The sequence below is a fragment of the Cupriavidus sp. 01L45 genome (assembly GCF_056399885.1).
The window spans coordinates 1-115,343 of sequence record NZ_JBFTSG010000020.1 but is presented as its reverse complement, the minus strand read 5'-3'; the positions used below and the strand labels follow the sequence as shown (position 1 = coordinate 115,343).

Annotated in this window: 99 protein-coding genes, 2 pseudogenes and 1 riboswitch (1 of these 102 running past the window's edge); of the genes and pseudogenes, 63 read left to right on the top strand and 38 right to left on the bottom strand. The window is 63.5% G+C overall.

Annotated features, from left to right (window positions below; genetic code table 11):
• The 3 genes from AC1DT6_RS16110 to AC1DT6_RS16100 form a co-directional block, all read left to right on the top strand.
• Positions 1-5,483: the 3' portion of a hemagglutinin repeat-containing protein gene (locus AC1DT6_RS16110; protein WP_477114774.1), read on the top strand. The gene continues 4,549 nt to the left of window position 1, outside the view; 5,483 of the gene's 10,032 nt are visible here — the last part of the coding sequence; its start codon lies beyond the left edge, outside the window; the stop codon is at positions 5,481-5,483.
• 3 nt (positions 5,484-5,486) lie between these two features.
• Complete coding sequence (locus AC1DT6_RS16105; protein ID WP_441625847.1) at positions 5,487-5,906, top strand: hypothetical protein; 420 nt, start codon at positions 5,487-5,489, stop codon at positions 5,904-5,906.
• A gap of 162 nt (positions 5,907-6,068) precedes the next feature.
• Positions 6,069-7,823: a ShlB/FhaC/HecB family hemolysin secretion/activation protein gene (locus tag AC1DT6_RS16100; RefSeq protein WP_441625845.1), complete on the top strand. Its 1,755-nt coding sequence runs from the start codon at positions 6,069-6,071 to the stop codon at positions 7,821-7,823.
• A 91-nt stretch (positions 7,824-7,914) separates the two neighbouring features.
• Here AC1DT6_RS16100 and AC1DT6_RS16095 read toward each other — a convergent pair whose 3' ends face one another.
• Positions 7,915-9,636 carry a dipeptidase gene (locus tag AC1DT6_RS16095; RefSeq protein WP_477111134.1) on the bottom strand — a complete coding sequence of 574 codons (1,722 nt, stop codon included), beginning with the start codon at positions 9,634-9,636 and terminating at the stop codon, positions 7,915-7,917.
• A gap of 190 nt (positions 9,637-9,826) precedes the next feature.
• Here AC1DT6_RS16095 and AC1DT6_RS16090 point away from each other — a divergent pair, with 190 nt between their 5' ends.
• Positions 9,827-11,683, top strand: coding sequence for a PhoX family protein (locus AC1DT6_RS16090; RefSeq protein ID WP_477114773.1), 1,857 nt, complete (start codon positions 9,827-9,829; stop codon positions 11,681-11,683).
• A gap of 99 nt (positions 11,684-11,782) precedes the next feature.
• On the opposite strand, the gene AC1DT6_RS16085 is transcribed toward AC1DT6_RS16090, so the two are convergent.
• Together AC1DT6_RS16085 and AC1DT6_RS16080 are read right to left on the bottom strand one after the other, a co-directional pair.
• Positions 11,783-12,616 carry a class I SAM-dependent methyltransferase gene (locus AC1DT6_RS16085; RefSeq protein ID WP_441625839.1) on the bottom strand — a complete coding sequence of 278 codons (834 nt, stop codon included), beginning with the start codon at positions 12,614-12,616 and terminating at the stop codon, positions 11,783-11,785.
• A 64-nt stretch (positions 12,617-12,680) separates the two neighbouring features.
• Positions 12,681-12,845 (bottom strand): hypothetical protein, encoded by a 165-nt coding sequence (locus tag AC1DT6_RS16080; RefSeq protein WP_441625837.1) that lies wholly within the window; start codon positions 12,843-12,845, stop codon positions 12,681-12,683.
• 358 nt (positions 12,846-13,203) lie between these two features.
• Here AC1DT6_RS16080 and AC1DT6_RS16075 point away from each other — a divergent pair, with 358 nt between their 5' ends.
• Positions 13,204-14,220, top strand: coding sequence for an AraC family transcriptional regulator (locus AC1DT6_RS16075; protein ID WP_441625835.1), 1,017 nt, complete (start codon positions 13,204-13,206; stop codon positions 14,218-14,220).
• Between the two features lie 22 nt (positions 14,221-14,242).
• Here the strand turns inward: AC1DT6_RS16075 and AC1DT6_RS16070 are convergent, their stop codons facing one another.
• A complete protein-coding gene (locus AC1DT6_RS16070; protein ID WP_045242159.1) occupies positions 14,243-15,010 on the bottom strand; it encodes a FadR/GntR family transcriptional regulator in 768 nt (255 codons plus the stop codon).
• 174 nt (positions 15,011-15,184) lie between these two features.
• On the opposite strand from AC1DT6_RS16070, the gene AC1DT6_RS16065 reads away from it, so the two are divergent.
• From AC1DT6_RS16065 to AC1DT6_RS16055, 3 genes are all read left to right on the top strand, one after another.
• Positions 15,185-16,159 carry a Bug family tripartite tricarboxylate transporter substrate binding protein gene (locus AC1DT6_RS16065; RefSeq protein WP_477114772.1) on the top strand — a complete coding sequence of 325 codons (975 nt, stop codon included), beginning with the start codon at positions 15,185-15,187 and terminating at the stop codon, positions 16,157-16,159.
• Positions 16,156-17,802, top strand: a complete 1,647-nt coding sequence (locus AC1DT6_RS16060) for an AMP-binding protein (protein WP_441625830.1) — start codon at positions 16,156-16,158, stop codon at positions 17,800-17,802. Before AC1DT6_RS16065 ends, AC1DT6_RS16060 begins: the two co-directional genes overlap by 4 nt.
• Positions 17,803-17,967: 165 nt before the next feature.
• Positions 17,968-19,038, top strand: coding sequence for an MBL fold metallo-hydrolase (locus AC1DT6_RS16055; RefSeq protein WP_441625828.1), 1,071 nt, complete (start codon positions 17,968-17,970; stop codon positions 19,036-19,038).
• A 12-nt stretch (positions 19,039-19,050) separates the two neighbouring features.
• Here AC1DT6_RS16055 and AC1DT6_RS16050 read toward each other — a convergent pair whose 3' ends face one another.
• From AC1DT6_RS16050 to AC1DT6_RS16040, 3 genes are all read right to left on the bottom strand, one after another.
• Entirely contained in the window at positions 19,051-19,443 is a 393-nt protein-coding gene (locus AC1DT6_RS16050; protein ID WP_441625826.1) for a cupin domain-containing protein, read from the bottom strand.
• Positions 19,444-19,522: 79 nt separating this feature from the next.
• Complete coding sequence (locus tag AC1DT6_RS16045; protein WP_441625824.1) at positions 19,523-20,350, bottom strand: AraC family transcriptional regulator; 828 nt, start codon at positions 20,348-20,350, stop codon at positions 19,523-19,525.
• 218 nt (positions 20,351-20,568) lie between these two features.
• Positions 20,569-21,153, bottom strand: coding sequence for a TMEM165/GDT1 family protein (locus AC1DT6_RS16040; protein ID WP_441625822.1), 585 nt, complete (start codon positions 21,151-21,153; stop codon positions 20,569-20,571).
• A gap of 5 nt (positions 21,154-21,158) precedes the next feature.
• A riboswitch (yybP-ykoY riboswitch) is annotated at positions 21,159-21,349 on the bottom strand.
• Positions 21,350-21,548: 199 nt separating this feature from the next.
• Between AC1DT6_RS16040 and AC1DT6_RS16035 the strand changes: the two genes are divergently transcribed.
• Positions 21,549-22,121 carry an NADAR family protein gene (locus AC1DT6_RS16035; protein ID WP_477114771.1) on the top strand — a complete coding sequence of 191 codons (573 nt, stop codon included), beginning with the start codon at positions 21,549-21,551 and terminating at the stop codon, positions 22,119-22,121.
• A 47-nt stretch (positions 22,122-22,168) separates the two neighbouring features.
• On the opposite strand, the gene AC1DT6_RS16030 is transcribed toward AC1DT6_RS16035, so the two are convergent.
• Both AC1DT6_RS16030 and AC1DT6_RS16025 read right to left on the bottom strand, forming a co-directional pair.
• The gene (locus tag AC1DT6_RS16030) at positions 22,169-23,173 is read right to left on the bottom strand and encodes a tripartite tricarboxylate transporter substrate-binding protein (protein ID WP_477111136.1); all 1,005 of its coding nucleotides are present in this window, start codon (positions 23,171-23,173) and stop codon (positions 22,169-22,171) included.
• A gap of 43 nt (positions 23,174-23,216) precedes the next feature.
• Positions 23,217-24,641, bottom strand: coding sequence for an amidase (locus AC1DT6_RS16025; RefSeq protein WP_441625817.1), 1,425 nt, complete (start codon positions 24,639-24,641; stop codon positions 23,217-23,219).
• Positions 24,642-24,853: 212 nt separating this feature from the next.
• On the opposite strand from AC1DT6_RS16025, the gene AC1DT6_RS16020 reads away from it, so the two are divergent.
• Positions 24,854-25,549, top strand: a complete 696-nt coding sequence (locus AC1DT6_RS16020) for a GntR family transcriptional regulator (protein ID WP_441625815.1) — start codon at positions 24,854-24,856, stop codon at positions 25,547-25,549.
• 30 nt (positions 25,550-25,579) lie between these two features.
• Here AC1DT6_RS16020 and AC1DT6_RS16015 read toward each other — a convergent pair whose 3' ends face one another.
• The 7 genes from AC1DT6_RS16015 to araD all read right to left on the bottom strand — a co-directional run bounded on the left by AC1DT6_RS16015 (position 25,580) and on the right by araD (position 32,697).
• Positions 25,580-25,717: a hypothetical protein gene (locus AC1DT6_RS16015; RefSeq protein ID WP_441625813.1), complete on the bottom strand. Its 138-nt coding sequence runs from the start codon at positions 25,715-25,717 to the stop codon at positions 25,580-25,582.
• Between the two features lie 226 nt (positions 25,718-25,943).
• Positions 25,944-26,882, bottom strand: a complete 939-nt coding sequence (locus tag AC1DT6_RS16010) for a 2-hydroxyacid dehydrogenase (protein WP_441625812.1) — start codon at positions 26,880-26,882, stop codon at positions 25,944-25,946.
• A 49-nt stretch (positions 26,883-26,931) separates the two neighbouring features.
• Positions 26,932-27,927, bottom strand: coding sequence for a Bug family tripartite tricarboxylate transporter substrate binding protein (locus AC1DT6_RS16005; protein ID WP_441625811.1), 996 nt, complete (start codon positions 27,925-27,927; stop codon positions 26,932-26,934).
• A gap of 82 nt (positions 27,928-28,009) precedes the next feature.
• Positions 28,010-28,999, bottom strand: a complete 990-nt coding sequence (locus AC1DT6_RS16000; RefSeq protein WP_477111137.1) for a tripartite tricarboxylate transporter substrate binding protein — start codon at positions 28,997-28,999, stop codon at positions 28,010-28,012.
• Positions 29,000-29,105: 106 nt separating this feature from the next.
• Positions 29,106-30,110, bottom strand: a complete 1,005-nt coding sequence (locus AC1DT6_RS15995; protein ID WP_477114770.1) for a Bug family tripartite tricarboxylate transporter substrate binding protein — start codon at positions 30,108-30,110, stop codon at positions 29,106-29,108.
• A gap of 85 nt (positions 30,111-30,195) precedes the next feature.
• Entirely contained in the window at positions 30,196-30,924 is a 729-nt protein-coding gene (locus tag AC1DT6_RS15990) for a ribonuclease activity regulator RraA (RefSeq protein WP_441625806.1), read from the bottom strand.
• A 33-nt stretch (positions 30,925-30,957) separates the two neighbouring features.
• Positions 30,958-32,697 carry an L-arabinonate dehydratase gene (araD, locus tag AC1DT6_RS15985; RefSeq protein WP_441625804.1) on the bottom strand — a complete coding sequence of 580 codons (1,740 nt, stop codon included), beginning with the start codon at positions 32,695-32,697 and terminating at the stop codon, positions 30,958-30,960.
• A 195-nt stretch (positions 32,698-32,892) separates the two neighbouring features.
• Here araD and AC1DT6_RS15980 point away from each other — a divergent pair, with 195 nt between their 5' ends.
• Positions 32,893-33,594, top strand: coding sequence for a GntR family transcriptional regulator (locus AC1DT6_RS15980; protein ID WP_441625802.1), 702 nt, complete (start codon positions 32,893-32,895; stop codon positions 33,592-33,594).
• A 68-nt stretch (positions 33,595-33,662) separates the two neighbouring features.
• On the opposite strand, the gene AC1DT6_RS15975 is transcribed toward AC1DT6_RS15980, so the two are convergent.
• The 3 genes from AC1DT6_RS15975 to AC1DT6_RS15965 form a co-directional block, all read right to left on the bottom strand.
• On the bottom strand, positions 33,663-34,736 hold the full coding sequence (locus AC1DT6_RS15975) for an alpha/beta fold hydrolase (RefSeq protein ID WP_441625800.1): 1,074 nt from the start codon (positions 34,734-34,736) through the stop codon (positions 33,663-33,665).
• A 278-nt stretch (positions 34,737-35,014) separates the two neighbouring features.
• The gene (locus AC1DT6_RS15970) at positions 35,015-35,560 is read right to left on the bottom strand and encodes a copper resistance protein CopQ (protein ID WP_477111138.1); all 546 of its coding nucleotides are present in this window, start codon (positions 35,558-35,560) and stop codon (positions 35,015-35,017) included.
• 191 nt (positions 35,561-35,751) lie between these two features.
• A complete protein-coding gene (locus tag AC1DT6_RS15965) occupies positions 35,752-36,168 on the bottom strand; it encodes a hypothetical protein (RefSeq protein WP_441625796.1) in 417 nt (138 codons plus the stop codon).
• 633 nt (positions 36,169-36,801) lie between these two features.
• On the opposite strand from AC1DT6_RS15965, the gene AC1DT6_RS15960 reads away from it, so the two are divergent.
• From AC1DT6_RS15960 to AC1DT6_RS15935, 6 genes are all read left to right on the top strand, one after another.
• The gene (locus tag AC1DT6_RS15960) at positions 36,802-38,019 is read left to right on the top strand and encodes a CaiB/BaiF CoA transferase family protein (protein WP_441625794.1); all 1,218 of its coding nucleotides are present in this window, start codon (positions 36,802-36,804) and stop codon (positions 38,017-38,019) included.
• A gap of 15 nt (positions 38,020-38,034) precedes the next feature.
• Positions 38,035-39,867, top strand: coding sequence for an acyclic terpene utilization AtuA family protein (locus AC1DT6_RS15955; protein ID WP_441625792.1), 1,833 nt, complete (start codon positions 38,035-38,037; stop codon positions 39,865-39,867).
• A complete protein-coding gene (locus AC1DT6_RS15950) occupies positions 39,864-40,691 on the top strand; it encodes a GntR family transcriptional regulator (protein WP_441625790.1) in 828 nt (275 codons plus the stop codon). Before AC1DT6_RS15955 ends, AC1DT6_RS15950 begins: the two co-directional genes overlap by 4 nt.
• 75 nt (positions 40,692-40,766) lie before the next feature.
• Positions 40,767-41,759 carry a Bug family tripartite tricarboxylate transporter substrate binding protein gene (locus AC1DT6_RS15945; protein ID WP_441625788.1) on the top strand — a complete coding sequence of 331 codons (993 nt, stop codon included), beginning with the start codon at positions 40,767-40,769 and terminating at the stop codon, positions 41,757-41,759.
• Between the two features lie 165 nt (positions 41,760-41,924).
• Positions 41,925-42,611 (top strand): hydrolase, encoded by a 687-nt coding sequence (locus AC1DT6_RS15940; RefSeq protein WP_441625786.1) that lies wholly within the window; start codon positions 41,925-41,927, stop codon positions 42,609-42,611.
• Between the two features lie 724 nt (positions 42,612-43,335).
• Positions 43,336-43,956 (top strand): class I SAM-dependent methyltransferase, encoded by a 621-nt coding sequence (locus AC1DT6_RS15935; RefSeq protein WP_441625784.1) that lies wholly within the window; start codon positions 43,336-43,338, stop codon positions 43,954-43,956.
• Positions 43,957-44,040: 84 nt separating this feature from the next.
• Here the strand turns inward: AC1DT6_RS15935 and AC1DT6_RS15930 are convergent, their stop codons facing one another.
• Entirely contained in the window at positions 44,041-44,502 is a 462-nt protein-coding gene (locus AC1DT6_RS15930; protein ID WP_441625782.1) for a GNAT family N-acetyltransferase, read from the bottom strand.
• Between the two features lie 108 nt (positions 44,503-44,610).
• On the bottom strand, positions 44,611-46,584 hold the full coding sequence (locus tag AC1DT6_RS15925; protein ID WP_441625780.1) for a sensor domain-containing diguanylate cyclase: 1,974 nt from the start codon (positions 46,582-46,584) through the stop codon (positions 44,611-44,613).
• A 265-nt stretch (positions 46,585-46,849) separates the two neighbouring features.
• Here AC1DT6_RS15925 and AC1DT6_RS15920 point away from each other — a divergent pair, with 265 nt between their 5' ends.
• Positions 46,850-47,311 carry a CopD family protein gene (locus AC1DT6_RS15920; RefSeq protein ID WP_441625778.1) on the top strand — a complete coding sequence of 154 codons (462 nt, stop codon included), beginning with the start codon at positions 46,850-46,852 and terminating at the stop codon, positions 47,309-47,311.
• Positions 47,312-47,427: 116 nt separating this feature from the next.
• Here the strand turns inward: AC1DT6_RS15920 and AC1DT6_RS15915 are convergent, their stop codons facing one another.
• The 5 genes from AC1DT6_RS15915 to AC1DT6_RS15895 all read right to left on the bottom strand — a co-directional run bounded on the left by AC1DT6_RS15915 (position 47,428) and on the right by AC1DT6_RS15895 (position 51,876).
• Positions 47,428-48,588 carry a GGDEF domain-containing protein gene (locus AC1DT6_RS15915; protein ID WP_441625776.1) on the bottom strand — a complete coding sequence of 387 codons (1,161 nt, stop codon included), beginning with the start codon at positions 48,586-48,588 and terminating at the stop codon, positions 47,428-47,430.
• Between the two features lie 121 nt (positions 48,589-48,709).
• The gene (locus tag AC1DT6_RS15910; RefSeq protein ID WP_477114778.1) at positions 48,710-49,168 is read right to left on the bottom strand and encodes a DUF2269 family protein; all 459 of its coding nucleotides are present in this window, start codon (positions 49,166-49,168) and stop codon (positions 48,710-48,712) included.
• 20 nt (positions 49,169-49,188) lie between these two features.
• Complete coding sequence (locus tag AC1DT6_RS15905) at positions 49,189-50,463, bottom strand: SDR family oxidoreductase (RefSeq protein WP_441625772.1); 1,275 nt, start codon at positions 50,461-50,463, stop codon at positions 49,189-49,191.
• Between the two features lie 163 nt (positions 50,464-50,626).
• Positions 50,627-51,115 carry a hypothetical protein gene (locus AC1DT6_RS15900; RefSeq protein ID WP_441625770.1) on the bottom strand — a complete coding sequence of 163 codons (489 nt, stop codon included), beginning with the start codon at positions 51,113-51,115 and terminating at the stop codon, positions 50,627-50,629.
• 419 nt (positions 51,116-51,534) lie between these two features.
• Positions 51,535-51,876: a hypothetical protein gene (locus AC1DT6_RS15895; protein WP_441625768.1), complete on the bottom strand. Its 342-nt coding sequence runs from the start codon at positions 51,874-51,876 to the stop codon at positions 51,535-51,537.
• Between the two features lie 1,060 nt (positions 51,877-52,936).
• Here AC1DT6_RS15895 and AC1DT6_RS15890 point away from each other — a divergent pair.
• The 19 genes from AC1DT6_RS15890 to AC1DT6_RS15800 all read left to right on the top strand — a co-directional run bounded on the left by AC1DT6_RS15890 (position 52,937) and on the right by AC1DT6_RS15800 (position 74,213).
• Entirely contained in the window at positions 52,937-54,076 is a 1,140-nt protein-coding gene (locus AC1DT6_RS15890) for a polysaccharide biosynthesis/export family protein (protein ID WP_441625766.1), read from the top strand.
• Positions 54,073-54,510 (top strand): low molecular weight protein-tyrosine-phosphatase, encoded by a 438-nt coding sequence (locus AC1DT6_RS15885; RefSeq protein ID WP_441625764.1) that lies wholly within the window; start codon positions 54,073-54,075, stop codon positions 54,508-54,510. Before AC1DT6_RS15890 ends, AC1DT6_RS15885 begins: the two co-directional genes overlap by 4 nt.
• Positions 54,511-54,530: 20 nt before the next feature.
• Positions 54,531-56,774, top strand: coding sequence for a polysaccharide biosynthesis tyrosine autokinase (locus AC1DT6_RS15880; protein WP_441625762.1), 2,244 nt, complete (start codon positions 54,531-54,533; stop codon positions 56,772-56,774).
• A gap of 100 nt (positions 56,775-56,874) precedes the next feature.
• Positions 56,875-58,152: a Vi polysaccharide biosynthesis UDP-N-acetylglucosamine C-6 dehydrogenase TviB gene (gene tviB / locus AC1DT6_RS15875; protein WP_441625760.1), complete on the top strand. Its 1,278-nt coding sequence runs from the start codon at positions 56,875-56,877 to the stop codon at positions 58,150-58,152.
• A 72-nt stretch (positions 58,153-58,224) separates the two neighbouring features.
• Positions 58,225-59,607, top strand: a complete 1,383-nt coding sequence (locus AC1DT6_RS15870) for a lipopolysaccharide biosynthesis protein (protein WP_441625758.1) — start codon at positions 58,225-58,227, stop codon at positions 59,605-59,607.
• A 41-nt stretch (positions 59,608-59,648) separates the two neighbouring features.
• Entirely contained in the window at positions 59,649-60,188 is a 540-nt protein-coding gene (locus AC1DT6_RS15865; RefSeq protein WP_441625756.1) for an acyltransferase, read from the top strand.
• Between the two features lie 68 nt (positions 60,189-60,256).
• Complete coding sequence (locus tag AC1DT6_RS15860; protein ID WP_477114769.1) at positions 60,257-61,561, top strand: hypothetical protein; 1,305 nt, start codon at positions 60,257-60,259, stop codon at positions 61,559-61,561.
• Between the two features lie 51 nt (positions 61,562-61,612).
• The gene (locus tag AC1DT6_RS15855) at positions 61,613-62,821 is read left to right on the top strand and encodes a glycosyltransferase (RefSeq protein ID WP_441625752.1); all 1,209 of its coding nucleotides are present in this window, start codon (positions 61,613-61,615) and stop codon (positions 62,819-62,821) included.
• A 100-nt stretch (positions 62,822-62,921) separates the two neighbouring features.
• The gene (locus AC1DT6_RS15850; protein ID WP_441625750.1) at positions 62,922-64,184 is read left to right on the top strand and encodes a glycosyltransferase family 4 protein; all 1,263 of its coding nucleotides are present in this window, start codon (positions 62,922-62,924) and stop codon (positions 64,182-64,184) included.
• Between the two features lie 131 nt (positions 64,185-64,315).
• The gene (locus AC1DT6_RS15845; protein WP_441625873.1) at positions 64,316-65,359 is read left to right on the top strand and encodes a polysaccharide biosynthesis protein; all 1,044 of its coding nucleotides are present in this window, start codon (positions 64,316-64,318) and stop codon (positions 65,357-65,359) included.
• 4 nt (positions 65,360-65,363) lie between these two features.
• Positions 65,364-66,491 (top strand): UDP-2-acetamido-2,6-beta-L-arabino-hexul-4-ose reductase, encoded by a 1,128-nt coding sequence (wbjC, locus tag AC1DT6_RS15840; protein ID WP_441625748.1) that lies wholly within the window; start codon positions 65,364-65,366, stop codon positions 66,489-66,491.
• An 11-nt stretch (positions 66,492-66,502) separates the two neighbouring features.
• Positions 66,503-67,633, top strand: coding sequence for a non-hydrolyzing UDP-N-acetylglucosamine 2-epimerase (gene wecB, locus AC1DT6_RS15835; protein ID WP_477114768.1), 1,131 nt, complete (start codon positions 66,503-66,505; stop codon positions 67,631-67,633).
• 3 nt (positions 67,634-67,636) lie between these two features.
• The gene (locus AC1DT6_RS15830) at positions 67,637-68,872 is read left to right on the top strand and encodes a glycosyltransferase family 4 protein (RefSeq protein ID WP_441625744.1); all 1,236 of its coding nucleotides are present in this window, start codon (positions 67,637-67,639) and stop codon (positions 68,870-68,872) included.
• The gene (locus AC1DT6_RS15825) at positions 68,869-69,477 is read left to right on the top strand and encodes a sugar transferase (protein ID WP_441625742.1); all 609 of its coding nucleotides are present in this window, start codon (positions 68,869-68,871) and stop codon (positions 69,475-69,477) included. The genes AC1DT6_RS15830 and AC1DT6_RS15825 overlap by 4 nt, the downstream gene beginning before the upstream one ends.
• 3 nt (positions 69,478-69,480) lie before the next feature.
• Positions 69,481-70,131, top strand: coding sequence for an acetyltransferase (locus tag AC1DT6_RS15820; RefSeq protein ID WP_441625740.1), 651 nt, complete (start codon positions 69,481-69,483; stop codon positions 70,129-70,131).
• 12 nt (positions 70,132-70,143) lie between these two features.
• Positions 70,144-71,322 carry a DegT/DnrJ/EryC1/StrS family aminotransferase gene (locus AC1DT6_RS15815; protein WP_441625738.1) on the top strand — a complete coding sequence of 393 codons (1,179 nt, stop codon included), beginning with the start codon at positions 70,144-70,146 and terminating at the stop codon, positions 71,320-71,322.
• Between the two features lie 78 nt (positions 71,323-71,400).
• Positions 71,401-72,057, top strand: a complete 657-nt coding sequence (locus AC1DT6_RS15810; protein WP_441625736.1) for a phosphatase PAP2 family protein — start codon at positions 71,401-71,403, stop codon at positions 72,055-72,057.
• A gap of 517 nt (positions 72,058-72,574) precedes the next feature.
• Positions 72,575-72,862, top strand: a complete 288-nt coding sequence (locus AC1DT6_RS15805) for a hypothetical protein (protein ID WP_477103402.1) — start codon at positions 72,575-72,577, stop codon at positions 72,860-72,862.
• A gap of 463 nt (positions 72,863-73,325) precedes the next feature.
• A complete protein-coding gene (locus AC1DT6_RS15800) occupies positions 73,326-74,213 on the top strand; it encodes a transcriptional regulator (protein ID WP_441625732.1) in 888 nt (295 codons plus the stop codon).
• Here AC1DT6_RS15800 and AC1DT6_RS15795 read toward each other — a convergent pair.
• Both AC1DT6_RS15795 and AC1DT6_RS15790 read right to left on the bottom strand, forming a co-directional pair.
• On the bottom strand, positions 74,151-75,287 hold the full coding sequence (locus AC1DT6_RS15795) for a helix-turn-helix domain-containing protein (RefSeq protein WP_441625730.1): 1,137 nt from the start codon (positions 75,285-75,287) through the stop codon (positions 74,151-74,153). The genes AC1DT6_RS15800 and AC1DT6_RS15795 overlap by 63 nt on opposite strands.
• 90 nt (positions 75,288-75,377) lie before the next feature.
• The gene (locus AC1DT6_RS15790; RefSeq protein ID WP_477114767.1) at positions 75,378-77,381 is read right to left on the bottom strand and encodes a polysaccharide biosynthesis protein; all 2,004 of its coding nucleotides are present in this window, start codon (positions 77,379-77,381) and stop codon (positions 75,378-75,380) included.
• 1,096 nt (positions 77,382-78,477) lie between these two features.
• Here AC1DT6_RS15790 and AC1DT6_RS15785 point away from each other — a divergent pair.
• The 6 genes from AC1DT6_RS15785 (at position 78,478) to AC1DT6_RS15760 (ending at position 85,728) form a co-directional block, all read left to right on the top strand.
• The gene (locus AC1DT6_RS15785; protein ID WP_441625726.1) at positions 78,478-79,119 is read left to right on the top strand and encodes an XpsR family transcriptional regulator; all 642 of its coding nucleotides are present in this window, start codon (positions 78,478-78,480) and stop codon (positions 79,117-79,119) included.
• Positions 79,120-79,496: 377 nt separating this feature from the next.
• Positions 79,497-81,212, top strand: coding sequence for a hypothetical protein (locus tag AC1DT6_RS15780; protein WP_477111140.1), 1,716 nt, complete (start codon positions 79,497-79,499; stop codon positions 81,210-81,212).
• 173 nt (positions 81,213-81,385) lie between these two features.
• Positions 81,386-82,498: a hypothetical protein gene (locus AC1DT6_RS15775; protein ID WP_441625722.1), complete on the top strand. Its 1,113-nt coding sequence runs from the start codon at positions 81,386-81,388 to the stop codon at positions 82,496-82,498.
• A gap of 487 nt (positions 82,499-82,985) precedes the next feature.
• Positions 82,986-83,909, top strand: coding sequence for an EAL domain-containing protein (locus AC1DT6_RS15770; protein WP_441625720.1), 924 nt, complete (start codon positions 82,986-82,988; stop codon positions 83,907-83,909).
• A 171-nt stretch (positions 83,910-84,080) separates the two neighbouring features.
• Complete coding sequence (locus tag AC1DT6_RS15765) at positions 84,081-84,653, top strand: nitrogen fixation protein NifQ (RefSeq protein ID WP_441625718.1); 573 nt, start codon at positions 84,081-84,083, stop codon at positions 84,651-84,653.
• A gap of 241 nt (positions 84,654-84,894) precedes the next feature.
• On the top strand, positions 84,895-85,728 hold the full coding sequence (locus AC1DT6_RS15760) for an AraC family transcriptional regulator (protein WP_441625716.1): 834 nt from the start codon (positions 84,895-84,897) through the stop codon (positions 85,726-85,728).
• 122 nt (positions 85,729-85,850) lie between these two features.
• Here the strand turns inward: AC1DT6_RS15760 and AC1DT6_RS15755 are convergent, their stop codons facing one another.
• Positions 85,851-87,242 carry an aminotransferase-like domain-containing protein gene (locus AC1DT6_RS15755; RefSeq protein ID WP_441625714.1) on the bottom strand — a complete coding sequence of 464 codons (1,392 nt, stop codon included), beginning with the start codon at positions 87,240-87,242 and terminating at the stop codon, positions 85,851-85,853.
• 420 nt (positions 87,243-87,662) lie between these two features.
• Here AC1DT6_RS15755 and AC1DT6_RS15750 point away from each other — a divergent pair, with 420 nt between their 5' ends.
• Genes AC1DT6_RS15750 through scpA form a run of 9 tightly spaced genes read left to right on the top strand, consistent with a single transcriptional unit; the run spans position 87,663 to position 96,415 of the window.
• Entirely contained in the window at positions 87,663-88,145 is a 483-nt protein-coding gene (locus tag AC1DT6_RS15750) for an MSMEG_0572/Sll0783 family nitrogen starvation response protein (protein ID WP_035811662.1), read from the top strand.
• A 50-nt stretch (positions 88,146-88,195) separates the two neighbouring features.
• Complete coding sequence (locus AC1DT6_RS15745) at positions 88,196-89,212, top strand: Nit6803 family nitrilase (protein ID WP_441625712.1); 1,017 nt, start codon at positions 88,196-88,198, stop codon at positions 89,210-89,212.
• On the top strand, positions 89,163-90,296 hold the full coding sequence (locus tag AC1DT6_RS15740) for an MSMEG_0568 family radical SAM protein (RefSeq protein WP_477111141.1): 1,134 nt from the start codon (positions 89,163-89,165) through the stop codon (positions 90,294-90,296). Before AC1DT6_RS15745 ends, AC1DT6_RS15740 begins: the two co-directional genes overlap by 50 nt.
• The gene (locus AC1DT6_RS15735; protein ID WP_441625708.1) at positions 90,293-90,838 is read left to right on the top strand and encodes an MSMEG_0567/Sll0786 family nitrogen starvation N-acetyltransferase; all 546 of its coding nucleotides are present in this window, start codon (positions 90,293-90,295) and stop codon (positions 90,836-90,838) included. Before AC1DT6_RS15740 ends, AC1DT6_RS15735 begins: the two co-directional genes overlap by 4 nt.
• The gene (locus tag AC1DT6_RS15730) at positions 90,835-91,845 is read left to right on the top strand and encodes a sll0787 family AIR synthase-like protein (protein WP_441625706.1); all 1,011 of its coding nucleotides are present in this window, start codon (positions 90,835-90,837) and stop codon (positions 91,843-91,845) included. Before AC1DT6_RS15735 ends, AC1DT6_RS15730 begins: the two co-directional genes overlap by 4 nt.
• A gap of 9 nt (positions 91,846-91,854) precedes the next feature.
• Entirely contained in the window at positions 91,855-92,142 is a 288-nt protein-coding gene (locus tag AC1DT6_RS15725; protein ID WP_441625704.1) for an MSMEG_0570 family nitrogen starvation response protein, read from the top strand.
• Positions 92,143-92,194: 52 nt separating this feature from the next.
• Complete coding sequence (locus tag AC1DT6_RS15720) at positions 92,195-93,475, top strand: MSMEG_0569 family flavin-dependent oxidoreductase (RefSeq protein WP_441625702.1); 1,281 nt, start codon at positions 92,195-92,197, stop codon at positions 93,473-93,475.
• 1 nt (position 93,476) lies between these two features.
• Positions 93,477-94,316 (top strand): Pnap_2097 family protein, encoded by an 840-nt coding sequence (locus tag AC1DT6_RS15715; RefSeq protein WP_441625700.1) that lies wholly within the window; start codon positions 93,477-93,479, stop codon positions 94,314-94,316.
• Positions 94,313-96,415: a methylmalonyl-CoA mutase gene (gene scpA / locus AC1DT6_RS15710; RefSeq protein WP_441625698.1), complete on the top strand. Its 2,103-nt coding sequence runs from the start codon at positions 94,313-94,315 to the stop codon at positions 96,413-96,415. Before AC1DT6_RS15715 ends, scpA begins: the two co-directional genes overlap by 4 nt.
• 79 nt (positions 96,416-96,494) lie before the next feature.
• Here scpA and AC1DT6_RS15705 read toward each other — a convergent pair whose 3' ends face one another.
• A complete protein-coding gene (locus AC1DT6_RS15705; RefSeq protein WP_441625696.1) occupies positions 96,495-97,160 on the bottom strand; it encodes an FABP family protein in 666 nt (221 codons plus the stop codon).
• Between the two features lie 366 nt (positions 97,161-97,526).
• On the opposite strand from AC1DT6_RS15705, the gene AC1DT6_RS15700 reads away from it, so the two are divergent.
• On the top strand, positions 97,527-98,684 hold the full coding sequence (locus AC1DT6_RS15700; RefSeq protein WP_441625694.1) for a patatin-like phospholipase family protein: 1,158 nt from the start codon (positions 97,527-97,529) through the stop codon (positions 98,682-98,684).
• A 338-nt stretch (positions 98,685-99,022) separates the two neighbouring features.
• Positions 99,023-100,426 (top strand): class II fumarate hydratase, encoded by a 1,404-nt coding sequence (fumC, locus tag AC1DT6_RS15695; protein WP_441625692.1) that lies wholly within the window; start codon positions 99,023-99,025, stop codon positions 100,424-100,426.
• Positions 100,427-100,500: 74 nt separating this feature from the next.
• Here fumC and AC1DT6_RS15690 read toward each other — a convergent pair whose 3' ends face one another.
• From AC1DT6_RS15690 to AC1DT6_RS15680, 3 genes are all read right to left on the bottom strand, one after another.
• A complete protein-coding gene (locus AC1DT6_RS15690; protein WP_477114777.1) occupies positions 100,501-101,550 on the bottom strand; it encodes an IS3 family transposase in 1,050 nt (349 codons plus the stop codon).
• Entirely contained in the window at positions 101,550-101,858 is a 309-nt protein-coding gene (locus AC1DT6_RS15685; RefSeq protein ID WP_477114766.1) for a hypothetical protein, read from the bottom strand. The genes AC1DT6_RS15690 and AC1DT6_RS15685 overlap by 1 nt, the downstream gene beginning before the upstream one ends.
• A 192-nt stretch (positions 101,859-102,050) precedes the next feature.
• On the bottom strand, positions 102,051-102,959 hold the full coding sequence (locus AC1DT6_RS15680) for a DMT family transporter (RefSeq protein WP_441629403.1): 909 nt from the start codon (positions 102,957-102,959) through the stop codon (positions 102,051-102,053).
• Between the two features lie 252 nt (positions 102,960-103,211).
• Here AC1DT6_RS15680 and AC1DT6_RS15675 point away from each other — a divergent pair.
• The 4 genes and pseudogenes from AC1DT6_RS15675 to AC1DT6_RS15660 form a co-directional block, all read left to right on the top strand.
• A pseudogene (locus AC1DT6_RS15675) lies at positions 103,212-103,319 on the top strand (LysM peptidoglycan-binding domain-containing protein); the annotation flags it as partial.
• 139 nt (positions 103,320-103,458) lie between these two features.
• Positions 103,459-103,641, top strand: coding sequence for a hypothetical protein (locus AC1DT6_RS15670; RefSeq protein ID WP_035863528.1), 183 nt, complete (start codon positions 103,459-103,461; stop codon positions 103,639-103,641).
• Between the two features lie 60 nt (positions 103,642-103,701).
• Positions 103,702-103,947: a GlsB/YeaQ/YmgE family stress response membrane protein gene (locus AC1DT6_RS15665; RefSeq protein ID WP_035863526.1), complete on the top strand. Its 246-nt coding sequence runs from the start codon at positions 103,702-103,704 to the stop codon at positions 103,945-103,947.
• Positions 103,948-104,016: 69 nt separating this feature from the next.
• Positions 104,017-104,511 (top strand): hypothetical protein, encoded by a 495-nt coding sequence (locus AC1DT6_RS15660; RefSeq protein WP_441629402.1) that lies wholly within the window; start codon positions 104,017-104,019, stop codon positions 104,509-104,511.
• A 31-nt stretch (positions 104,512-104,542) separates the two neighbouring features.
• On the opposite strand, the gene AC1DT6_RS15655 is transcribed toward AC1DT6_RS15660, so the two are convergent.
• The 3 genes from AC1DT6_RS15655 to AC1DT6_RS15645 are packed head-to-tail and all read right to left on the bottom strand — an operon-like array spanning position 104,543 to position 107,421.
• On the bottom strand, positions 104,543-105,685 hold the full coding sequence (locus tag AC1DT6_RS15655) for a tetratricopeptide repeat protein (RefSeq protein WP_441629401.1): 1,143 nt from the start codon (positions 105,683-105,685) through the stop codon (positions 104,543-104,545).
• Positions 105,686-105,731: 46 nt separating this feature from the next.
• A complete protein-coding gene (locus AC1DT6_RS15650) occupies positions 105,732-106,466 on the bottom strand; it encodes a site-2 protease family protein (RefSeq protein ID WP_441629400.1) in 735 nt (244 codons plus the stop codon).
• A gap of 37 nt (positions 106,467-106,503) precedes the next feature.
• Positions 106,504-107,421, bottom strand: a complete 918-nt coding sequence (locus tag AC1DT6_RS15645; protein WP_441629399.1) for a DUF2167 domain-containing protein — start codon at positions 107,419-107,421, stop codon at positions 106,504-106,506.
• 170 nt (positions 107,422-107,591) lie between these two features.
• On the opposite strand from AC1DT6_RS15645, the pseudogene AC1DT6_RS15640 reads away from it, so the two are divergent.
• Positions 107,592-108,020: pseudogene (locus tag AC1DT6_RS15640) on the top strand (type VI secretion IcmF C-terminal domain-containing protein); the annotation flags it as partial.
• 57 nt (positions 108,021-108,077) lie between these two features.
• Here the strand turns inward: AC1DT6_RS15640 and AC1DT6_RS15635 are convergent.
• The gene (locus AC1DT6_RS15635) at positions 108,078-108,932 is read right to left on the bottom strand and encodes an XpsR family transcriptional regulator (RefSeq protein WP_441629398.1); all 855 of its coding nucleotides are present in this window, start codon (positions 108,930-108,932) and stop codon (positions 108,078-108,080) included.
• Positions 108,933-109,608: 676 nt separating this feature from the next.
• On the bottom strand, positions 109,609-110,325 hold the full coding sequence (locus AC1DT6_RS15630; protein WP_441629397.1) for an IclR family transcriptional regulator: 717 nt from the start codon (positions 110,323-110,325) through the stop codon (positions 109,609-109,611).
• 179 nt (positions 110,326-110,504) lie between these two features.
• Here AC1DT6_RS15630 and AC1DT6_RS15625 point away from each other — a divergent pair, with 179 nt between their 5' ends.
• From AC1DT6_RS15625 to AC1DT6_RS15610, 4 genes are all read left to right on the top strand, one after another.
• Positions 110,505-112,124, top strand: coding sequence for an acyl-CoA carboxylase subunit beta (locus tag AC1DT6_RS15625; RefSeq protein WP_441629396.1), 1,620 nt, complete (start codon positions 110,505-110,507; stop codon positions 112,122-112,124).
• A 353-nt stretch (positions 112,125-112,477) separates the two neighbouring features.
• Positions 112,478-113,638, top strand: coding sequence for an acyl-CoA dehydrogenase family protein (locus AC1DT6_RS15620; RefSeq protein WP_441629395.1), 1,161 nt, complete (start codon positions 112,478-112,480; stop codon positions 113,636-113,638).
• Between the two features lie 49 nt (positions 113,639-113,687).
• Positions 113,688-114,554 carry an enoyl-CoA hydratase/isomerase family protein gene (locus AC1DT6_RS15615; protein ID WP_441629394.1) on the top strand — a complete coding sequence of 289 codons (867 nt, stop codon included), beginning with the start codon at positions 113,688-113,690 and terminating at the stop codon, positions 114,552-114,554.
• A gap of 59 nt (positions 114,555-114,613) precedes the next feature.
• Positions 114,614-115,343, top strand: a 730-nt coding sequence (locus tag AC1DT6_RS15610; protein WP_477114765.1) for a biotin carboxylase N-terminal domain-containing protein, incomplete at its 3' end; no start/stop codon positions are given.

The following is a 115,343-nucleotide window of genomic DNA, read 5'->3' as shown; positions in this document are numbered from 1 at the left end:
ACAATGACTGCTTCACTCCGCCGCCGATCCTGACCCGGCCCATCACCACCAGCAGCACGCAGTACTACCAGGACATCCAGGACACGGGGACGACCTACAAGATCACCTTCTGGCCCGACTGGGATCCGGCCAGGCACATCCGCCCGGACCAGGTGCGCGTGCGCTACGACCTCGGGCCGGACTATCACGACTACAGCGAGATATCGCGCACGACCGTCGCCACCACCGCGACCGACCGGCTGGTCAGCGCGACCCCCGCAGCCAGGATCCAGGCCCAGGGCACCATCCGCGTCAACAGCGACGGCGGCACCATCCTCAACCAGTCCTCCATCATGGCTGCCGGCGGCAGCCTGATCCGGCGCGCGGTTGCCAGCGAGGTACAGGACATCGGCACGGTGCTGCAGCAGACGGTCAGCACCACCGACACATCCACCTTCTATTGGCACCGGAAGAACGGTAGCAACAGCGATACGCAGGAAGTCCCGTATCCCACCACGCCACAGAACCCCACCACGGTGGCGGCGCTGCCAGCCCTTGCCACCGCCAACCAGTCGGTGCAAACCACCGCGCAGGACATCACCGTCGGCTCGGTCAACCGCGTCGGCCAGACCGTCACCGGCAGCGGCGTGGCGGGCGGCGGCGCCTCCGGCACGCTGCCCGGCAGTGTCGCGGGCACGGCCGGCGCCGCGCCAACCCTTGGCGCGGGCGCCGTCGCGGCAGCCACCGGCGCTACCAGCCGCCCGCAGACCCTGGGCACCGCCGCGGGCGGCATTCCCAACCTGACTCTGCCGGTCAACGGCCTCTTCACGCTGCGTCCGGCTCCCGCCACGCCTTACCTGATCGAGACCGATTCACGCTTCACCCAGTACAAGACCTTCCTCTCCAGCGACTACATGCTGGGCGCGCTCGGCCTGGACCCGCAGAAGGTGCAAAAGCGCCTGGGCGACGGCTTCCATGAAGAAAAGCTTGTCCGCGACCAGGTCACGGCGCTGACCGGCCGCACCTTCCTGGCGGGCTATTCCGACCAGTTGCAGGAATACCAGGCGCTGATGAACAGCGGCGTAACCTGGGCCAGATCCTTCGGCCTGTCCCCCGGCATCGGCCTGTCCGACGACCAGATGCGCCAGCTCACCACCGACATGGTCTGGCTGGTGGCGCAGGACGTAACGCTGCCCGACGGCACGCACCAGTCCGTGCTGGTGCCCAAGCTCTACCTGGCGCAGTCCAGCGCCGTGGACCTGAACCGCACCGGCGCGCTGGTCACGGGCAACAGCGTGGCGCTCAATGCCAGCGGCAATGTGAACAACAGCGGCCGCATCGTTGGCGACGTCGCCACGCAGGTGCTCGGCAACGACATCGTCAACCGCGGCACCATCGGCGACACCAGCGGCACCACCGTGGTCCAGGCGCTGCAGGACGTGCGCAACCTGGGCGGCCGCATCGGCGGCCAGGACGTGCTGGTGCAGGCCGGGCGCGATGTGGTCAGTGAAACGCAGACGATCAGCGAAGTCCGCACGATCGGGCCCAATGGCTATCGTGCGGGGGCCACGGGCGTCGGCTCCGTGGCGGCCATCTCGGCGACGGGCAACGCCGTGGTGCTCGCCGGCCGCGACGTCACGCTCAGTGGCGCTGTCCTCGAGGCCGGCAAGGGCGCACTGATCGGCGCCGGGCGCGACCTTACCGTTGGCGCCGTCACGCTGGGCACCACGCAGGATGCCGTCTCGCGCGGCGGGCAGAGCTATTCCCACGACCAGGCCAGCACCGTCGCGGGCAGCCTGGTCCAGGCTGGCGGGAACGTCGTCGCCGTGGCTGGCCGCGATGCCACGCTGGCCAACGCCGGCATCCAGGCCGGCGGCAATGCCTCCCTCGTCGCTGGCCGCGATCTCACCGTCACCGCAGCGAAAGACACTCACACCCACAGCGAAGGTTCGCTGGGTGGCAAGGGCGCGGCCTACACGCAAGCCTCGACCGACGAAACGGTCCGGGGCAGCACCGTGCAAGCCGGCAACAACGTCACCCTCGCGGCCGGACAGGCACCCTTGGCGGGCGCCGTATTGCAGGCCAACGGCATCAAGGCGGAAGCGCCCGCCACCGGTGCGGGCGGCAGCGGCGGCAACCTGGCGATACTGGGCTCGACCGTCGCCACCGGCGCCAACGGCAACGGCGGCGGCACCGCGTCGCTGGTAGCCGCTGGCGACATCACCGTCGGCACGGTCACGCAGACGCATACCCAGGAAAACTGGCAAGAACACAAGCGCTCCGGCTTCCTCTCCAGCGAGCAGAGCACCAGCAAGCGCAGCGCCGGGCAGACCTACGCGGTGGGCAGCACCGTGTCGGCCGACGCCGTCGGCGGCAGGGCCGGGCGCGACCTGACGGTATCCGGCTCCAACATTGTCGCCAGCGATGACCTGGCGCTGCGCGCGGACCGCAACCTGACGATTGGCGTGGGGCAGGACACCACCACGAGCAGCAGCGCGGAAGAGAAACGCAAATCCGGCATGTTCTCCGGCGGTGGCCTCTCCGTCACGATCGGCAAGCAGCAGCTCAATCAAGCGCAACAGGTCAGCACGGCCACCAACGTCGGCTCGATGGTCGGCAGCCTGAACGGCAACGCCAGCCTGAGCGCGGGCCAGGCCTACACGCAGACCGGCAGCACGGTCAGCGCCCTGCAGGGCGATGTCGGCGTCCGCGCCAAGCGCGTGGATATCAATGCCGCCACCGACACCGCCAGCTCGTCGCAGGAAAGCCACTTCCGGCAAAGCGGCCTGACCGTCACCGTCACCAACCCGGTACTGGCGGCGGCCCAGACGGCGGGCCAGATGGCGCGCGCACAAAGCCAGACCGACGACCCGCGCCTCAAGGCGCTGGCGGGCGCGGCAGCGGGGCTGGCTGTATCGAACGCGGCCGATGCCGTCAAGGCCGACCCCAAGGCCATGGGTGGCCTCAACATCAGTGTCAGCTTAGGCGGCTCCAAGAGCGACAGCCAGCAAACGCAAAGCAGCACCACGGCGGCAGGCAGCACCGTGCGCGCCGGTGGCGACGTGCGCATCCGCGCCGAAGGCGGCGGCACGGACAGCAACATCAACGTGGTCGGCAGCAATATCCAGGCCGGCAACAATGCACTGCTGAAAGCCGACAACCAGGTCAACCTGCAGGCCGCGGCCAGCACCGCCGAGCAGCACGGCAGCAATAGCAGCGGCTCGGGCGGCATCGGCATCGGCCTGAACCTTGGCGCGCAGGGCGCGAGCATCGGCCTCACCGCCAGCGCGTCCGCCGCGCGTGGCAACGCCGACGGCAACGACGTGACCTGGACCAACAGCCACGTCAACGCCGGCAACACGCTGGTGATCGACTCCGGCGGCGACACCAGCTTGCGTGGCGCCACCGCCACCGGCAAGCAGGTCATTGCCGACATTGGTGGCAACCTCAATATCGAAAGCCTGCAGGACACCAGCCGCTACAAGAGCAAGGACCGGTCCATCGGCGGCAGCCTGACGGTTGGCGCCGGCTTTGCCGCCAGCGCCAACGTTGGCCAGCAGAAGATCGACAGCGACTACGCCAGCGTGACGGAGCAATCCGGGATCCGTGCCGGCGCAGGCGGCTACCAGATCGACGTCAAGGGCAACACCGACCTCAAGGGCGCGGTCATCGCCGGCGGCACGGCGGACAAGAACAGCCTGTCCACCGACACCCTGACTGGCAGCGACATCCGGAACCACGCGGAATACAGCGCCAGCAGCGTCAGCCTTGGTGGCGGATACGCCCAGGGCAAGCCGATGATGCCGCTGGGCGGCGGCTCGGGCGGTGGTGGCGGCGTAGGCCTGACCCAGGGCGGCCAGGCCGCCACGGGCGAGGCGGTGCCTGGCACCAACCTGCCAACCAGCGGCGGCAACGGGCAGGGCGCCTCCTTTGCGCCCCCGATCGCGATGTCTGCCTCGGGCAGCGCCAGCAGTACCACCGCCAGCGGCGTTAGCGCGGGCAACATCACGATCCGCAATGAAGAGAAGCAGAAGGCGCTGACCGGCAAGGATGCGGCGGAAACCATCGCCAGCCTGAACCGCGAGACGGACAACACGGCCAATGCACTCAAGCCGATCTTCAATGAGAAGGAGATCCGGGCAGGGTTCGAGATTGTGGGGGCGTTGCAGCGGGAGGCGGGGGTATTCCTGAACAACCGGGCGAATGAGGCGGATGCAGCCAAGAAGGCGGCCGAGGCGGTAGCCAAGGATCCGAGTGCGACGCCTGAACAGCGGGCGGAGGCACAGCGGCGCGCAGATGATGCGGCCAAGTGGGGTCAGGGCGGGACATATCGCCAGGTCATGACGGCGCTGACGGCTGCCGCTGGCGGCAATGTGACCGGATCGGCGGCGCAGTTCGCGCAGGGTGCGGCGGTGGGGTACATCCAGGGGCTGGCGGCTGGTCAGGTCAAGGCCATGGCCGATTCCCTGGGCAAGGGCACACCGGAAGCCGAAAGCGCCCGGGCGGCGCTGCATGCCATTGTTGGTTGCGCTGGTGCGGCGGCGGCCAGTCAGGCATGCGGCGCCGGAGCGATGGGCGCGGCGGCTAGTTCCGTACTTGGCAGCCTGCTGGCGCCGACCGACGAGATGTCGGCGCAGGAGAAGCAGGCGCGCGAGAACCTAGTGCAGAGCCTAGTGGCGGGTGTGGCGGGCGCGAGCGGTGTGAACGCCACCACGGCGACGAACGCGGCGACGTTTGAGGTGGAGAACAATCAACTCGCTGCGCCAGCGCCGATGCCGCCAATGTGGACGCCGGGCCAGGCACAGACCCCTTTCAAGACACCGGGGAAGCCGGCTGACAAGAGCGAGCCAAAGCTAACTGGCACGCCGGACCAGTCTGAGAAGACGACGACAAAGCCACTCGTCAACCCGATCACGAATGTCGTGGCGGAGATAATTTCGTTGCCGGCGAATGTTGTTCACGGGCTTGGGTTAATCTTCAACATCGGGGGCAGTGGTTCTCCACAATCTACCGGCGCAAATACGGCAGGAACAGGTGAATCGGCTTCGGCGGTAAATGGCATAAAACAGGGTGGCACGGTTGAGCTATTCACGGATGCCAGCGGGCCGAAGGTTCCTGGTGCTGTAGGTGTGGGGCCAACCGATGCCACTGCTGTTGCAGTGGATGCCAGGAGCATGCCAAACATCCCGAGCAATAGTCAGGCTACGGTAGTTGCGAGCAATCCGTATATTCCAAAAGGTGCGGGCGGCACTTTTTCCATGATGGACTACCTGCCCGAGGCCACACGCATTACCCAGCCGGGAGGCGAGATTGTGATTAACGGGACAGCGGCAAATAAGTACCTTACGAACATGCCGACCCAGGCGCAGCTTGATGCTTTGGGGCTAGAGGTTAGGTACCAAGGGCCCTTGTTGCCAGAGTACCAAGGGCAAACATTTTTGCGCGCCGACGGCTCAAAATTGAATGATTCGATGCAATCAATTATTTTTGTGAAAAAGAAGTGAATTATGAAAATCATAGAAAATTGCTGGTCTCAGATTGAGACATATAATTGCCAGTATGGGGCTCATGTATTTGAGAACTCGACTGCGAAAATTTATGTCAACCATTGGCTAGATGTTGATCCGGAAATTGGAGGGTTTTTTTCTAGAAGAAATGATGATGGTTTTGTTGGGCATTGCATTCTTGCTTTTTATGGGGTAAAGATTTTTAAATTTAGTGTTAAGCAATGGGAGTTGGAAAATGGCAAAACAGTATGGCGTGAACCTGTCATTTTTCATTATGAGGGATCTGGAAATGAGGGGGCAATAAAGTACGATTTTGAAGGAAGTTTGCACGGATTTCCTTCATCTGTATCTATTGCCATTGAGGCTCAGAAATTTGAGCTTCACATCCTGGAAAAGGATGAGCCATCACGCCAATCATGAAGAAAAATTTTCAAAAAACCTATCGGGAGATGTTGCTCGAATAGTTGGGCAAGATCGTGAGGCGGCTGTGGCATTCATGGAGAGGCCGCGGACGCGAGCAAAAACCGACACAGCGTGAGCCCCGCTCACGCCATAAGCGCTTTTATGCAGATCAGAAGAAAAATGGTCGCCACCATGCTCACACTGGCAGGTGGCGCGGGTTACACCGACACGTCCTTGCGTGCCCAGGTCACCCCCGCAAATCCAGCTCAGGCCGCCATCCTCTCCGGCGCCGAACAACAACAACGCGTACGCCAGCAGCAGGAAGCCCGCGAACGCGCCCAGGCCGTCCAGGCGCCGAGCGTGCGGGCAGCGCAGCCGTCAGCAGAGGGGTTTCCCGAACTCCCGGCCGAGCAACCCTGTTTCCGCATTGAGCGCTTTGTACTCGAAGTGCCGGCGGAGTTGCCACCGGCACTGCACGCGCGCGGCGCGTCGGCGTTGCCGCAGGACCCGTTCGCCTTCGCCCGCGCCTGGCTCGATCACTACCAGGGCGCCTGCATCGGCAAGCAAGGTGTGGACTTGCTCGCCAAGGGCATATTGCAAGTCATCCTTGGCCAAGGCTATGTCACCACACGCGTATTRCTCCCCGAGCAGGACCTGAGCACCGGCACGCTGCGCATGGCGCTGATCCCCGGCGTGATCGGGCAGTTGCGCTTTGCCCAGCCGGATCTCTGGGGCACCTGGAAGAGCGCGTTCCCCACACGCCCCGGCGATCTGCTGAACCTGCGCGACCTGGAGCAAGGCCTGGAACAGATGAAGCGCGTGACCAGCCAGGATGTGGACATGCAGGTTGTGCCCACCAGCGTACCGGGTCAGAGCGATGTGGTGATCGCGGTCAGGCGGACCAGGCCGTGGACGGTGGTGGCGTCGATGGACAACTCGGGCACGCAATCCACCGGCAAGCTGCAGGGCAACCTGAGCGTGGGCATTGACAATCCGCTGGGCCTGAACGATCTGTTCAATGTGGGCTACAGCCAGGATCTGGGCTTTGGCGACCGGAGCCACGGTACCCACGGCTGGAACGGTTTCTATTCGGTGCCGTGGGGCTACTGGACCGGCACGGTGTCGGCGTATTCGAGCACCTACTACCAGCAGATTGCAGGGGTCAACCAGACCTTTGTCTCCAGCGGCAATTCGCAGACGGTGGATTTCAAGTTGCAGCGGGTAATCAGCCGCAGCCAGAACGATGTGCTCGGCGTGCAGTTCCGTCTGTCGAAGCGCTTCGGCAAGAGCTTTATCGAAGATACCGAGATCGAGCAGCAGCGGCGCAACAACACGGTGGTGGAGGTGGGCATTACCGATCGCCACTACTTCGGCGCGGCGCAGTTCGACGGCAGCCTGGTCTACCGGCAGGGCGCGGCGGGCCTTGGTGCGCAGCCTGATACGCTGGCTGCGTTCGGTGGCCCCACCTGGCGCTACCGCATGGCGGTGCTGGATGCCAATCTGTCGGTGCCGTTCAAGGTGGCCGGGCAGGCGCTGCGCTACGTCACCACCGTTCGCGGGCAATTCACCAACGACCGTCTGTACTACATCGACGCACTGACCATCGGCAGCCGCTACACCGTGCGCGGCTTCGACGGCGAAAGCCTGCTGGCGGGTGAGCGTGGCTTTTATTGGCGTAACGAACTGCAGGCGCCACTGGGCGGGAGCGGGCAGGCGCTGTATGCGGGGCTGGACTATGGACGGGTGTTTGGGCCTGCCACCGAGGGGCTGATTGGTACACAGCTGGCTGGTGCGGTGATCGGGATGCGCGGTGGGTTGGGTTCCACGCTGGGCGCGGTGTCGTATGACTTGTTCCTGGGCACGCCGGTCTATAAGCCGGCGGCGTTCCATACGGCGGGAGTGGCGGCGGGGTTGCAGCTTGTTTATCAGTACTAAAGCGGGCGGGGCGGGCGCGGGGAGTGAAAGACGGGAGAGAAAGCGCCTCGCTATCCATAACGCCTTCCCTCCCTCATAACCACGTCACACCTTACTGCATCGTCTTCAGGTCGCCGATCCGGATCAGCATTTCGGTAAACATCTGCATATCCAGGTCGAGGTCGGAGACTTCCTTGTACTCCTTGGCGTTGTGCGCGGTGTACTTCTTGCCGGGCATGGCCGGGCCGAAGTTGATGGCGTTCGGCATCAGCTTGGCCGTGGTGCTGCCGGCGGTGGGCACGGGTCTGGATTCGAGCCCCGTGGTATCGCCGAAGATATTGAGCAGGGTGGCCAGCCACGCGCCCTTGGGGTCGCGCGCCATCCAGTCGCCTTGCTCGTGGCTGATCGTCACCTTCTCGTGGTTGGCACCGGCCCAGGCGTTGATCTTGTCGGCCACCGCCCTGGACAGCGCCTGCGGCGTGTTGCCGCGCGGCATGCGCACGTTGGCGGTGACTTCCAGCTGGCCGTCCTTCTCGCGGACCAGGTTGGGCGACATCGTGAGCGGCCCCATGAAATCGTCCTTGTAGGCCACGCCCATTTTCTCGCCCAGGTAGCCGGTGCCGTACAGGTCGTTGAGGTACTTTGCCGCCCTGGCGTAGTGGTTGTCGGCCAGCGCGATCCCGGATTCCTGCAGGAACAGTGTCAGGCGGGGCAGGGGGTTCACGCCTTCCTCGGGGCGCGAGCCATGGGCGGAAGTACCGGTGACCTTGACGTCCACGCTGTCGGCGCCCTGGCTGATATCGATCGTGAACTTGCCCTGCGCCGCGTACTTTCCGATAAAGCCGGCGCGCGCCGCTTCAAGCCGCGCACGGGCCGCGCCGAGATCGCCACCCTTGAGCTGCGCGCTGGCGGTCTGCGGCACGGCGTTGGCGGCCGCCGCGCCGCTCATGGCGACGATGGCGGTGGTCTTGCCATCGGTGGCCTGCACGGGGAAGAACACTTTCAGGCTGCCCGATCCCTTCTCCGCCACAACGGCGGGGTATTTGCTGTCGAGCACGATGTTGTACTCGGGCAGCGAGGTGTGCTCGCGGTARTATTTCATGCCGTCGCCGCCGGTTTCCTCGGTGGTCTCGATCATCAGGCGGATGGTGCGGTCGAGCTTCAGGCCGCTCTCCTTCACGGTCTTCATCGCGTACAGCACCGTGGCGATCGAGCCCTTGTCATCGATGGTGCCGCGGCCGTAGAGATAGTCGCCAACGCGCGTGACCTTGAACGGGTCGAGCCTGGTGCCGTCGTCCAGCACCCATTCGTCCGCCACCACGGGCACCACGTCGGCGTGGGTCAGCAAGCCGAATTCTTCCTTGCCCCGGCCCGGCAGCGTGACCTCGAACACGCGATTGTCCACGTTGCGGAAGGTCAGGCCGAAGTCCTTTGCCATGCCTTCCACCAGCTTGCCGAACGAGACGATGGCGGGGTTCTCGTGCTGGGGAATCTTGTCGTCGCGCACGGTGCGCAAGGCCACCATGCGCTCGATGGCGGAGATCACGGCTCGCTGGTTGTGGAGCCGGTTGTACACGCCGAGCAGGCGGCCGATATTGGTCAGGTCGTCGCCGCTCAGCACGGCCTGCTTGCGATACGCGGCGACACTGCCCGCCAGCTTGGGATTGGCCCTGACCGCTTCATCCAGGAAAGCGTTGAAATTCGCCGGCGGCTTCGCCTGCGCGGCCGCGACGAGGGTGTCGAGGTCGGGCTTCTTGAGCGTGTCGGCGATGGCTGGCTGGCCCAGGGCCAGCGAGAGGAGGGCGAGCGAGGCGAGCAGCGTCGGGCGGTTCATGGGCAGGGATCCCAAAAAGCGGAGATGTTCGCATGAGTCGGCCACTTTCGCACGCTTAATGACTCTTTGTTGGTACATCCAGTAACGCCAACGTCATATTCCCTCTCTACTATCGGCGGCGCACCGCGAACCCGTGCGCACCGAAATCCCCCGGTTCGCCGGCTTCGCACAGACGAGAGGATCCCCACGCATGTCGTACCTTACCGATAAGGCCCGCGCGCCGCGCCGTGATGCCGAAGGCGTAGTCACTGTTCCGGGCCAGATGCTCGAAGACATCGTTGCCGCCAATCCGGCGCGCCGCACTGTGTTGCGCGGTGGCCTGAGCGTGTCGCTGCTGTCCGTATTCGGCACGAGCGGCCTGCTTGCCGCCTGCGGCGGCGATGACGCGGCAGCAACGCCGTCCCCCGCGCCGGCACCCGCGCCGGCACCGGTACCCACGCCAGCGCAGCCGCTCGACTACAAGATCGGCTTTACCCCGGTGGCGGACAAGGTGACAGCGGATACCGTGACGTTGCCGGCCAACTACGCCTATGACGTCCTGTTCTCGGCCGGCGACCCGGTCGTCGCCGGTGCGCCGGGGTACAGCGGATCCTTCCAGACGTCGGCCGAGACCGAGTTGCAAGCCGGTGGCAACCACGACGGCATGCACTTCTTCCCGTTGCCGGGCGTCGACCCGCAGCAAGGCGGCCTGCTGGCGATCAACCACGAGACGCTCGACGCGGCCATCCTGTTCCCCGGCGGCACCTACAATGCCGCGACCGCAACGGCCGAACAGAAGAAGATCGCCCTGTCCTCGGTCGGCGTGTCGGTCATCGAAATCGCACTGTCCGGCGGCAAGTGGCAGGTCAGGAAGGGCTCCGCCTACAACAAGCGCTATACGGGCAACACGGTGTACAAGGTCAGCGGCCCCGCCGCAAGCGCCGTGGGTGGCACCGTAGTCGGCACGCTCAACAATTGCTCGAGCGGCCATACGCCCTGGGGTACTTACCTGACGTGCGAGGAGACCACCGACAACTACCTGGACCCGACCCAGCCGGAAATCGGCTACGGCTGGGTGGTGGAGATCGATCCGCTGAACCAGCTCGCCGCGCCGACCAAGCGCACCGCGATGGGCCGCTTCGACCACGAGAACACCGCGTTCATGACCGGCGCCGGCAATCGCGTCGCGTTCTACATGGGCGACGACAGCACGCCGGGCTGCATCTACAAGTTCGTCCCTACGAAACCCTTCGATCCGAACGACCGCAAGGCCAATTTCAACCTGCTCGACGAGGGCACGCTGTATGTCGCCAGGTTCAATGCCGACGGCGGCGGCCAATGGATCGAACTGACCCAGGGCAAGAACAACCTGCTGGCCGGCGCAACCGATCCGGGCAATACCACGCAAGGTCCGCAGACGCCGGTGGTTGTCAATTTCACCACGCAGGCCGATGTACTGGTCAACACCAAGGCTGCTGCGCGCGTGGCCGGCGGCACGCTGATGGACCGGCCGGAGTGGATCACGGTAGGGCCGGATAAAACCCTGTTCTGCACGCTGACCAACAACGGCGGCCGCAAGGTGCCCGATGCGGCCAACCCTCGCATGAGCAACTCGCATGGGCACATCATCCGATGGAAGGAAGCCGGCGATTCCCCGCTGGCCACGAGCTTCACCTGGGAGATTTTCCTGCTGGCGGGAGATCCCTCCATCGCCGCGTATAACCTGAAGGGCACGATCAACGGCAATACCTTCTCCAGCCCGGACGGCATCCGCGTGGATCCCAAGGGACGCCTTTGGGTGCAGACCGACGCCGGCACCGGCGCAAGCACCACCAACATCTTCGGTGCCAACTCCATGCACTACGTCGACCAGGACACCCGCGAGTGCAAACGTTTCCTGGTCGGCCCGCACGGGTGCGAGATCACCGGCATTGCGTACACGCCGGACCTGACCACGTTCTTTATCAACATCCAGCATCCCACCGACAAATGGCCGGACGCCGGCAAGCCTGCCAGGTCTTCGACCATCGTGGTCCGTCACAAGGACGGCAAGCCGATCGGCGCGTAGGCACGGCCGCGCAGATCCGTGCCGGCCTTGCCGGCACGCCGGGCCGCAGCCTCAAGGCTGCGGCTCTTTCGCTTCGCGATGCGAACTCGTCTTGCGATCTCAATTCCGTTCAATCACCACCTCAAGATACTCGCTGGGCAGCACCAGCGTCCCATCCCCCGAACGGTTCCGGCTGCCTATCAACGCCAGCAGATCCTGCTCAAAGGCAGCCTGTTTTTCAGCGTCGAGCGCGCCGAAGGCCTTGTTCATCGGCCCGTAGTAGGTACGGAAGATCTCAAGAAAGTGCGCTGGCGAGTGGTAGCGGAAGGTGAACGTGCGGGTAGCCGTGTGGATCGCGCGCGCGGTGTCGCCGAAGAGGGTATCGAGCGCTGCAGTCGTGCCCCACAACGCGGGCGATTTGACGCCCGGCGCGGGCGGAATGTACTTGCCGATCGTCTTGAACACCTGCCCGATGAAGCTCTCTGGCGTCCAGTTGGCCAGTCCGATCTTGCCGCGGGGTTTGCAGACGCGAGCAAGCTCGCTCGCGGCCTGTTCCTGGTTGGGGGTGAACATCACGCCAAAGGTGGACATCACCACGTCGAACGATGCGTCGGGAAACGGGAGATTTTCGGCGTCCGCTTCCTGGAATTTGATCGTATGGCCCTCGGCCTGTGCGCGCACGCGGCCGGCTTCCAGCAGCGCGGGCACATAGTCGGTGGAGGTGACTTCGCACCAGCGGCGCGCGGCCGCCAGCGTGGCATTGCCGTTGCCGGCGGCGACGTCGAGCACACGCGCGCCGGAGCGCAGGTCGAGCGCCTCGCACAGGTTCTCGCCGACGATCTGCAGCGTGGTGCCCACGACCGCGTAGTTGCCAGCGGACCAGGCGGCTTGCTGGCGGGTCTTGACCGCGGCGAGATCGATGACGGGGGCGGGATTGGAAAGGACTGCGGACATGGCAGTTCTCCTTATGGTCTTGCGATTGGGATTCAGGGAGCCGGGGCTTGCCGTGCCGGGCGCGTTACTCCGCCATGCCGACGCCGGAGCCGCCCATTTCCTTGGGGGTGTCCTTCATTTTCGGCAAGCCGTCCTGGATGCGCAGGTGCGTTTCCTGATAGTGCACATGAATGCCGGGACGGAAGGGAAAGCCGGGAATGACGGCTGTGTGCACGTCGGTGAGTCTCATGCCGGGATGCCATAGCGTGAACGCATTGACGGGGCCTGCGGACCAGCGCCGGCAGGACTCGCAATGGCAATCGCCCATGCCGGCGGGCTCGCCGCCGACCGGAACCGCACCGCACCGCAAAAGCAGGCGCCCTCATGGGTTTTCTCGTCGCTCATATCGCGTCTCCTGGATGGATTGCACTCGTCCTGCCGGTGCGGGGTTGCCCGGCGGTATCCATGCGAATGCCCTCCAGACAGGTGTTGTCGCGGATGGGCGTGGGTGTAGTATCTCCACGTTGCCTGTCTCGATGAATGCTCTGGCGTCCAGCGTTCTTGCGCGGGACGCCGGAATTGACGGACCCAATTGACGGACCCTGTTCATGGATGCCGTTTCCGACGTACTTCGCGTTGTCCGCCTGAGCGGTGCGGTCTATCTCAACGGAGAATTCACCGCGCCGTGGTGCGTGCTTGGCGAAGCGGATGCGGCGCTGTGCGAAGCCTTCCTGCCGCGCACCGAGCGTGTCGTGTCGTTCCACCTGGTCACTGAAGGGAGCTGCTGGGCACGCCTCGCGGACGATCCCATGTCGGCCATTCATCTCACTGCCGGCGAACTGCTGGTGGTGCCGCAAGGCGAGTCGCACATCATGGCCAGCGTGCTCGACCTGTCCCCGGTGCAGGTGGGGCCTTTGCTGGCCATGCAACTGGAGACGGCGCCGCGCCAGGTGATGAGGCTGTCATACGGCGGCGGCGGAACCGGCACGCGTCTCGTGTGCGGATTCCTGGCTTGCAACGACCTCTTGAGCAATCCGCTGATTTCCGCGCTGCCACGCATCTTCAAGGTCGATATGCGCAACGATCCACGCTCCGCCTGGCTGGACTCTTCGCTGCAGTTCGCGACGGCCGAGGCGGCGGACTGGCGGGCCGGCAGCGAGATCGTCCTTGCCAGGTTGTCGGAACTGCTCTTTGTCGAAGCGGTGCGCCGCTGTATCGACGGATTGCCGGCGGACAAGAAGGGATGGCTTGCCGGCGTGCGCGACCGTTTCGTCGGACGGGCGTTATCGATGATGCACGCGCAGCCCGCCCATGACTGGACCGTGGATGAGCTCGCGCGCAGCGCGGGGCTGTCACGCTCGGCGCTGGCGCAGCGTTTCACCGACCTGCTGGGACAACCGCCGATGCAGTATCTGGCGCACTGGCGCCTGCAGATCGCGGCGCAGGAACTCCTCACCGGAGGCAAGTCGGTTGCCGCGGTGGCGGAGCACGTCGGCTATGAGTCGGAAGCGGCTTTCAATAGGGCGTTCAAGCGCGAATTCGGCCAGCCGCCAGCGGGCTGGCGACGGTGCCGCGGAAAGGGCGCGGCGCCAGTCCCCGCGGCCGAGCGCTCGGGACTGGCATAGCCGCAACGGCCCGGCGGTACCCTCAGCCGCCCATTTCCTTCGGAAAATACGCTTCCTGGAACTGCTCCAGCACGCTGGTCATCTCCTGTACCGCCGCCTCCGCATCGCCCCGTTCGAAATGCGCCATGAAGCGGCGGCGCGAAGGAAAGATGTAGCTGGTGTCGTGCGGCCCGATCCGGATCACGAATTCCACCAGGACCTCGATCAAGCCGTTGATGAAGGCAATCATGATCGGGTTGTCGGTCATGCGCGCCAGGATGCGATGGAACTCGTGGTTAAGCGCGACCTTGGTCTCGAACTCCCCTGACTCGGCCGCAGCGACCGCGGCGTCGATGTTGGCATTCAGGGCCGCGATGTCACTGGCCGTGGCGCGCTGGCAGGCTTCCCGGATCACAATGGCTTCCACCCAGATGCGCGCCTGCGTGAGGTGCCGCGGCGCGATGCCGCCCAGGCGGTAGAGGTCGAGCAGGCCGCTCACGATGGCGACCGACGCGCCATTGTTGCCTGTGATGAAGATGCCGCCGTGAGCCCCCTTCTTGAGTTGCACCAGGCCGGCCTGTTCCAGCGAGCGCACCGCTTCGCGCAAGGTGTTGCGCGAAACGCCCAGCTCCGCCGCCAGGGCGCGCTCCGCAGGCAGTTTCGCCCCGGGCAGCAGGCGGCCGGAAGTGATCTCCTGGCGGATCTGGCGCGCAATGTCGTCGGCCGCGCGCAGTACCTGGACAGGCTTGAACTGCGGGCCCGGTGCTTCGGCCAGGGTCGCGGGGCTTTGCGCGTCAATCTCGTTGGTCATATTCGATGGCGTCGGGAGGAAGTCCGCATTGTAGAAGGCCGGCGGTGCGAAACCCTTGCCGATCCCGCTCCGGGTTTTCCAGTATGTTCAATGCTATGGCGATTTGTAGAATGGTTCAACCAATAAATCAGAGCGAAGCAGCGTCAAGCTGACGCGTGAGACGAAGGAGGAGACATGCGTATTGCCAAAGCACTGGCCACCCTGTGCGCCGCCGTGCTGCCGTGGTCCGGTACGGCCCACGCCGATGCCAAGGCAGYGGCTTATCCCGAACGGCCGATCAAACTTGTCGTGGTCTATCAATCGGGCGGTGCCAACGACATCGTGGCCCGGATCCTGGCCGAGCGCATGAGCGGGACCCTGGGCCAGCCGGTCATGGTGGTCAACAAACCGGGCGCAAATGGCGCCATCGGCGCGCAATCCGTGGCGAGCAGCCCGGCCGACGGCTACACGGTGCTGATGGGCGGGATGCCCCTGGTGGTGGCCCGGGCCATGTACAAGAACCCGGCCGTGGATTTCGAGCGGGACCTGGCGCCGGTCGGCAAGGCGGTGAACCTGAACCTGGTGCTGGTGGCGCGCAAGGGGTTCGCCGCGGACAAGTTCGAGCAGGTCGTGGCGATGGAGAGCAAGAAGCCTGGCAGCACATCCATGGCGGTGACGGCTTCCACTTATGAGTTCTACTACGCACGGATCAACAAGCTGGCGCGGATCGACACCTTGAAGGTGCCTTATGCCGGCGTGCCGGCCGCGATGAATGACCTGAACGGCAACCGTGTCGACATGCTGATGGACACCCTGGCGGCGCAAAAGCCCTTCCTTGATAGTGGTACCACCAAGCCGCTGGCGGTATTCGGGCGCAAGCGGCTTGCCGCGCTGCCCGAGGTGCCCACGCTCACCGAACTGGGTTTGAAGGGCTTCGAGGACCAGCCCTATGTCGGCATGCTGGTACCCAGGGGTACGCCGAATGCGGTCATCGCCAGATTGAACGGCGCGCTGAGGCAGGCCGTGGAGAATCCGGAGATAAAGGCCAAACTCGAAGCCATGGGGTTCAGTGTGGAGACCGGCACGCCCGAGGCATTCCTCCAGGAGATGAAGTCCGATTCCGGGAAGATGGTGGCCATCGGCGCGCAGGCCGGGATAGAAAAGCAATGACGAGGGGTGAGGGGATGCAGGATATGCAGCAGGGCAGGGAGCCGCTCTACGCGGGATCGACGGTGGCGGAGCTCTACCGCTCGGCGTTCAAATCCTTCGCGCAGCGCGAAGCGATCGTGGGGGACGGGGTACGCCTGAGCTATCAGGCGCTGGAAGCGCAGTGCCATCGCATGGTCCGGTACTTCGAGTCGATCGGGCTGCGCCGCCAGGATGGCATCAGCCTGCTGTCGGGCAACCGGGCGGACGCCGTGGTGGCGATCATCGCGGCGCAATTGATGGGCTTGCGCTACACCGCGCTGCATCCGCTCGCCGCGCAGGACGACCACGTGTTTGCCTTGCGCGACGCGGGCATCAAGGCCCTGATCGTGGACGTGCCGCGCTTCGCCGAGCGCGGCGCCGCGCTGGCGGCGCTGGGCGTGGTCGAGCATGTGCTGACGCTGGGGCCGGCTTCGTTCGGCGCCGATGTCAACGCTGCGCTGCCTGCGTTCGATGGAGCCGATATCCCCTTGCGCGTCCAGCCCGAGGATATTTCCAAGATCTCCTATACGGGCGGCACCACGGGCAAGTCCAAGGGCGTGATCCACCGGCAGCGCACTACTGTGACCATGACACTGCAGCAGCTGGCTTGCTGGGAGTGGCCGGCGGAAACGCGCTTCCTGGCGGCGACGCCGATCTCTCATGCTTCGGGCGCCATCATGCTGCCGGTGTTGCTGCGCGGGGGCACCTTGTTCTTCATGAGCAAGTTCAGCCCGGAGGATTTCCTGCAAACCGTGGTGGCGGAGCGCATCAGTTCGACCTTCCTGGTGCCCACCCAGATCTACGGTCTGCTCGATTGCGTGACCCTGGACCAATACGATCTCTCGCCACTGCAGATGGTGCTCTACGGCGCGGCGCCCATCGCCGAGGCACGGCTCGCGCAGGCAGTGCAGCGCCTGGGTCCGGTGTTCTGCCAGATCTACGGGCAAGCCGAGGCGCCGATGACGATCAGCTATCTGCGGCGGCATGAGCACGACCCGCGGCGGCCCCAGCTGTTGCGCTCCTGCGGAAGGCCGCTGCCCGGCAACCAGGTCAAGCTGCTCGATGCCAACCTTCGGGAAGTCGGCCCTGGCGAGGTTGGCGAGCTATGCGTGCGCGGGCCGCTGATCATGCATGAATACCTGAACCGGCCGGAGGAAACCGAAAAAGCCCTTGCCGGCGACTGGCTGCATACCGGCGACATGGCGAGGCAAGATGCCGACGGCTACCTGTATATCGTCGATCGCGCCAAGGACATGATTATCTCGGGCGGTTTCAACGTCTATTCCAGCGAGGTCGAGAACTGCCTGGCGCAGCACCCCGCGGTATCGCTGTCGGCAGTGATCGGCCTGCCCCATCCCAAGTGGGGCGAAGCCGTCACGGCGGTGGTGGTGCTGAAACCGGGATGCAGCGCCAACGCGCAGGAGCTGATTGCCTTTGTGGCGGAGCGCAAGGGCGTGGTCAATGCGCCGAAGACCGTGGTGTTCGAAGCCAATCTGCCGCTGACCGCCGTCAGCAARCTCGACAAGAAGGCCATCCGGGCGATGTACGCGCACGGCAATGCCAATACCACGGATGGCACGGACAGCACGGACAACATGGTCAGTTCGCCGCAGCACATCGTCTGAACGCCTGTTTGCGCAGCCGGCCGGTGCTGCTGCGCGAACAGCCGGACCTCGGTAGAATCGCTCACGACGTCGAATGCGAGAAGCACGGCCCTTATTTGCCCCATGCAGGTGCAACAACGCTCGGCACGCCCCGCATGTCCGCACGGAACCAAGGAATCAGACCCCATGAGCGATGCGAGTTTAACCCCCTCGGCCGAGAGCAAGCCTGTGCTCGAATACCCATGCGGAGACGCGCCGGCGCCGGGCAGCGTGCGGGAAATCGTACCGGGCGTGCTGTGGATCCGCATGCCGATGCCATTCGCGCTGAGCCATATCAACCTCTGGGCGGTGCGCGACGGCGCGGGCTGGGCGGGGGTGGACGCGGGATTGCAAACCAGCGAGACCGCCGCTGCCTGGCGCGATCTCTTCGCGCAGGGCGGGGCGCTGGCGGACGGGCTGACCCGGCTGTTCGTCACGCACATGCATCCGGACCATATCGGCATGGCCGGCTGGCTGACCCGCAAGCACGGTTGCCGCCTGTGGATGACCCGGCTGGAATACCTGAACTGCCGCGTTCTCGCCGCGGACACGGGGCGCGAGGCGCCGGAGGACGGCGTGCGCTTCTATCGCCGCGCGGGCTGGGACGACAACGCCATCGAGGCATACCGTGTGCGCTTCGGCGGCTTCGGCAAGTACGTCCATGCCTTGCCCGACAGCTACCGGCGCCTGCGCGACGGTGAGAGCCTGGCGATTGGCGATCACCAGTGGCGGGTTGTCGTCGGCAACGGCCACTCGCCCGAACACGCCTGCCTCTATAGCGAGACGCTGAAGATCCTGATCAGCGGCGACCAGATCCTGCCGCGCATCTCCTCCAACGTGTCGGTATTCCCCACCGAGCCCGACGCGGACCCGATGGGCGACTGGCTTGCCTCACTTGCCAGGCTGCGCCGGGAAGTCCCGGACGATGTGCTGGTGCTGCCGGCGCACAACGAGCCTTTCCGCGGCCTGCATGCGCGCATCGATTACCTGGAGCGCAGCCAGCGCCAGGCGCTCGACCGGCTGCGCCAGGCGCTGTCCGAGCCAAAGCGCGCGGTGGATGTCTTCGCCGAACTGTTCTCCCGCCCCATTGGCGGGGAGCCCGGATTGCTGGGCATGGCGACTGGCGAGAGCATTGCCCACCTGAACTACCTCGTGCATCGGGGGGAGGCCGTGATGGAAGTGGGCCCGGACGGCATCGCGCGGTATCGCAAGGCCTGAGTCCGGCGGCGGTCAGATCCAGGCGTCGTTGACCGCCGTCCGCTCACCGCCCTCGCCGCCGGTATTCACCACGCCCCGGGGTTCGATCAGCAGCAGCTTCACCTCCGTTTCGGCAAAGGGCTTGTGCTCGACGCCCCTGGGCACCACGAACATCTCGCCTGCCGATAGCCGTACCTGTCCATCGCGGAAATCGATGCGCAGTTGCCCTTCCAGCACGATGAACGTCTCATCGGTATCGGCATGGCTGTGCCAGATGAAATCGCCCTCGATCCTGACCAGCTTGAACTGGTAGTCGTTCATCTCGGCGATCACCTTCGGCGTCCACTGCTCGTGGATCAGGCCGAGTTTCTGCGCGAAATTCAGGCTTTGGTACTTACCGGTGGCGGTTGCCAGATCGTTGTCCATGGCGTTGCTCTCCTTGCCTTGTCATGGGGGCTCACCTTAGCAAGGCGTACGGGGGGAATCTTGTACGATCGTGCAAGCCTCAGCGAGCCGCGGGCGCGGCCACGCCCTGCATGTTCATCCAGCGCGCAGGCGACAGGCCGTAGGCCTTGCGGAAGTGGCGCGTCATATGGCTCTGGTCCGTGAATCCCGCGGCCAGGGCGGCATCGGCCAGCGACTGGCCCCGTACCAGCAGCGACCGGACCTGGTCGAGCCGGCGCATGGTCAGGTAGCGGTACGGGCTGGTGCCGTACAGCAAGCGGAAATCGCGCGACAGGCTCCAGCGGTCTCGTCCGCTGTGCGCTTCCAGTTCGCCCAGCGTGACCGTGCGGTGCAGCGCGCCGTGGATATACTCGCGCGCCCGCTCGGCGGCCTGGTAGTCGTAGCCCTGGCGGCGGGCAGGCGCACCGGATACCGCTTCCAGCGCATGCGCAAGATCGAACAAGGCGTCGTCTTCCTCCAGCGGATCGATTGGGCTGTCCATGCCCTGGAGCAGGATACCGGTTGCCGCGCGCAGCCGCGGGTCCCTGGATATGCCATCCTTGATGAACGGGAGCGGCTTGCCGCCTAGCACCTGCTGGATCAGCGCCGGTTCGATATACATGATCCGGTACTTGAAGCCAGCGTCCGAACCGGCCTCGCCGTCATGGGGCTCATCGGGATGCAGCACGACGGTCCCGCCGGGCAGGCTGTTGCGCTGCCCGCCCCGATACTGGAAGCGCTGCACGCCGGAGAGCGTGCGCCCGATGGCGTAGGTATCGTGGCGATGCATATCGTAGCCGTGCCCCGAGAAGAACGCTTCGATGCGCTCCAGCCGGCCTTGCTGCGGCGCGCGAAGTACCCAGTCCCTGGGTGTGTCTTTCATGCGCATGTCGGTTCATCCCTCGCGGTTGCCCTGGCGCTGGCATCCCGGCGGGATCACCAGACCGGCACCTTGGGCAGATGCCAATCTTGCCACACAGCCAGCAGCCGCAGGGCGAAGCTGCCGGCACCGCCCGCCAGCGCCGCCAAGGTCGGCGGGAGGCCGATAACCCGGGCCGCTCTGCGGCGTTCGCGGTCTTGTGCAGGCCGGTGATGCGCGTTTGCCGCTCAGGTACCCAGGTTCAAGCCGAAGTTCACCTTGAACAGGATCAGGATCCCGAACACGGCGAACAGCGCCGCGGCGACGAAGCGCATCTTGCTCAGCGGGATAATGCGGGTCAGGCGATCGCCCAGCAGGACCGCGGGCACATTGGCCGCCATCATGCCCAGCGTGGTGCCGACCACGACCATGCCCAGGTTCGCGTACTGCGCACCCAGCGCAATGGTGGCGAACTGGGTCTTGTCGCCCATTTCGGCGAGGAAGAAGGCCACCACGGTGGTGGCGAAGGCGCCGGCCTGCTTGCCGTTTTTCCCTTCGTCGTCGAGCTTGTCGGGGATCAGGGCCCAGGCGGCGAATCCGAGGAAAGCGATGCCCAGCACCCAGCGCGTCACATCCGGGCTGACGTGCGAGGCAGCCCAGTCGCCCAGCGCGGCGGCAAAGAGGTGGTTGAAGATGGTTGCGACGAAAATGCCCGCAATGATGCTCCACTGCTTGCCGGGAAACCGGGACGCCAGGAGAAAGGACAGGAGCTGAGTCTTGTCGCCCATTTCCGCCAGGGCGACCATGCCGAATGAAGCAATGAGTGCTTCCATGAGATATCCAAAGGGGCTGGCAACACACGAACCAATGACTTCGCTGCCCAGTGCCAGCCCCAGCTGGTGGACAGAAAAGTCAAAGGTCTCGCAGAGCCAATCAGGCTGCCGGCGCCATGGTTTTTTGTACCAAGTATGTTGACGTCGGCTCCTCCAGGGGGACTGGAGGCTAGCTACTCCCCTAAGACGGCGCAGATGATAGCACAAGCCTGTGCTGGCGGGGATCCGGTGCGCCGGGCGATCAAAGGTTTGTCACGGCTGGCATCGGCGCCTGGTGCCCTGCCTGGTGCCCTTTGACGCACAGCCTTGCCGCGAACAATACTATAGGGCTTTGGGGTCACCCAGGCTCCAGCCATGCCAGACCATACCGACGCTACCGACGCTACCGATTCGCGATGACCCAGCCCGATATCCACGACMACGCCTCCCTGATCAGTGCCTTCCGGCGCGGCCACCGCCCCGCCTACCTGTTTTTCTGGGGCCACAGCGCCAGGCCGGGGGCCGCGGTGGGCAAGGAGTGCCTGTCGCAGTGGTGGCCCGCCCGGTTCAGCGTGGATGGCCAGGTGTTCGCCAGCGCGGAGCATTTCATGATGGCTGGCAAGGCGCGCCTGTTCGGCGACGAGCCTGCCCTGGCGCGGATACTGGCGGCGCCTTCGCCCGCCGCGGCCAAGCGGCTTGGCCGCGAGGTGCGCGGCTTTGACGAAGGGCGCTGGAATGCCGCGTGCCAGGCGCTGGTGACGCAGGGCAATATCGAGAAATTCCGCCAGAATCCGGACCTCGCCGGCTACCTGCTCGGCACCGGGCGGCGCGTGCTGGTGGAGGCCAGCCCGGTCGATCGCATCTGGGGCATCGGCCTGGCTGCCGACGATCCGCGCGCGGCCAATCCCGATCAGTGGCGCGGGCCCAACCTGCTCGGATTCGCGCTGATGGCTGCGCGCGAGGCGCTAGGAGATGGCGCGGCGCGTTAGAGCGGGACGAAGGGTCAGAGCCATCCGCCCGTTTGCTCCGGTCCGGGTCAGTCCTCGGCGACGAAGCCGGTAGCCTCCACGATCGGCTTCCAGGCAGCACGCTCCAGCTGGATGCGGTGCCGCGCTTCTTGTCCCGGCCCGGCGGCCACTTCCAGCCCCAGGGCCTCCAGCTTGGCCGCGGTCGCGGCATTGGCCGAGGCGGCAATGAACATCTTCTCCACCCTGGCGACCACATCCGCTTGCGTGCCGGCCGGCAGGAAGGCGCCGTACCAGCTGGTCGCGTATTCGAACTGGCTGAAGCCCTGTTCCTTCAGCGTGGGCACTTCCGGCAAGGCCTTGGCGCGCCGCGTGCCGCTCACCCCCAGGAATTGCAGCTTGCCGCCCTTGTACAACGGCATCATGCTGGCGACGGCATCCCAGCCGATCGACACCGTACCGCTGATCACGTCCACCAGCATCGGAGACGCGCCACGGTAGGCAGCGGGCGTAACGGAAATGCCGAGCTTCTTGCCCAGTGCCACCGTGCCGAGGTGGCCGGCGCTGCCGATGGTCGCCAGGCCCAGGCTGGCGCTGCCGGGATTGCGCCTGGCCCACTCGACGTATTCCTTCATGTTCTTGTACGGCTGCTGGACACCGGCGGCAATCACGGTGGGCACGTCGGTCAGCACGGCGGCCGGTACCAGGTCTTTGTCCGCGTCATATCCCAGCTTCTTGTAGGTCAGCGGGAAGATGGTGAACAGCGGCGAGGGGCCGATGAAGATGGTCTTGCCATCGGGCCTGGAGCGCTTGACGTAGTCGAGCGCCAGGCGCGCCGACGCGCCGGGTTTGTTCTCGACGATGATGGTGCCGTGCCCATCCTGGCGCAGTTGTTCGGCGTAGATCCGGGCCAGGCTGTCGGCCGCGCCGCCGGGCGCGTAGCCGACGATGATATGCATCGGGGCCGCCGCATCCTCTGCCGCGAAGGCCGGCCGGGGCAGGGCGAGGACAGCAACGGCACATGCCGGAAGCGCCAGGGCGTTGATCACAAAATTGCGGCGGAAAGCGTGGGTCATGGCGGGTGCGGTTTGAATCGATGAATAAACGGGGTGCGGCGCGTTATAGCTGCGGCCACTGGCCCAGCAGCCCGTGCGCGGCTTCGAACAGCGCGGACACGCGGAGCAGCTCGGCGTCGCCGCGGAACTGTCCCACCAGCTGGAAGCCGATCGGCAGCCCGTCGCTGCCGAAGCCGCAGGGCAGGCTGATGGCGGGATGGCCGGTCATGTTGAACGGCATCGTCCACGGGAACCAGTGCGCGCGGACGTTTTCGAATGCCTGGCCGTCGATGTCGATGGTGCCGAACAGGTCTTGTTCGATGGGTAGCGCCGTGCGTGTGAGCGTCGGCATGGCGAGGAAGTCGCCGCGCTGCAGCAGCGCCTGCACGCGCAGGAACAGTTTCGAGCGATCGAACATCGCCTGCTGGTACTCCACGCCGCTGACCTGCGCGGCGGAGGCCACCTGCTTCAGGAACGTGGCGCTGAGCTGGTCGCCGTGCTCCGCCGCGATGGCGGCAAAGCGCGCGCGCCAGACCGTATGGTTGATCGCGCGCCAGATGGGTTCCACGTCAAAGCCATCACCGGAGAAGGCTTCCAGTTCCGCGCCTAGCCCGGCCAGCTTCGACAGGCTCGCCTCGAATGCCCGCGCAACCTCCGCCGATACCGGACGCCCCGGCGGCGCCAGGCAGTAAAGAATCCGGCGGCCGCGCAAATCCCCTTGCGGGCGGGCGGCGCCGGCGTAGTCCGGCTTCGGCACGCCGATCGACCACGGATCGCAGGCATCTTCGCCGGCCATGACCTGCATCATCAGCCCGGTGTCCGCGACCGTGCGCGTGGTGGGCGTGACATAGGTCTGGTTGCCGAAGAGGTCCTGCGCCTGGCTGTGCGGGATCACGCCGTTGCTCTGCTTGATGCCGACCACGCCGTTGCACGCCGCCGGAATCCGCGTGGAGCCGCCGCCGTCGGTGGCGACCGCAAGCGGCGCGATGCCGCTGGCCACGGCAACCGCCGCGCCGCCGCTGGATCCGCCGCTGGTGCGCTCGCCGCTCCATGCATTGCGCGTGCGGCCGAACAGGGGCGAATCGGTCAGGCATTTGGAGCCGAACTCGGGCGTGGTGGTCTTGCCAATCAGGATGGCGCCCTGCTCGCGCAGGCGCGCGATGGCTACCGCATCCTGGTCGGGCACGTTGTCCCGGTATGGCGCCACGCCAAACGTGGTGCGCACGCCCTTGGTGTTGACGAGGTCCTTCGCGGTGAACGGGATGCCGTGCAGCAGCCCCAGTGGCTTGCCCGCGATGACCGCCTGCTCCGCCTCGCGGGCCGCGGTCATGGCTTCATCGGCGCATAGCGTGATGAAGCAGTTCAGTTCGGGCTGCAGCCGGGCAGCGCGGTCGAGCACGGCCTGCGTGAGTTCGACCGGCGATATTTCCTTGCGGGCGATGCGGCCCTGGAGTTCGGTGGCGGACAAAAAGCAAAGCGCATCGCTCATCGGCGGGGGTCTCCAGAAACGTCTCGGGTGGCCTGGACGCCACGCCATGCTATGCAGGGCTTTGGTTTTTGGATCCAGAATCCAGTGTTTGAGGCTATAGTAGACCCGTGGGCAGCCCTTGTAAACTGCGCCAACCTGTCTGGATCACCCGGTGCGGAGATGCGCCGGAATATGCGGAAATGCGCTGCGCCAAGAGGGGGCAAATGTCGGAAATGTCGGAAACATTCGAGTGGCAAGGCCGGGTGCGGCTGGTCGAGGAAGTCGCGCAGGTGCTGCGCCAGCGCATCTACCGGGGCGTCTACCCGCCGGGCAAGCCGCTGCGGCAGGTCGAGATTTCGGAGGACCTGAAGATCAGCCGCACGCCGCTGCGGGAAGCCCTGCGCATTCTCGAACGGGAAGGCCTGGTCAGCGCCGAGACTGCGCGCGGCGTCACCGTGGTCAGCGCGGATTTCCGTCAGTTGATGGATGCCTATGAACTGCGCGAGGTAATCGACGGCCTCGCCGCTCGCCTGGCGGCGTCACGCGCGAGCGAACTGGCCGGAGCGCCTTTGCGCGCCATCATCGAAACCCAGCAGGGGAGCCTCGAGCCCTGGCTGCCTGAGGTTTATACAGCGGCCAATGTCGAGTTCCATACTGCCATCATCGGCCTGGCAGCGAACGAGTACCTGGCGAGGCAGGTACCCATCGTGCATATGACGTCGCAGGTGTTCGCGCCACGGATCCTGTTTGCGCGGGACCGCGCGCAGGCCGCCATCGGGGAGCACGAGCAGATCGTCGCGGCGATCGAGCGCGGGGATGCCGGCCAGGCGGAAGACCTGGCCCGCTTGCATATCCGGAATTCCATGGCGCGGCTAAGGGCCCTCGCGCAGATGGCTGCGGATGATGCGCCGGCCATCGCCGAACCCTGAAATGCGCAGCGGTGCGGCAACCGGCCCGGATTATTGCTGCGGGCTCTTGGCGGTTTGCGGCGTGTCCTGCCGCAGCGCGGGATGATGCCGGCTCACGCTTCTTGCACCGAACAACAGCGCCCCGATAAAAACCACGATATACGCCCCGAAAGTGAGTGCTCCTTCCATGGCTGACCCCTCTGCTTTTGTGTGGTTATTCTTCTTGGTTAGGCAATCAGTATGCGCAAGATAAAGACCAGTCCGCTACCACTCGGCGGAGGGGGGGTGAGGAGGAAATCGGGGGGAAATCTACCTCGTTTGGGGTACAACCGCGGGGCATTGCGGCAATAGACAAGGCATAAGACAAAAGGGGGGCGATCGCTCCCCCGCGCTATCGCCCGGCATCCTGGTTGCCCTATGCCGCCGCAGCCTTCACGGCACCGCTGGCGAAGAAGCTCCGCAGGTTGTCGAAGACCAGGTCCGCCATCGCATTGCGCGTTTCGTGCGTGGCACTCGCGATATGCGGCAGCAGCACGACGTTGTCCAGCGCGAACAGGGCTTCAGGGACGTGCGGCTCGTTCTCGAACACATCCAGGCCGGCGCCGGCGATGCGCCGGTGCACCAGCGCATCCACCAGCGCCACCTCGTCAACCACGGTGCCGCGCGCGATATTGATCAGGAAGCCTTCGGGGCCGAGCGCTTCGAGCACGGCGGCGGAAACCAGGTGCCGGGTCTCCGGCCCGCCCGCGGTGGCAATGACCAGGAAATCCGCCCACCTGGCCATCTCGATCAGCGAGGGCTCGTGACGGTAGGGCGCATCCGCCGCGGGGCGCCGGCTGTTGTAGCGTACCTCCATGTCGAAGCCGGAGCCGCGCCGGGCGATCACGCGGCCGATGCGGCCCATGCCGATGATGCCCAGGCGCTTGCCGCTGACGCGCGTGCTGAGCGGGAACTGCGCCTTGGGCCATTCGCCGCGCCTGACAAAGCGATCTGCCGCGCTGAAGCCGCGCGCCACGTCCATCAGCAGGCCAAAGGCCGTGTCGGCCACGCAATCGTTGAGCACGTCGGGGGTATAGCCAACTGCGATGCCGCGCGCGCGCGCGGCTTCGAGGTCGATCTTGTCGAGGCCCACGCCAAAGCTGGAGATGACCTTCAGCGCCGGCATGGCCGCGATTATGGCCGCGTCGACGCCGATCGCGGCGCGTGTGGTCAGCGCGGCAAACTCGGCGCCGTGGCTGGCGAGGAAGGCGGCGGGATCGGTTTCGGCCCACAGGGGGTGGACGTCATAGTGTTCGGCCAGGCTGGCTTCGAGTGCGGCCGGCAAGCGTCCATGCTGGAGCAGGCGTTGTTTCATGAGAAGAGATCCGGTTGGTGAGCGCGATGATTGCGCGAGGCTGGCGATGTCAGTCCGCGCTGAGTTTGTTGTCCAGGATGATCCTGGCGTAGCGCTTGCGATCGGTGGCGATCAGGTCCGCGAACTGGGCCGGCGTGCCGCCGACGGGAATGGCGCCCTGTGCAATCAGCTGTTCGCGCACGGCGGGCATCGCCACCACTTCCTTGACGCCGGCRGCGATCTTGTCGACGATTTCCCTGGGCGTGCCCGCCGGAGCCAGCAGGCCGACCCACGATCCCGATTCGGCGCCGGCAATACCGGCTTCCGCCAGGGTCGGCACGTCCGGCAGCGCGGGGGAGCGGACCTTGCTGGTCACGGCCAGCGCGCGCAGCTTGCCCGATTTCACATGGCCGGCGGTTTCCAGGATGGAGGCGAACAGCATGTCGACATTGCCCGCCATCAGGTCGCTCATGGCGGCGCCGCCGCCCTTGTAGGGCACGTGCAGCAGATCGATGCCGGTGGCAGCCTTGAAGATCTCCGCCGACAAATGCGGCGAGCCGCCGCTGCCCGAGCTGGCGTAGGTCAGCTTGCCGGGCTGCGCCTTGGCCAGCGCCACCAGTTCTTTCGGCGTCCTGGCCGGCAGCTTGGGCGTGACGACCAGCGCGAACGGCAGCTCCGCCATCAGGCTCACCGGCACGAAGGCGGCCGGGTTGTAGCTGAGCTTCTTGTAGAGCGTGGGATTGATGGATTGCGTGCCGACATTGCCCGCGACCAGCGTGTAGCCATCCGGCCTGGCGCGGGACACGATGTCCAGCCCGACGTTGCCGGCCGCGCCGGGCCGGTTGTCCACCAGCACCGGCTGGCCCCACAGTTGCGACAGCCGCAGCGCTACCAGGCGGGTGCCCACATCGGTGCCGCCGCCAGGGGCGAACGGCAGGATGATGGTCACGGGCTTGGCCGGCCAGGCCACGCCGGGCTGGGCGTGCGCGGCGGGCAGCCACGCGCCGATAGCCAGGGCGATGAGTGCCGCGCGACGGCGCGGTTTCAGGGGGGTGAGCAAGCGCATGTTCTGTCTCCAGGAGTACTGCTTGAGTGCCGGGTGCGATGGCCCGGCGGCATGTGTGGGGTAGCGGCTGCCGGCGCGCCGCTCATTCGGGCTGGATGCCGGCGTCCTTGGCAACCTTGGCCCACTTGCCCATTTCCACCTCAAGGAAACTGGCGAATTGCGCGGGGGTGCCGCCCGCGGGTTCGATGCCGGCGTTCTGCAGGCGCTCGCGCACATCGGGCGATGCGAGCGCTTTGTTGATCTCCGCGTTGAGCTTGTCCACCACCGCCCTGGGCGTACCGGCCGGCGCGAGCACGCCGCCCCAGGTGCTGGTTTCATAGCCGGGCAGGCCGGCTTCCGCCATGGTCGGGACCTGCGGCGCGGTCGACGAGCGCCTGGCCGTGGTCACGGCGAGCGGGCGCACCTTGCCCCCCTTGACCTGCGGGCCGATCGCGGCAACCGTGTCGAACATCAGCGACACGCGGCCGCTGGTCAGGTCCGGATGCGCCAGCGTGCTGCCCTTGTAGGGAATGTGGACCATGTCGATGCCGGCCATGCTCTTGAACAGCTCGCCCGAGAAGTGCGGCGCGCCGCCCGAGCCGCTGGACGCGAACGACAGCTTGCCCGGGTTGGCCTTGCCATAGGCGATCAGTTCCTTGACGGATTTCACCGGCAGGGAAGGGGACACCACCAGCATCAGCGGCACCACGTGGGTCAGCACCACCGGCTCGAAACTCTTGATGGTGTCGAAGGGCAGCTTCTTCACCATGCTCGGATTGATCGCGTGGCTGCTGGCCACCAGCGCCAGCATGTAGCCATCCGGCGGGCTCTTGGCGACCAGGTCGGTGCCGATGATGCCGGTGGCGCCGGGGCGGTTGTCCACCACCACCGGCTGGCCCCAGGCCTCGGTCATCTTCTGGCCCACCAGCCTTGCCACAAGGTCGATGGCGCCGCCGGGTGAGGCGGGCACGACGATGGTGATGCTCTTGGCGGGGTAGGCTGCGTCGGCGGCGTGGGCGCCAGGCGTGGCGAGGGCCAGGGCGGCGGCGATGCCGGCCAGCGCCTGGACGATGGGTTTGGTGTTGATGTGCATGTCGTCTCCTGCGCGATTCAGTTCGCGCTTATTGGTTTTGTTCAGTGAGTAGTTCCCGGCGCTAACGTGATCAACTACGCAATCGATTACGCAATCGATTACGCGATCAATTCGCCGTTGCGCCCGACTTCTTCACCAGCTCCGCCCAGCGCGGAATCTCCTTGCCCATGAAGGCCGCCAGTTCGGCAGGCCTGCTGCCCACCACTTCCATGCCAAGCTGCTGCGTCATCCGTTGCTGCACGGCGGGCTGCTTCAGCGCGCGCACCACTTCGGCGTTCAGCCGCTGCACCACGTCCTTCGGCGTGCCGCGCGGCGCGTAGAGAGCCTGCCACGACACCATTTCAAAGCCCGGCACGCCGGCCTCCGCCATGGTCGGCACATCGGGGGCCAGCGCCGAGCGCTTGGGCGAGGTCACGGCCAGCGCGCGCAGCTTGCCGGCCTTGATCATCGCGTCGCCCGCCGTCAGCTGATCGAAGAGAAAGGGGACGAGGCCGGCAGCCACGTCCTGTATCGCCTGCGGGCTGCCTTTGTAGGGCACGTGGGTCATCGGCACCTTGATCATGTCGGCGAACAGCTCGCCGGCCAGGTGGGTCGAGGTACCCGCGCCGGAAGATGCGAAGCTCAGGCCCGGATGCTGCTTCGCATAGGCGATCAGTTCCTTCACGTTATGGATCGGCAGCTTGGCATCGACCATCAGCACATTTGGCACGTAGGCGATCAGGCAGACCGGCTCGAAATCCTTCACCGGGTCGTAGGTGAGGTTCTTGTACAGGCTGGCATTGATGGCATGCGTGCTGATGGTGCCGCCGAACAGCGTGTAGCCATCCGCCTTCGCGCGCGCAACGTAGCCCGCGCCCACCGCGCCGGCCGCGCCGGGGCGGTTCTCGACCACGACCGGCTGGCCCAGCGACTTCGAGATTTCCTGCCCGATGGTGCGGGCGACGATGTCGGTCGAGCCTCCCGCCGCGAACGGCACTACCCAGGTGACCGGGCGCGACGGCCATTTGTCCTGGGCGTGGGCGCCCGCGCCGAAGAGCCCGATGGCGCCGGCGGTAGCCAGCATGCCGAGGGCGGCAACGTGGCGCAGCGCGCCTCGCTTACTGTGATTCATCTTGTCTCCATCCGTGGCGGCCTCGCCCCGCGGTTCGGGGCCGGCTGTCTCATGTGCTGGTTTGCGCTGCGCGCAAGGTGAGTGCTCAGCGGCCCGTGGCCTGCCGCCATGCGGCGAAGTCCAGCCGGCTTTGCTCCTGGGTCGGCGGATACAAGCCGATGATCGAGCGGCCCTTCATCACTTCCTCCGTGACGAAGTCCTCGAAGGCGGTCATCTCCACGGCTTCCGCCGCGATGTCTTCGGCCAGGTGCCGCGGGATGACGATCACGCCTTCCGCATCGCCAACCACCACGTCGCCGGGGAACACCGCGACGTCGCCGCAGCCGATCGGCCCGTTGATCTCGATCGCCTGGTGCAGCGTCAGGTTGGTGGGGGCGGAAGGGCGGTGGTGATAGGCCGGCATGGCGAGCCGGGCAATCTCCGGCGAATCGCGAAAGCCGCCGTCGGTGACGATGCCGGCCGCGCCGCGCTGCATCAGGCGGGTGATCAGGATCGAGCCGGCGGAGGCGGCGCGCGCGTCCTTGCGGCTGTCGATCACCAGCACCGCGCCCGGCGGGCATTGTTCTACCGCTTGCCGCTGCGGGTGGTTCGGGTCCTGGAACACCGTGATCGGGTTCAGGTCTTCCCGCGCCGGGATATAGCGCAGCGTAAAGGCCTCGCCGACCATATTGCCGCGCTCGGGATTGAGCGGATGCACGTCCTGGATGAACTGGTTGCGCAGGCCGCGCTTGAACAGCGCGGTGCACAGGGTGGCCGTGCTGACGGTCTTGAGCTGGTCGATGATTGGCTGGCTGAGCTTGCTGGCTTGGGTCATGGCGGGTCCGGAGTCGGTGAGCGGATTCGGTGATCAGTAGATGCTGGGCTCGCCCGTGGGCGCGCCGAAGTCGGTTTGCAGGAAGTCGAAGTCGCAGCCGTCGTTGGCCTGCCGGATGTGCTGGGAGAACATCCAGCCATAGCCACGCCCGAAGCGCGGTGGCGGCGGCGTCCATGCGGCCTTGCGGCGAGCCAGTTCCTCGTCGGACACTTCCAGGTGGATGCTGCGGCGGTCGATGTCGACCGAGATCATGTCGCCGGTGCGCACCAGCGCGAACGGGCCGCCGATATAGGACTCGGGCGAGACATGCAGGATGCAGGCGCCGTAGCTGGTGCCGCTCATGCGCGCATCCGACATGCGCAGCATGTCCCGCACGCCTTGTTTCACCAGTTTCTTGGGGATGGGCAGCATGCCCCATTCCGGCATGCCGGGGCCGCCTTGCGGGCCGGCGTTGCGCAGGATCAGGATGTGGTCGGCGGTGACGTCGAGGTCGTCGCGCTCCACCGCTTCCTTCATCGACGGATAGTCGTCGAACACCAGCGCAGGGCCAGTGTGTTTGAAGAAGCGTTTCTCGCAGGCGCTGGGCTTGATCACGCAGCCGTCCGGCGCGATATTGCCCTTGAGCACGGCCAGCGCGCCTTCCTGGTAGAGCGCGTTTTCCGGGGTGCGGATCACGTCGTCGTTGTAGACCTCCGCGCCCGCGATGTTCTCGCCCAGGGTGCGGCCGGTGACGGTCATGGCATCCAGGTGGAGTTTGTCGCCGATGCGGTTCATCAGCGCCGGCAGGCCGCCCGCGTAGAAGAAATCCTCCATCAGATACTTGTCGCCGCTGGGCCGGATATTGGCGATCACCGGCACGCGCCGGCTGGCCGCGTCGAAATCTCCCAGCCCGATGTCGTGCCCGGCGCGGCGCGCCATCGCGATCACGTGGATGATGGCGTTGGTGGAGCAGCCCATCGCCATGGCCACCGCAATCGCGTTCTCAAAAGAGGCGCGTGTCTGGATCCGTTGCGGGGTGAGGTCCTCCCACACCATGTCCACGATGCGCCGTCCGGCTTCGGAGCACATGCGGATGTGATTGGCGTCGGCGGCCGGGATGGACGAGGCGCCCGGCAGCGTCATGCCAATGGCCTCGGCAATCGCCGTCATGGTGCTGGCGGTGCCCATCGTCATGCAAGTGCCGTGGCTGCGGGCGATGCCGCCCTCGATGCCGATCCACTCGGTCTTGCTGATATTGCCGGCGCGGCGCTCGTCCCAGAATTTCCAGGCGTCCGAACCGGAGCCCAGCACGTTGCCCTTCCAGTTGCCGCGCAGCATCGGGCCGGCCGGCACATAGATGGCCGGCACGCCCGCGCTCGACGCCCCCATCAGCAAGCCGGGCGTGGTCTTGTCGCAGCCGCCCATCAGGACCGCGCCGTCGATGGGATGGGAGCGGATCAGCTCCTCCGCCTCCATCGCCAGCATGTTCCGGTACAGCATGGTGGTCGGCTTGACCGCGCTCTCCGACAGGGAGATGGCGGGCAACTCGATGGGGAAGCCGCCGGCCTGCAGGATGCCGCGCTTGACGTCGTCGACGCGCTGCTTGAAATGGGAGTGGCAGGGGTTGATGTCGGACCACGTGTTGATGATCGCGATGATCGGGCGGTCCAGCCATTCGTCGGGCGAGTAGCCCATCTGCATGATGCGCGAGCGGTGCCCGGAGGAGCGCAGGTCGTCGGGAGCAAACCAGCGCGCGCTGCGCAGCGTTTCGGGCGTCTTCTTTCGGGACGTCATTGTCTCTTCCATGGGTGTTGTCATCGGGATCGCCCTCCCTTGGAGGTACGACAACTGATCTCATGTGAGCCATTAAAGCACTAATATATTAGTGTGTCAAACGGGAAAACTTTCTATTAGAATGCCTGCAGGGGACGCGAAGCAGCGTCCTTATGCGCGATAAGGCGCATCAATGTCCTGAAACCAGACCACCAGATGGAAGCCACCCTGTCCCCTCCCCAGATGCATTTCCAGTTCGACCGCACCCGGCACGCCGCGCCGCAGGTGTTCGAGCATATGCGGGACATGATCATCTCGATGACGCTGACCCCCGGCACGGTGCTGTCGCGTACCGAGCTGGCCGCGCAATACGGCATCAGCCAGACGCCGGTGCGCGATGCACTGATGCGGCTGAGCGAGGAAGGGCTGGTCGATATCTTCCCGCAGCACGCCACCGTGGTCAGCCCCATCAGTGTTGCCCTGGCGCAGCAAGCGCATTTCCTGCGGCGTTCGGTGGAAGTGGAAATCGTGCGCACCCTGGCGCAAGAACCCGACCCGGCGCTGGTCGAGCGGCTGCGCCTGAGCGTGGCACGGCAGCAGGCGATGCTCGCGGCGCAGGATTTCGCCGAGTTCTCCCTGTTCGACCAGGCTTTCCACCGCCAGATGTACGAAGCCGCGCGGGTGCCGGACCTGTGGATGCTGGTGCGCCGCCAGAGCGGCCACCTGGATCGGCTGCGCCGCTTGCACCTGCCGATCGCCGGCAAGGCGAACGCCGTGGTGGCGGATCACACCGCCATTGTCGATGCGATCGCCAGGGGCGACGCCGACGAGGCACAGGCCAGCCTGCGCCGGCACCTGTCCGGCACGCTCGCCAATCTTGACGAGATCCGTGCACGCTTCGGCAGCTATCTCGAGTAGATCGGTTTGCCGGATCGCCATGCCGGAACGCATGGCTCGCGCATCCGCATAACCCGCCGGAGGCCACGCTATGCGCCTAGCTGGCCAAAGCCCGACGTGCGGGCCAGCACGATCGCCTGCGCGCGATTTTCCACTTCAAGCTTGGAGAACACACTGGTGATGTGGTTGCGCACCGTCTTCTCGCTCAGGCCAAGATGCGCCGCGATCTGCGCATTGTCGCGGCCTTGCGCGATCAGCTCCACGATGTCCCGCTCGCGCCGGGTCAGCACGGTGAAGACAAGGTCCGCGCTGGGCGGGGTAGCGGGCAGGAACGCATGCACCTCGTCGAGCCAGCGTTGCCATGCCGGCTCGGTTTCCAGCAGCAGGTGGTTATCGCTTTCGAGCGGGACGAAGTGCGCGCCGGGAATCAGGCTGGCAATCAGCCGGCCCTCGTCGAAGGGCACGCGCGCATCGCGCACGGCGTGCAGCACCAGGGTGGGGCAGGATACCTGGCTTAGTTGGGACACCACATCGATTTCATTGAAGATGCGCATAAAGCGCGCCGCGTTGGCGGGCGAGGTCGACACGCGCTCCAGTTCGTTGAACCAGCGATGCTGCTCGGCGCTGCCGCCGGGGATGAACTGCGTCGTGAAGAACTGGCGGAAGGCGGGGTTCTCCTGGCCCCAGCCGATCTCGGCGAGCCGGTTCATCAGCTCGGCCTCTTCCCGCAGGCGAAGGTCGAGCGCCCGCTTGAGCCTGCCGCGCGCATAGCCGCCATGCAGGATCAGGTGGCTGACCCGCCCGGGATGCGCCACCGCGTAGGCGACCGCGATCGATGCGCCTTGCGAGATGCCCAGCAGCGGGAAGTGATCGACGCCGGTGGCTTCGACAATGGTCTCCAGGTCCTGCAGCCAAGCGTCGAAAGACAACTCGACATCGCGGTCGGACAAGCCGCAGCCGCGCTCGTCATAGCGCACCAGCGTGTGGCAATGCGATAGTTCGTTGAGAAGGTGGCTCCACACAGGGCTCTCGACATCGAACTCCAGGTGGCTCATCCAGTTCGCCGCCTTGACCAGCGGCGGTCCCTGGCCGCTGATGGCGTAAGCGAGGCGCACGCCATCCGGGCTGGTGCAAAGGCGAATCTGTTGCTTGCGCGTGGGCATGGGCGTTCACGCGGGCGGGAGTAGCCGGCGCGACAGGCCAAAGCACGGCTGCCGCGTACGGTGCACCGCGTGCTTCACCTAGCTTAGCAAAGGAAATCCTGCGTGAAGGTACCGTGGGTACCGTGTTTGCCGGCAGGTGCCGGGCACGCCTTTTCCACCGGTGGTGTCATGCGCAGCTTGATGCCTTGGGGCTTTGGGGGCCACGCATGACGTCCACTCCTTGTTGCGAGCCGGCCTTGTCGCCAGCGCTTATCTCGGGCTATGGCGATGGTGCGCCGTCATGCCGTGCCCATGGGTTGCAGGGCGGACAGGCATTCCGTGCCGCTAGCATACGGATCGGCCTGGCCGGTGCGCGCACCGTCGCTGAATGCGTCGCGCGGACCGCTGCGCCCGCCATCGGAGTAGGGGTCGCGAGGCCCGCTGCGCATGCCGTCCTGGTAGGGATCGAAGGGGCGGGACGCGCACGCTGAAAATCCCTGGCGGCCGAGCGTTGCCAGGGGAGTGCCCCCGGCTTGTCCGGAGCGTGCCCCGTCGGTGAAGGCGTCTCGCTGGCCCATGCGCGCCCCGTCGGTGAAGGCGTCTCGCTGGCCCATGCGTGCCCCGTCGGTGAAGGCGTCTCGCTGGCCCATGCGCGCCCCGTCGGTAAAGGCGTCTCGCTGGCTGGTGTGCGCGGGTGCGGTGCCCGGAGCCAGGTCACGCACGCCCGCGTTGGCCTGGGCTGTGGTGAGAAGGCCGGCAGCCAACGCGGCACCGGTGAGCAGGGTCTTGGCAAGATACATATGCATATCGGTCTCCATCAGGCGTGCCGGTCCTGGCGTTGCCATATCCGGCAAGTCCTTCCTATGGGCAATCTCCTCGGTGGCACCTGGCTGCACGTGACCGCCCTGACCGTGCAACGGCGATATGCGCGAGGTGAACCGGCAGCCATCCCATCCCTGGCTCGGCGCGCTGCGCATGACAGATTCCCATGTTCCTTTCCGCTTTCCTTTTGCCTCCTCGCTTGTCCCGGGCAGCCTCAGTGCAGGCAGGCCAGGAGCAGGACAAGCCGCTGCGCGTACCCCGTGCCGATGCCGGGCAACGCATCCGCGCGTGCCTTGACGTCGTGCCACAGGGCCTGCGCGGCCAGGGGCCACGGCGCCGGCTCCACCGCTGCCTGCCCGCGCAGGGAACGCGCCAGCGACAGCGCCCGGCCCAGGTCCCGAACCGGCATGTCATGGTCGCGGACCACCCGGCTCGCCGCCGCGAGCAGCGTGTCCCACGTGCCGGCCTCGCAGTACAGCGCATAGAACACCAGGACAGTTCCGCCAAGCACGAGCGATGCGGCGGCCGCGCCATCTGCCGTCAGGCCGCCCGGCAGGCGCACAGACAGCCGGGCGTGCGCCGTGCAGTGGGTGTATGGCCGGTGGGCGTCCCGAAACCGCAAGTGATCCATGACTCCGACTCCTCCTTCAACGGCATCGCACGGTGCGGCGGTGCAAGCGTAAGGCGAGCAGGTATTGTCGGCCGCGGATCGTGCGCAAACCATGAGGCGAGAGTCCCGGTCAGGGTCCAAAGGGGCCGGGCGCGGTCCCGGAGGCCGGGGCAGGAGTCCCGGGCGCGCGCGCGAGGGAGAGCGGAAGCGAAAAAGAAGGGAAGAAAAGCGGAAAAAAGGAAGCGTGAATGTTCTACCGTCGAACACCGCAAGGGTGGGTGCCGGCGTCGCAGCCACGAATATGCCACAAATTCTTCAAGTTGCTGAAACATTAGGCAGTCCGAACGGATTGGCGGCAGCATGCCGGTTAGCGGGAAGCGAACCCCCTGTTATCCACAGTATTTGTGGATAACACGACCCAAAAAAAGGCGGGTTCCAGCACAGGGCTGATTGTGTTGTCAAGCATCTAGAGGCTTTCCTCGGTTGGCTGCCCTGGGTGCCTTTGCGTCAATGATCGGGCGGCATTGCATGGCATCCATCGGGCCGCCGTTGCGGTCGCCGTCATGGTCGGCGCACCCACTTCGTCCTTGTCCGGTCCATTGTCTTACCCTATAGTTCTATTAATAGAACTAATACGGCAGCTTGGAGGAGACGATGGCAATGACGGCAGGCGCCCTGTCCGGGGTCAAGGTGGTGGACATCACGGCGGTTTTCATGGGCCCCTCGGCCACCCAGATGCTGGGCGACCTGGGCGCCGATGTGATCAAGGTGGAGCCGCCCGAGGGCGATGTCACGCGCGGCATCGGGCCTTGCGGCGACGAGAAGATGGGGCCGCTCTACCTGGGCCTGAACCGCAACAAGCGCGGCATCGTGCTGGACCTGAAATCGGCGGACGGGCGTGAAGCCTTGCTGCGGTTGGTGAAGGACGCCGATGTGCTGGCCTATAACGTCCGGCCGCAGGCCATGCAGCGGCTGGGGCTGGACTATGAAACCCTGTCGGCGCTGAATCCGCGCCTGGTCTATGTCGGCATGTTCGGCTTTTCGCAACGCGGGCGCTACGCGCCGCAGGCCGCCTTCGACGACCTGATCCAGGCCGCCAGCGGCTTGCCGCAGGCGGTGGCGATGGGCAGCGGCGACATCCCGCGCTATCTCCCGATCACCATCGCCGACCGCTCGGTGGGCCTCTACGCCTTCGGGGTGATCTGCGCCGCGCTCTATGCGCAGGCTCGCACGGGCAAGGGCCAGCGCGTGGATGTACCGATGTTCGAGACCATGGTGCCCTATGTGCTGGGCGACCACCTGTACGGCGAGACTTTCGTGCCGGCCAGGGGCGGCTTCGGCTATCCGCGCCTGTTGTCGCCGGAGCGGCGGCCGTACCGGACGCGCGACGGCCATGTGTGCTGCCTGATCTACCACGACCATCACTGGCGCACCTTCCTCAAGGCGATCGGCAAGGCGGAGTTGTTCGAAGCCGATCCCCGTTTCGCCAGTATCACCACGCGCACGGCGCACATCACCGAGCTCTACGCGATGGTCAGCGACGAGATGGTGAAACGGACTACGGAGGAGTGGCGCGCGTTGCTAAAGGAAGCCGATATCCCGGTGTTCCCCATGCACACGTTCGAGACGCTGCTCGACGATCCGCATCTGCGCGATATCGGCTTCTTCCGCGAGACGGACCACCCCGGCGTCGGCCGCATCCGGGAGATGGCGGTGCCGAGCGAGTGGTCGGGCACGCCGCCTGTCAACCAGCGCCACGCGCCGGGGCTGGGGGAGCATAGCCGCGAGGTGTTGCGCGAGGCCGGCTATGACGATGCGGAGATCGACAGGATGATGGCTGCGGGTGCGACGCGCGGACCGGTGAAGGCATAGGTGGAGACAGAGAGCATGCGTGCAAACGTGAACGTAAAAGACGACAGCAGCGCCAGGACGGTCCGCATCGGCGGCGCCTCCGGCTTCTGGGGCGACAGCAGCGTGGGCGCACCGCAACTGGTGCGCCAGGGCGGGATCGATTACCTGGTGTTCGACTATCTCGCCGAACTCACCATGTCGGTTCTCGCGGCAGCGCGCCTGCGCAAGCCGGAACTCGGCTACGCCACCGATTTCGTGACGGTGACGATGAAAAGCCTGCTCGGGGAAATCGTCGACCGCAATATCCGCGTGGTCAGCAACGCCGGCGGCATCAACCCGCAAGGCTGCGCGCAGGCGCTGGCCGCCATCGCCGCCGAGCAAGGCATCGCCGTGCGCATAGCGGTGGTGGAGGGGGACGATGTCATGCCGCTGCTGCCAGCTTTGCGCGAAGCCGGCGTGCAGGACATGGATGCGCAAAATGGCAGGCCCCTGCCGGAGAAACTGCTGAGCGCCAACGCCTATCTCGGCGCGCTGCCGATCCGGCAGGCGCTGGACCAGGGCGCGCAGATCGTCATTACCGGCCGCTGCGTCGACAGCGCGGTCACGCTCGGCGTGTTGATGCACGAGTTCGGCTGGCGGGCGGACGACTACGGCCATCTCGCGCAGGGCAGCCTGGCCGGCCATATCATCGAGTGCGGCTGCCAGGCCACCGGCGGGCTGCATACCGATTGGGAGAGCGTGCCGGACTGGCCCAACATCGGCTATCCGGTCGTGGAATGCCGCGCCGACGGCAGCTTCCTCGTTGGCAAGCCGCCCGGCACCGGCGGGCTGGTCAGCACCGCCACGGTCGGTGAGCAGATCCTCTATGAAATCGGCGACCCCGCCGCTTACCTGTTGCCCGACGTGACCTGCGATTTCACGCAGGTCACGCTGGCGCAGGCCGGTCCCGGCCTGGTGGAAGTGCGCGGCGCGCGTGGCCGCGCCCCCACCGGTACCTACAAAGTGTCGGCAACCTATGCCGACGGGTTTCGCTGCAATGCGCAGCTCACCATCGTCGGGTTCGACGCGGTGGCCAAGGCCGAGCGTACCGCGCAGGCCATCCTCGCGCGCACGCGCCGGCTGTTTGCCGAACACGGCTGGGCCGACTACACCCGCACGCATATCGACGTGCTGGGCGCGGAGTCCTGTTTCGGCCCGCACGCGCAGACGCGCCACACCCGCGAGGCGATCATGCGGCTGGCGGTCATGCATCCCGAGAAGGCCGCCCTGGAACTGTTCGCCCGCGAGATATCGGCTGCGGGAACGAGCTGGTCTCCGGGCACCACCGGGTCCGGCAGTGGCCGGCCCAGCCCGTCGCCGTCGATCCGGCAGTACGCCTTCCTGCTCGACAAGGACGCGCTGGCGCCCACGGTGCTGATGGACGGGGAGCGCACGCCAGTGGCGATGCCGCCGGCGCGAGCGCGCGCGGCAGGGGACGCCGCGCTGCCACCGCGCTCCACGGCGTCCGAATCCGCGCCCGGCCATCCCGGCGGCGACCTCGTCGAAGTCCCGCTGATCCGCCTTGCCTATGGCCGCAGCGGCGACAAGGGCGATATCTCCAACATCGGCCTGATCGCCCGCCGGCCGGAGTACCTGCCGCTGCTGCGCGCCGAGGTGACCACGGCGCGCGTGGCGCAGTGGCTCGGCCACCTGGTGAAGGGCCCGGTCACGCGCTACGACCTGCCGGGCATCGACGCGATCAACCTGGTCTGCGAAGCGGCGCTCGACGGCGGTGGCATGGCTTCGCTGCGCAACGACCCGCTGGGCAAGGGTATGGCGCAGATCCTGCTGGCAATGCCCGTGCGGGTGCCAAGAGGCCTGCTGCCATGAGCGAGGCGAAGCGTACCGCTGCCACCTCACTCACGGATGCCGGGCCGCAAGCGCTGCCCGAAGACGGCACCGGCGGGGTGGCGCGCTATCGGCAACTGGCCAGCGTGCTGCGCCACCGGATCGCGTCCGGCGAATGGCCGGTCGGGCACCAGTTGCCAACGGTCGAGCGGCTGGCGCAGACCTACGGCATCGCCCGCGTCACGGTCAGGCAAGCCTTTGCAGTGCTGGCCGAGGAAGGCCTGGTCAGCAGCCAGCGGGGGCGCGGCACGCATGTGACCGCCTTGCCGCCGGGCCCGAGCGAAGGCATGCGGTCGGTGATCAACGACGAACTCGTCGGCGGCAGCGAACTGGAAATCCGCATCCTGGACAAGCGCAAGGATGTCAGCCTGCCGCCCGGATTGCCCACGCGCGGCGAACCGCTGGACCGCTATGTTCGCCTGCGCAAGCTTCACCTGCACGATGGCGAGCCGTTCTGCCTGATCGAGCTATACGTGGCGGCATCCGTCTTCAGCCAGTTCCCGCGCGGCAGCGAGAAGCATCGCAAGATCGCCAGCCTGCTGCGCGAGGCGGTGGGAGAGCGGCTGGGCATGATGCACCAGACCATGACGGTGGAGCCCGCCGACTACGCGCTGGCGCGCGACCTTGCGTATGGATTCGCCGCGCCCATCGCCAAGATTGTCCGCACCACGCTCGATGTCGACGGCAAGGTGCTGACGGCGGGATGCTTCTGGTATCGCGGCGATCGCTTCATCCTCGACGTGGAATTGCCGGCCCACCTGACCGCGCGCTACCCGGCGCTGGCGGTGCCGGATAGCCGTAGCTGAGGCGCTTTTCATTTCGGGCCAGCCACCCGTGATTCTTACCATCCGACAGATGCCGAAGGCACATGAGGAGACAACATGACTCACCCATTCAAACGGCGGGCGATCGCCCGGTTGCTGCCAATGCTGGTGCTGGCCGCGGGTCCTGCAACCCCGGCGCGTGCGGCGGACGCCGGCGATTATCCCGCCAAGCCAGTGCGCGTGGTCGTCCCGTTCCCGGCCGGAAGCGGCACCGACAGCAGCGCACGCTTCGTGGCCGAAGCCGTTACGGGCCAGACCAGCAAATCCGTCGTGGTGGATAACCGGCCCGGCGCCAACGGCTTTATCGCGGCCCAGGCCGTCGCCACGGCGCCCGCCGATGGCTACACCATGCTCGTGACCACCAACACCACGCACGCGGCAAACGCTTCCCTGTTCAAGAAGCTGCCCTACGATCCGATCAAGGATTTCGCGCCGGTCTCGCTGATCGCCCGCAGCGGACTGGTGCTGGTGGTGCCGCCCGACAGCCCTGTGCACACGGTGGCGGACCTGACCGCGCTGGCCAGGGCAAAGCCGGGCAAGCTCACCTTCGCCAGCGGCAGTTCCTCCACCCGCATCGCCAGCGAGCTATACAAGATGATGGCCGGCGTACAGGCGCTGCACGTGCCGTACAAGGGCGTACCCGTGGCGCTGACGGACTTGATGGGGCATCAGGTCGATTTCATGATCTCCGACATATCGCCCGCGATGACGTTGATCCAGAGCGGAAAGCTGCGTGCCGTCGCCGTGACCACAACGCAGCGCCATCCCGTGCTGAAGGACGTGCCGACCATGGCGGAGAGCGGCCTACCCGGATATGAAATGGTGGCGTGGTCGGCGGCATTCTTTCCTGCCGCGACCCCGAAGCCGGTGGTGGAACGCATGAATCAGATGGTGCGCAAGGGGCTTACCGATTCCAGGGCCGCCGAGTATTTCAGCCGCACAGGTGGCGAGCCTGCACCCACCACGCCGGATGAACTTGCAGCCTTCGTCCGCAGCGAGACGCAGAAATGGGCGAAGGTGATCAAGGCGGCGGGCATTGAGCCGGAGTGACGCGGCGCACGCCAATTATTCATCAATAAAATTGAACAACTTATCCTGCCAATTCAGCACATCGACCCTCTTCGCTCACTTAAAGTTCAACCCATGGACGGCGCAACACCGCAAAGCGCGACGTTCTAAATAATTCAACCATGTGGACTAGAAAGGGAAGAGATCATGACCAACGCCAAGCTCGAAGTGCTGACCCCGCAGAACAGCCAACTGATCTTCATCGACCACCAGCCGCAGATGGCCTTCGGCGTGCAGTCGATGGACCGCCAGGCGATGAAGAACAATGCCGTTGGGCTGGCCAAGGCCGCCAGGATCTTCAACATCCCCACCACCATCACCACCGTGGAGAGCGAGTCGTTCTCGGGCTTCACCTACCCCGAGCTGCTGGATGTATTCCCCAACCAGAAGACGCTGGAGCGCACCTCGATGAACTCGTGGGACGACCAGAAGGTGCGCGACGCGCTGGCCGCCAACGGCCGCAAGAAAATCATCGTCGCGGGCCTGTGGACCGAGGTCTGCAACACCACCTTCGCCTTGTCCGCGATGCACGACAGCGACTACGAGATCTACATGGTGGCCGACGCCTCGGGCGGCACCAGCAAGGAAGCGCACGACTACGCCATGCAGCGCATGGTGCAGGCCGGCGTGGTGCCGGTGACCTGGCAGCAGGTGCTGCTCGAATGGCAGCGCGACTGGGCCCACCGCGACACCTACGATGCCGTGATGAAGCTGGTCAAGGAACACTCGGGCGCCTACGGCATGGGCGTGGACTATGCCTACACCATGGTGCACAAGGCAGCGCAGCGCACGGCCACGACGCACGAATCCCTCGCGCCGGTGCCGGCTCGCTGACAGGCCGGCAGGCGTGGCCTGAAACAACGGGAACGTCTAACAGCACACCCAGGACGGCTGCTGGCAGAAGCAAGGAGTGCAAAGAGAGAGCCCCTGTCAACGAGGGGCTCTTGCTATCAAAGGCTGCACGGTGCGATAGGCACACAGACAGGCACACAGATGGGCACACATCCTCAGGCGCCCATGCCTACCCAATCATGCTCAATAATGGGTGGCCAGTCACCGCGTTGCGCCACTCTCCGTGCAGGCTCCATCGGAGAACACGTCGCGGCGATCCATCACCCGGGCGCCGTCCCCATAGGGATCCCGAGGTCCCATGGTATTTGCACCATCCGTGTATTTGTCCCGCGGACCCACACCCCCGTAGGCCACGGCCGAGCCGAGGGCCGCGCTGGCCACTGCGAGCAAGATAACTGTCTTTAGCATGCTGCACCTCCTGTTGGTGGTTGTTCCTGTGCGAGCGAGCCGCCTCCAAAGGATAGGCCCGCAGCAGGCCTGCAAACGCGGCGTTTGCGCATTGCAGCAGACAGTTTTGTTATCCGGCTTATGACGAGCGGCTATATGGGCTGTCATCGCGGTTCTGGGTGCGGATTTCCGGAAATTTGCACGCAACCGATCCCGGTCTCCGCGCCGACCGTGACCCTGGTTCCAGTCACCTTGTGTAAAGTGAAAGTTGGAGTTGCGACGGTTGCAACTTAGCGATGTTTCATCTGTGAGGGGGCGTATGCAATCCAAGGAACACTGGGAGCGGGTCTACACGGCGAAGGGGCCGACCAGCGTGAGCTGGTTCCAGGAGCATGCTCGCCAGTCCGTCGAACTGATCCGGCAAACGGGTGTGGCGCCGGACGCGGCGATGATCGATGTGGGCGGGGGCGCCTCCACGTTGGTCGATGACCTGGTCGGCGAGGGCTATACGAACCTCACCGTACTGGACCTGTCTGACGCCGCGCTGTCGGCGGCCAAGGCCCGCCTGGGTGAGCGTGCAAATCGTGTCTCGTGGCTGGTTGGCGACGTTACGCAACTGGAGCTTTCCATCCACGCCTACGACGTCTGGCACGACAGGGCGGTCTTTCACTTTCTGACCACGCTTGAGGAGCGTGAAGCCTACGTCCGGGCCGTGTTGCGCGCAGTCAAGCCCGGGGGCAGCGTCATCGTCGCGACCTTCGCGGAGGACGGGCCAGAGCAGTGCAGCGGTCTTCCTGTCATGCGCTACAGCGCTGACGCGCTACATGCCGAGTTTGGTGCGCCATTCACGCTGCTCCGGCAGGAGCGTGAGGAGCACCACACGCCGTTCGGGACGGTTCAGAAGTTCATCTACTGCCTGTGCCGCAAGGAACCGTGCTGAGCGGTCCAGGCGTCCGGCGGCGTGGTAACAACGCATCAATGCGACGGCCCGACCCGCGCGGACATCCAGCAACCCCTTGCCGCCTCAGGCAGGCTTGCGATAAACGACGAATCCGGATTTCTCCGCGACCTTGTCGTAGAGTTTCATCGCCGTCGTATTGGTTTCGTGCGTCTGCCAGTAGACTCGCCTGGCGCCGGCGGCCTCCGCGCGCTGGTAGACCGCTTCGATCAGCGCGCGGCCCACGCCAGCGCCGCGCGCCGCCTCGGTGGTGAAGAGGTCTTGCAGGTAGCAGCTCGGGCCGATCTGGATGGTGCTGCGATGAAAGAGGTAATGCACCAGCCCGAGCAACTGCCCGGAGCGCTCCGCCACCAGGGCGTGCATGGGCTCGTAGGCATCGAAGAAACGCGACCAGGTCATGCGGGTGATCTCGGCCGGCAGCGCTGTTTCGTCCTTGCGGCCATAGAAGGCGTTGTAGCCATCCCATAGCACCTTCCATGCTTCGAAATCGCCTGGCTCGGCTGGGCGGATCAGGATCGGGTCGGTCACGGTGTCATCCTCGGGTTCGATATACGGGCTTGAAGGCGGGCACCCTTGCGCCGCCAGCCTGCATTGTGGCCGGGGACGGCCGTCCGGGGCAAGCCATGCCAGGCCGGACTAAGCCCGGCTGCTCGACGTGGGCGGTGTATACCGGGCCTTGCCGCCACGCTTGGCTTCGTAGAGCGCCATGTCGGCGCGCATGAAGAGCTCGTTCGTGGTCTGGCCGTCATCGGGGTAATGAATGGCAATGCCCACGCTGGCCGTCGCCACGATGGTATGGCCTTCGATGAAATGCGCGCGCGTTGCCGCTTGCACGATGGCCTGGGCGATGCGTTCCAGCGTCGCCGTACTGAACGCCTCGTCCAGCACGATGCCGAATTCGTCGCCGCCGATCCGGGCCACCGCATCGCCCGTGCGCACGCACGCGGTCAGGCGCTCGCCGAACGCAGCCAGCAACCGGTCGCCAACGGCATGGCCATAGGTGTCGTTGATGGCCTTGAAATCGTCGACATCCACCAGCAGGAGCGCTGCGTTGATGTGGTCGGCGCTGGCGCGGGTCATGGCCTCGGCCATGCGGCGGTCGAAACCCTTGCGGTTGAGCAGGCCAGTCAGGTGATCCGTCAGCGTCTGCGCTTCCAGGCTGCGCAATTTCTGGCGCTCGATGGTCACGTTCCGCGCGAACATATACAGTCCCTGGACCGTGTCCTGGCCGTCATTCCATGCAGGCTGGTACGTGACTTCCACATACTCGGCGCCGTCCTTGCCTTCGAGGCTGAAGGTGACCGACGTGCCCTGGTAGGCCTGCTCCAGGTAAGGTTTCGATGCCATATAGGCCGGGGTGCCCCACAGCTCGCGCACCGTCAGGCCGACGATCTGCCGCACCGGCAGGCCAAACCGCTGCGCATAGGCCTCGTTGACGAAGATGTAGCGCTCGTTCATGTCGATGAACGAGATGAAGTCGGGCACGTGGTTGGCAATGGCCTCGATGCGCTTCTCGCTCTCGGCGGCACGATCCTTGGCGGCGGAGAGCGCGGCCTCGCGTTCGGATAGCTGCCGCATGACCGCGCCGAACGTGGTGGCCAGTTCGCCGATCTCGTCGTTGCGGCTGGTGGGCAGCGAGGCCAGTGCGGCCGGATCCTTGGGCACCTCGCTCACCACGCGGTGCAGCAGCTCCAGGGGCGCCAGCATGCGCCGTATTACGACCCACATCATCAGGGCGGCCATCACGAGGGAGAGTCCCGCGGCCATGATCGTCTTGCGGCGGGCCTCGATGATGGGCGCGTAGGCTTCGCTGGCAGGCAGGACGGACACCACCTCCCAGCCATTGGATTCGAGCAGGTAACGCGCCACGACAGGTTGGGTCGGGCTGAGGACTTCCCAGTCGGAACGCGGTGCTTCAAGGCCGCAGGCCTCGCCGAGCGCCTTGGCCGGGGTCATCACCTTCGACGGGTCCGGGTGCATCGCGTAACGCGGGTTGGCGCCGGTGGAAACCAGGCAATAGCTCCCGGTCAGGCCAACCCGGCTGTGCGCCAGCTGGCCGAGGAAGTTGCTTTCCGTGAAATTCAACGCCCCGCCAACCACCGCGAGCAACTTCCCGTCCGGGCCGAGCAAGGGGACAGCCAGCACGACGCCGGGCGAATCGCTCATCCGCCCGCGCAGCAGGTCGGACACGGCAAACTCCGAACCGCGGACGACTTCCCGGAAATAGTCGCGGTCCGAAAGGTGGATGCGTTGCCCGGCGGGAACGGCGGTGCTGAACGCCATGTTCCCGTCGGGCCACGCCAGGAACACGGCATTGAGGGTTTCCGGGATGGAGACGGCCTGGGCAGCGAAGTGCTTCATCTCCGCGGGCGAGCGCCCCAGCATGGGCGCCAGCTGGCGAGCCAGGCGGCGCAAGGCGTTAGCCCGCGACTCGAACTTTTCATCGAGCTGTTCGGCGACGAGCTTGACCAACGTCTCTTGCTGCGCCTGCCGCAATGCCTTGAGGCTCTGGAACGCGTAATACTGGGCGAACAGCGCACGCGCCAGGATGATGAACGTCACCACGACTGCGGTAGCCAAGGCCACCCGGTACTTTAGGGAGTGCCGCATGAGTATCTTATTATTGGAGTTTTCGGATTAGCCCGATTGCCGGCACTTTCCGTTCCGGCTGCCCGTCCTCCACCGCAGGCTACTGACCCGGTTCGTAGGTTAGCAGAAGCGGGGTATTAATCCCGCGTTGCCGACAGGGATGCTCGGACTTACGTGCCTTGTCGGTGGCTTTCGCCGGCGTAAGTGGCCTTCGGAGGCTAAAATGCGGCATTCCCCCAACAGTCACCAGCCCGGCCGCAGCCCGCCAGCAGGAAATCCTCCCCCAATGACCCTCGATCCCGTACTCCATTTCCTGCATATCGCCGGCGTCACGCTGTGGGTGGGCGGCATGTTCTTCGCCTATGTCTGCCTGCGCCCGGCCGCGGGCACCTTGCTCGAGCCGCCGCAGCGGTTGCGCCTGTGGCGTGCGGTATTCGCACGCTTCCTGGCCTGGGTCTGGGTGGCGGTCGCGCTGATCGCCATCAGCGGCATATCCATGCTTGCCGGGGTCGGGTTCGCCGCGGCGCCCAGGCACTGGCATGCCATGTCCGGCATTGGGCTGGTCATGATCGCGATCTTTGCCTATGTGTACTTTGGCCCGTATGGCGCACTCCGCCGCGCCGTCGACGCGCAGGACTGGAAAGCCGGCGGCGCCGCGCTGGGTCGCATCCGGCAGGCCGTGGGCCTGAACCTGCTGCTCGGCGCGCTAACCATCGCGGTGGCAACGCTGGGCCGGCTGCTCGCCTGATTTCGCGCGGGGTCGCCTTCCGGGCGCCCCGGTCCCGGGCGCGGTGGCCAACCTGCCTTGCGGCATGATCCCGGACTAACGCGCGGGGCCAGCGGACCCGCCCCGGAGGCAACGGCTCAAGCGGCTTCCATCACCGCCTCGACCCGGTTCCTGCCCGCGCTCTTGGCGCGGTAGAGTGCCAGGTCGGCACGGCCAATGGCGCCATCGAGGCGCGTTTCCGTCTTATCCAGGCAGGCCACGCCGATGCTGATGGTGAGCTCGGCAATAGGCCTGCCGAAAAACCGGGCGGACATCGACCTCAGGCGCTCGGCCAGGGCCAGCGCGCCGTCCATGCCGGTACGCGGCAGCAACACCAGGAACTCCTCGCCGCCGAAGCGGCCGGGATAGGCATGGGCCGGCAACTCGCGCTTGAGCATGGCCGAAAACTCCTTCAGCACCCGGTCGCCTTCGGCATGTCCCAGGCTGTCGTTGACGCGCTTGAAGTGGTCCAGGTCGATCAGCAGCAAGGCCATCTCTCCGCCATCCACCTGCATCCGGTCCAGCTCACGCTGGCCGGCATCGTACAGCGCGCGGCGATTGAGCAACTGCGTCAGTGGATCGGTCCTGGAGAGGATGTCGAGTTCCACATGCAGCCGCCGCGTGATCACCAGCATGAAGGCGACCGACAACGCCAGGACCATGAACGTGTTGGCGCTGAGATAGAGGATCTGGACGATGTCGCCGGGGGCGAAGAGCGTCTGCTCGGCCAGGCCGGCGAACAGGCTGGTCGCGAATCGCACCATCACCACCAGCGTCTGGGCGGCCATCAGGCCGCCAAAGAAGTAGGTACTGAAATGCCGCTCGCCATGGCGCAGGATCAGGACACACTGCATCGCGTAGAAGATCGACACGAAGAAAGTCGCGATGACCACCCGGGCCACATAATTCGGGGCCGCAAGCGCGAACCAGGCCAGCAGCAGGGTCGCCACCGCCGTGAGCCCGGCCGCGAGGCTGCGCGTTTGCGGCCGACCGTAGAACGCCTGTATCGCCAGCGTCCACAGGCCAACGGCGCCGAGCAACAGCGCGTTGCCCACCACGATCGAGAGCCAGTCCGGGACGATACCCCGCAACCAGAACAGCACCGGTGTGACGACCAGGATCAGCGAGCCTGCCACCCAGTACCCGATCCCCTTGATGGTCCGCGGAAAACTGTAGTAGGCCGATAGCAGGACAACCGACATCAGGGCCGACATGACCGATGAAAGGAAGACCGTCGTTCTCAGATCGATCTGGGGCATTGGCAGCGCGCATGGTCCGTCAGTGACGATCGGTAATCCTACCAAAGACTGACGGCCGGAGGTTGGGGGTCAACCCTGCCCATGTTCATGTCCATGCCAAATGCCGCCATGGCCCCGATGCTCAGGCCGGCTTGCTTACCATCAGCCAGTACACCACCAGCAGGCCGCCGAAGGCCGGAAAGCCCAGCGCTACCCAGATCCGCTCATATAACCAGTAGCGCGCCGCAAGCGCGCGGGTGTCCGCCGCGCCGTGCGATGCCAGCGCGGCCTGCCCGGCCATATCGCGCATCCGCCATTGCAGCCACAGCACCGGCAGCCAGCAAGCACCCGCGAGCGCATAGAGCGACAGGGAAATCCACAACCAGGAGGCCGATGGCGCGTATCCCGCCGCGTGCATCATGTAAAGCCCGCTCAACGGCTGGAAGACCACCGCGGGCGCGGTGATCCAGGTGTCGGCGCGCACCACCCAGCGAGTCACCACGGCCATGGCCTGCACATTGCGGCTGCGATTGACAAAGAACATATAGAAGGCGGTGCCAAAGCCCGTGCCAAACATAAAGGTGGCGGACAAGATGTGCAGCTACTTGACGATCAGGTAGGTCATGCTTGCTCCTCGGTCTGCGCATCGGGGTCTATCTGGGGGAAGAAAACGAACCAGGCCAGCATCGGCAGGTTCTTCAGGACCGGCCCGAAGGGATGAGCCCACCACGCCGGCACCAGCCAGGTGATCAGCGCGGTATAGCCAAGCACCAGCGCCAGTTGCGCCGCCCACACGGCGCGCGTGGGCCGCCACAGCACCAGCAAACCTAGCGCCAGGTCCAGGCCGGCGCCGAACCAGACAAGCGGCAAGCGCCAGCCGGGCGGCAGGCCCGCATCGCGCAGCAAGGCCGCGCCGGCCGCCGGATCCGCGAAGCAGGCATAGGCGGTGCCCAGCCAGACAGCGGCAATGGCGAGCCTGGCGAGGCGCAAGTACCAGTACAGCAAGGAGGGCAGCCGCTCGGCGGGTGAGGCAAAGGTGGCCGGCGCGCGCAAGGGCCGCCCGGCCAGCGCGGCGGCAGCGCGCGGGCTGGCGCTGTTGTCGGTGCGCAGCATGAGCAGGCTGTCGCGGTCGACAAGGCCGCCCGGAAGTCTCGCCAGGCCCGCCGCGCACAGGCCAGCGAGCCAGCCCGGCACGCGCAGCCACCGTGCCGGGCGCAGGCCCATGCCGGCCCTGAGAGCGCCAAGCCAGCCGGCAACCCCGAGCCGGGCGGGGCCGACCGCTGGCACGGTGCGCCGGCCCGCGCAGTTCCCGCCGAGCGCATTGGCCAGCAGCGCCACCAGGTCGTCGATATGGATGGGCTGTACATGCCCGGCACCCGCCGGCACCGGCAGCACGGGAAGTGCCGCCAGCCGCCGGAACAAAGTGGCGCTGCGGCCCGATGGCGCATATACCAGCGACGGCTGCACGATCAACCAGTCCAGCTTGCTGCCCCGCAAGGCATGGTCGGCCATGCCCTTGCTGCGCCAGTAAGCGGTAGCGGCATCGCGAGCCGCGCCGAGCGCGGAAAGCTGGACCATGCGGCGCACGCCAGCCTGCTCGCAAGCCAGCATCAGCGCGCGCGGCATATCCACGTGCAGTGCCTGGAAGCGTTGCCGCCCGCTTTCCCGGAAGATCCCTGCCGCATTGAGGACGGCATCGACGCCGTGCAAGGCAGCGCGCCAATGCGCCGGCGTGGTCCAGGCAGTCAGGTCGCCCGCGATGCAGTGCAGCCGGGGATGGCGCGCAAGCGCACCGGGCCGCCGCGCCAGCGCCACCACGTGATGCCCTTGGGCCAGCAAACGGATCACCAAAACCGATCCCACCAGCCCGCTAGCCCCCGCCACCAAAATCCGCATCGTGTCACCTGTTGTTTCTGTAATTTCTGTGTAAACAGAAATTACAGAACGAGTGACCGGAAGTCAAGGGATGCCGCGTGGGGGGGGCGGCATCCCGGCAGTATGAGCGGAAAGGGTGACTCGAAGGGAGGGCGGCCTTGCCGCTCCGCGCGCGTAAGGCGACTCAGCCCGTCCGCGATTCCTTGGTGGGGGAGCGCCGCGCATTGCGGCGCTTGAGCGTATCGCTTGCCACGGACTCCGACAAGAACTGCCACAAAGTGCGAACCCGGATAATCCCGTCCCCCGGGCCATCATGCGTCAGGCGCTTTGCGACTTCCTCCAGCTTGCCAAACATCTCCGGGCGAAGCTGCGTGCGCAGCGCATCGACTTGCGCCGCCGGCACCACTACCTCGTCGCGGTTGCCAAACCAGCGGCGCTCGGCGAGGAACAGCAGCGCGGCCAGTATCGCCGCACCGATCCCCACGTTCTCAAAGCCGGACAACTGGAAGCTACCGGCCGCGAAACACAGCACGGCCACCACGGCCATCAGCACGAAGGCGGCCCGCAGCAGGACGAAGGACCGAGGGTGCGAAACCATGCGCGCCAGATCACGCACCGCGGCGATTTCGTCCTGCTCCAGGATGTTGAGGACGTTGGTAGTCGAAACTTTCATTGTTCTATCAGCTATTGTTTCGTTGCTATCGGCCGTTCGGGCACCGCCCTCGGCACGGCTTTGCCGGGCCTGTATCCAGCGAAAAAACGGCAGTGTATACGTATGCCGGTTAAGGCGCTTGCATTGCGGCTTTCGGCAGGATCTGGCTGCAGCGAGGCAATTGAGTGGGAATAAGCCGATGTTAGGCCCTGGCGGCGCACTGTCAATGCGCCGTTTGACCTAGCCTGTCATCCTTCGGGGCTAGAGGCGGGCGCGCTGTCGCCAGGCGGTCAGCGGTGGCATGGCGGCCAGGCTGTCGTTCCGGCGCGGTGCGGAAAACAGGGCAGATACAAGGAACGATCCGTGTCCGCCCGAGGTGGCATGAACGGCGCTCCAGCCTCGGACTGTGCACTGCCCACGGCGCTGGAGTCAAAATCCTGTCACAACCCAACGCCGGGTACCCTCGGCACCTGAAGCGTCCTGAAATTGAAATGCGGCTCACCGAAGGTTTCCAGCAAGCGGATGATTTCTCGCGTGGAGTCCGTGCGCGTTGTGCGGACCTCGCTGAGCCTCCGGGGAGCGGCGCCGCCACCAACAATATAGTGTCGCCTGACCGTCAGCACCGCCTCGCTGGGCGTCGAGACCAGGACCGGGGGTGCGTCCTCATCCTTATAGCTGCCATATGTCCAGCCCGACGGCGTCAGGTGCGCCTCGACCCAGGCCTCCCGCGCTCCGAATGCTGTAGCCCCGGCCTCCATATGCTTCTCGGTTAAATCCAGCATCCGCCTCTGCCCTTCGAGTTTGCGTCAGTTATCTCCAACGCGCGCCCACGCAAAAAATCGTGCATTGGCCAGCGCGGATGGACAGATGCCTGACCCGTGATGAATCACCGGTGAATTCTGATTTCGACAGCGCCGCACCGGTACCCTGCCTTGGTAGGAATCACTCGCGCAGGCTTGCCGAATCGACCATCCGCGGACACTTCGGGCGGCCTGGACGCCGTGCATTCCCCACCTAAGCGTGGGGCCTACCTAAGCGGGGTAACAGCGGGTACCGCGCGCCTCAATAATCCAGATCAGCAAGCGTGACCCCTTGCTAATTCCCGATAGGGTGTAGGCACTCCCCGCGCCTACACCCTTTTTTTTTATGGTGCTTCCGACTTTCGTGAGGTACCGCATGCGTGTGCAAGTGGCCGCAAGCAAAGCGCTGGCTCTATCGGTAATTGCCCGCTTTACGCGATCGCCTTCACGCACGGAATTGAGTCAGCATGGCAGTCCTCGCGGCTACGCGCTTTCCCTCCCTTGTGGGGGTACCGGAATATTCGTATTGCCGGATTTTCCGAACATGCAAAGGGATGGCGGAAGAATCCGCCGCAACGCAAGAAATCTCTTCGCGCCCGCAAAGAAGATTCCGGACAACGCAGCAAATATGCAATGAAAAGCCGAAGCGAAAAAAGCGAACCAAAACCCCAGGAAATGACGGAATTTTCCACTATGAAAACAAGCTGAATTCTTCTGCATCACCGCTTCTGATGACATCCCTCCCTTTGTCGGGTCCACTCTTCAGTGGGGATAGAAAACAGGGCAAAAACGCCCGCGCCGCCTTGAAGAGCGACCCCCATGAGCCATACACTTCGCCGGGCTCAACGCTGTGATGCAGTGCAAGGAAATAGCGCACGCATCACAAAGTCATCGCCGCAAAGTTCATCTCCGCCCGGCACGCCCAGGTAGTGGAAAGGCACCGACGTGTGCCATGTTGGATAAGCGGCTTCGTCGCAGCAATCCCCGGCCAGGAGACGGGCGGGAGTGCGGACCTTTCGGGTTTCAAGGGAATTATCAAGACGTGTTCAAGCTTTCAAGCCTTCTGTCTTACCGTAGAGCGGTACTGTTGCTGGGGATGATTCCGTTGCTGGCATCCTGCGCATTGGCGCCGGGGATGCGCTTCGATCCGCAGCGCCCGCTTGATCCGGAAGATCCGAATACCGTACCCAAAGTCACCCCCATCACCCCCGCCCTGGTGCGCGCGATGAAAGCCGCCGCCACGCCGGCCAACGCAGATGTAAGCGAACTGTTTGGCACGCCGGAGCCCTATACGGCAGGCGTTGGCGACATCCTCTCCATCGTCGTGTGGGACCACCCCGAACTCGTGTTCCCCACCCAGACCTACTCCATCGGATCCGCGTACGAGATTCCCAACTATAGTGGCGCAGCCAACGTACCGGGATACGTGGTCAGCCCCGCCGGCACCATCCAGTTTCCGTACGCAGGCGTACTCACTGTTCTCGGCAGAACGCCGGACCAGATCCGTGGCGAGCTCAGCAAGCAATTGAAGGGCGTCGTCAACATGCCCCAGGTGACCGTGCGCGTGCTCGCCTTCCGCAGCAAGCGCGTGTACCTGGATGGCGAAGTGAAGACCCCCGGCCCGCAGAACATCGACGACGTGCCGATGACGCTGGTTGAAGCACTCAATCGCGCCGGCGGCGTCAATGTCACCACCGGCGACAACAGCCGCATTCGCATTGCCCGTAGCGGCAAGAACTACTTTGTCAATCTGCCCGCGCTACTGCAACAAGGCATCGACCCCGCACGCGTCATGCTGCGCAATGGCGACATCGTGCGTGTGGAACAGCGCGAAGACAGCAAGGTGTTTGTCACCGGCGAAGTGGTGCGGCCATCGACGATTCTGCCGCGCAATGGCCGCCTCACGCTGAATGAAGCGATTGGCGAAGCCGGCGGCGTCAATCCCGTTTCCGCCGATGCGAAGGAACTCTATGTGATTCGCAAGAACGTGGACGGCGAAGCTGAAGTCTTCCACCTTGACGGAAAGTCGCCCGTGTCGCTGGCGCTGGCGGAATCGTTCGAACTGAAACCCAAGGACGTCGTGTATGTCGACGCAGCCGGGGTAGTCCGCTGGAGCCGCGTGATCAACCAGTTGCTCCCGAGCGGCAACTTCTTCAACTCCACCGCGAACACGATCAAATGATCAAGACCGTGCTCGTAGTGTGCATAGGCAACATTTGCCGCAGTCCGATGGCGGAAGCGCTGCTTAAGCAAGCGCTGCCCGAGGCGAATGTCGTGTCGGCCGGGTTGGGCGCGCTGGTTGGCCAACCGGCCGATCCGCACGCGGTTGCATTGATGAGTGGCCTGGGCCTGGACATTACCGGCCACCGTGCGCGCCAGCTCAATCGCGCAATCGCCACGCAAGCCGATTTGATCCTGGTGATGGACAACCCGCAAAAGCAGGAGATCCAGCGACAGTATCCGGCGACGACGGGGCGGGTATTCCGGCTTGGCGAACTTGCCAGGTTCGATGTGCCGGACCCATATCGCGAGGCGCTCCCCGCCTTTGAGAACGCGCTGCAGTTGATCCAGCGTGGCGTGGAAGTTTGGGTGCCGCGCATCCAGGCGCTCCGTTAACAGCATTCGCAGTTGAGCTTATGAATCAGAATCCTCCCCCTGTTGCTGTTGCCGGACCGCCGGAAGACGAAATCGATCTCGTTCGGTATCTGGACGTGTTGATCGCCAGCCGCTGGCTGATCGTGACGATTGCCGCCGTGGTGCTTGCGCTTGGTGTTGCGTATGCATTTTTGGCCCGACCGGTGTACCAGGCAGATATTCTGGTCCAGGTCGAAGACAACCCGAACAGCGCAAAGAGCCTGTTGGGCGACGTGTCCAGTCTGTTTGATGTGAAGGCGGAGGCGACCGCGGAGATCGAGATTCTTCGCTCGCGCATGGTGGTTGGAAAGGCCGTGGACAACCTGCACCTCTACATATCCGCCAAGCCGAAATACCTGCCATTTGTCGGGGCGTGGATTGCCAGCCGCGCGAAAGGACTATCCGAACCGGGTTTGCTGGGCTTTGGCGGCTATGCGTGGGCAAAAGAGTCGATTAGCGTCGATCGCTTCGATGTGCCGGATTCCCTGGAAGGGGAGAAGTTCAACCTGGTGGCGCTGGGCGAGGGCCGCTACCGGCTCGAGCAAGACAGCCTGGACCAGCCGTTGGAGGGCCGAGTAGGGGAGTTGCTGCAGGCGGAACAGAATGCAGGACGTTTCTCCCTCCTGGTGACCGACCTCAAGGCCAAGCCCGGCATCATCTTCAATCTGGTACGTGCGTCGCGATTGCAGACGCTGGAGAAGCTCCAGGATCAACTCAAGATTGCCGAGAAAGGTAAGCAGAGTGGCATCATCGGCGCCTCGCTGGATGGCACCAACCCGAAGCTTACCGCCAGCATTCTTAATGATATCGGCGACGAATATGTCGCTCAGAACATCAAGCGCAAAGCCGCCGAGGCAGAGAAGTCCCTGGTCTTTCTCGGTGACCTGCTCCCTCAGCTCAAGACTGAGCTTGAGCGCGCTGAAGTCAGGTACAACGAGATGCGCAACAAGCGCAATACGTTCAACCTGAGCGAAGAAGGAAAAGCATTCCTGCAGGAGAGCGTGACTGCCGAAACGAGCCTGCTTGAGTTGAAGCAGAAACGTACTGAACTGCTGACTCGGTTTACCGCGACCCATCCGAGCATTCAGGCACTGGATCAGCAGATTGCCACCTTAAGCGCAAAAGTGGGTGGCATGGCAGCTCGTATGAAGACGTTCCCCAACGTGGAGCAGGACACTCTGCGCCTCATGCGTGATGTGCAGGTCAACAACGACCTTTATGTGGGGCTGCTCAACAATATGCAGCAACTCAAGCTGGTCAAGGCCGGCAAGGTCGGCAACGTACGGTTGCTGGACAATGCGCCCGTTCCGGAAGAACCCATCAAGCCCAAGAAGAGCCTGACCATCGCGCTCGCCGGCATTGTTGGCCTGCTGCTGGGCGTGGTTGCTGCTTTCGTGCGTAACGCACTCTATGGCGGTATCACCGACTCGCAGGATATCGAGCAACATAGCGGCCTTAACGTCTACGCGACAGTACCGTTGGCGCAGCAGCAAGCGATACTCAGTGAAGAGATCCGTCTTCGTAAACGCGGCAAGTTCCTACTGGCGGATCGCTACCCCAATGACCCATCCATTGAAAGCCTGCGTAGCCTGCGTACCGCGTTGCAGTTTGCAATGCTAGATGCGGACAACAATCGCGTGTTGCTGACCGGCCCTACACCGGGGGTTGGGAAGTCCTTCATCTCTGCAAACCTGGCACTGGTGATGGCTTCCGGCGGGAAGCGCGTGCTACTGGTCGATGCGGACATGCGGAAAGGCTATCTCAATCAGTACTTCGGGCAAGAGCGGCAGCGTGGCCTCTCCGATGTGCTTGTGGGAAGAATCGGTTTCGATGAAGCCGTACACCGCAACGTCTTTGAGAACCTGGATTTCCTCAGCACTGGTGTCCTGCCCCCCAACCCCGCCGAGCTGCTGCTCAACGAACGCATGGTGACCTTGTTGCAGGAGGTGAGTGAAGGCTACGACTTGATCTTGATAGATACCCCACCCGTTCTCGCAGTATCTGACACGGCCATTCTGGCCGCCCGGTGCGGTACGGTGTTTCTTGTCACTCGTTTTGAGAAGACAACCATAGGCGAAATATCAGAATCAACCAAGCAACTTCGGCAATCAAACGCCGATGTAAATGGTGTCGTGTTTAATGGTTTGGACGCAAGCGCATATCGTTACGGATACGGATCGAAGTATGGTAGATATCGATATGCTTACTACGGCTATGCTAGCGAAATTGAAAAAGCAAGAAGTTAGAATTAATTAAAATAAAATATATATATAGAGGGTTGAATATGGAGTGGGTGGTAGGTCAAAAAATCATCGTTAATTGATACCTGTGTTTAATAAATTACATATGATACTTAGCACCCATAAGATCGCCGTTATCGGCCTCGGCTACGTTGGTCTCCCGCTAGCCGTCGAGTTCGGCAAAAAAACGCCAGTCATCGGTTATGACATCAGTACGTCAAGAATTGCGGAGCTAAATTCTGGACAGGACAGAACTATGGAGGTTGACGGTGAAGAACTCCATGAGGCCGACAAGCTGAGCTTTACTGGCAATCCTGATGATCTTAGAGAGTGCACGGTCTTTATCGTCACAGTTCCTACACCGGTTGACGATACGAAGCGTCCAGACCTGACGCCACTGATTAAAGCAAGCGAGGCAGTCGGCCGAATCATGCCGAGTGGTGCAATCGTGATTTATGAATCAACCGTTTATCCAGGCGCGACCGAAGAAGTATGCGTGCCCGTTCTGGAGAAATTTAGCGGCAAGAAATTTAACGTTGACTTCTACTGCGGCTATAGTCCGGAGCGAATCAATCCAGGTGACAAGGAGCGCCGCCTGCCGGGTATCAAGAAGGTGACTAGCGGTAGCACGCCTGAGATAGCGGAAGTAGTTGATCAGTTGTACAGGCAGATTATTAATGCTGGAACCCATAAGGCTAGCAGCATCAAGGTCGCAGAAGCCTCTAAGGTCATTGAGAACACCCAGCGTGACGCTAATATAGCCTTGATCAATGAATTCTCACTGATTTTTCATCGACTCGGTATTGACACTACCGAAGTTTTGGAAGCCGCCGGTACCAAATGGAATTTTCTGCCATTTAGAGCAGGGTTGGTAGGAGGCCACTGCATTGGCGTGGATCCATATTATTTGATTCAGAAGGCTCAGTCCGTTGGCTACTATCCGGATATCCTGCTCGCTTGCCGTCGAATCAACGATGCAATGGGTCAGCACATCGCGTCCGAAGTTGTAAAGCTCATGATCAAAAAGGGCCATGCGATCTCTGGTGCCAGAGTATTGGTTTTGGGTTTTACATTCAAAGAGAATTGCCCAGATTTGAGGAATACCCGTGTAATAGATCTCGTATCTGAATTAAGGGCTTTTGGCGCGCGAGTGGAAGTCTTCGACCCCTGGGCTGATCTTACGGAGGCCAGGAGGGAGTACGGCATCGAGCTCCAGTCTGACTTGCAAGATTCGGAGAAATATGACGCCGTGGTTATAGCTGTTGGCCATGAAGAGTTCAAGACTTTGGGTATCAACGCGCTTCGCGGGCTCCTTAATAACCGCGGTGTCATCTACGACGTGAAGGGAATATTAGCCAAGAGTGACGTAGACGCCAGACTGTGAGGTGTCAGATCGTTAGTGCCCGCATGAACTACGTGGTACTACCCTGCGCAAAGAGTTAGTGGAATTCCGTCGATGGCCGCCAGCCGTGCAATACTAGAGAAATTTAAAATAATTAGATCAAACAAAATTGTTAGATCAGTGACGGTATTGGCCGGYGGCACCAGCCTTGCGCAGGCACTCACGGTGCTTTCATTGCCACTGTTAACAAGGCTATACACGCCAAGCGACTTCAGCGCATTGGCCGTTTACAGCGCCTTGCTTGGAATTATTTCCGTCGCAGCATGCTTGCGGCTGGAGGCGGCGATTCCTCTGGCAGAGTCCGACGAGGATGCCGCAAATTTAGTTGTGCTATCGACAGTCTTTCTGATAGCTATATCGCTAATCACGACCATCATCGTGGTTTTAGGCGGACCGGAATTTGGCGCTTTTTTGAAGAATAAGGAATTAGTCCCGTATCTATGGATGCTTCCAATAGGGATTATGACGACAGGCCTATATAGCATTGTTCAGTTTTGGGCAATAAGAAAGAAGTGGTTTCCTGTAATTGCGAAAACTAAACTGGTGCAATCTATATCGGGAATATCGATTCAATTTATTTTCGGCTTGTTAAAGTCAACTCCATTTGGTCTGATACTTGGCCAAACTATATCGAGCGGCGCGGGGACAACGAGCGTGGGACTCCATCTATGGCGGTCAGATCGGGGCAGCTTTAGAGGGGTTGGGTTGTCGAGAATGCTGACCGTTTTAAAAAGATATAGTAGCTATCCAAAATTCTCAGCATTCGAGGTGTTGGTAAATACGGCGGCAATACAGATTCCGATTATATTAATCGGTGCCGCTGTCGCTAGTAATGAGGTTGGGTACCTTTTGCTTGGTATGAAGGCGATGCAAATACCTGTCAGCCTTGTAGGAGGGGCGGTTTCTCAAGTATATTTGGCCAACGCGATTGCAGAGTATAGAAATAATACCCTGGATATATTCACTGGAAGGATTGTTCAGGGATTAGTAAGAATTGGTGTTGGCCCAATTTTATTTGCGGGAATGGTTGCGGAAAAAGCATTTCCCCTGTTGTTCGGAGATGGTTGGCAGCGCGCAGGATCCCTCGTTGCCTGGATGACCCCGTGGTTCATCGCTCAACTGGTTGCGTCCCCGATCTCTATGGTAATGCACGTCAGGGAAAAACAGCGCGAGATGTTGATCTTGACTACAAGCGGTCTCGTACTGAGGGTCGGATTTGTTGTAGCCGTGCTTAAGCTTTCGCCAAACTATGCATCGGAAGCATATGCGATATCGAGTGCGCTTTTTTACCTCGTATGCTATTTCATATTTTCGAAGACTGCCGGTTTAGGAACAAATGCCAATGCTGCGATAGCGAAGTCGCTTATAAAGTCGATTTCTTTGTGGGGCGCATTAGGCGGAGCTTGCCTGCTTATGATTTGGGGGGTGAATAAATGATCATCGGCTTGATTAAGAGACTGGGATTCGTAACTAGACCCATGGCCAAGATCGTTTTTTCTGCATTTTTCGACAAAAAGTATTTGATCGGCAGACATTTTGATAGTGGCTATATCGGATATTACTGGGCAATTAAGTCAATTTGGCACGGTAGCGTACTGCGGCTCGGGGCGAGAATGCCTTGGCCAACTGCGCTTGGTTGTCGTATATCAAATGCGAAGAATATTGAATTTCATCCGGATGATCTGAATATATTTCAGTCGTCCGGAACCTATTTTCAAAACTTTTCCGGAAAGATTTATTTGGGAAAGGGATGCTATATTGCGCCAAATGTCGGAATTATTACGGCGAATCATCGAATTGATGCGCTAGACGAACATACAGAAGGCCGTGATGTGAAAATTGGCTCCGCGTGCTGGCTTGGAATGAACTCAATAATTTTGCCGGGCGTGGAGCTCGGCCACAATACCATTGTTGGGGCCGGATCTGTTGTAACAAAGAGTTTTCCGGAGGGAAACGTAATTATCGGCGGTGTTCCGGCCGTTCTAATTAAGAAGATCGGTCGACCAGGATCGCAGTGACAGTGGTGTCAAGCAGTTGGGGGCGGCTGCCGCGATTCGACCAGGTGACTCTCAAATAATGAAGTTCTATGCAACATATTCACATAATTGCGCTGCTGATTTTTGCTTTTGTGGTTTGTCACCAACCTCTTGGCCAACTCCGTTTTAAGAGAAGCGGAAATCCCTTGATGTTGGTTGTGCTGATCTACATTATTAGCGGGATATCTTCATATTTCGTGGGCGAAGAGGTAATGCCTACTTTCGATTTTTCCGCACACAAATATTACTATTACTTTGCATACACGTTTTTCTCGATCCTGGTACTGATGCCAATCTATTTCCTAAGGGGATACAGGTTGACGGGTATCTCACTGAGAGCAGGGAGATCTTTAAGATTGACCTACATCATCGCAAGTATTGGAATCTGGTTTTCACTCGCTTATCAACTTCCATATGCTGTATTGGCTATGTCGATGGGAGCCAAGACAGTTAGAGACGGGCTAAATGTGGAGAGTGTGAGCGTTTTGCCGGTCAGCTACCTTACAACACTGGCGGTTGGGATATCAAGTTTCTACGTGATATTTATAGTCATGTTCTACATGGCAATTGTAAAGAGAATGGGATTTTATTACAAAATTTCAATGCTGGCTGGAGGTGCATTGTATTTCGTCTCGAGTATTTGTTTTTCGGCACGTGATGGGGCCATATTTTTTGCACTTACGATGCTTTTCGGATTTTATCTTTTTCGTGATTTGATGAGCGATGGAGCCAAAAAAAAGGTATTTCGCGTTATTTCAGTGTTCGGCGTCATTGCGATTGCTTTCCTGTGTGTATTTTCGTATCAGCGATTCTTTGAGTCTGGCGATGTAGGAAATTTGGTGTCCGGGACCCTGGGTTATATCGGGCAGCAGCCATATGTGTTTGCCGAGACAATCGCCTCCCAGGTTACGTTTTATGGTCTTGATTTGCGGTTGCCACTAATTTCGAGCATTCTTTTTGGCAAGGTTCCGGATGTGGTCAGGTATGTACCATATGAATGGTCCTTTGGCACATTCTTAAAGGACTATTACGCAATGTACGGATGGACATCGCTGGTTACTCTGTCTGTTTTTACCGCATTTTTATTTGGTTTGATATTTTTTAATAATAAAAAATATCATCCGGTTACGTTCCTAATAGCGCTGTCATTCTATTTCCAATTTATGACATCTGGTGTTTTCTATTTTAGATTGGGGACGATGCCAGGAAATCAATATATGGTTATTGTCCTTCTTCTGTTTTTGGGTGGAAAAATATTCCTTAGGAGAGGGAGGTTGTACATTATGCAAAATAGACCGTTGCCAGGGGGAAGGGCGAGAGCGGAGTTTGTGGGTCCCGTTAATGTGGGTCGATAGGGCATTTTTTGTCCGGGTTATTATAAATAATTTAATGTAATATAAACGGCGATGAATATTACAATTTTTGCATATGATTTGCGAGAAAAATCCCTGGCCGGATCCTATCGAACAAGGAAATTTATTAGGTATTTTTCGGAGTCAGGAGTCCAGGTAAAAGTTGTTTGCGCTTTTGTTGATGATGGTTTTAAAGAATATTGTGCTGATCAGGGGATCGAGATTGTTTTGATATCCGACGTGGATCATGAAACTCGTGGGTTTTTAGACAAGATTTTTGTCAGGGCAGTAGCCATACCTGACATCGGAGCTCGGTGGGTTCGTAAGGCGATGCGGAATTATCGCGTGATTGAGATAATATCGAATTCTGAAGTTGTATATTTGAGTAGTCCGCCTCACGGCTTGCAGTTGGCTGGGCCTTACATCACGTCTAAGTTTAATATCCCATTTGTTGCAGATTTCAGGGATGATTTTGTCACAAACCATAGGATAAATTGGAGAACTCCGGTTCATAAAAAAAGTGCGTATCGAATAGAGCGGTCCGTTTTACGAGAGGCGGCCGCAGTTATAGTGAATACGGACATTGTGAAGCAACGGTTTGCCTCTCGACATGGGGACAGTGCAGGAAAGATTTCCTGCATAACGAACGGATTTGATTCAAGTGATGTTGCTTCAAGCCGAGAAGTCGTTCGAGCTCAGGAAAATATCAATAAGGGCAGTCGTCGACTGATCTATTCTGGGTCAGCGTACGATGGCTTTGCGGCAGATGCCATTGGCAGGATCGTGGCTTCCATTGATGCCGCTGGTATGAGCAAACAGTGGGAAATTCACACAGCAGGTCCCGGGAACTGGGATTGCGCATCGACTTACGAGAACTGGGTACATCACGGTCTCTTGAGCCAAGAAGGGGCTGCGAGTTTGATGCGAGATGCGGATTTGCTTCTGCTCCTAATGCCACCAGGGGAGCGAGAGCCTTCGGGAACGGTTCCGTTGAAAGCGTATTCCTATTTGGGATCGGACCGACCAATTATCTATTTTGGAGAGACCGGTTCGACTACTGAACTCCTTAAGGAGTTCAGTGGGACATTTTCATTTCAAAGGGATTTCATTGATAGAATTGGTTTTTGGTTGTTGGAAAATCAGGAGAGGGAGTTTCCAATGGCGGTATCGAGATACCCGGATGTGGAAAGGTACGAATTTAGGGTGTTGTCATCAAGCATGAAATCAATATTTGAATCTGTAGTTGATGGAAGAATGAAATAATGTGGAAAGATTAGATTTATTGAGGTGTGATTAATTAAGGCTGATTGTTTGATTTATTTGCTCAGTTTTTTGCATTTTACGAAGAGGGCGGGGGCTTTAGGTGAAACCGGTAATACTTATATTCATACATTATTACTTGCCGGGCTATCGGGCGGGCGGCCCAATTCGTACTATCGCGAATTTGGTGGAGCAATTGAGTGCAGAGTTTACGTTCAGAATTGTTACAACTGATCGTGATTTGGGTGATGTGCTCCCCTATGAAGGTGTGAGGGTAAATGAGTGGGTTGAGGTTGGGAGTGCGCAGGTCCTCTATTTGAGTCCAGCATCGAGTTCATTGGGCGGGATCGCAAGAATAATGAGGGAAATACCTCATGATGTGCAATATCTTAATAGTTTTTTTGATCCGGTTTTTACCTTGAAGCCCTTGATGGCTAGATATCTCGGTATGGCGCCTTCGAAGCCATTGATTATCGCCCCGCGTGGAGAATTCTCTCGGGGAGCTTTGATTATTAAGCGATGGAAGAAACTGCCATATATGGCTATTCTAAAAATAATTGGGATTTTCGGGAATAGTTTTTGGCAGGCTTCCAGCGCGTGCGAGGCAAGTGACATTTTTCGAGTGTTAGGCGGAAGAGAGGGTGACGAATTTTCAGGGCGTGTGCTTATCGCGTCAGATTTTGCCATTGGATTTTCTGGTGGCGATCCCGTGGAGAATGTATCAAATTCCGACCTGTTGCCGATGGCTCTGGAACCGTTGGAGAGCCAGCGCTCTCAAAATTTGAGTCAACACGGAGGGGAGAGGGAGTTGCGGATTTGTTTTCTTTCTCGCATTGTGCCAATGAAGAATCTGGACTATGCGTTGAGAGTCCTCTCTCGAGTGGGAGTGTCGGTAGTATTTGACATATATGGCCCCCAAGAGGAAGCCTCGTATTGGCTTGAATGTCAAAGATTAATTGATGAATTGCCAAGGAATATCGCGGTCACGGTGCACGGAAGTGTGGAGCACAGGGACGTTGCACGGACACTGGCTCAATACGATCTGTTCTTCCTGCCAACTCGTGGGGAAAATTTTGGTCACGTAATTTTTGAGGCCTTGCGGGTTGGGACTCCTGTTCTGATTAGCAATGAAACACCGTGGCGCCAGCTTGATGAGCGTGGTGTTGGTTGGGAGTTTCCACTTTCTGACCCGGGCTCGTTTGCCAATGCGATCGAAGCGCTGAGCACCTGGAGCTCGGTGGAATTGGATTCGGCGAGAGCTCGCGCGAAAATTTATGCTGAAGAAGTGGGCGCTAGTGGTGAGGTTAGAGCCGCAAATATACAGCTATTTAATAGGGTGGTTGAATCGAGTATCTGTTTTGGCTGAGTTTCAGAGATATTTTCGATTGATGGTTGGGGGGGGCGCTGGTATTCGATGGTTGTGGGAAAGAATATTTGTTCGGGTTGAATCCAGGCTGAGTTTTTTTGTTCGAATTGCTGGTGGGAGTTAATTTTAAAATGTTCGATAATGAGACGCTTCTTATAACGGGTGGAACGGGATCGTTCGGAAACGCGGTACTAAAGCGTGTATTGGACTCTAATTTGTCAGAAATTAGGATATTTAGCCGGGACGAGAAGAAGCAAGATGACATGCGGAAGCGCTACAGCCATCCGAAGCTTAAGTTCTATATTGGTGATGTACGCGATATGCGCAGCGTTACAGCTGCCATGCGCGGGGTGGACTACGTCTTTCATGCTGCTGCGTTGAAACAGGTACCGTCTTGTGAGTTTCACCCCATGCAGGCCTTGGGTACCAATGTGTTAGGCACAGAGAACGTGCTTGAGGCAGCAGTTAGTGCGGGGGTAAAGCGGGTGGTCTGCCTTAGCACCGATAAGGCCGTATACCCCATCAACGCGATGGGTATTAGCAAGGCAATGATGGAGAAGGTCATGGTCGCCGCTAGTCGAAACCTGGAGGGAACGGGTACCGTAATCTGTGGTACGCGCTACGGCAACGTTATGGCGTCGCGCGGGTCGGTAATTCCGCTTTTTGTAGCACAGGTATTGGCGGGTCAACCCATCACAGTGACCGATCCCGGCATGACTCGCTTCATGATGACGCTTGGCGATGCAGTGGAACTTGTACTGTACGCGTTCGAGCACGGAAGCAATGGCGATATCTTCGTGCAGAAGGCACCGGCGGCTACTGTACAAGTGCTCGCTCAGGCCATACTCGGCTTGATGAGAAAGCCCGATCATGAGGTACGGGAGATCGGTACGCGTCATGGCGAGAAGCTGTATGAGGCGCTGCTAAGTCGCGAGGAGATGGCCTGTGCGGAAGATAGGGGAGAGTACTTTCGGGTCCCCCCTGATGGACGTGATTTGAACTACGCCAAGTTCGTAGAGGAAGGTGAGCGGCGCATTACCAGGAGTACTCATGGCGAAGACTACAACTCGCACAATACAACCCGCCTGGATGTCGAGGAGATGAAGGCATTGTTGCTCAAACTTGACTTCATGCAGCGCATATCGCGTGGAGAGCACGCTGTGGCGGAGGATTGACGCTATGAAAGTGCTGATTACCGGAGCCGATGGCTTTGTGGGAAAGAACTTGCGGCTGCACCTTGGCGAGCGTAATGACGTGCATGTCACAGCTTTTACGCGCGCCGACGACTTGACTGACTTACCCGGCTTGGTTGCAGAGACGGACTTCGTGTTTCATCTTGCTGGTGTCAACCGGCCGGAAGACCCGCGCGAGTTTATAAGGGGAAATGCGGACCTGACGCAAGAGATTTGCCGCTGCGTGGGTGCAGTCGCCGAGGCATCTGGGAAGAAGATTCCCACTATCTATACCTCTTCCATTCAGGCGGGCCGCGACAACCCCTACGGCCAGAGCAAGCTTGTGGCCGAAGAGGCGTTGTGGCAGCTCGCCAGCAGTCACCAAGTCGCGGTGTATGTCTTTCGGCTACCCAATGTCTTCGGTAAATGGTGCAAACCAAACTACAACTCAGCTGTAGCGACCTTCTGCCACAACATCGCGCGTGATCTTCCGATCCAGGTCAACGATCCTGCCGCGACCGTGACCCTGGTATACGTAGACGACGTGATTGAGCGTTTTGTGCAGTTGATGGATGGCTCGGACCCCGTTGTGGATGGAGATGGCTTTGCGACACTGGCTCCACAGTACACCACCACGGTGGGTGAACTGGCAGCTCAGATCCAGGCCTTCAAGGATAGCCGTGCAACGCTGCTGACCGAGCGCGTAGGAACTGGACTGGTGCGGGCGCTATACGCTACCTACGTCAGCTATCTGCCGGTGGATTCATTCGCGTACCCGGTCCCGCAATATGGCGATCCGCGCGGCGTGTTCGTGGAAATGCTGAAGACGCCGGACGCCGGCCAGTTTTCCTTCTTCACGGCGCATCCCGGGATCACGCGGGGCGGTCACTATCACCACAGCAAGACCGAGAAATTCCTGGTGATCAAGGGCCAGGCGCGGTTCAAGTTTCGCCATATGCAGACCGGCCAGGCACATGAACTGGTCACATCCGGCGAGAACCCTGAGATTGTGGAGACCGTGCCGGGCTGGACGCACGATATCACCAATATCGGTTCCGACGAGATGATCGTCATGCTCTGGGCGAACGAGGTGTTCGATCGCGCCCGGCCCGACACCTTTGCGTGTCCGTTGTAAGCACAAGCCCTATGCATAAGCTAAAAGTCATGACTGTGGTCGGGACACGGCCGGAAATCATTCGCCTCTCGCGCGTTCTGGCGCGACTGGATGAGTACTGCGACCATGTGTTGGTGCATACCGGTCAAAACTACGACTACGAACTGAACCAGATCTTTTTTGATGATCTGGGTATTCGCAAGCCGGACCATTTTCTTGATGCCGCAGGAGGTTCCGCGGCAGAGACTATCGGAAACATCATCATTGCCGTCGATGCCGTGCTGGCGGCAGAGAAGCCGGATGCGGTGCTGGTTCTCGGCGACACCAATAGTTGCATGGCTGTTTTGCCGGCGAAGCGACRCAAGGTCCCGGTGTTCCACATGGAGGCGGGGAATCGATGCTTCGATCAGCGCGTGCCGGAGGAAATCAATCGCCGGATCGTCGATCATACGGCGGACATCAATCTTACGTACAGTTCCATTGCCCGCGAGTATCTGCTGCGTGAAGGCTTGCCGCCGGATATGGTAATCAAGACGGGCAGCCCGATGTCCGAGGTATTGACGCACTACTGGCCGGGCATCGAGCGCTCCGATGTGCTGAACCGGCTGGAGTTGGCGGATGGACGCTTTTTTGTCGTGAGCGCGCATCGCGAAGAGAACATTGAGTCCGATTCGAATTTCGGGAAATTGGTCAATGTCTTGAACACCGTGGCGGAGGACTATGGTCTGCCGGTTATTGTGTCGACTCACCCCCGCACGCAGAAGCGTGTGGATGCCATTGGTGCGAAGTTTCATTCCAATGTGCAATTGCTGAAACCGCTCGGCTTTACGGATTACAACAGGTTGCAGGTTGCCGCCAAGGCGGTACTGTCCGATAGCGGGACTATCAACGAGGAGTCTTCCATCCTGAACTTCCCGGCACTGAATCTGCGCGAGGCGCATGAGCGGCCGGAGGGCATGGAGGAGGCGGCCGTGATGATGGTCGGCCTCGAGGTTGAGCGTGTCATGCAAGGCATTGCGATCCTGGCGGACCAGCCTCGTGGCGAAGGCCGGCTTCTGCGTCAGGTGGCGGACTACAGCATGCCGAATGTTTCGGACAAAGTACTTCGCATCCTGCACAGCTATACCGACTACGTGAACCGCGTAGTGTGGAAGAAGTACTGACGCATGGTCACTCGGATTCTGTTGCTGACGCAGTGGTTCGACCCTGAGCCGACTTTCAAGGGCATGGTATTTGCGCGTGAGCTGGTGCGTCAGGGCTTTGAAGTGGAGGTACTGACGGGTTTTCCGAACTACCCCAGCGGAAAGGTGTACCCAGGCTATCGAATCAGGCTACTGCAGCGTGAAGTGATCGACGGCGTGCAGGTGACGCGCGTCCCCCTGTATCCCAACCACGATCAGTCCGCAATCAAGCGGGTGTTGAACTACGTGAGTTTTGCTGCGTCGTCTCTTATATACGGCTTATTCATGGCCAAGAGGGCGGACGTTATTTATGCCTATCACCCGCCGTTGACGGTGGGGATCTCGGCCAGTCTGATCCGGTTGTTTCGTCGCATTCCGGTGGTGTATGACGTTCAGGATATGTGGCCGGATACGCTGCGGGCTACCGGCATGGTCAGGAATCCGAGGGTGCTGAACCTTGTGTCTCGCGTTTGCGATTGGGTGTATCGGCGAGTGGATCACATCGTCGTGTTGTCGCCTGGCTTCAAGGAACTTCTCGTGCAGCGCAGCGTGCCTGCCGCAAAGATCGACGTGATCTACAACTGGGCCGACGAGGCCGCATTGGCTGCACCAAGCGGCAGACTGCCGAATGAATTTCCCGGAGGGGAGAGGTTCCGAATCCTCTTTGCCGGCAACATGGGTAAGGCTCAGGCGCTTGACTCGGTGCTGGATGCCGCAGCGCTGCTGCAGGCAAGGGACTCGCGCGTGTGTTTCGTCATGCTTGGTGGCGGGGTTGAGGTTGACCGGCTGAAGGCACGGGCTGCCGAGTTGCAGTTGGGGAATGTCGTTTTCTTGCCGCCGGTGCCGATGGCCGAGGTGGGAACCGTGCTGAACGCAGCGGACGCCCTCCTTGTACATCTTCGCAAGGATCCGCTGTTCCGGATAACCATCCCCTCGAAGACGCAGGCGTACATGACTGCGGGGAAACCGCTCCTGATGGCGGTGGATGGAGATGCGGGCGATCTGGTCGCGCGATCGGGGGCGGGAATGGCTACCGAATCCGAGAACCCGGAGACGCTGTCGATCGCAGCCGAATCTCTGGCCGCGCTGTCGGCCGAGGAGTTGCAGAGGATGGGGAATGGGGCGAAGCGCTTTTACCAGGACCACCTAGCGCTGGCCGTAGGTGCTGCCAGGTTCGGTGCCATTTTCCGGCGGTTGACGTTAAATACTCCTTCAAGATGAAACGACTTTTTGACATCGTTTTAGCCGCGGCGGCTTTGCTGGTGCTCGGGGTTCCGCTTTTGTTCCTGATATGGCAGGTGAGACGGAAGCTCGGCAGCCCTGTGTTCTTTCGACAGACGCGGCCCGGCTTGCACGGTAAGTCATTTCAGATGGTCAAGTTCCGCACCATGACGGATGCGCGCGGGCCAGGCGGGCAGTTGCTCTCGGATGCGGAGCGTTTGACGCCTTTTGGCCGTTTCCTTCGCGCCACTAGTCTGGACGAGCTCCCCGAACTGTGGAACGTACTCAAGGGTGATATGAGTCTGGTAGGTCCGCGCCCGCTACTCATGGACTACTTGCCTCTGTACACGCCAGAGCAAGCGCGCCGCCACGAGGTTCGTCCCGGTATTACGGGCTGGGCGCAGATCAACGGCCGGAATGCGCTGTCCTGGGAGCAGAAATTCGTTTTGGATACCTGGTATGTAGACCATCGTACGTTTTGGCTGGATCTGAAAATCCTGGCCTTGACGGTAAAGAAGGTGCTGGTGCGCGACGGGATCAGCGCAACCGGCGAAGCCACCATGACGCGGTTCACCGGTGTCCCGGCCAATGAACAAAAGGAGTAAGCGATGAGGTTGATTGGAATCTATGGCGCAAGCGGATTCGGGCGCGAAGTCATGCCCCTGGCGCGCGGGCAATTGACGGCTGCCGGAACCGGACCGTTTGAGCTGGTGTTCGTGGACGACGGAGAGAATGCGCCGCTAAGCAATGGCCATCGGGTGCTGTCGTATGCGCAGTTCCTGGAGGTACCCGCGGCCAAAAAACAGCTTGGCTTCGCGATCGCTGACAGCCAGGTACGAGAACGGCTGGCATTGCGTGCGGAGCAGGATGGCGTTGGTTGCATCGACATACTTGCATCCAACGCGGTGATGCTGGATGACGTCAGCATCGGCGCCGGCGCGGTGATTTGTCCGTTCGTGACCCTGACGAGCAACATCCGGATTGGCAAGCAATTTCACGCCAATCTCTATGCCTACGTTGCCCACGATTGCGTCATCGGGGATTACGTGACCTTCGCTCCGGGAGTCAAGTGCAATGGCAACGTGTTGATTGAAGACCACGCCTATATCGGAACCGGCGCGGTACTCAAGCAGGGCAAGCCAGGCAAGCCGCTGGTTATTGGCCGTGGCGCGGTGGTTGGCATGGGCGCCGTGGTAACGCGTGATGTGCCCGCTGGCACGACGGTAGTGGGTAATCCCGCGCGCCCGATGGTCAAGTGAGAGGGAAGCGAAATGCTGAATACCGGATTTTCACCTTGGCCGAGTTTTTCGCCCGAGGAGATGGCGAGCGTGCAAGCCGTGCTGGCGTCCAACAAAGTCAATTACTGGACCGGCACCGAAGGCCGTGAATTCGAACGCGAATTCGCCGCCTGGGTAGGCGTGGAACACGCCGTCGCACTGGCCAACGGTACCCTGGCTCTGGACGTGGCCCTGAAGGCGCTGGACATTGGCGCTGGCGACGAGGTGATAGTCACCTCCCGTACCTTCCTGGCTTCCGTATCCAGTATCGTACTGGCTGGTGCCACGCCAGTCTTCGCCGACGTGGATCGCGATGACCAGAACATTACCGCCGAGACTGTGCGGGCGGTGCTGAGCCCACGTACCAAGGCCATCCTCTGCGTGCATCTCGCGGGCTGGCCCTGCGATATGGATCCCATCATGGCGCTGGCCAAGGAGCATGGTCTTGCGGTGATCGAAGATTGTGCCCAGGCGCATGGTGCGTTCTACAAAGGGCGGGCTGTAGGCTCAATCGGTCATGTCGGCGCCTGGTCTTTCTGCCAGGACAAGATCATGACGACTGGCGGCGAAGGCGGCATGGTGACGACGAACGACCGTGATCTGTGGGCGCGCATGTGGGCTTACAAGGACCATGGCAAGAGCTACGAGGCGGTCTACGAGCGGGAGCATCCGCCGGGCTTCCGCTGGTTGCATGAGTCCTTTGGCACCAACTGGCGCATGCTGGAGATCCAGGCGGCAATCGGCCGTATCCAGGTGAGGCGCATGGCGGACTGGACCGCACGGCGTACGGCGAACGCCATGACGCTGGCCGAGGCACTGAAGCCGTGCAAGGCGCTGAGGGTACCCCTGCCGCCGGCAGGCGTGGAGCATGCCTGGTACAAGTTCTATGCGTTCGTGCAACCCAAGTCATTGGCCGAAGGCTGGGATCGGGACCGGATCATGGCGGAGATCAACGCAGCGGGGGTGCCGTGCTATTCGGGTTCCTGCTCCGAGGTTTATCTGGAAAAGGCGTTCGATGGTACGGGATGGCGTCCGGCCGAGCGTTTGCCAGTGGCGAAGGAACTGGGCGAGACCAGCCTGCTGTTCCTGGTGCATCCGACCTTGACCGAGGCAGAGATTGCGCGGACCGCACAGGCGGCTCGCGCGGTGGTGGAGCGGGCTACGCGTGGTTGACAGGGGGCACACGAAGGCGGGAAGGACGCGCGCGGCTTGTCCGGACCGGCGGGCACGTGTTGATGCGGGCGCCCGGTCATGACGCTGTGGGCACATGTCATTCCGCTCGGCGATAGCACGTGGACTTTGCCGCTTGCCGTGTCTATCGCCGTTGCCTTGCTGCTTGGCGGGGATCGGGCACGCGCCATCCGTTGGCTGGCCTGTTTGGGTGCCGGCATCGCGGTGATTGTTGCCGGCAAGCTGGCGTTCGATCTAGGCGGCTGGTGTTTGCCGTCGATCGGCTTCTACAGTATCAGCGGCCATGCGATGCAGACCACGGCAATCTATCCGCTGCTGTTCATGATGCTCTTTTCCGCCGCCGGGCCTCAAGCCGCGCGATGGGGATTCCTGCTGGGGTTGGCGGCATCGATGTTCATGGCGGTGACGCTGCTGGCCGGCAACTATCACACGCTGTCTGAAACGCTGGCTGGCATGGCAGTCGGCGCGATGGTTGTTTGCACGTATCTGCGCTGGCAGCCGAACTTGCGCCCGGCGCATCTGTCCTTACTCGTCGCGTTGCCGGTTGCCGTGGTGCTGCTGGTTGATATGCATGGCACGGTCAACCCGACCAAGGCGGCGCTCTGGCAGCGCGCGGCGGTGTGGCTCGGTGCCACCGAACAATATACGCGGCAGATCTATACGGATCCAGTCAACGGTACGCGGCGGGTATCTGTACGGCTGCGTAGACTTTCTTAAACCCCGGGCGCGTCATCGTTGCCCCGCGCGGGCGGTGTCCCTTCGCATCGACGTGCCCGCAATCCCGGTTTTGCGCAACGGTGCGGCCATTCGCGCTATACTCCGATCGCCATCGAAACAGCGATGACCGGGATTGGCGTCCCGAAGTACAGGCGGACAAGCCGCCAAGTTGCGGCTTTTTTCACGTCCGTTGAGCACGGCATTGCCTCCTATGGGCGGGCCGTGTGGGGGGCCGAAAGGCCCGCCAGATCCTGTACCTGGTACGCCAACCCGCACGGTTCCGCCCCCCCCGATTGGCGTCGGGGAGCGGTTCGATAACCGTTGTACAGGAGGTCTCTCATGGCGAATCTCGCCTGTAGTGCTCGTTCGTGCATTTTCCGCATTTCCATTCGTACAAGTCCGCCCGTTACCTTGCCTCACCGCACGCCCGAATGTAGCCGTGGCGATCTGCTGCGCGTTGCTGTCGTGCATTCGTGGTTCGCGAGGAAGGTTCAACAGCAAGCACAAGGTCGCGGCCATGCATGAAGTCACACGATATGGTGTCACCGCGTGCCGGTCGGGGCGTAACACCTCTCTTACAACCTGCGCCAAACTCGAATCTCCCGCCGAACTCGCCGCCGCTAAAGCCGCGCACCTTCACGCCTTGTTGCTCATGACACATGGCAACTGCCTTGAGCGATTCGTCAGCATGGATGCGAACATTCAGGAGAGCCTGCTTTCCCTGGCGGCGGATCTTGCATTGCAGATTTCGGCACTGAGTGAACTGGCGCTTGTGGACGTGCCGGATCAATCCACTTCTGTTTGACAGCTACCACCCATTTGGGTGAATAACGGATGCAAATCGGCCTCGCGGGGTTCTCGGAGCGCCTCGAGGCCGTACGCCGCATTCTGTTACACATCCACGGAGCATCGCCAGATCCGAATGGCGCATCTTGACCTGGCTTGCTCCACTTCGGTGCGAAGGAACTCGGGCCGCGCCATGCCGCTGTTCGTGCGGGTGCCTATGCCGGATTTTGTCTTCAATGTATCCGGGCGGATACCCAGGATTACATGTTCAGGCCGCCAAAAAGTGAGACGCACGGTCAAGTATCTCCGGCGGGCGGCATTATCCTGCCTGCGGATTTTGCTTCGAGCGCCTGGTGCCGCATCCGCCGAAGGCCGTGACTGGTTCTGCCTCTGGTTGAGTTGTGTCGGGCTCCCGTGCGGGGAACGGGCGAAGGAGCAAAGCCGTTTAGCAATTGCCACAAACGCCAGCCCCTGCCGGACCTATGGAAATTCATCAAAGTGCATTTACCCGCGAGCAGTTCGACGCCTATTTCGCGTCGTATGCGGGCATGGAAGGCGGGAACCCCGCGGCCGCCGTATGGTTTTGCGAGTTTTCACCCAGTGGCGTCGAGACGCCACTGAGCGATTCGCTGCGGCCTTTACCGCAGCCTCATGCATGGGACGAGGCATTTCGCCGCCGGCACCGGCAGGATATGGCGCGCTGGCAGACGCATCAGCGCATTGCCCGGATCATGGCGGCGGCACGCGAGAAGATACTCTACGGGCGCTCCGGAGGAGGCGACTGGCGGCAGTACCTGGAGGAGATGCTCTACCGGCCATGCGGCTGGGAGTTCAAGCTGAACCTCTTTCCCCTTGCAATCCGGCCGGAAGGCAGGCTCCCCTGGTCCAAGCTTTATCAGGGCCAGCCGGAGCTGAATCCCAAGCAGCGCTATTTCGATCTGTGCCGGGACGGAGGGCGGTTCCGGTTTATCGGTGGCTTGTGCCGCCGGATGCGTCCCAAGGTGGTGGTGTGCCTGGGCGAGCGCCATGCCGACGATTTTCTGAAGGCCTTCGGCATGCAGGGGATTCCGGCAGTCGAGCACTTGCTCAAGCCGGCTGACCAGGCCAGGACTCTGCAGGTCTATATGCGGCAGGGCACCACGCTTATCGTCTGCCCGGCCGTTGCCGGTAGCGCCGGCCTAAGCTCCGACGTTTTGCTCAACGCCCTGGGGTGCTTCATCAGCCACTGGCTGTCGCACGAGGATTTTGCGGAGCGTGTCGATACGCACGCGCCGGACGCGCGCGGCGACATGAAGCCAGCGCCCGCGTCATGGTCCGCGGTACACGCCGTCGTTGGCGCTCCGCTCATGGCTTGTCAGATGTCGGCGTAGCCAGCGCTCATAGTCCTGGCCCTGTACCCTGAGGGCGGCGCGCATCAGCTCTTCGCGGCGCGGGCTGGCGGCCTCGATACGCAGGTCGCTCGGCGACATGCCGTAGGCGCGCCGAAACGCGCGCGTGAAATCCGATGCGCTGGAGAAGCCCAGCCCGTAAGCAATCTCGATCACCGGCAGATTGGGAAACCGCACCAGTTCCGACGCCGCCGCGCGCAGCTTGCGCTTGCGGATGTACGCGTGTACGCCGCCTTCGTGCTCGAACAGCCGATACAGCGAAGGCCGGGAAATGTTCATCGCCGCCAGCAAGCCGGTGGGCGATATATCCGGCTGGTGGGCGCCGTGGTCAATCAGGCGGCGGGCTCGCGCGAGCATGGCGTTGCGGGTGGCGGAACGCGCGTCGCCTTCCAGCCGCGCGGCTTTGCGGAAGGCGGCCACGAGCAGATGGATGGCTTCGCGCAAGGCCGGTGTGGCCTGCTCTGGTGTCATGCGCGGGAGTTCGCGGGCCAGCACGGTCACGTGCTCGACCGCGAGCATCGTCATTGGCGTGTTGGCCTCCACAATGCGGCCGTGCGCCGACTCGGCATCGGGAAAGACGGCGTCCATCAGCGGGCGCGGCATAAAGAACGAGAGGGCGTGCGAGGGGTCGCGCACCAGGCGCGCGGGCTGGCCCAGATCCGTCAGCAGGATGCCGCCGTGGCGCGGCGTGGGATTGCGCCGCCGGCCTTCGACCAGGCCCGCATTGCCGCCGATAAACACCTGGAACACATAGTGCCGCATGGCGTCGGTGGAGATCCGCGCCACCGTGCGGTGCAGGTTGACGCCGTCGCAGCGRCAGTCGGTGAAGACCATGTCCTCGACCAGGTACCTGTCGATCGCCGCCGCGAAGGGGCGGGCGACTTGTTCTTTCGTCAGGTTCAGGTCGATGACATGGCCTACGCGATCGCGCCAGGCCAGGATCTGGCCGGCGGATGACCGGGTCCCGGTTGCGGTGCCGACTTCAAAGCGGGTGTGCGGTATGCCGGAGGCGGGCTCCGGCGGCGGTTGCGGCTGGGCGAGTCTGTACGCAGTCATGGCATTGGAATTGCAGCCTGGTAATCAGGCTGCGGCGCGATCCAATGTACAGGAAACCGCTGGACTCCGTACAGACCCGCTTGCGCGAGGTCAGCCTRCCTTGGCTTGCTTGGCGTTCAGTTCCGCGAAATCCGCCAGCACCTCCTCCGGCCCGCGCACGCGGGCACCGAAGGGGAAGGGCAGCAGTACGCGCGGACGCGGCGCCTTGCTTCTCTTGCCATCCAGGGAGCTGTAGGGCGCGTACTCCGGCACGATCGCTTGTACCAGGCTCTGGATCTTGAGCGGATCGCGCGTGTCGCAGGCGGCGAACAGGGCGGCCAGCAGATCGTGCAGCGTCTCCTCTTCGGTGGAGTGCTCTTTTGCACACATGATGCGTTCGTGCGAACTGGGGATGACGCCCTCGCCAATCAGCAGTTCTTCATAGAGTTTCTCGCCCGGGCGCAGGCCTACCACCTTGATCTCGATATCGCCGCCGGGATTGTCCCTGGTCTTTTCCTGCAGTCCGGACATATCGATCATGGTACGTGCCAGGTCCACGATGCGTACAGGGTCTCCCATGTCCAGCACGAACACCTCGCCGCCCTTGGCCATTGCGCCTGCCTGGATCACCAGTTGCGCCGCCTCGGGGATCAGCATGAAGTAGCGGACCACGTCGGCGTGGGTGATCGTGATCGGCCCGCCGGATTCGATTTGCCGGCGGAACAATGGCACGACCGAGCCGGATGAACCCAGCACGTTGCCAAAGCGCACCATCGAGAAGGTGGTGCGGGTGCGCGGACGCGCGGCGGCGGCCTGGAAGACCAGTTCGGCCATGCGCTTGCTCGCGCCCATGACGTTGGTCGGGCGTACCGCCTTGTCGGTCGAGACCAGGACGCAAGTCTCCACGCCGTACATGTGGGCGATATCGGCGACGGTCAGCGAACCCAGCACATTGTTGCGGATGCCTTCCGGCATGTTCGACTCGACCAGCGGCACATGCTTATACGCGGCGGCGTGGTAGATGGTATCGACACGGCTCTGGCGTATCGCGGCCGTGACGGCCTCGGGATCGCACACCGAGCCGATGCGCGCCGATATGTCCAGCCCCGGAAAGAGCTGCCGCAATTCCTGTTCGATCGTGTACAGCGCGTACTCGGAGTGTTCGAACAGGACCAGCTTGCGCGGTTCCTGCGTGGCGATCTGCCTGCACAGTTCGCTGCCGATCGAGCCGCCGGCTCCTGTCACCATCACAACCTTGCTGCGCGTGCACTTGGCAAACAGGCTTTTGTTGGGGGGCACCGGCTCGCGGCCAAGCAGATCCTCGATACGGATTTCGCGGATGGATTGCGTGGTGATCTTGCCATCCACCAGTTCCAGCAGCGTGGGCAGGGTGCGCACTTCCACTGCCTGGGTGCGCAGGCTTTCCACCACTTCACGGCGGCGCTCGGGCGAAGCCGACGGAATGGCCAGCACGACTTCGTCGATATTCAGCCGGCCCAGCTGTTCGGTCAGCCGCTTGGCGTCATAGACGGGCAGGCCGGCCACGATCTTGTTGTTCAGCGTGATGTCGTGATCGAAGAAGCAAAGCACCTGGTGATCGGGGCTGGCACGCATCGCAAGGGCAAGCTGGAAGCCAGCCTCGCCGGCGCCGAAGATCGCAAGGCGCGCCACCTTGCTGCGGTTCTTGCGGTAATGCGAGGTGCGCAGCAGCGCGCGTGCCAGGAAGCGTGAGATGACGACATAGGCAAACGCGATAAACCAGTAGATCAGCAAACCGGTGCGCGGCAGGTAGTCGTCCTGAATCAGCAGGGACAAGAGATAAGTCAGTCCGATCAGCGCGGCCAGGCTGATGCCGGACATCCACAAGACCTTGAGATCGATGAATCGCAGCACGGTGCGGTAGAGCCCGCTCAGGTAGAACACGGGGATGGTGAACAGCGCGATCGCCAGCGGTGGGAACGCGCCGTATTGATTGAGCAGGTCGGCATCTCCCTTGCGCAGGAGCAGCGCAAGCGAGAAGCACAGCGGCAGCATCATGATATCTGCCGTCACCATGAGAACGACTTTGCCACGGCGCGGTAGAGCGAGTAGCCATTGAGTAAGCGCGGATGTCATTTGCATATCCACATTGCAAATCCGGCACCGGTGATCCAGGTGCGGTAAATGATGACTGCCTGGCCTGCAGCAGGACGAGAAAAAAAGGGAATGCCACGTGAGACGAGCCGATGCTGGCTGGCTTCCCGGCAGGCTTCCTTCATCTTGCGATTGGTGCGAATAGTGCGGCGCAGCGGTAGCTACCGGTACCCTGCGGGAGAAGGGAAACAGAGGGGTGGGAGTGGCCTTGCGTTGCGACGACCACGCGCAAGCGAACTACGGATTGCCGGCGCGCACTGATCCTTTTGGAAAAGACATCGCAATTCTGATTGCCGGCTTTAAACGATTTTTCGCTAATCTGGTGCGCGATTTGTATTCCACAAGGGCGCGGTGGCGTGCGGTCTCGCATGAATTTGCTTGCGGACCGCATTTGTCATCGGCGATACACATTCCATGCCACGGGTACGGAAAGCCGCCGTGAAGACGGCGGGGCGTCGAATGGCGCTTCGTCTCGCGCGATGGGTACCCTTCGTAAGAAGGGAAAGAAGACTACCGAGAATCCCTCCAAAGGGGGGCGCGGACCGGTCAAATCTCGCGCAAAATCTCGCTCCGCCTAGTAAGTGTTTCGCGCAAACGAGATCAGGCTCTTTGGGACGGCATCGGGAACATCGCGGGTTTCACAATATATGTTCCTGAAAGCCATATCCAAAAGCAATGCACTGATTCAGACTGGTTGTGGGCAGGTCAAATCCGTCGAAGCCTGGCGTTGGCATTGTGCCGGCCGGCATCCGATACGAAGGGGGAAGGTGCGCGAGAGCGCCAGCGGTCATTGCGTTCCCCCTTCAGTGGAGTGGGTTGTCTCCATCGTTCTATTAGAGAGTTGCCGATGCATCCGAGGCGTCTCACGCCCGTCATGTCGTACAGGTAAGTTTGCCTCGGTGCGTGGGCATCTTTAATTCCACCAAGCGGTAGGGGCATGGAAATAGAACAAAAGGCAGTATTCTCACGTGAGCAGCTGGACGCGTATTTCGCGTCTTACGTTGGAATGGAAGGGGGAAATCCCGCAGGGGCCGTCTGGTTTTGCGACAGTACGCCGCATCCCTGGGTAGAGTCGCTGGTGGCGCCACTGGAGCCGCGTACGCAGCCGGGCGCCTGGGATCACGCATATCGCGACCGGCACAGGGACAGCATGGAGCGCTGGCAGTCCCATCAGAAGATCGCAAGGATCATGGCGGCGGCGCGGGCGCAGACATTCTCCTGTTCCCAGGATGAGTGCGACTGGAAGCATTACTTCGATCAACATCTCTATGCACCGAACGGCGCCGAATTCAAGCTCAGCCTTTTCCCGCTGCCGGCGCACCTGATTGGCCAGACGCCGTGGTCAAGGGCGTTTCGCGGGCAACCGGCGCTGGTGCCCAAGCAGCGCTATGTCGATCTTTGCCGCAATGGCAATCGTTTCCGCTTTATCGAAGGCATTCGCCGGCAATGGAAGCCCAAGGTGGTGGTATGCCTGGGTGAGCGGCATTTCGGCGATTTCGTGCACGCGTTCGGCCTGGAGAGCGCGCGGACTGGCAGTTATGTCCTGCAACCCGCCGACCTGGCGAAGACGCTGCGTGTGCTGGATCACGACGGTACCACCTGGATCGTGTGTCCCGCACTGGCGGGCGCGACAGGACTGACTTCCGATGTCCTGCTGGAGGCAATGGGCCGGTATATCGCACGCTGGCTTGTGCGGGAGGACTTCCCCATTCTCCATTAGCGGCATCAGCCGCATCGGGCATTCCGGGCTTATCCGGCGCGTTCGCTGTACTCGGCGAAACAACACCGGGACATGCGCGGCAGCGTTGTCAACGGCCGTGCGGGGTTGCCGGCCTTGCGTTCCCACACGCAAGGCCGCGCTTTCCCCCGCCAAGTAGGGGTGACACGGTAGTGGCGATTGTTTATCTAGTTGGGCTGGCAAAGGCACTGGCGAAGTGGTCATGCCGATTGCAGTTGCAAGAGCCAGCAAGGGTATCCATGAGAGGCGAATAGCCGGGGCGGCGAAGGGCACCACAGGCGGTGCGCTGCCCTGGTGTGGTTCGGGATCCATAGACGACGTATCGAAGTAATGACGTAGTGATTTCAGGAGCGAGAAGAGTGCAAACCAATATCAGGAATATCTTTACCCTCGGCCTTACGGCTTCCGCGGTAGCGACGCTGGTGGCCTGCGGCGGGGGCTCGGATTCACCGGCGCCCACGCCCACGCCCACACCCACGCCGGCCGCTGTGCAAGGCAAGGCGGTCGACTTCTACCTGGCGCAGGCCACGGTGACTTTTCTCGATTGCAGCAACAAGACGGCGACAACCAAGGCGAACGGGGATTTCACGTTCCCGGATGGCTGCACAACCAGCGCTCTCAAGGTGACGGGCGGTACCGACATCGGCACCAATCAGCCTTTCACCGGCGTGCTGCAGGCGCCGGCCGTGGCCTACAAGGCGGGTGTGACGCCCGTGGTCACGCCGCTGACGACCCTGGTCGCGCAACTGGGCTCCGCCCAGGCAGCGGCACTCGCGACCAAGCTTGGCCTGCAAGGCAAGGACCTCTCCACCCTGGACCCGATGAATGACGCCGCCGTGCTGAAGGCCTCGGTGGTGGTCCAGCAACTGGTGGACCAGGTCGCCAAGACGCTTGCTGGCCTGTCCAAGACCACGGGCGGCACGTTGACGGCGGAAGCTGCAGCGGCGGCAGCCGCCAGCGCAGTGGCCAGCGCGGTGAATGCAGGTTCCGGTACCGCCGACCTGACCAGCGGCGCACTGGTATCCACGGTCATCACATCGGCCGTGCAGAATGCCAAGGCAGGCTTTCCGGCCAGCGTGCAGTCCAGTATCGCCACGGTGGCGGCAAACGTGGCCGCGCTGGCCGGCCCGGTCGTGGCCAGCCAGGTCGCCAACGTGAACGCGGCCCTGGGCACCATTGTGCTGGGCGCCGACCCGGCCGCCACGCTGGCTGCCTTGCAGCAAAGCGGTTCGGTCAATGCGGTGGTGGACAGTGCCAAGTCGGCGGCGAGCAATGCGCTGGTCGCGGCGGTGACGCCGGCCGCGCTGGGCGACTCGACGCTGACGACCAAGCTGGGCGCGCTCGGCGGTGCCGTGGCAACCGGCAACGCGGGTGCGATCCAGACCGCTGCCGGCAACCTCGGTGGCAGTGTCGATTCGGGCGCCATCAATACTGTGGCAGATAGCGTCAAGCCGACCAACTTTATCCAGTTGGCTAGCCTGACCATCAACAGCCAGCTGTTCCCGATCGGCGATACGGTGACGGTGACGGGCGGCACGCTGAATGCAATCAAGGTGGCGGTCTCGCAGAGCGGCAACGCGTTCGCCGGCGGCGCTGCGGAAGTGCGTGCGGGCTTGAGCTACACATACAACGGCAGCCAGGTCGACGTGATCATCGAGAAGGTGGCGCTGACCTTCAACGGTTCGACGCTGACGGCGGCCCAGGTGCCTGCCGGCACCAACTACTCGTTCCGCATTGCCGGCACGGTTGCGGCCAGCGCGAACCTGAGCAACGGTGCTGCCGATAATCTGTTCGACAACGCCAACGGCGGCTCGTTGAACCTGCCGTTCACCGTTCTCCTTGCCAAGCTGAGGACCGCGGGGGCACTGAGCGCAACGCAGGTCGACGCGCTCACGCCGAAGTCGACCGCTACCTTCCCCGTGACATTCGCGGTGTCGGGCCAGGGCGGCAAGGCAGTCAACGTCGGCGCGCTGGTCAACGGCAGCGCGCAGAAGACGTCGGCGCAGACGGTGGAAACTGCCTCGGCAAAGGTCAGCGGCAACGGCATCAAGACCACGGTGACGCTGAATCCCTGATCGGTTGGCAGTCAGGCCCTCCCTGTAGTCCGGGGAGGGCTGCCCGGTCATTCGTCACGCGCGCCCGCAGGCGCGATGGCGGGTGACCGGCTTCTTTTTTGTGTGCAGTTTGCCGGACCACGACCCGGCCAACGCCGTGGATGAGGTCCGCCCCCTGGCCTCGGAGTCTCCCTATGCTGTTGTATCGCACGCGCTGGCTCGGCAATGCCGGCGCATTGATGCTGGGCTTGTCATGCGCTGGCGTTGCCAATGCGGCGCCCGACGATGTGTTCTTGCAGGCCGAACCCACCACGGGCGAGTTCACTGCATTTCGCGCGGAGGCCAGCTATGACATGGTCAACAACGCCATGGACATCTTCAACAGCCATGGCGGCGCGCCGGACAATGCCGGCAATTACCGCGGCGGCAAGCTGATGCTGGGCTACAAGTTCTCGCCGAAATGGTCGGGCTCCGCCACGTACTGGCGCCGCGGCATCGACTACGGGCCGGACAACAACCAGATCGATACCTGGATGCTGGCCTTGCACTACGACCCGCTGGCCGAGCCCGGCGCGCGCGACCGCCTGCTGGTGCGTTTCTCGCTATGGGGCGACCACTCGGGTAGCTTGAGCCGCTCTTCCGCCCTGAAGGTCAGGAATGCCACGTTCAACAGCGTCACGGTCAACAATGCCAATGACATTCAGGGCCAGGCCGATGTGATCTTCTCCGGTGACCTGACCGAGCGCAACAAACTGACGGGGTTTATCGGCCTGGGCGTCAGCCGTGTGACCATCGGCGGGCTCAATACGCGGTTGCAGCAGGGTGGGTGCAATTTCAACGTCGGCATCAACTCCGACAATGTCGCCAACGGCAGCCTGGCCGCGCCTTGCCGCGTTGGCAACGTCAACCTGCAGTCCGCGAGTTTCTCGACCGACGCCGGGCAGTACGGGCTCAATATCAATGACGATTTCAACTACACCGCCGGCTACCTGAACCTAGGCGGCTCGTGGCGCTGGAAGTACGAGAATTTCACTGCCAGGCTGGGCTACCAGTTCCAGTACCTGCTGCGCAGCAACGTCGATAGCCGTGCCAGCGCGTACGGCAATTCCCCGATCAAGTCGAATCACACGCTGGGGCTGGAGTTGTCGTATGCGGTGGTGAAGAACGTCGAAGTGTTCCTGCGCGGGCAGGGCTCGCTGCACAACTTCGTGGGCACCATTCCGTTTCTCTACAATGCCGCCACGGCGGGCAAGATGGACCGCTATTACGGCTATGGCTCGATTGGTATCCGCTTCTCGGGTTTTTAGGGCAAGGCTCGCGGAATTCGGGTTTCGGGGCGCGGCCGGGATTGAAGGTGCGAGATGACCGGCGTGCGCGCCAAGCGCGGCCGGCGAGGTGAATGGCAACGGGACTGGAGGGGGACGGCCTGACCCGGAAAAAGAAGGGTGTAGGTGCAGGGCGCCCCTACACCCCTTGAGTGGTTCAGCAAGGGGTCAGTCTTGCTGGGACGGATTGTCTTATGGGTTGTATTGCGTCAGTACCCTGCCTTGGTAGGTGGTCCTACTTAGGAGGGGAACCGGGGTCTGCCGTGGATGGCTGGGCGCTGAAAGAATGGGGCCGGGCGTGCATAAGGGACGGTTTTCAGGTTTGCCGTAGTTTGAAATCGCCGTTAGCGGAGCCAGTAGAGTTGCCGGGCGGCATGACGTTGTCGCGATGTGGCGTGTTCGCTTGCGGTTCCCAGGTGATGAATGTGCAGTCGTGCCCGACCGTGAAAGGGCCTTCCAGGAGCTTAGATTGCATTACGCGTTTATCAGGGGCAAGGTGTCTGCCCGCCAGGCGGCCTCGCATCCGGACGTGGCCAGCGCCGGGCCGGAGGGCGAGGGCCATGCCGCGGCAGCGCGCATGGCGCGGCTGCGGCGGTTGATGTCGCGGCCATCGGGCGCCATGGATCGCAGCCTGGATAGCGAGGAACTGCTTGTGCTCACCAGGGACGACCTGATCGGCGCCATCGAGCTCGGACATATCTACCCGGTGTTCCAGCCGCAGATCAGTGCGCAGCATGGCGGCATCGTCGGGCTGGAAGTGCTGGCGCGCTGGTCCGACAAAGGCCGGCATCATGCGCCGGAGACGTTCATCGGCAGTATCACCAGCCATGGGGTGGAAACCCTGCTGCTGGATCATTTCCTGGGTGCTTGYGGGCGCGTGCAGACTCGTTTTCCCCGCTACGCGGGCCGGTTCGCCCTTAACGTCAACCCGAGGACCGCGGCCGCCGCGGGGTTTGTCCAGGGCTTTGTGCATGCCAGCATCTCGCATGGACTGGATGTTTCGCGGGTGGTGCTCGAGCTGACCGAACAGACCCGGATCTCCCGCGAGGGCGAGGCTCGCCTGCTGGAGAACCTCAACGCGCTCTCGGCGCGCGGCATGGTGATCTCGCAGGACGATTTCGGTTCCGGCTACGCATCGCTGCAAGCCCTTGGCCTGCTGCCATTCACGCAGGTCAAGGTCGACAAGACCTTGTTGCACCGGGCGCGGCATGCCGAACGCGCCAGGCGGCTGTTCTCTTCGTCGATGGACCTGGCACGCTCGCTGGAACTGCAGACCGTGGCCGAAGGCGTGGAGAGTCCGGACGATATGGTGCTGGCAAGATCGCTTGGAGCGGACTTGCTGCAGGGATATGCCATTTCGCCGCCGGTGCCCTTCGAGAGGCTGGTGCTTTGAGCGAGCCGCCGGGCCACGGGGCACCCCTGCGCCCTGTAGAGCCTTCCATGGCCTTGCGTTGACTACCGTTATATACACCGCTATATTTCGGAAATTGGGCAATGGCCGGCTACCGCACGGCCGCCGCCAGAGCCGGCATGGCTGGCGTGTCCAACTCCACAAGGCATTGCCGTGAACCAGTCGTTGCTGATCCTTGATGCGTTTTCGCTGTCGCCTGGCGAGCCGGCATGCCGCGCGCTGGCCGGCGTGCTGGAAAGCGCCAACGCCGGCAGGCTGCCTCGGTTCGCGCAGTGGCTCGGCCTGGCTGAGCCCGAGTTCTGGCAAATGCTCGATCATTGCTTCCCCGGCGCCAGGGCGGCGGGGTGGGCGCCCGAGTCGGCGCCTGTCGATGCCGCCGCGCTGCCTTGCGAGTTTGCCGACCTGGTGGAGATGCTGGTCTCCTCGGGCGATCCGGCCCGCACGGAAACGCGCTGGGCCGCTCATGCGCTGGCCAGCGGCTGCTTTGGCGGGTCCCATCTCTGGCACGACATGGGCCTGGCCGGCAGGCACGACGTTTCGCGCTTGCTGCGGGACTACTTTCCCTCGCTCCATGCAGCCAACACCACGGACATGAAGTGGAAGAAATTCTTCTACCACGAGCTATGTCTGCGGCTGGACCTGCATCCCTGTCCTGAACCGGCTTGCGCCGGCTGCGACAATTACGCCGGCTGCCACGGCACCGAGACGGTGATCGGCTGGCATTAGGCCGGCACGCGCCCACGGGGATGCTTTCGTGCGGGTACTACATGCCGGTGCGGGTGGCCGCAGGCAGAACGCCGGTTTGCTCCCCTCTCCCATGAAATGGGAGAACAACCGGGGCCAGGGGAGCTACGGCAGTGCTGGAACCAGCCCGGCGGCGAATCGACCCACACGAGAGTCGGATGAACTCAAAAAACCGCAAAATCTGCAAGGCTCCCTCCGGTACATTGCGCGCCATGGAGACCACATGAAGCCCGAAACCCGAAACCAGTACGCCCAGCGCCTGGACCCCGTCCTGCGCTGGCTGGCAAGCCATCCCGACGCTGACCCGGACCTGTACCGGCTGGCGGACCTGGCCTGCCTGTCCCCGTATCACTTCCATCGCGTCTATCGCGCGATGATGGGAGAAACGGTGAAGGCCACGGTGCAACGCATCCGCATGCACCGTGCGGCCGTTGCGCTGGCGGGTACGGAAGCTTCATTGCGTGATGTGGCGCTGCGTGCCGGATATGAGTCGGACGCGGCGTTCATCCGGGCCTTTGGCGCGACCTTCGGCATGCCGCCGGGACGGTATCGCGCAGCCCGCTCCCGTCCCTTCGACCCTCAGGAGCTATCCATGTATCCCATCACGATCGAAACCTTTCCTGGCACCATGCTGGCCGCGCTGCGCCATCACGGCAGCTATCAGGAAATCGGCCCGGTGTTCGCCCGCGTCTTCATGCTGGCGGCCAGCCGCGGCGTTGCCAGCCAGGAAACCGCCGGTTTCGGTGTGTACTTCGACGATCCCGAGCAGGTGCCGGTTGACCAGTTGCGTTCGCTGGCCGGCATGTCGGTTGCGCCGGATGCGGACCTGGGAGAGGAACTGGTGCGCTTCGAAATCCCGGCGTGCCGTTGCGCGATACTGACCTATACGGGCCCCTACAACGAGATGAACAAGGCCTATAACTGGATGTTCTCGGAGTGGCTGCCGAACAGCGGGGCGGTGCCGGCGGACTTTCCCATGTTCGAGCAGTATGTGAACGATCCTCGCATCACGCCGCCCGCGCAATTGCAGACGCGGATCTACATGCCGGCGAAGTAGGCTGCCGGCGGAAGGCATCGGCTGCGTGATCGTCAACGGCACCGTCACATGGGAGCAGGACGGCCACACCGGGGCGCGGGCGGGGCAGGTGATTACCCGCGGGCGCCAGCCATAGCCGGGTGCTACAGCATCGCCGTATGCAGGTGATGCGGATCGTCCAGCGTATCCGCCACGATCTGCAGCGACTCTTCCATCTCGTCGCGGTCGCCCGGTCCGCCCAGGCAGAGGCGGATCGCGTCCGGCGGGTTGCCGTCCGTAGAGAAGGCCGCGCTCGAGACCGCGCCAATGCCGCGCGAGCGCAGGTGCAGCGCCAGCTCGGACGGACGCCAGCCGCTGTCCTGCGGTACCGGCAGCCAGAGATGGAAGCCTTCGGGGTCGGCATCATAGGGCCGCCCGGCGAAGACCTCACGGGCCACCAGTTGCCGGGCCACGCTCTCGGCGCGAATGGCCTTGAGCATGTCTTCCGCCGTGCCATCCTTGATCCATGACGTGGCCAGCAAGGTGTTGAACGGGCTCGCCATGACGGTGGTGGCGCGCAGGGTGCCGGCCAGGCGCTGGGTCTGGCGCGCGGTGGGGCCGTTGATAAAGGCAATGCGCAATCCCGCGCCAAAGCACTTCGACAGGCCGGTTACGTAGTAGGTGAGTTCGGGCGCGAGCGTGGCCATGGCGTCGGGCGTGCGCTGCGGCAGCATGCCGTAGGCGTCGTCCTCGATGATCGGCACGCTGTAGCGCAGGGCGATATCCGCGAGGATCTCGCGCCGTCCTTGCGGCATGGTTCGGGTGCTGGGGTTCTGCAGCGTCGGGTTGCAGTACAGCGCGCTGGGCTTCTGCGTCTTGCACAGGGTTTCGAACGCCGGGCCAAGCGGCCCTTCCTCGTCGCTGGGCAGGGCCTGCAACTGCACGCCGAGTTGCGTGGCGATGGCCTTGATGCCGGGATAGGCCAGCGTATCCAGGCAGATGGTCTGCCCCGGGCGGGCCAGCAGCGATACCAGCGCCACCAGGGCGCTGTGGATGCCGGGGCAGATCAGCACGGTATCCGCGCGGCAGGCGGGCACGTAGCGCTTGAGCCATTCCGTGGCCACGGCGCGGTCGGCCGGCGTGCCGCCGAAATCCTGGTAGCGCAGCAGGCTGTACGGATCGGTGGCACCCATCAGGCGCCCGGCCGACTCGCGCAGCCGCGCCGTCAGCACCGGCGGCTCGGGCGGCATGTTCATGGTCATCTCGGCACCGGTGCCCGCGCGCAGCGGCAACGCCGGGGCGCGCCCCCGGACAAACGTGCCGCTGCCGGCCTTGGCGTCGATCAGCCCGCGCTTGCGCGCTTCCGCGTAGGCGCGCGCCACGGTGGTGTAGTTGAGCCGCAGCGCCTCGGCCAGGTCGCGCAGCGCCGGCAGCCGGTCGCGGGCCTGCAGGCGGCCGCTCGCCAGGTCTTCCTCGATCAGGTCGGGGATCGTCAGGTAGGCGGGTTTGGCGCTCTCGGAGAGGCGTTTCAGCCAGTGGCTGGCAAGACCGGACAAGGGGGGCTCCAGGCGATTCATGCGTACAAGGTACCGAGGCATCAGGCTATCACATTGATCGCTTTATATGCCTTAAGTGATTGCATTTTTTAGTGCTCGATGATGGTGCGTGATTGCAGGATTGCACCGCTTCCGGGCGTCCGCGCGGGGCCGGCGCGTTCCGCCCCAGTGCATGCCCCATATTGGCCTGTACCGGTCAGGGCACAGTCGATTGCCGCCGCTTCCACCATCCGGAAAATCATCCATGCGATCAATGAACGATTCCCTGCTTGATCGCTAATTGATTGCATTGATCGGCGGGGTAGATGGCATAGCCCGTGYTCATGGAGTGGTGTCGGCCCCCCCGGCCGATCGATCGAACGAATACGCGAACGAAATGCGCGGACGATCGACAGACCCACCCACCCTATGGAGCACAGCATGCCCGCAGTCAACAAACCGGCCCACAAGAAAGGCGATTTCCTGGTCGACTACGAAGAGAAGGTCTTCGAGGACGTGAAGGCGGAGCCGGGCGAGAAGGCGCTGGTCACCTTCCACACCGTCGCCTTCGAGGGCTCGATCGGCTTCGTCAACCTGTTGCAGGCCACGCGCCTGCAACGCAAGGGCTTCGAGACTTCCATCCTGCTGTACGGCCCGGGCGTCACGCTGGGCCTGCAACGCGGCTTTCCCACGCTGGGCGACGAGGCCTTCGCCGGCCATCTCAACTTCAACAAGCAGATCACCAAGTTCATGGAAGAGGGCGGCAAGGTCTACGCCTGCCGCTTCGCGCTGCAAGCGCTCTACGGCCACGGCGAAGCCTCGCTGATCGAAGGCATCCGCCCGATCAGCCCGCTCGACGTGCTGGACCTGAAGCTTATCCACCGCAAAGAGAACGCGCTGATCCTGGATACCTGGACGGTTTGAGAGACAGATAGAGACAGAGACAGATAGAGATAGAAAAGGCGGGCACCACCATGTCACAGAAACGCATTGTGCGCGCGGCCGCGGTCCAGATTTCCCCGGACCTCGAGCACGGCGAAGGCACCCTCGGCAAAGTCTGCGAGGCCATCGACAAGGCCGCGCGGGAAGGCGTGCAGCTGATCGTCTTTCCGGAAACCTTCCTGCCGTACTACCCGTACTTCTCCTTCGTGCGGCCGCCCGTGCAATCCGGCAGCGACCATATGCGCCTGTACGAGCAGGCGGTGGTGGTGCCCGGCCCCGTCACCCATGCCGTGTCCGAGCGCGCGCGCCGGCATGGCATGGTGGTGGTGCTTGGCGTCAACGAGCGCGACCACGGCAGTCTTTACAACACGCAACTCATCTTCGATACCGATGGCCGCCTGGCGCTCAAGCGCCGCAAGATCACGCCGACCTTCCATGAACGGATGATCTGGGGCCAGGGCGACGCGGCCGGCCTGAAAGTGGCAGATACCGCGATCGGCCGCGTGGGCGCGCTGGCCTGCTGGGAGCACTACAACCCGCTGGCCCGCTACGCGCTGATGACCCAGCACGAGGAAATCCACTGCAGCCAGTTCCCCGGCTCGCTGGTGGGTCCCATTTTTGCCGAGCAGATCGAAGTCACGATCCGCCATCACGCGCTGGAATCCGGCTGCTTCGTGGTAAATGCCACCGGCTGGCTGACCGACGAGCAGATCGCCTCCGTGACCACCGACCCCGGCCTGCAAAAGGCACTGCGGGGCGGCTGCAACACCGCCATCGTGTCCCCGGAGGGCCAGCACCTGGCGCCGCCGCTGCGCGAGGGCGAGGGCATGGTGATCGCCGACCTGGATATGTCGCTCATCACCAAGCGCAAGCGAATGATGGATTCGGTGGGGCACTACGCCCGGCCGGAACTGCTCAGCCTCGCGATCAACGACCGGCCGGCGGCGACTGCCTCGCCCATGGCCGCCGCCTTCTCCAACTTCCACGGGAGCACCCAACATGAACTCCAGCGAGATGACGACGGCCTCGAGCCGGCTGTCGGTAACTGAACTTCGGACCGAGCTGCAATCGGTAGGGCTGCGCCTGCTGGACCCGGCGGCCGGTGCCGCCAGCCGGCGCGGCGGCGCGGGGCCGTCGGACCACAAGGCCGTGACCATCGACGGCGTGACCATCATGGTGCCTGTGCATACCAATACCGCGTGGCACTCGCCCTTCGTGGCGTCGTCGCCCGATGGCAAGGGCACCAGCGCGCTGATGCGCGGCACGATTCCGATTGCCAATATCAGCTTTCCGAAGGCGCCGCGCTTCTACGGCCTGCAGACGCTGGATGGCGTGCCTTACTCCCATATCGCCACGCTGCACAGCGCGGATGTACTGGCCACCACGGTGCTGCAGACCTGCATCCGCTACGAGAGCCGCCGCAAGACCTGCAAGTTCTGCGCGATCGGGCAATCGCTCGCGGCGGGGCGCACCATCGCGCGCAAGACGCCGGAACAACTGGCCGAAGTGGCGCGTGCCGCGGTGCTGCTGGATGGCGTCAGGCATATGGTGCTGACCACCGGCACGCCGCCCACGCCGGACCGGGGCGCCGCCATTCTTTGCGAAAGCGCGTTTGCGATCAGGGCGGCCGTCGACCTGCCCATCCAGGCGCAATGCGAGCCGCCCGACGACGACCGCTGGTTCGACCGCATGAGGGCGTCCGGCATCGATACGCTCGGCATGCACCTGGAAGTGGTGACGCCGGCCCTGCGCGAACGCATCATGCCCGGCAAGGCCGCGGTGCCCGTCAGCCGCTATATGGAGGCGTTCAAGGCCGCGGTGGCCGTGTTCGGCCGGGGGCAGGTGAGCACTTATATCCTTGCGGGGCTTGGCGACAGCGCGGAGACCATCCTGTCGATCTCGCGGGAACTGGTTGCGCTTGGCGTCTATCCCTTCGTGGTGCCCTTCGTGCCGATCACGGGCACCCCGCTGGAAGACCATCCGGCGCCGCCGCCGGAATTCATGAAGTCCATCCTCAAGCCGCTCGGCGCCATGATCGGCGCGGCGGGCATGCGCTCGGCGGATATCAAGGCGGGCTGCGGCAAGTGCGGCGCGTGTTCCTCCCTGTCTTCCTATGAAGAGGTGGCGGCATGAGCGACGACCTTTGCGTGGAGGTGCCTGCCGCGACCACGTTCCGCATTCGCTGGGCCGGGGCGCAGTGGGAGGCGGAGCAGGCCATGACGCTGCGCCGGGCGGTGTTCTGCCACGAGCAGGGCATCTTCACTGGCGACGACCGCGACGAGACCGACGCGCGGGCGCAACTGCTGGTGGCGGTGAAGTGCGAGGCGGATGCACCCGGGATGGTGGTCGGCACCGTGCGTATTCACGAGGATGCGCCTGGCGTCTGGTTTGGTTCCCGCCTTGCCGTGCACGCCGCGTATCGCAGTCACGGCAAGATCGGCGCCACGCTGATCAAGCTGGCGGTGAGCAGCGCGCACGGGCTTGGCTGCACGAAGTTCCTCGCGCATGTGCAGAGCCAGAACGTGCCGCTGTTCCGCCGTCTGCATTGGAACGTGCTGGCGGAGGAGACGTTGCTTGGCCGCCCGCACCACCTGATGCAGGCCGACCTGGACTACTACCCGGCTTGCCTGACGCCGCGCATCGGCATGCCGGCAATGGGAAGGAGCGGAGCATGAACGTCGCGCAGATCGTGGAAAGCCTGCGCGCCAGCCGCGGCTTCGGCCACAAGACCGATATCGCCGGGGTGCTGGCGTCGCTCGGCAGTGCGCTGCCGGGCGGGGTGCGCGATCTCGGCCAGGCCGTTGCCGTGGGTGACGACTGCGCCGCCATTGCGGACCATGATGGCTACCTCCTGTTCGCCATCGAGGGCATGGTCAGCGACTTTATCCATGCCAAGCCGTGGTTCGCGGGCTACAGCGCGGTGATGGTCAATGTCAGCGATATCTATGCGATGGGCGGCCGCCCGCTGGCGGTGGTGGACGCCATCTGGAGCGCGGGCGTGGCCGAAGCCGCCGAAGTGCTCAAGGGCATGGCGGCGGCTTCGGCCGCGTATGGCGTGCCCATCGTGGGTGGCCACAGCAACGCCCGCAGCGATCACGGCCAGCTTGCGGTGGCCATCGTCGGCCGGGCGCGCAGCCTGCTCTCCAGCTTCGCGGCGCGTCCGGGCGACCGGCTGCTGATGGCGGTCGACCTGCGCGGCGCCTTTGCCGAGCCGTATCCCTACTGGAATGCCTCCACCGGGGCGCCCGCCGGGCGGTTGCTGGCCGATCTTGAACTGCTGCCCGTGCTGGCCGAGGACGGCCTGTGCGCCGCGGCGAAAGACATCAGCATGGCCGGCACGCTGGGCACGGCGCTGATGCTGCTGGAGTGCTCCGGCGTTGGCGCCCGGATCGACCTGCACCGCATTCCGGCGCCGGCGGGCGTGCCGCTGCAGCGCTGGCTGACGGCGTTCCCGAGCTATGGCTTCCTGCTGGCCGTGCGCGAGCAGGATGCGGAGCGCGTGAGCGAGCGATTCCGGGCGCGGGACATTGCCTGCGCCGAGATCGGCGTCATCGACGATTCGCGGCAGGTCTCGGTCAGCGGCGCCGGCGAAACCGCGCTGTTGTGGGACTTCGCGCGGGATGCATTTATCGTCCCGCGGGCCGGTTGCCCGGCGCGGGACGCCACCCCCATCGATGCCTGAGGAGAGGCCATGCCAGTGACACATTTCCGGGTACGTTGGCCCGATCAGAGCGAGGTCACCTGTTATTCACCGTCGTCGGTGGTCAGCGAATTCTTTGTCGCGGGGCAGGACTACGCGCTGGAGGAATTCATGCGGCTTGCCAGGCTGGCGCTGACGAGCGCTTCGGAGCGCGTCAGGGCGAAGTATGGCTATGCCTGCTCGTCCGCGATGGATCAGCTTGAACAGATCGAGAACACGGCAACGCGTTTCAGCGCGCAGCTGGACGCCACCGTGCGCGTGCTTGGCTTCGGCCGTTAGCACGCATCCGAAAGCCTTAACGCATCTCACAGCAATCAACGAAGGACGCATCATGTCTGACACCCACAGCGAATCCCTGGCTACCTCCCCCAAACACTACAGCGTCATCGTGGTGGGCGGCGGCCAGGCCGGCCTGTCCATGAGCTACTACCTCAAGCAGGCCGGCATCGACCATCTTGTGCTGGAGAAGCACACCGTCACCCACACCTGGCGCAGCCAGCGCTGGGATGCCTTTTGCCTGGTCACGCCGAACTGGCAGTGCGCCTTGCCGGGCTATCCCTACCAGGGCGATGACCCGCACGGCTTCATGAAGAAGGACGAGATCACCGCCTATCTCGATGGCTTTATCGGCATGGTGAACGCACCGGTGCTGGAGCATACCGAGGTCCGTCGCGTGAAGCCGCTGGAGCGGGGTGGCTACCTTGTCTCCACTTCGCAGGGCGACTTCACCGCCGGGCAGGTGGTGGTGGCCTCGGGCGGCTATCACACGCCGATCGTGCCGCGCATGGCGGAGCGCCTGCCCGCCGGCATCCGGCAGCTCCAGTCCTCCGAGTACCGCAGCCCGCAGGCCTTGCCGGAAGGCGGCGTGCTGGTGGTGGGCTCCGGCCAGTCCGGCGCGCAGATCGCGGAGGACCTGCACCTGGCGGGCCGCAAGGTGTTCCTGGCTGTCGGCCAGGCCCCGCGCTGCGCGCGCTTCTACCGTGGCCGGGACGTGGTGGACTGGCTGGCCGACATGCAGTACTACGACATGCCGGTGCAGGAGCATCCGCTGCGCGAAGGCGTGCGCGACAACACCAATCACTACGTGACCGGCCGCGATGGCGGGCGCGATATCGACCTGCGCAAGTTCGCCACCGAAGGCATGGAACTGTTTGGCGCGCTGGAAGACTTCCATGACGGCAAGCTGCGCTTCACGCCGAACCTGAAAGCCAACCTCGACGATGCGGACGACACGTACAACCGCATCAACGCCAGCATCGACAAGTTCATCGACAAGCACGGCATCGCCGCGCCGGCCGCCAGCACGTATGCGCCGGTATGGACGCCGGGCGAGGAACGCTGGGCACTGGACCTAGCCGAGGCCGGCATCGGCGCCATTGTCTGGTGCATCGGCTTCCGCCCGGATTTCAGCTGGCTGGAGGCACCTGTCTTCAATGGGCGCGGCTATCCTGGCCACGTGCGCGGCGTGACGGCGCAGGATGGCCTGTACTTCCTTGGCTTGCCGTGGCTGCACACCTGGGGCTCCGGGCGCTTTTCCGGCATCGCCCGCGATGCCGAATACCTGGCGGCAATAGTCAGCGAAAAGCTCGGCGCGCAAGCACTGGCGGCCTGACATGTTTGACGCGCGCACAAGCTATGTCGCCGGCATGCCGAACCTGTCCTATACCGGCCTGTCGGAGAACTGGCTGCTCAAGGCGTGCGGCGACCTGCACTGGCAGGGCCTGGCGGAGCTGTCCGGCCAGGCCCTGCCGGAGTTCAGGGACGCGGAAGGCAACAAGGCTTACGCGGCCTTCACCGCGATCCGGTTGCGGGAGGCCTCGCTCGAAGCGCTTGGCGAGAACGCGGCATTCTCCGTGGACACGCGGTTGATGCGGGTGGCCGGCGCACGGCATTTCAGCTCGCACGAACTGATGCTGGAAGGCGATGGCTCTGGCGCCAGGCGCGCGCAGGTATCGATGGTATCCACCTTTATCCGGCGCCAGCGCGAGCGGGACAACCGCTCGGTGGTCAGGGCCGCGTTCAACATGCCTGTGGATGGGCCGCCGCCGGCAGCGGCGGTGGAAATGGCCGCGCTGGCCAAGCGCTTTCGCGCGGGAGACTGGGGCGGGCATCTTGGCCTGGAGCAGACCCGGCACCATGGCCGGTACACGGCCGAGTACCTGCCTTGCCCCTATGGCGACTTCAACGGCGCGGACCTGCTTTACTTCGCCAACTTCCAGGCCATTGTCGATCGTGCCGAGTGGCAATGGCAGCGTTTCGAGGAGCCGCCGACGGTAGCGGCGCGGGACCTGTTCTTCCACGGCAACGTCAACCTCGGCGAAGCGCTGGAGTTGTCGTTCTCCGCCGTGGATATCCGGCCGGACGGTCTTGCGCACTGGTGCGAGATCCGGCGCGGCAGCGATGGCGAGAAGATTGCCGACGTGGTGACGCGCAAGCGATGGAGAGTGCGATGAGCATTGGCGCAGAGCCGCCGGACACGGCACGCGCGGTGCCGCGCAAGACCGTTTATACCGCCGCCGACCTGGAGGGGCTGGCGCACCTCGGCAGCCTGCCGGGTGAGGCGCCGTTCGTGCGCGGCCCCCATCGTTCGATGTATGCGGGCAAGCCGTGGACCATCCGGCAGTACGCGGGCTTTGCCGATGCCACCGCCTCCAACCTGGCGTTTCGCCAGGCGCTGGAGCAGGGCGCGCAGGGTTTGTCGGTCGCCTTCGACCTGCCGACCCATCGCGGCTACGACTCGGACCATGCGCTGGCACAGGCGGACGTCGGCATGGCCGGCGTGGCGATCGATTCGGTGGAGGACATGAAGCGCCTGTTCGACGGCATCGCGCTGGACCGTGTCTCGGTGTCGATGACGATGAGCGGGGCCGTGCTGCCGGTGCTGGCGGCTTTCCTGGTGACGGCGGAAGAGGCTGGCATCCCCCTCGGGCAACTGAGCGGAACCATCCAGAACGACATCCTCAAGGAGTACATGGTCCGCAACACCTGGATCTTCGCGCCCGGGCCGTCGATGCGGATCTGCGCGGATGTGGTGGCCTACCTGGTGCGGCATGTGCCCAGGTTCAACGGCATGTCGATCTCCGGCTACCACTTTCAGGAGGCCGGGGCGGACCCGGTGCTGGAACTGGCGCTGACGCTGGCCAACGGCGAGGAGTACGTCAGGCAGATCCGCGCGCGCGGGCTGGATGTGGATGATTTCTGCGGACGGCTGAGTTTCTTCTTCGGCGTGGGCACGGACTTCTTCACCGAGATTGCCAAGCTGCGCGCCGCGCGTCTGCTGTGGTGCGAAATCGTCCGTGGCCTCGGCGGCACTACGGACCGGGCCACCACGCTGCGCACGCACTGCCAGACTTCGGGATGGTCGCTGACGGCGAAGCAGCCCGAGAACAACATCGTTCGCACCACCGTGGAGGCGATGGCGGCGGTGTTCGGCGGCACGCAGTCGCTGCACACCAATGCGTACGATGAAGCGCTGGCGCTGCCCAGTGCCGATTCGGCCAGGCTGGCGCGGGACACGCAACGGATCCTGCAGCACGAGATGGGCCTGTGCGATATCGCCGACCCCTGGGCCGGTTCCTACATGATGGAGTCGCTGACCGCGCAGGTTGCCGGGCAGGTGCGCGCGCTGATGGCGGAGATTGCCGCGTGTGGCGGCGTGCTGGCGGCCATCGAGTCCGGCTGGGTGCATGGGCTGATCCATCGCGCCGCCCTGCGGACGCAGGCGGATATCGATGGCGGCAAGCGCGTCATCGTTGGCGTCAACCGCTACCAGGCGGCGGCCGGGGAGGCGCCGGCCTGCCTGGAGATTGACGGACGGCAGGTGCGGGCGCATCAGCGCGAGCGGCTGGCGGCGCTGAGGGCGGGGCGTGACGGCGAGGCCGTGGCACAGGCCCTGTACGCGCTGACGAAGGCGGCGCGCAGCGGGCAGGGCAACCTGCTGGCCCTGACCATGGACGCCGTCCGCTGCCGGGCGACAGTTGGCGAGTGCACGCGCGCGCTGGAGCAGGCGTGGCCGCGCTACACGATGGTCCCGGCCTACGCGGCGGGGGCCTACGCCGCCGCGCGCGACGCGGCGCCGGCCTGGGAAGCCGCCTGCGCGCAGGTCCGCAAGCTGCACGCGTGCCTGGGCCGCCCGCCAAGGATGCTGCTTGCCAAGCTGGGACAGGACGGCCACGACCGTGGCGCGAAGGCGGTGGCGGCGGCGCTCGCCGACGCCGGTTTTGCCGTCACGCTGGGCCCGCTGTTCCAGGCGCCGGAGGAAGCCGCCGCGGTGGCCGCGCAGGGCGGCTTCGACGCCTTGGGCGTCTCCACGCTCGCCGGCGCCCACCTGGACCTGCTGCCCCGCCTGGTCGACGCGCTGCGCCAGCGCGGGCTGCGCGCCCCGGTGTTTGCCGGCGGCGTGATCCCCGCCGGCCACGTCAGGCAACTGCGGGACATTGGCGTGCGCGCCGTGTTCGGGCCGGGGGAGGCGATGGAAGCCATCGTTGCCGGCATAGCGCGGGAACTGCTCGGACTGCTCGGCCAGGTCATGCGCGCGGTGCCGCAGCCATGACGCCGCCGCCCAGCGTGCGCGGCAAGGCAACCTTGTCCCGCGCCTGGGCGCCTGTCAGGGCGGGTTTGTCGCCAGCAAACTATTTGCGGGCTAACGGATTCGGCGTGGGTTCTCCGATCTTGGTCAGCGTATTGCGGTCGGTGTGGTGGAACGGTTCTGTCTTGCCGCGGATCATGAGAACCGTGTCCTCGTCGTAGGACCACGTTCCGTTCTCGTTGATGGTCACTTTGATACGGAACTCGACCGTGTCGAACGCGAGTTCGAGAAAGGGATTGGAGCTGATGCCGGCGGTGCTGGATCCCTTCGTTGCAACCAGTTCGAACGCCTTCGCGTCGGCGGATGCCTTGCCCATGGCCATGACGGTCTGGCCGCGTGGAATCGTAAGCGTGTGGATGATGTTCCCGGTAGCAGGCTCCCAAAGCCAGTAACCCACTTGTTCGTGATACGTCTTCACCTGATCCGGCTTGGTGATATGCGTGTGATAGCGCAAACCATAGAACAGTTGTGGCCCGTTGGTCTGGGGGTCGACCGGCTGAAGCTCGATTCGCTCGACGAACGCCTGCTTTCGCGGTCCATCCACCTTGGGCTTGACGTCCAGCCCACGCGTGCCTTGCCAGATACCGGCCATGCCTGTCAGCGGCCCGAGATTGCTTAGCGTGTCGACATCCAGATCGGAGGGTTCCGTGTAGATGTCATGCAGTTGTGCCGACTGTTCAACCTGGTCTGCCGGTTTCGACTCTTCCATTGCTATCCCCTGACTCAGTACTCAAGAAAAGAAAATACCGCCGCGCAGCGGCCGGCCGCGAAAGACGCGGGTACTTGAAGTTCACTTTTTCTGGCGTCGGCCAGGGCCATCCGGTGGTTCCCTGGGATTCTCGCTGCGCTCGGCGGGCGTGCCGATTGTACCGGTCCAATCACGTGCATGTCCCGGGCCGGTGAACCTGGCCCGGGGAGCACCCGTGAACACCCGGACGGCCCGGGAAGTTGTCGCTGGAAAGATCGAGGCAAAGTGCTAGGCTTCATAGTCAGCCAGGCACGGCAACGGGCCGTGCGAGATCGCCAGTACCCTGTCCGATGCCATCACGAAGTGGCCTGTCAAAAGGGGAAAGCCATGGATACCGAGGCGCGGGCCGATGAAGGCGGGCAAGGCATCCCGGAGCCATCCGGCCCGGCATTGCCGGGACAGGTAGTGCTTGTGCTGCAAGGCGGTGGAGCGCTTGGTGCCTACCAGGGCGGCGTCTACCAGGCGCTGCACGAGGCGGGCATCGAACCGGACTGGGTCATTGGCACGTCGATCGGGGCGATCAATGGCGCGATCATCGCCGGCAACAAGGCCGCGGACCGGCTTTCCCGGCTGCGGCAGTTCTGGGAGCAGGTTGCCCGGCGTGGTCCGTTCGAGATGACCAGTCTCTTACCCGGAGCCGACAACAAGCTCGCGGACCTCGCCACGGTCATGCAGGGCATCCCCAACTTTTTCGTGCCCAATCCCGGCGCGTGGTTCGGCCTGCATGCGCAGCTTGGCGTCGAACGGGCCGGATTCTATTCGACCGACCCGTTGCGCGAGACGCTCCTTTCGCTCGTGGATTTTCCTTACCTGAACCAGAAGCACACGCGGCTGACCGTGGGCACGGTCAATGTGTGCAGCGGGCAGATGCATTACTTCACCAACCGCGATATCGCCGTCAGCCTTGAGCACGTGATGGCATCCGCGGCATTCCCGCCAGGGTTCCCGGCCGTGTGTATCGAAGGCGAGGCCTATTGGGACGGCGGTATCTGCTCGAACACGCCGCTTGAAGCCGTGCTCGATGATTATCCGCGCCGCAGTTCAGTCATCTTTACCGTGCAGCTATGGCCGGTGCGAGGGCCGGAACCGCAGACGCTGTGGGACGCCATGGGCCGGCAACGGGACATCCAGTATGCGAGCCGGGCGGAGACCCAACTGGCGCGGCAGAGGCAACTGCACCGGCTGCGCCATGTGATTCGCGAGCTGGCCAAGTACATTCCGGAGCCCGAACGGCAATCGGCCGCGGTCAAGGAGTTGCTGGGCTGGGGCTGCCATACCACCATGCACGTGGTGGAACTGAATGCGCCGCCGTTCGGGGGCCAGGATCTTTCCAAGGACATCGATTTCACCGCGAGCGGTATCGAAGCGCGCTGGAGCGTAGGCCATGCGGATGCCAGGCGGGCCATCGGGCTCGCGCCCTGGCGCGGGGTCATGGATCCCATCGAGGGGATTGCCGTGCACGATACCGCGCCGGCGCCGGCATGAGCGCGCCGGCCTGCCGGGCGGCCCCCGGCACGAACCCCTCCGGTTAGTCGGGATTCATTGCCCGCGGCCGGCGGCTGGGATATCGTTCAGCCTGGCTCGCGGCGGGTGCGGCAACGTATGCGCCGGGGCCGCCTCCACAAAAGGGGAGACCATTACGGCTCACGGCCTCCCGTACTTCAGCCACCGCACGCCGGGCCGGAGTTCGCCATGGACACCCAAGAGCGGACGATCCCTCGGCAGGACAGCGCTGGCGTTTATCGCGACCCGATGCAAGGTGCCTGCCGCAGGCACCGCGCCGGGGCCATCATTGACGTAGTCTTGTTTGGAGAGTGATCCCCATGCCCGCATTCCGTTCCGAAACCGACTCGATGGGCGCCATCGACGTACCCGCGGATCGCTACTGGGGCGCGCAGACGCAGCGCTCCACCATCAATTTCCCGATCGGCGTCAGCCGCTTCCGCTGGCAGCGGCCGGTCATTCGCGCGCTGGGCATCCTCAAGCGCGCGGCGGCCGAGGCGAACGCCGAGCTGGGCGAGCTGCCTGACGACCTGGCCCGCCTGATCGTGCAGGCGGCCGACGAGGTCATCGCCGGCAAGCTGGACGATCATTTCCCGCTGGTGGTGTTCCAGACGGGGTCCGGCACGCAATCGAACATGAACGCCAACGAGGTGATCTCCAACCGGGCCATCGAGCTTGCCGGCGGCGAACTCGGCAGCAAGAAGCCGGTGCATTCGAACGACCACGTGAACCGCGGCCAGAGCTCCAACGACACGTTCCCGACCGCCATGCACATCGCCGTGGTCGAGCAGATCCACACCAAGCTGTTCCCGGCGGTGAGCGCCCTGCGCGATACGCTGGCCGCCAAGGCGCAGGCCTACCAGGACATCGTCAAGACGGGCCGCACGCATTTGCAGGACGCCACGCCGATTACGCTGGGGCAGGAAATCAGCGCCTGGGTCGCGCAGATCGATTTTGGCCTGAACGCCGTCAAGACAGCGCAGCCGGGCCTGCTGGAACTGGCCATCGGCGGCACGGCGGTCGGCACCGGGCTGAACGCGCATCCGCAATTCGGCGCGCGCGCCGCGGCCCACATTGCCACGCTCACCGGCCATCCGTTTGTCGACGCGCCGAACAAATTCTTCGCCCTCTCCGCGCACGATGCGCTGGTGCAAACCTCCGCCGCGCTGCGCACGCTCTCCGGCGGCCTGATGAAGATGGCGAACGACGTACGCTGGCTGGCCTCCGGCCCGCGCTGCGGCATTGGTGAACTCAACATCCCGGAAAACGAACCGGGCTCCTCGATCATGCCGGGCAAGGTCAATCCGACCCAGTGCGAAGCGATGACCATGGTGTGCGCGCAAGTGTTCGGCAACGATGCGACGGTGGCCTTCGCCGGCAGCCAGGGCAATTTCCAGCTCAACGTGTACAAGCCGGTGATGGTCCACAACGTGCTGGAAAGCATCGAGCTGATCGCCGACTCCTGCCTCGCGTTCAACGATCACTGCGCGATCGGCATCGAGCCGAACCTGCCGAAGATCGCGGAGAACCTCGACAAGAACCTGATGCTGGTGACGGCGCTGAATCGCCATATCGGGTATGACAAGGCGGCGGCGATTGCCAAGAAGGCGCATAAGGAAGGGCTGACGCTCAAGGGGGCGGCGCTGGCGCTTGGTTATCTGACGGAGGAGGAATATGCGCGGTGGATTGTGCCGATTGAAATGACGCATCCGAATAAGGATTGAGGGGGAGGTGGGCTGCTGGTCGGGCGGCGGGGGGCTGAGTGCGGCGTGTGTCAAGGTAGTTGTCGCCTCAGCCGTTACGCTGCTTGCTTGTAATTCTCTGCGTTTTTCTGCGCTCGCTCCGGGTTCAGGTACACCGCATCTGGGAGTTCCCAGTTGCGGATGCCCGCGCTCCAACGCTGCGGATTCCGGGCGCGCGCGGCTTCATACAGCGCCGTTCTCTGCGCCAACAGTGCGGTAGCYTTGCCCTGATGCCGCTGGYTTGGCGTGACGTATTTCAGGCCGCTGTGTCGGTGCTCGTCGTTGTACCAGCGCACGAAGCGCAACACCCAGTCACGCGCTTGTTCCAGGCTATCGAACGGGCGCTCCGGCCACATCGGGCAGTACTTCGCCGTACGGAACAACGCTTCGGCATAGGCGTTGTCGTTGCTCACCCTAGGCCGGCTATAGGACGGCACCACGCCTAGGTCATACATCGCTGCCAGCATGGTGGCCCCTTTCATGGCCTTGCCGTTGTCCGAATGCAGTACCAGCGGACGACCTGCCGTTTGCTCCCGCAARCAGCCGTGCATCAGCAGGCGGCTGGCGTGCTCAGCCGTCTGGCTCTCATGCACCTCGTTGGCTACCAGCTTGCGGCTGTAGATGTCCTTCATCATGTACCAGTAGAAGAACTTGCCCTTGACCGTGGTCGGCAGCCAGGTGATGTCCCAACACCACACCTGGTTCGGACCCGTGGCCCGATGCGTCGTCGGCGGGCGCGTGCACGGGGCCTTGCTGCGGCCACGCCGACGGCTTTGTCCCGCTTCATGCAGCACCCGGTAGATCGTCGATACCGATCCCACGTAGATGCCCTCATCCGCCAGCTTTGGCACGATCTGGTGCGGCGTCAGGCTCGCGTAACTTGGCTGGTTCGCCGCCCTCAGCACCGCCTGCCGTTCTGCTTCGCTGAACTTGTTAGCCGGTGCCTCGCGACACGCTTCCAGCCGCCCGTCGGCGGGGGCGTGCCGCCAGCGCTGCAAGGTCCGCTCGGTCAAACCAAGCGCCTCGCAGGCCTTCTCCTGCCGGGCCCCGGCACTCACCGCTTCATCGATCAACTCTATGGCTTCCAAGCGATCCGGGGTGCTGATCAGTCTTCCTCGTCCCGTCCCCAGATCGCTGCGGCTTTTTTTTGCAAGACCAGCAGTGCCGCCGTCTCCGCAAGCGCCGCATTCTTGCGCTTGAGCTCGCGTTCCAGCTCACGCACTCGCCTGCGCGCCGCTTCGTCGTCCCGCCGCTGCGCCAGCGTTCGCTTGACGGGCGTAGCCGCATTGGCCTGCTCGCACGCCTCACGCCATTGCTGAATCTGCTCCGCCTGGATGCCCTTTGCGCGGCAGTACTCCGACAACTCCGCTTCGCTTAGCGGCCGGTTGCATATCGTGTCATCACCTATTCGCACACCGCCCTCCATTTTGCTTCACTAAGGAAACGGAGGCGACAAGTATCCTGACATGGAGGGCGAGTAAAGAAAAGTGACACCTCCGTGTGCGTAAACGGCCAACCCCGTACAGCCGCGCCAGCAGCTAGAAGCAATAAAACCCCGCCAAAAAACGCCCACTCTGCGCCAGCAGCCAGAAACCCTAAAATCCCGTCACCGCCGATTGGCAATCCAAATCCCCGCCACAATAGCCGCCAGCCCGACAGCATGAAACCACCGCGGCCAGTCCCCCAGCAAAGCAGTCGACATCAGCGCGGCAAACACAGGCGTAAGCGTAAAGAAAAACACCGGCAACTGCGCCCCCGCTCGCGCAATCGCCCGGTCCCACGCAAAGTAGGCCAGCAGCGACGGAATCGTCGCCACATAGAGCAAGATGCCGGCCGCCTTCCCATTCCATTGAATCGCCGCCGGCGCGGCCAGCAACTCCCACGCCACGAATGGCACGCTGGCCAGCACACCCGCCACGATCTGCGCGAACAACAGCACCGCCAGCGGCAAGTCCGGACGCTTCTTGCGCAGCAGCCACGTATAGGCGCTCCAGGTAATCGTGCCCGCCAGCATGAACAGGTCGCCGGCCACGAAGTCCAGCTGCGCCAGCCGCCCGAGATCCCCGCGCAGCATCACCACGCCCACGCCTGCCAGGCAGAGCAGGGCGCCCGCCACATGCCAGCCGCGCACACGTTCGTGAAAGAAGAGCGCGCCGATGATCAGCAGGAAGATGGGCGCGGAGGCGCCGATCAGCGTGACATTGATTGGCGAGGACGTGGTCAGCGCCAGGTACTGCATGGCGTTGTATACGGAGACGGAGAGCATGCCCATGGCGGCGATCACGCCGGCGTGCCGCTTCAGTGTCGTGGCATGCTCGCGCACACTCCGCCATACGTAGGGCGCCAGCAGCAGCCCGGCCATCGCCCAGCGGGCAAAGTTCAGCGTGATCGGCGGGATGGCGCCGGCGGCGTAGTGGCCGACGATGGCGTTGCCGGCCCAGCTCAATGGCGGAAACGTCAGCAGGCCAAGCGTGGTCCAGTCGAGCCTGGTCTTGCCGGATGCGGTAGCGGTCATCGGAGGGTTGTCGTCCTGTTTGTGTTCTTGTTGTTTTTCGCGATGCTATTACTTTTTCTGCCCGCATTATGCCGCAGGCGCCGATTGCAAACGATTGTCACTGCCATGCTTTTTGCGGAGCCCTTGCGCTAGTCTCCCCACCTGTCGGGCCGGGCGCCAGCCCTTGCCCGCCAATCTTTTTGACTCGCTCGGAGAACACAATGGGTGTGCTGGATTTCATCAAGGACGCAGGCGAGAAGCTGCTGGGCAGGCAATGGTTCGCGCTACCCGGAAATCTTCGAGGCCAACCGTCCCATGCTGAGCGATCCCGACAAGATCTATCCGGGACAGACCCTGCGCATTCCGGCGCAAGTATCCTGAGTAAGCCGGCACGAGTACGCCGGCGCAGCGCCGGATACGAACTGTTACACGGCGCTGCGTACCGGCTGTCAACACGCCCAGGCCCCGGCCCGTTTTTACAGGCAACGCGCAACGAAGCGCGCCTCACCTGGAGATAGACATGAAGAAGGTTCTCGCCATCCTGACCCTCGGACTCTTCGCTGCCGGTGCCTTCGCCCAGGCCCCGGCCGCCGATGCGCCCAAGGCGCCCACCAAGGTGGAAAAGAGCGCGCACAAGAGCAACAAGACACAAGCCACCAAGCACACCAAGGCCGCCACGCCGGCCAAGTCCGCCGCGCAGTAATGCGGCGTTTCAGGGCGCGCTCTTCCGGGGGCGCGCCCTTTTCCTATTTCTCCTGACGCCATGCACCTGATCTGGACTATTCTCATCGGCTTCCTGGCCGGGCTTGTGGCGCGCGCCATCACCCCCGGCAATGGCCCTAGCGGGTTCTTCCTGACCTCCGCGCTGGGTATCGGCGGCGCGCTGGCCGCGACCTTTCTCGGGCAGGCCCTGCACTGGTATCGCCCAGGGCAATCCGCCGGCTTTATCGGCGCCGTGGTGGGTGCGGTGATCCTGTTGCTGGGCTACCACCTAATCAGCAAGCGCTGAGCCGCAACGCCACGCCCCGAAAGCCAGATACCAGCAAGCAACACCCGCAACGGAACACGGAACCCGATCATGAGCCTGATGGATTTTTTGCAGTCTGCAGCTACCGCCCTGGGCGGTAATCCCGAGCAGCAGGTAGACCACGTCGCGCAGAACGCGCCTGAGGGCGCGCTCGGCCAATTGCTGGCCGGCGCCTTCCGCTCCGACCAGACGCCGGCCTTCGGCAATATGGTGGGCGAACTGTTCGGCCAGTCCAACGGTGCGCAGCAGGCGGGCCTGCTCAACCAGTTGCTTGCCACACTGGGCCCGGCGGCGCTGGCCGGCGCGGCGGGCGGTGCGCTGGGCAATCTGCTGCAGCCTGGCGCGACCCAGGTCACTCCGGCGCAGGCCAGCCAGCTCACCCCGGCACAGGTGCAGGAGATCGCCGCCCATGCCGAGCAGGCCCATCCGGGCGTGATCGACCAGATCGCCGGTTTCTACGCGCAGCATCCCACGCTGGTCAAGACCATCGGCAGCGCCGCGCTGGCCATTGCGCTGGCCAGGTTCAAGGAACACCAGCCGGGCTGAGCCGCAGGCGGCCGCCGCCAGTGCGCAGCCGTTACGGCAATGCCACCTCTAGCCGCGCCAGCGTGCGCAGCAGCTTCTCGTCGTCCGGGGCCAGTTCGTGCGCCGCGACAAAGGCGGCGCGCGCTTCGTCCTGCCGCTGCAATTGCATCAGCACCTCGCCCTTGTGCGCCAGGCCTTCCACCCGGGCGCCCAGGTTGCCTTCGGTGCCTTCGCCATACGCGGCCAGGGATTGTTCGAGGTAGGTCAGCGCCTGCGCGGGCTGGCCCAGGCGGAACAGCGCCCAGCCCTTGCTGTCCAGCACGTAAGGGTTGCCCGGCGCGTCGGCGAGGGCCTCGTCGATCATCGCCATGCCGCGTCCGACCATCCAGTTGGCATCGACCAGCGCGTAGCCGACCTCGTTCAGGCTGTCTTTTGGCAGGGGCGCCAGGCCGAGCGCGATGTCCAGTTGCTTGTCGTCCCGGCCAGCGATCGACAGGTCGATCAGCTTGCGCCGGATACGCGCCTGGAAGTCCGCGCCGATTTCATTCTTGCCAGCCTCGTAGCTTGCCAGCATCTGCCGGAAGACGGCCGCCGGCCCGGCGCCGGCCGGCAGGGCGGTGATGGCGTCGGACTCGCGCCTGCACCACGCGAATTCGCCCGCTTGCAGTCCGGTATACGTGTAGTCGAGGCTGATCGTCCGTGCCTTGTGGCTTTGCGCATAGTAGGTATAGCCGTGGCTATCCGTCCGGTTGCAGAACAGGTACCCGTCGTCGAGGTCGAGTATGTAGGTCATGCCTGCTATGGGATCATTGCTGCTCTCGCCGTGCAACGAGAACGATTCGCCGAAATCGCCTTCGCCGACGATCGGGTTGAGGATCCATTTTTCCTTGGCGTGCCGCTTGGGCATGCGCACGGATACCGTGTTGCCCTGCTTGTCGGTGACGCCGAAGATCACGCTGTCCTGCTCGTTCGACTTGGGGAAGACGCCGGCGATCCGCTGGCCGGGCAGGAACAGCCGGTAGCGGGCTTCGGGCATGGCCTGGCCGGTAGCCGGATCGCGCAGCACGAACCGGTGCACCTGCGTGCCTTCGCCGAGCGTGCCCGGCTGGCGATAGTCGCGCGCCAGCGTCATGGCGGGAATGGATGCCACAGCCAACAGCACTGCGCCCTTCAGGTAAAACGATTTGCTTCTCATTGCCTTGGTATTCAGGTTGAATTGGGTTCGGGCGCCTTCGCCGGCGTCAGGTGGCCATGCTGCCGGCACGGATGCTGCCCAGCATGCCGTGCAGGTCATGTGTCATGACCGCCAGGAACGCCACCAGCCCGAGGTAGTACAGCGTATAGGTCAGGCGCATTTCCGCGCTGATGGTGTAATAGGCGCGGTTCTCCGGGGCCTGCGGATCGTAGCGCCAGGCCTTGAGCAACTGCGGGGCCGCCAGCAGCGCCACCAGGATCAGGATCGGGCTGGGGCGCCACAGGAACATCGCCACCAGCACCGGCACGCCAAGGAACCAGATGCGCGGCGACAGCAACGCGGTGACGCGGCCGCCATCGAACGGCGAAAGCGGGATCAGGTTGAACAGGTTGATAAAGAAGCCGGCATAGGCCAGCGCGAGCATCAGTCCGCTGCCGGTGCTGCGGCCAATGTAATAGCAGGCCAGGGCGCCCAGGGTGCCGACCACCGGCCCCGCCAGCCCGATATAGGCCTCGGTCTCGACGTCGACCGGCTGGTCCTTGAGTTCGACCCAGGCCCCGACGAATGGAATGAAGGTGGGCGCGCCCACGGCCAGCCCGCGGTGGCGCGCGGCCAGGAAATGGCCCATCTCGTGGACAAAGATCAGCAGCACGAAGCCGACGGCATAGCGCCAGCCGAAGATCAGCGCGTAGGCCCCGATCGACAGCAGCATGGTGCCGCCCGTGGTCAGCAGCTTGCCCATCTTCAGGCCGCCCAGGAGCAGGAGCAGCAGCTTGGTCATCGGTACAACTCCGTAGCCGGGGAGGAGGAATGCGCCTTCACTTCGGCTGTGCAGGACCGGACGGCTTGCGCCTGAACCACTTGGTGGCGGAATAGCCGATGCCCGCCACTGCCAGCATGATCACCTTGGCGAACTTGGCGAAGAACGCCGCCAGGACGGCCAGCAGGCCCAGCTTCTTCGCCGCTACCCCGCCGATCAGCGCGGCCAGCCCGTATTCCGCCACTTTGTCGGTGCTGGAATTGAAGTCCGCATAGGCCTTGCCCTCGGCGAAGTCGAGATTGGACAGCAACGTGCGCACCACGGGCTTGTTGGTGTCGACCTGGTCGCGCGCGGTGATCAGGTTCAGGCTGACGTAGCCTTCCCGCCCGAGCGCATAGGTGTTGTAGTTGACGGACTGGGGGGCATCGGCCGGCTGGCCCTTCTCGCGTGCCGACATCGACCAGATCAGCCGATGGCTGGCCGCCTCATAGTGGGGCCGCTCCACCCAGCCGACGATCTCAAGCCCGCGGATGCCGTGCTTCTCGCGCTCCTCGTTGGCGGCTTCCGTGCCTTCCTTGAGCGATTTGAAGAGGTCGTCGACATTCCAGTCCTTGGCGTCGTCGTCGCGGATGTAGCCCGAGGGCTCGTACTTGGCTACCACCATCCAGTCGTCGTCGCCGGTGGGCAGCACCAGGCCAAGCAGGCGCTCGTCGGTAAGGTTGCCCATGGCGTGCATGAGCTTGCCGGCGGCCGGCTGGGGAATGAAGACTTCCCTGGCAGGCAGCTTCAGCGTGGCCTGTTCGCCCAGTTGTACCGTGGCCGGACCTGCCTGGGCGCTGGACTGCGCAGCCTGCCAGGCCGCCTCCATCTCCTTTTCCTTGCTGTCGCTGCCCTGCGCCAGCAGGCTGCCGGACGCAAGGAGGCTCATCCCGCATGCCAGGCTTGCCAGCATGCTACGCAATTCATGACCCGTCATTCCCACAATGACCGCTCCCTTCGCTAGATTGTTTGTTATTTGCGGCACTGCCGATGATGGCCAGGGGAAGGGGGGGGTCCGGCGGCCTCGCATGCAGTGCGATCGCCTGATGGTTTGGCGATTGGTGATTTTAGCGTTTTTTTTATTTGCGGCAGTGTGATTGAAGGGGGAACAGTCTCCAGGACGTCGGAACCCGGCTGCAATGGCAGACCGAGCGCGCCGGCACCAACAAGAGCTATGAGTTCGGTGGCCGGTGGGGACTGGTGCGGATGCTGGAACGGGCGCACATCGAACCGCCGAACGTCGCGACCTACCAGCTGACCTGGCGGGCCGTTCCGGACACGACGGGGCCATCAGCCGGTCCGCGTGACAATCCGGTCACCAGCCCGGGCCAAACCGCCGAGAACCTGGACAGCATGACGACCCGCAACGCGCGATTGCCGGTGGCCGAGGACATGGTCTATCCAATCCGCTACGAGATGCGCACCGAGATCGGCCAGGGTCCGCTGGAAATGCTGGCGTTGCGGGGGTTCGTCCTGCCGTCGCGCATTTTCGTGGGTCGTGAGCCGCAGGCGGTACGTCCGCTCCGGTCGCGATGAGGCCATCGTCACACGCCCTGTACTATCCGATCACGCCAGCGGGCCCTTATCCGGTCCTCAAGCGTTCAGTAGTGGGGGAGCACATAAGGCTTGGTTCTGGTTGGGGGAGGGATCTGCATGGGAATTCTTCCGGGCAGGGTATCCGCCTCGGGGAAGCCCGCTGGCCGCGCGTCCGACCTGCAATGCGTTATGGCTCTCCAGGAATCTTTCCGGACCGCTGGCAGGCGCCGGAAAGCTATCGAAGTCGCTAGCCTCAAGACTCGCGCCAAGCAGCTTGCCGAACGCATTGAGCTGCACGTCCGAAGTCAGTCCGGCGCTGCCGGCCAGGGCGGGGCACAGGATCCATGTGGTGCCATCCCTGACGAAGACGTGCAGGAGTCTTACCTGGTCTGCCGGCTGTAGCTGCCGGACCTCCCCAGCAGCTTCGTCGAGCCCGAAAGCCCGCACGAAGTCGTCGGTCTGGCGATGGCCGATGCAGATGACTACCTTTGGCCGCCAGTACGTGCAGAGTGTCCGCAGGAAGCGGAATCGCCCGCCATGCCGGCACAGTTCCAGGTAGCGTTCCTTGGGCACGAGTTCAGCCTGGCCGCGAAATACCTTTGACCAGGGCGTCAGGCCATCGAGTTGCATCGGCAGGGGAAACAGGTTCAGCTTGAACTCCGCGCCGTCCGGTGCGTAGAGCTGGTCCCGGAAGTATTCTTTCCAGTCGTTGTCATCGAGCCGGATACCCAGCGCCTCGGCGCGGGCCGCGGCCATGATGCGCGCAATGCGCTGGTGGTTGAGCCACTTGCCCATATCGACCCGGTGTTTCGCGCGAAACGCGTCATCCCATGCACGGGGTTCCGTGCGCGGCCGCAATGGCCCGGCAAGGCGCTCGAACCACGGATGCGGGCTCCTGTCGCAGATCCACACGCTGGCTCTCGGGTTTCCGCCCTCCATGCCTACGTACGACGCAAAGTAATTGTCCAGTTCATCGCGTGTGAATATCCCTGAGTGCTGCATTGCTGCCCCTTATCCCTTGGTGGGACCCCATTCACCCATTCCCGCAGCGTGCCGCCCGGTTCTGCCGACCGTGCGTGCCGCTGGGGTTATCCAACGTGTCCCGCATGCTGCCTGTGGGGCATGGCGGGGCAACCCTCCCGCGTGGGTTGCGTGTATTTGCTTATGTTATTTTTTAAACAGGAAATAGCAGGTCAAAGCCATTCGACCTGGTATTTATGCATATTTGATATGCGTCAATGTTGAATGTATACGGTGCACGGATGGCGCTGCAGGTGTCAGTCAATGACGCTTTGAATAGTGTCCAGCCGGCACGAACGGTATCGGCGTGAATGAGATGAAGGCTGCCCGGAAATGGCTCGCCGGCGCACTGGAGAGGTGGAGTCCAAGGATATTGCCCCCGCTGGATAAACGCAAAATGTCAAAAATGTTCAAAATGAATTGCTGCACTGCACTTTAGCGCAGATTGTATGGGTCATACACTACAATATTTTAATTTCTGACATAAAAAACGTAGAGAGCCGGGCATTCACGGGGGCAGATTTATTTTCTATCCCCTCTGATGGGGGGGTGTTTTTTTGAGACCCCGTCATCCAAATGCCTCCCGGATCATTCCCCCAATCTCATGCCGCCGCGCCACCGGCATCCGCGAAGCCGTCGAGACAATACTGATCGCAGCCTCGCCAGCCAACGGCAACGCGAATGCAAAGCCTACCCCCGCCACGCCCCCCGCCCCCGCCAGCGCATAGCCCAGCTTACGGCTGCGTTCCACACCGCGCTGCAGCTTGAGCAGGCTGAGCCCGCTGCCCTCGTATTCGCCACGGTGCCGCTCAAAGTGCGCAGCGATTTCCTCGTCGCCCAGCTTGGCCAGCAGCGCCATGCTGGCGGTACCCTGTCCCAGCAGCCGCGTGCTCCCCGTGAGCAGGTGGAAATGCTGCACCCGGTGGCTGCCTTCCTCGGCATGCATGCAGTAGCCGTGGTCGCCAATGCGCACGATCAGGAACACCGTGTCGCCGGTCTTGCGCGCCAGCGCCTTCATGCGCGTGGCGCAAGCGCTGGCCAGCGGCGAGCGGTTCATGGTGCGCAGGCCCATCGCCATGGCTGCCATGCCCAACCGGTAGCGCTTTCCCTGTTCATCCTGCCCGGCAAAGCCGGCGTGGGTGAGGTAACGCAGCATGCGGTGGGCGGTGGTGCGGTCGATGCCGGTCTGCGCCACCAGTTGCGGCAGAGTCAGCCCGGTTTCATGGTGCTCGGCCAGCAGGCATAGCAGTTTGAACGCTCGTTCCAGGCTCTGGACACCGGGCATGGGAGGGGAGGCTGGCCGGGCAAGGAGGGAGGGTGGGGTGGACATGGCGGGCAGGCGTGGCATCCGGAGGTGCGTCAAAGACGGGGTTGTGCACATTATGCACAAATCGCGAGTTTGAGCTTGTCGCGCGCCGGCGCCTGGTTTGCAATCGATGCATTCCTTGTCCCTTGCCGAGCGCCATGCTTCCCATCGAGTCCCGGATCGATTCCGCCAGTCCCGCCTTCGCCAGCCAGCGCACCGGCATGCAAGCCCTGATCGAGCGCTTGCGCGCGCTGGAGCAGCGCGCCACCGCCGCCTCTGAACGTTCCCGCCCCGCCTTCACCAAGCGCGGCGCGCTGCTGCCGCGCGAGCGCCTGGCCCGGCTGCTGGATCCCGCCTCCGCCTTCCTGCCAATCGCCAACCTGGCGGGCTACGGCATGGACGATCCCGACCACGACACCTCCATCCCCGGAGGCTCGCTGGTGGCTGGCATTGGCTTTGTCCGCGGCGTGCGGGCGATGGTGGTGGCGACCGACTCTGGCATCGACGCCGGCGCCATGACCGAAGGCGGCAACCTCAAGTTGATGCGCTGCCAGGAAATCGCGCTGGAGAATTGCCTGCCCTTTATCCATCTGGTCGAGTCCGCCGGGGCCAACCTGCGCAAGTACCGCGTCGACAAGTTCGTGCGCGGCGGCGGCATCTTCTACAACCTGGCGCGGTTGTCCGCCGCCGGACTGCCGGTGATCACCGTGGTGCACGGCTCGTCTACCGCCGGCGGCGCCTATATGCCAGGCCTGTCCGATTACGTGGTGATGGTACGCGGCCGTGCCCGCGCCTTCCTGGCCGGGCCGCCGTTGCTCAAGGCTGCCACCGGCGAGATCGCCACAGACGAGGAACTGGGCGGCGCCGACCTGCACGCGACCGTCAGCGGCCTGGCGGAGTTCGTGGCCGAGGACGACGAGCACGCCATCGCCCTGGCGCGCGATGTGGTGGCCAGCCTGGACTGGCCGGCCGTGGCACCGCGCCTGCCCCAGCCCGTCCAGCCGCCGCGCCTGGATGCGGGCGAACTGGATGGCGTGATGACGCTGGACGTGAAGAAGCCTGTGGATATGCTGGAGATCATCGGCCGCGTCGTCGACGATTCCGCCTGGTTGCCGTTCAAGCCGGATTACGGACCGGCCACGGTGTGCGGCCGCGGCCGCATCGAAGGGCACGCGGTGGGCTTCATCAGCAACAACGGCCCGATCGATCCGGCCGGCGCGACCAAGGCCGCGCAGTTTATCCAGGCATGCAACCAGAGCGGCACGCCCATCGTGTTCCTGCAGAACACCACCGGCTTTATCGTCGGCCGCGCCTCGGAAGAGGCCGGCATGATCAAGCACGGCGCCAAGATGATCCAGGCGCTGTCGAATTCCACCGTGCCGCAGATCACCCTCTATTGCGGCGCCTCCTTCGGCGCCGGCAATTTCGGCATGTGCGGCCGTGGCTTCCGCCCGCGCTTCTGCTTCTCCTGGCCCAACGCCCGCACCGCCGTGATGGGCGGAGAGCAAGCCGCCATGACGCTGGAAATCGTGGCGCGCCAGCAAGCCGAGCGCAAAGGCGTAGCGGTGGACGAGGAACGGCTGGCACAGCAGACCGGCGAGATCGTAGCCAACTTCGAGCGCCAGGCCAGCGCCTTCATCACCAGCGGCCTGCTGCTGGACGACGGCGTAATCGACCCGCGCGACACCCGCGCCGTGCTGGCCTTCGCACTGGCCACCGCACGCGAGGCGGAGGCGCGCACGCCGAGGGCAATGCAGTTTGGCGTGGCCAGGTTCTGATCACCAGCGCCCTCCGTGTGTGCCCCCACGCGATGCGAAGCGAGCCGTGTAGGTGTACCAGGCCGTATGGGGCGCCTCGGAATCCGGCGAAAAGAGCGGAAAAGAGGGACCCATGTTTGAGTATCGCCTTAAGGCGATGCGAGTTTGGGTCCCGGCCGCTCTTTTCGCCGGATTCCGAGGGGGTGTCGCCCCATCCGGCGCGCCTTCTTTGCCTACTTTCTTGGCAAGACAAGAAAGTAGGTCGCCCCCCGCAGGGGGGTGAAACCGCCTTTGAATTTAAGCCTTTAAGCCTTTAAGCCTTTGACTTCGTAGCCCCCCCAGGCCACACCACCAAGAACAAGGAGACACCCATAATGCTCTACACCGAAGACCACCACAACATCATGGCCAGCATCCGCCGCTTCGTAGCGGCCGAGATCAACCCCCATGTCGACGAATGGGAAGCCGCCGAAATCTTCCCCGCGCACACGCTGTTCAAGAAGATGGGCGAACTAGGCTTCCTCGGCATCACCAAGCCGGCCGAATACGGCGGCCTCGGCCTGGATTTCTCCTATGCCGTGGCCGCAGCCGAAGCCCTCGGCTACGTCCACGCGCAAGGCGTCGGCATGGCCGTAGGCGTGCAGACCGACATGGCCACCCCGGCCCTGACCGCCTTCGGCTCCGACGAACTCAAGCGCGAGTTCCTGGCACCGGCCATTGCCGGCGAGGCGGTGGCGGCGATCGGCGTATCCGAGGCCGGCGCCGGCTCCGACGTGGCCTCGCTCAAGACGCGTGCCCGGCGCGATGGCGACGACTACGTCATCAGCGGCTCCAAGATGTGGATCACCAACGGCACCCAGGCCGACTGGATCTGCCTGCTGTGCAATACCTCCGACGGTCCGGTGCACAAGAACAAGTCGCTGATCATCGTGCCGCTCAGGCAGGGCGGCAAGCGCACGCCTGGCGTGGAAGTGCAAAAGATCAAGAAGTTCGGCATGTGGTGCTCCGACACCGCGCAGATCTTCTTCGATGAAGTGCGGGTGCCGGCGCGCAACCGCATCGGCGAGGAGGGCATGGGCTTCATCTACCAGATGAAGCAGTTCCAGGAAGAACGTCTGAACGGCGCGGCGCGCCGCCTCGCCTGCAATGCGCTGATCGAGGAAACCGCCGACTACCTGCGCCAGCGCATCGCCTTCGGCAAGCCCCTGCTCGACAACCAGTTCATCCAGTTCAAGCTGGCCGAACTCAAGACCGAGATGGAAGCCCTGCGCGCGCTGGTCTACATGGCAACCAAGACCTATATCGACGGCGGCGACGTGGTGGAGCTGGCCTCCATGGCCAAGCTCAAGGCCGGCCGCCTCTCGCGCGAGGTGGCCGACTGGTGCATGCAGTTCCAGGGTGGCATGGGCTACACGTGGGACAACCATGCCTCGCGCGCCTATCGCGATTTCCGCCTGGGCTCCATCGGCGGCGGTGCCGACGAGGTGATGCTCACGGTAATCGCCAAGCAGATGGGGCTGATGGCAAAGCACTGAGCTTGCCGGCCGTTTCCTTCTCACGCAATGTTTCCGCTACTCCCAAACCATGACCAACGCCGTCAATACCGAATCCGCCAATGACGCCAGCGCCGTGATCGTGCGCGAGGTCCGGGGCGTGCTGTTCGCCACCCTCAATGCGCCATCCACGCGCAATGCACTCGCGCCCGAGGTGGTCGCCGCGCTGGCGCATGCCGTGGCGCGCGCCGAGTCCGACACCGCGCTGCGGGCGCTGGTGTTGCGCGGCGCCGGCGGCTTTTTCTGCGCGGGCGGCAACGTCGGCAATTTCCAGGCGCGGCTGGATGCCGGCGCCGCGCCGGACGATCCCGTGGCCAGCCGCAATCGCGAGTTCGGCTACTTCATGCAGCGGCTGGCCGCGCTGCCCGTGCCGGTGGTGGCGGTGGTGGAGGGCGCGGCCATGGGCGGCGGCATGGGCCTGAGCTGCGCGGCCGATATCGTGCTGGCCACGCCCGACGCGCGCTTCGCCTTGTCCGAGACCTCGCTGGGCATCATCGCCGCGCAGATCGCGCCCTTCGTGGTGGCGCGCATCGGGGCGGCCGCCACGCGGCGCCTTGGTTTGTCCGGCGAGCGCGTGAGCGGCGACACGGCGGTGGCACTGGGACTGGTGGATCAGCTTGCCGGGGACGGCGCCGCGCTGGATGCGCTGCTCGCCGAATGGCTGACGCGCATCTGCCGTTGCGGCCCGCAGGCCAACCGCGCTTTCAAGGCGCTGGTGGCGCGCACCGGACAGGTGGGGCAGGGCGAGCAACTGGACGAGGCCTCGCGCCTGTTCGCGCAATGCATGCGCACCGAAGGCACCGAAGGCATCCAGGCCTTTCGCGGCAAGCGCGACGCCGCCTGGGTGGTGCGCTTCGACGCCGCCGACGTACGCGCCGCGCACGCCACGCAAGATTGAGTAAACGGGCAACCCGCACCGCAACGGCCCACTTCGACACTCCGATCCCGAGACGTACCATGCCCGCTACCAGCCGACCCTTCCACACCTTGCTCGTCGCCAACCGTGGCGAGATCGCCATGCGCATCATGCGCACGGCGCGCCGCCTCGGCCTTGCCACCGTGGCGGTCTATTCCGAGGCCGACCGCCATAGCCCGCACGTGGCCTTCGCCGACCGCGCGGTACGCATCGGCGACGCCGCACCGCGCGCGTCCTACCTGAATATCGGCGCCATCGTCGAGGCGGCGCGCAGCAGCGGCGCCGATGCGGTGCACCCCGGATACGGCTTCCTGGCCGAGAATGCCGAATTTGCCGAAGCGGTGACGCAGGCCGGGCTGGTCTTCGTCGGCCCGYCGGCAGAGGCGATCCGCGCCATGGGCAACAAGGCGGAGGCCAAGCGCCTGATGCTTGATGCGGATATGCCCTGCATCCCTGGCTACCAGGGCGAGGCGCAGGACGACGCAGCGCTGCTGCGGGCCGCGGCGCAGATCGGTTTTCCGCTGATGGTCAAGGCCGCGGCTGGCGGCGGCGGGCGCGGCATGCGCCTGGTGCATGAGGCGGATGCCTTGCCCGGCGCGCTGGCCAGCGCGCGCTCCGAGGCCAGCGCCGCCTTCGGCTCCGGGCAACTGATCCTGGAGCGCGCGGTGATCGCGCCGCGCCATGTGGAGATCCAGGTCTTCGCGGATACGCAGGGCCATGTGATCCACCTTGGCGAGCGCGACTGCTCGGTGCAGCGGCTCGGTGCAGCGG

Bases quoted from the DNA above. Each gene is read 5' to 3' on its own strand.
- AC1DT6_RS16105 (WP_441625847.1), top strand. From the start codon at position 5,487: ATGAAAATCATAGAAAATTGCTGGTCTCAGATTGAGACATATAATTGC.
- AC1DT6_RS16090 (WP_477114773.1), top strand. From the start codon at position 9,827: ATGTCGTACCTTACCGATAAGGCCCGCGCGCCGCGCCGTGATGCCGAA.
- AC1DT6_RS16085 (WP_441625839.1), bottom strand. From the start codon at position 12,616: ATGTCCGCAGTCCTTTCCAATCCCGCCCCCGTCATCGATCTCGCCGCG.
- AC1DT6_RS16080 (WP_441625837.1), bottom strand. From the start codon at position 12,845: ATGAGACTCACCGACGTGCACACAGCCGTCATTCCCGGCTTTCCCTTC.
- AC1DT6_RS16075 (WP_441625835.1), top strand. From the start codon at position 13,204: ATGGATGCCGTTTCCGACGTACTTCGCGTTGTCCGCCTGAGCGGTGCG.
- AC1DT6_RS16070 (WP_045242159.1), bottom strand. From the start codon at position 15,010: ATGACCAACGAGATTGACGCGCAAAGCCCCGCGACCCTGGCCGAAGCA.
- AC1DT6_RS16055 (WP_441625828.1), top strand. From the start codon at position 17,968: ATGAGCGATGCGAGTTTAACCCCCTCGGCCGAGAGCAAGCCTGTGCTC.
- AC1DT6_RS16050 (WP_441625826.1), bottom strand. From the start codon at position 19,443: ATGGACAACGATCTGGCAACCGCCACCGGTAAGTACCAAAGCCTGAAT.
- AC1DT6_RS16045 (WP_441625824.1), bottom strand. From the start codon at position 20,350: ATGCGCATGAAAGACACACCCAGGGACTGGGTACTTCGCGCGCCGCAG.
- AC1DT6_RS16040 (WP_441625822.1), bottom strand. From the start codon at position 21,153: ATGGAAGCACTCATTGCTTCATTCGGCATGGTCGCCCTGGCGGAAATG.
- AC1DT6_RS16030 (WP_477111136.1), bottom strand. From the start codon at position 23,173: ATGACCCACGCTTTCCGCCGCAATTTTGTGATCAACGCCCTGGCGCTT.
- AC1DT6_RS16025 (WP_441625817.1), bottom strand. From the start codon at position 24,641: ATGAGCGATGCGCTTTGCTTTTTGTCCGCCACCGAACTCCAGGGCCGC.
- AC1DT6_RS16020 (WP_441625815.1), top strand. From the start codon at position 24,854: ATGTCGGAAACATTCGAGTGGCAAGGCCGGGTGCGGCTGGTCGAGGAA.
- AC1DT6_RS16015 (WP_441625813.1), bottom strand. From the start codon at position 25,717: ATGGAAGGAGCACTCACTTTCGGGGCGTATATCGTGGTTTTTATCGGG.
- AC1DT6_RS16010 (WP_441625812.1), bottom strand. From the start codon at position 26,882: ATGAAACAACGCCTGCTCCAGCATGGACGCTTGCCGGCCGCACTCGAA.
- AC1DT6_RS16000 (WP_477111137.1), bottom strand. From the start codon at position 28,999: ATGCACATCAACACCAAACCCATCGTCCAGGCGCTGGCCGGCATCGCC.
- AC1DT6_RS15995 (WP_477114770.1), bottom strand. From the start codon at position 30,110: ATGAATCACAGTAAGCGAGGCGCGCTGCGCCACGTTGCCGCCCTCGGC.
- AC1DT6_RS15990 (WP_441625806.1), bottom strand. From the start codon at position 30,924: ATGACCCAAGCCAGCAAGCTCAGCCAGCCAATCATCGACCAGCTCAAG.
- araD (WP_441625804.1), bottom strand. From the start codon at position 32,697: ATGACGTCCCGAAAGAAGACGCCCGAAACGCTGCGCAGCGCGCGCTGG.
- AC1DT6_RS15980 (WP_441625802.1), top strand. From the start codon at position 32,893: ATGGAAGCCACCCTGTCCCCTCCCCAGATGCATTTCCAGTTCGACCGC.
- AC1DT6_RS15975 (WP_441625800.1), bottom strand. From the start codon at position 34,736: ATGCCCACGCGCAAGCAACAGATTCGCCTTTGCACCAGCCCGGATGGC.
- AC1DT6_RS15970 (WP_477111138.1), bottom strand. From the start codon at position 35,560: ATGGCAACGCCAGGACCGGCACGCCTGATGGAGACCGATATGCATATG.
- AC1DT6_RS15965 (WP_441625796.1), bottom strand. From the start codon at position 36,168: ATGGATCACTTGCGGTTTCGGGACGCCCACCGGCCATACACCCACTGC.
- AC1DT6_RS15960 (WP_441625794.1), top strand. From the start codon at position 36,802: ATGGCAATGACGGCAGGCGCCCTGTCCGGGGTCAAGGTGGTGGACATC.
- AC1DT6_RS15955 (WP_441625792.1), top strand. From the start codon at position 38,035: ATGCGTGCAAACGTGAACGTAAAAGACGACAGCAGCGCCAGGACGGTC.
- AC1DT6_RS15950 (WP_441625790.1), top strand. From the start codon at position 39,864: ATGAGCGAGGCGAAGCGTACCGCTGCCACCTCACTCACGGATGCCGGG.
- AC1DT6_RS15945 (WP_441625788.1), top strand. From the start codon at position 40,767: ATGACTCACCCATTCAAACGGCGGGCGATCGCCCGGTTGCTGCCAATG.
- AC1DT6_RS15940 (WP_441625786.1), top strand. From the start codon at position 41,925: ATGACCAACGCCAAGCTCGAAGTGCTGACCCCGCAGAACAGCCAACTG.
- AC1DT6_RS15935 (WP_441625784.1), top strand. From the start codon at position 43,336: ATGCAATCCAAGGAACACTGGGAGCGGGTCTACACGGCGAAGGGGCCG.
- AC1DT6_RS15925 (WP_441625780.1), bottom strand. From the start codon at position 46,584: ATGCGGCACTCCCTAAAGTACCGGGTGGCCTTGGCTACCGCAGTCGTG.
- AC1DT6_RS15920 (WP_441625778.1), top strand. From the start codon at position 46,850: ATGACCCTCGATCCCGTACTCCATTTCCTGCATATCGCCGGCGTCACG.
- AC1DT6_RS15915 (WP_441625776.1), bottom strand. From the start codon at position 48,588: ATGCCCCAGATCGATCTGAGAACGACGGTCTTCCTTTCATCGGTCATG.
- AC1DT6_RS15905 (WP_441625772.1), bottom strand. From the start codon at position 50,463: ATGCGGATTTTGGTGGCGGGGGCTAGCGGGCTGGTGGGATCGGTTTTG.
- AC1DT6_RS15900 (WP_441625770.1), bottom strand. From the start codon at position 51,115: ATGAAAGTTTCGACTACCAACGTCCTCAACATCCTGGAGCAGGACGAA.
- AC1DT6_RS15895 (WP_441625768.1), bottom strand. From the start codon at position 51,876: ATGCTGGATTTAACCGAGAAGCATATGGAGGCCGGGGCTACAGCATTC.
- AC1DT6_RS15885 (WP_441625764.1), top strand. From the start codon at position 54,073: ATGATCAAGACCGTGCTCGTAGTGTGCATAGGCAACATTTGCCGCAGT.
- AC1DT6_RS15880 (WP_441625762.1), top strand. From the start codon at position 54,531: ATGAATCAGAATCCTCCCCCTGTTGCTGTTGCCGGACCGCCGGAAGAC.
- tviB (WP_441625760.1), top strand. From the start codon at position 56,875: ATGATACTTAGCACCCATAAGATCGCCGTTATCGGCCTCGGCTACGTT.
- AC1DT6_RS15865 (WP_441625756.1), top strand. From the start codon at position 59,649: ATGGCCAAGATCGTTTTTTCTGCATTTTTCGACAAAAAGTATTTGATC.
- AC1DT6_RS15860 (WP_477114769.1), top strand. From the start codon at position 60,257: ATGCAACATATTCACATAATTGCGCTGCTGATTTTTGCTTTTGTGGTT.
- AC1DT6_RS15855 (WP_441625752.1), top strand. From the start codon at position 61,613: ATGAATATTACAATTTTTGCATATGATTTGCGAGAAAAATCCCTGGCC.
- AC1DT6_RS15845 (WP_441625873.1), top strand. From the start codon at position 64,316: ATGTTCGATAATGAGACGCTTCTTATAACGGGTGGAACGGGATCGTTC.
- wbjC (WP_441625748.1), top strand. From the start codon at position 65,364: ATGAAAGTGCTGATTACCGGAGCCGATGGCTTTGTGGGAAAGAACTTG.
- AC1DT6_RS15830 (WP_441625744.1), top strand. From the start codon at position 67,637: ATGGTCACTCGGATTCTGTTGCTGACGCAGTGGTTCGACCCTGAGCCG.
- AC1DT6_RS15825 (WP_441625742.1), top strand. From the start codon at position 68,869: ATGAAACGACTTTTTGACATCGTTTTAGCCGCGGCGGCTTTGCTGGTG.
- AC1DT6_RS15820 (WP_441625740.1), top strand. From the start codon at position 69,481: ATGAGGTTGATTGGAATCTATGGCGCAAGCGGATTCGGGCGCGAAGTC.
- AC1DT6_RS15815 (WP_441625738.1), top strand. From the start codon at position 70,144: ATGCTGAATACCGGATTTTCACCTTGGCCGAGTTTTTCGCCCGAGGAG.
- AC1DT6_RS15810 (WP_441625736.1), top strand. From the start codon at position 71,401: ATGACGCTGTGGGCACATGTCATTCCGCTCGGCGATAGCACGTGGACT.
- AC1DT6_RS15805 (WP_477103402.1), top strand. From the start codon at position 72,575: ATGCATGAAGTCACACGATATGGTGTCACCGCGTGCCGGTCGGGGCGT.
- AC1DT6_RS15800 (WP_441625732.1), top strand. From the start codon at position 73,326: ATGGAAATTCATCAAAGTGCATTTACCCGCGAGCAGTTCGACGCCTAT.
- AC1DT6_RS15775 (WP_441625722.1), top strand. From the start codon at position 81,386: ATGCTGTTGTATCGCACGCGCTGGCTCGGCAATGCCGGCGCATTGATG.
- AC1DT6_RS15760 (WP_441625716.1), top strand. From the start codon at position 84,895: ATGAAGCCCGAAACCCGAAACCAGTACGCCCAGCGCCTGGACCCCGTC.
- AC1DT6_RS15750 (WP_035811662.1), top strand. From the start codon at position 87,663: ATGCCCGCAGTCAACAAACCGGCCCACAAGAAAGGCGATTTCCTGGTC.
- AC1DT6_RS15745 (WP_441625712.1), top strand. From the start codon at position 88,196: ATGTCACAGAAACGCATTGTGCGCGCGGCCGCGGTCCAGATTTCCCCG.
- AC1DT6_RS15740 (WP_477111141.1), top strand. From the start codon at position 89,163: ATGAACTCCAGCGAGATGACGACGGCCTCGAGCCGGCTGTCGGTAACT.
- AC1DT6_RS15735 (WP_441625708.1), top strand. From the start codon at position 90,293: ATGAGCGACGACCTTTGCGTGGAGGTGCCTGCCGCGACCACGTTCCGC.
- AC1DT6_RS15730 (WP_441625706.1), top strand. From the start codon at position 90,835: ATGAACGTCGCGCAGATCGTGGAAAGCCTGCGCGCCAGCCGCGGCTTC.
- AC1DT6_RS15725 (WP_441625704.1), top strand. From the start codon at position 91,855: ATGCCAGTGACACATTTCCGGGTACGTTGGCCCGATCAGAGCGAGGTC.
- AC1DT6_RS15720 (WP_441625702.1), top strand. From the start codon at position 92,195: ATGTCTGACACCCACAGCGAATCCCTGGCTACCTCCCCCAAACACTAC.
- AC1DT6_RS15715 (WP_441625700.1), top strand. From the start codon at position 93,477: ATGTTTGACGCGCGCACAAGCTATGTCGCCGGCATGCCGAACCTGTCC.
- scpA (WP_441625698.1), top strand. From the start codon at position 94,313: ATGAGCATTGGCGCAGAGCCGCCGGACACGGCACGCGCGGTGCCGCGC.
- AC1DT6_RS15705 (WP_441625696.1), bottom strand. From the start codon at position 97,160: ATGGAAGAGTCGAAACCGGCAGACCAGGTTGAACAGTCGGCACAACTG.
- AC1DT6_RS15700 (WP_441625694.1), top strand. From the start codon at position 97,527: ATGGATACCGAGGCGCGGGCCGATGAAGGCGGGCAAGGCATCCCGGAG.
- fumC (WP_441625692.1), top strand. From the start codon at position 99,023: ATGCCCGCATTCCGTTCCGAAACCGACTCGATGGGCGCCATCGACGTA.
- AC1DT6_RS15680 (WP_441629403.1), bottom strand. From the start codon at position 102,959: ATGACCGCTACCGCATCCGGCAAGACCAGGCTCGACTGGACCACGCTT.
- AC1DT6_RS15670 (WP_035863528.1), top strand. From the start codon at position 103,459: ATGAAGAAGGTTCTCGCCATCCTGACCCTCGGACTCTTCGCTGCCGGT.
- AC1DT6_RS15665 (WP_035863526.1), top strand. From the start codon at position 103,702: ATGCACCTGATCTGGACTATTCTCATCGGCTTCCTGGCCGGGCTTGTG.
- AC1DT6_RS15660 (WP_441629402.1), top strand. From the start codon at position 104,017: ATGAGCCTGATGGATTTTTTGCAGTCTGCAGCTACCGCCCTGGGCGGT.
- AC1DT6_RS15655 (WP_441629401.1), bottom strand. From the start codon at position 105,685: ATGAGAAGCAAATCGTTTTACCTGAAGGGCGCAGTGCTGTTGGCTGTG.
- AC1DT6_RS15650 (WP_441629400.1), bottom strand. From the start codon at position 106,466: ATGACCAAGCTGCTGCTCCTGCTCCTGGGCGGCCTGAAGATGGGCAAG.
- AC1DT6_RS15645 (WP_441629399.1), bottom strand. From the start codon at position 107,421: ATGACGGGTCATGAATTGCGTAGCATGCTGGCAAGCCTGGCATGCGGG.
- AC1DT6_RS15630 (WP_441629397.1), bottom strand. From the start codon at position 110,325: ATGCCCGGTGTCCAGAGCCTGGAACGAGCGTTCAAACTGCTATGCCTG.
- AC1DT6_RS15625 (WP_441629396.1), top strand. From the start codon at position 110,505: ATGCTTCCCATCGAGTCCCGGATCGATTCCGCCAGTCCCGCCTTCGCC.
- AC1DT6_RS15620 (WP_441629395.1), top strand. From the start codon at position 112,478: ATGCTCTACACCGAAGACCACCACAACATCATGGCCAGCATCCGCCGC.
- AC1DT6_RS15615 (WP_441629394.1), top strand. From the start codon at position 113,688: ATGACCAACGCCGTCAATACCGAATCCGCCAATGACGCCAGCGCCGTG.